Origin of the sequence: Acinetobacter calcoaceticus (assembly GCF_051947995.1) — a bacterium.
Classification (GTDB): Bacteria; Pseudomonadota; Gammaproteobacteria; order Pseudomonadales; family Moraxellaceae; genus Acinetobacter.
In genome coordinates this window covers 57672-173014 of record NZ_JBLVVH010000004.1, presented here as the reverse complement: position 1 = coordinate 173014, position 115343 = coordinate 57672, and the positions used below count along the sequence as shown (strand labels likewise).

The 115343-nt window shown below is 42.9% G+C and carries 111 protein-coding genes and 1 riboswitch (2 of these 112 cut by a window edge); of the genes, 40 read left to right on the top strand and 71 right to left on the bottom strand.

Annotated elements, in window-relative coordinates; translation table 11 throughout:
* Nucleotides 1-306 carry the end of a porin Omp33-36 gene (gene omp33-36, locus ACNQO6_RS09500; protein WP_440208962.1) on the top strand. Its footprint begins 663 nt before the window's first position, so the window shows 306 of its 969 coding nt (coding positions 664-969); its start codon lies off the left edge, out of view; the stop codon is at nt 304-306.
* 121 nt (nt 307-427) lie between these two features.
* Here the strand turns inward: omp33-36 and ACNQO6_RS09495 are convergent, their stop codons facing one another.
* A complete protein-coding gene (locus ACNQO6_RS09495) occupies nt 428-1078 on the bottom strand; it encodes a response regulator (protein WP_004776208.1) in 651 nt (216 codons plus the stop codon).
* A gap of 351 nt (nt 1079-1429) precedes the next feature.
* On the opposite strand from ACNQO6_RS09495, the gene msuE reads away from it, so the two are divergent.
* Both msuE and sfnG read left to right on the top strand, forming a co-directional pair.
* Nucleotides 1430-2170 (top strand): FMN reductase, encoded by a 741-nt coding sequence (gene msuE, locus ACNQO6_RS09490; protein WP_440208815.1) that lies wholly within the window; start codon nt 1430-1432, stop codon nt 2168-2170.
* Nucleotides 2171-2196: 26 nt separating this feature from the next.
* The gene (sfnG, locus tag ACNQO6_RS09485) at nt 2197-3303 is read left to right on the top strand and encodes a dimethylsulfone monooxygenase SfnG (RefSeq protein WP_440208814.1); all 1107 of its coding nucleotides are present in this window, start codon (nt 2197-2199) and stop codon (nt 3301-3303) included.
* 77 nt (nt 3304-3380) lie between these two features.
* Here the strand turns inward: sfnG and ACNQO6_RS09480 are convergent, their stop codons facing one another.
* Nucleotides 3381-3794 (bottom strand): Lrp/AsnC family transcriptional regulator, encoded by a 414-nt coding sequence (locus tag ACNQO6_RS09480; RefSeq protein WP_262765910.1) that lies wholly within the window; start codon nt 3792-3794, stop codon nt 3381-3383.
* Nucleotides 3795-3900: 106 nt separating this feature from the next.
* Here ACNQO6_RS09480 and ACNQO6_RS09475 point away from each other — a divergent pair, with 106 nt between their 5' ends.
* On the top strand, nt 3901-4443 hold the full coding sequence (locus ACNQO6_RS09475; RefSeq protein ID WP_440208813.1) for a cysteine hydrolase family protein: 543 nt from the start codon (nt 3901-3903) through the stop codon (nt 4441-4443).
* A 54-nt stretch (nt 4444-4497) separates the two neighbouring features.
* Here the strand turns inward: ACNQO6_RS09475 and acs are convergent, their stop codons facing one another.
* A complete protein-coding gene (gene acs, locus ACNQO6_RS09470) occupies nt 4498-6441 on the bottom strand; it encodes an acetate--CoA ligase (protein ID WP_440208812.1) in 1944 nt (647 codons plus the stop codon).
* A 352-nt stretch (nt 6442-6793) separates the two neighbouring features.
* On the opposite strand from acs, the gene ACNQO6_RS09465 reads away from it, so the two are divergent.
* Both ACNQO6_RS09465 and ACNQO6_RS09460 read left to right on the top strand, forming a co-directional pair.
* Nucleotides 6794-7363: a DUF805 domain-containing protein gene (locus tag ACNQO6_RS09465; protein WP_440208811.1), complete on the top strand. Its 570-nt coding sequence runs from the start codon at nt 6794-6796 to the stop codon at nt 7361-7363.
* A gap of 126 nt (nt 7364-7489) precedes the next feature.
* Complete coding sequence (locus ACNQO6_RS09460) at nt 7490-8470, top strand: mechanosensitive ion channel family protein (RefSeq protein ID WP_440208810.1); 981 nt, start codon at nt 7490-7492, stop codon at nt 8468-8470.
* Here ACNQO6_RS09460 and ACNQO6_RS09455 read toward each other — a convergent pair.
* From ACNQO6_RS09455 to prfB, 5 genes are all read right to left on the bottom strand, one after another.
* Nucleotides 8450-9160 carry a 16S rRNA (uracil(1498)-N(3))-methyltransferase gene (locus tag ACNQO6_RS09455; RefSeq protein WP_440208809.1) on the bottom strand — a complete coding sequence of 237 codons (711 nt, stop codon included), beginning with the start codon at nt 9158-9160 and terminating at the stop codon, nt 8450-8452. The genes ACNQO6_RS09460 and ACNQO6_RS09455 overlap by 21 nt on opposite strands.
* The gene (locus ACNQO6_RS09450) at nt 9157-10476 is read right to left on the bottom strand and encodes a 3-deoxy-D-manno-octulosonic acid transferase (RefSeq protein ID WP_440208808.1); all 1320 of its coding nucleotides are present in this window, start codon (nt 10474-10476) and stop codon (nt 9157-9159) included. Before ACNQO6_RS09450 ends, ACNQO6_RS09455 begins: the two co-directional genes overlap by 4 nt.
* A gap of 108 nt (nt 10477-10584) precedes the next feature.
* Nucleotides 10585-11649 carry an alkene reductase gene (locus ACNQO6_RS09445; protein ID WP_440208807.1) on the bottom strand — a complete coding sequence of 355 codons (1065 nt, stop codon included), beginning with the start codon at nt 11647-11649 and terminating at the stop codon, nt 10585-10587.
* 26 nt (nt 11650-11675) lie between these two features.
* The gene (locus ACNQO6_RS09440; RefSeq protein ID WP_005403396.1) at nt 11676-11978 is read right to left on the bottom strand and encodes an ArsR/SmtB family transcription factor; all 303 of its coding nucleotides are present in this window, start codon (nt 11976-11978) and stop codon (nt 11676-11678) included.
* A 161-nt stretch (nt 11979-12139) separates the two neighbouring features.
* Nucleotides 12140-13235, bottom strand: a protein-coding gene (gene prfB, locus ACNQO6_RS09435) for a peptide chain release factor 2 (protein WP_440208806.1) whose coding sequence is annotated in 2 segments (ribosomal slippage) — nt 12140-13162 and nt 13164-13235 — 1095 coding nt in all. Because the reading frame shifts where the segments join, the coding sequence is not laid out codon by codon here.
* 418 nt (nt 13236-13653) lie between these two features.
* Between prfB and ACNQO6_RS09430 the strand changes: the two genes are divergently transcribed.
* Nucleotides 13654-14466 (top strand): putative porin, encoded by an 813-nt coding sequence (locus ACNQO6_RS09430; protein ID WP_343579749.1) that lies wholly within the window; start codon nt 13654-13656, stop codon nt 14464-14466.
* 48 nt (nt 14467-14514) lie between these two features.
* Here ACNQO6_RS09430 and recJ read toward each other — a convergent pair whose 3' ends face one another.
* The 11 genes from recJ to ACNQO6_RS09375 all read right to left on the bottom strand — a co-directional run bounded on the left by recJ (nt 14515) and on the right by ACNQO6_RS09375 (nt 28267).
* Nucleotides 14515-16215, bottom strand: a complete 1701-nt coding sequence (gene recJ / locus ACNQO6_RS09425; RefSeq protein WP_440208805.1) for a single-stranded-DNA-specific exonuclease RecJ — start codon at nt 16213-16215, stop codon at nt 14515-14517.
* On the bottom strand, nt 16216-16866 hold the full coding sequence (pdxH, locus tag ACNQO6_RS09420) for a pyridoxamine 5'-phosphate oxidase (protein WP_440208804.1): 651 nt from the start codon (nt 16864-16866) through the stop codon (nt 16216-16218). It abuts the gene before it with no gap.
* A 12-nt stretch (nt 16867-16878) separates the two neighbouring features.
* On the bottom strand, nt 16879-18216 hold the full coding sequence (gene glmM, locus ACNQO6_RS09415; RefSeq protein WP_343579755.1) for a phosphoglucosamine mutase: 1338 nt from the start codon (nt 18214-18216) through the stop codon (nt 16879-16881).
* Between the two features lie 128 nt (nt 18217-18344).
* Nucleotides 18345-19811, bottom strand: coding sequence for an IMP dehydrogenase (guaB, locus tag ACNQO6_RS09410; RefSeq protein ID WP_005227887.1), 1467 nt, complete (start codon nt 19809-19811; stop codon nt 18345-18347).
* A 141-nt stretch (nt 19812-19952) separates the two neighbouring features.
* Entirely contained in the window at nt 19953-20318 is a 366-nt protein-coding gene (locus ACNQO6_RS09405; RefSeq protein ID WP_440208803.1) for a YkgJ family cysteine cluster protein, read from the bottom strand.
* Nucleotides 20319-20445: 127 nt separating this feature from the next.
* The gene (locus ACNQO6_RS09400) at nt 20446-21252 is read right to left on the bottom strand and encodes an MBL fold metallo-hydrolase (protein WP_150954191.1); all 807 of its coding nucleotides are present in this window, start codon (nt 21250-21252) and stop codon (nt 20446-20448) included.
* Nucleotides 21253-21408: 156 nt separating this feature from the next.
* Nucleotides 21409-21984 carry a TMEM165/GDT1 family protein gene (locus ACNQO6_RS09395; RefSeq protein WP_440208802.1) on the bottom strand — a complete coding sequence of 192 codons (576 nt, stop codon included), beginning with the start codon at nt 21982-21984 and terminating at the stop codon, nt 21409-21411.
* Between the two features lie 83 nt (nt 21985-22067).
* A riboswitch (yybP-ykoY riboswitch) is annotated at nt 22068-22209 on the bottom strand.
* A 34-nt stretch (nt 22210-22243) separates the two neighbouring features.
* The gene (locus ACNQO6_RS09390) at nt 22244-22531 is read right to left on the bottom strand and encodes a hypothetical protein (protein WP_440208801.1); all 288 of its coding nucleotides are present in this window, start codon (nt 22529-22531) and stop codon (nt 22244-22246) included.
* 138 nt (nt 22532-22669) lie between these two features.
* A complete protein-coding gene (locus tag ACNQO6_RS09385; RefSeq protein ID WP_440208800.1) occupies nt 22670-24637 on the bottom strand; it encodes a 2-oxo acid dehydrogenase subunit E2 in 1968 nt (655 codons plus the stop codon).
* Between the two features lie 2 nt (nt 24638-24639).
* Nucleotides 24640-27357 (bottom strand): pyruvate dehydrogenase (acetyl-transferring), homodimeric type, encoded by a 2718-nt coding sequence (aceE, locus tag ACNQO6_RS09380; protein WP_440208799.1) that lies wholly within the window; start codon nt 27355-27357, stop codon nt 24640-24642.
* A gap of 205 nt (nt 27358-27562) precedes the next feature.
* Nucleotides 27563-28267 carry a M23 family metallopeptidase gene (locus ACNQO6_RS09375; RefSeq protein ID WP_005227901.1) on the bottom strand — a complete coding sequence of 235 codons (705 nt, stop codon included), beginning with the start codon at nt 28265-28267 and terminating at the stop codon, nt 27563-27565.
* A gap of 105 nt (nt 28268-28372) precedes the next feature.
* Here ACNQO6_RS09375 and ACNQO6_RS09370 point away from each other — a divergent pair, with 105 nt between their 5' ends.
* Entirely contained in the window at nt 28373-28813 is a 441-nt protein-coding gene (locus ACNQO6_RS09370) for a DciA family protein (protein ID WP_004776248.1), read from the top strand.
* A gap of 98 nt (nt 28814-28911) precedes the next feature.
* Here ACNQO6_RS09370 and lpxC read toward each other — a convergent pair whose 3' ends face one another.
* The 9 genes from lpxC to ACNQO6_RS09325 all read right to left on the bottom strand — a co-directional run bounded on the left by lpxC (nt 28912) and on the right by ACNQO6_RS09325 (nt 38933).
* Nucleotides 28912-29814 carry a UDP-3-O-acyl-N-acetylglucosamine deacetylase gene (gene lpxC, locus ACNQO6_RS09365; protein ID WP_343579773.1) on the bottom strand — a complete coding sequence of 301 codons (903 nt, stop codon included), beginning with the start codon at nt 29812-29814 and terminating at the stop codon, nt 28912-28914.
* A 111-nt stretch (nt 29815-29925) separates the two neighbouring features.
* Nucleotides 29926-31107 (bottom strand): cell division protein FtsZ, encoded by a 1182-nt coding sequence (gene ftsZ, locus ACNQO6_RS09360; RefSeq protein WP_440208798.1) that lies wholly within the window; start codon nt 31105-31107, stop codon nt 29926-29928.
* Nucleotides 31108-31271: 164 nt separating this feature from the next.
* Nucleotides 31272-32534, bottom strand: a complete 1263-nt coding sequence (gene ftsA / locus ACNQO6_RS09355) for a cell division protein FtsA (RefSeq protein WP_005227908.1) — start codon at nt 32532-32534, stop codon at nt 31272-31274.
* Nucleotides 32535-32595: 61 nt separating this feature from the next.
* Nucleotides 32596-33453 (bottom strand): cell division protein FtsQ/DivIB, encoded by an 858-nt coding sequence (locus tag ACNQO6_RS09350; protein ID WP_005282394.1) that lies wholly within the window; start codon nt 33451-33453, stop codon nt 32596-32598.
* 6 nt (nt 33454-33459) lie between these two features.
* Complete coding sequence (locus tag ACNQO6_RS09345; RefSeq protein WP_440208797.1) at nt 33460-34386, bottom strand: D-alanine--D-alanine ligase; 927 nt, start codon at nt 34384-34386, stop codon at nt 33460-33462.
* Nucleotides 34387-34495: 109 nt separating this feature from the next.
* Nucleotides 34496-35941, bottom strand: a complete 1446-nt coding sequence (gene murC / locus ACNQO6_RS09340) for a UDP-N-acetylmuramate--L-alanine ligase (protein WP_038346325.1) — start codon at nt 35939-35941, stop codon at nt 34496-34498.
* Between the two features lie 13 nt (nt 35942-35954).
* Nucleotides 35955-37052, bottom strand: coding sequence for an undecaprenyldiphospho-muramoylpentapeptide beta-N-acetylglucosaminyltransferase (murG, locus tag ACNQO6_RS09335; RefSeq protein ID WP_440208796.1), 1098 nt, complete (start codon nt 37050-37052; stop codon nt 35955-35957).
* A 226-nt stretch (nt 37053-37278) separates the two neighbouring features.
* Entirely contained in the window at nt 37279-38223 is a 945-nt protein-coding gene (gshB, locus tag ACNQO6_RS09330; RefSeq protein WP_343579783.1) for a glutathione synthase, read from the bottom strand.
* 227 nt (nt 38224-38450) lie between these two features.
* On the bottom strand, nt 38451-38933 hold the full coding sequence (locus tag ACNQO6_RS09325) for a glutathione peroxidase (protein WP_343579785.1): 483 nt from the start codon (nt 38931-38933) through the stop codon (nt 38451-38453).
* Nucleotides 38934-39112: 179 nt separating this feature from the next.
* Between ACNQO6_RS09325 and ACNQO6_RS09320 the strand changes: the two genes are divergently transcribed.
* Nucleotides 39113-39565 carry a MarR family winged helix-turn-helix transcriptional regulator gene (locus ACNQO6_RS09320; protein WP_440208795.1) on the top strand — a complete coding sequence of 151 codons (453 nt, stop codon included), beginning with the start codon at nt 39113-39115 and terminating at the stop codon, nt 39563-39565.
* The gene (locus ACNQO6_RS09315; protein ID WP_440208794.1) at nt 39566-39787 is read left to right on the top strand and encodes a DUF3565 domain-containing protein; all 222 of its coding nucleotides are present in this window, start codon (nt 39566-39568) and stop codon (nt 39785-39787) included.
* Between the two features lie 45 nt (nt 39788-39832).
* Here the strand turns inward: ACNQO6_RS09315 and ACNQO6_RS09310 are convergent, their stop codons facing one another.
* Genes ACNQO6_RS09310 through ACNQO6_RS09300 form a run of 3 tightly spaced genes read right to left on the bottom strand, consistent with a single transcriptional unit; the run spans nt 39833 to nt 42304 of the window.
* On the bottom strand, nt 39833-40588 hold the full coding sequence (locus ACNQO6_RS09310; protein ID WP_440208793.1) for an SDR family NAD(P)-dependent oxidoreductase: 756 nt from the start codon (nt 40586-40588) through the stop codon (nt 39833-39835).
* Nucleotides 40589-41890 carry an FAD-binding oxidoreductase gene (locus ACNQO6_RS09305; protein WP_343579793.1) on the bottom strand — a complete coding sequence of 434 codons (1302 nt, stop codon included), beginning with the start codon at nt 41888-41890 and terminating at the stop codon, nt 40589-40591.
* Nucleotides 41891-42304: a GtrA family protein gene (locus tag ACNQO6_RS09300; protein ID WP_440208792.1), complete on the bottom strand. Its 414-nt coding sequence runs from the start codon at nt 42302-42304 to the stop codon at nt 41891-41893.
* A 29-nt stretch (nt 42305-42333) separates the two neighbouring features.
* Between ACNQO6_RS09300 and ACNQO6_RS09295 the strand changes: the two genes are divergently transcribed.
* The 3 genes from ACNQO6_RS09295 to ACNQO6_RS09285 are packed head-to-tail and all read left to right on the top strand — an operon-like array spanning nt 42334 to nt 45321.
* Nucleotides 42334-43212 carry a decaprenyl-phosphate phosphoribosyltransferase gene (locus tag ACNQO6_RS09295; protein WP_343581525.1) on the top strand — a complete coding sequence of 293 codons (879 nt, stop codon included), beginning with the start codon at nt 42334-42336 and terminating at the stop codon, nt 43210-43212.
* Between the two features lie 19 nt (nt 43213-43231).
* On the top strand, nt 43232-43648 hold the full coding sequence (locus ACNQO6_RS09290) for a divergent PAP2 family protein (RefSeq protein ID WP_343581526.1): 417 nt from the start codon (nt 43232-43234) through the stop codon (nt 43646-43648).
* A gap of 20 nt (nt 43649-43668) precedes the next feature.
* Nucleotides 43669-45321 (top strand): tetratricopeptide repeat protein, encoded by a 1653-nt coding sequence (locus tag ACNQO6_RS09285; protein ID WP_440208791.1) that lies wholly within the window; start codon nt 43669-43671, stop codon nt 45319-45321.
* Nucleotides 45322-45740: 419 nt separating this feature from the next.
* Here ACNQO6_RS09285 and ACNQO6_RS09280 read toward each other — a convergent pair whose 3' ends face one another.
* The 3 genes from ACNQO6_RS09280 to ACNQO6_RS09270 form a co-directional block, all read right to left on the bottom strand.
* On the bottom strand, nt 45741-47048 hold the full coding sequence (locus tag ACNQO6_RS09280; protein WP_440208790.1) for a PQQ-dependent sugar dehydrogenase: 1308 nt from the start codon (nt 47046-47048) through the stop codon (nt 45741-45743).
* A gap of 2 nt (nt 47049-47050) precedes the next feature.
* Nucleotides 47051-47482, bottom strand: a complete 432-nt coding sequence (locus tag ACNQO6_RS09275; protein ID WP_343581530.1) for a hypothetical protein — start codon at nt 47480-47482, stop codon at nt 47051-47053.
* Nucleotides 47483-48137: 655 nt separating this feature from the next.
* Nucleotides 48138-48977 carry a GNAT family N-acetyltransferase gene (locus tag ACNQO6_RS09270; protein WP_440208789.1) on the bottom strand — a complete coding sequence of 280 codons (840 nt, stop codon included), beginning with the start codon at nt 48975-48977 and terminating at the stop codon, nt 48138-48140.
* 322 nt (nt 48978-49299) lie between these two features.
* Between ACNQO6_RS09270 and ddlA the strand changes: the two genes are divergently transcribed.
* Entirely contained in the window at nt 49300-50409 is a 1110-nt protein-coding gene (ddlA, locus tag ACNQO6_RS09265) for a D-alanine--D-alanine ligase (protein WP_440208788.1), read from the top strand.
* A 74-nt stretch (nt 50410-50483) separates the two neighbouring features.
* Here ddlA and pyrE read toward each other — a convergent pair whose 3' ends face one another.
* Nucleotides 50484-51134 carry an orotate phosphoribosyltransferase gene (gene pyrE, locus ACNQO6_RS09260; protein ID WP_440208787.1) on the bottom strand — a complete coding sequence of 217 codons (651 nt, stop codon included), beginning with the start codon at nt 51132-51134 and terminating at the stop codon, nt 50484-50486.
* Nucleotides 51135-51175: 41 nt separating this feature from the next.
* On the opposite strand from pyrE, the gene ACNQO6_RS09255 reads away from it, so the two are divergent.
* Nucleotides 51176-52000, top strand: a complete 825-nt coding sequence (locus tag ACNQO6_RS09255; protein WP_440208786.1) for an exodeoxyribonuclease III — start codon at nt 51176-51178, stop codon at nt 51998-52000.
* Between the two features lie 437 nt (nt 52001-52437).
* Nucleotides 52438-52788: an arsenate reductase gene (locus ACNQO6_RS09250; RefSeq protein ID WP_440208785.1), complete on the top strand. Its 351-nt coding sequence runs from the start codon at nt 52438-52440 to the stop codon at nt 52786-52788.
* A 66-nt stretch (nt 52789-52854) separates the two neighbouring features.
* Here the strand turns inward: ACNQO6_RS09250 and ACNQO6_RS09245 are convergent, their stop codons facing one another.
* Complete coding sequence (locus tag ACNQO6_RS09245; RefSeq protein ID WP_262768711.1) at nt 52855-53292, bottom strand: DUF2147 domain-containing protein; 438 nt, start codon at nt 53290-53292, stop codon at nt 52855-52857.
* 204 nt (nt 53293-53496) lie between these two features.
* On the opposite strand from ACNQO6_RS09245, the gene ACNQO6_RS09240 reads away from it, so the two are divergent.
* Both ACNQO6_RS09240 and ACNQO6_RS09235 read left to right on the top strand, forming a co-directional pair.
* Entirely contained in the window at nt 53497-54408 is a 912-nt protein-coding gene (locus ACNQO6_RS09240; RefSeq protein WP_005227960.1) for an alpha/beta hydrolase, read from the top strand.
* Between the two features lie 274 nt (nt 54409-54682).
* Nucleotides 54683-55870, top strand: coding sequence for a GGDEF domain-containing protein (locus tag ACNQO6_RS09235; protein ID WP_440208784.1), 1188 nt, complete (start codon nt 54683-54685; stop codon nt 55868-55870).
* Nucleotides 55871-55909: 39 nt separating this feature from the next.
* On the opposite strand, the gene ACNQO6_RS09230 is transcribed toward ACNQO6_RS09235, so the two are convergent.
* The 5 genes from ACNQO6_RS09230 to ACNQO6_RS09210 all read right to left on the bottom strand — a co-directional run bounded on the left by ACNQO6_RS09230 (nt 55910) and on the right by ACNQO6_RS09210 (nt 60401).
* Complete coding sequence (locus ACNQO6_RS09230) at nt 55910-56605, bottom strand: glutathione S-transferase family protein (protein ID WP_440208783.1); 696 nt, start codon at nt 56603-56605, stop codon at nt 55910-55912.
* Nucleotides 56606-56607: 2 nt separating this feature from the next.
* Nucleotides 56608-58458 carry a protein-disulfide reductase DsbD gene (gene dsbD, locus ACNQO6_RS09225; protein WP_440208782.1) on the bottom strand — a complete coding sequence of 617 codons (1851 nt, stop codon included), beginning with the start codon at nt 58456-58458 and terminating at the stop codon, nt 56608-56610.
* 80 nt (nt 58459-58538) lie between these two features.
* Nucleotides 58539-59306, bottom strand: coding sequence for a transporter (locus ACNQO6_RS09220; RefSeq protein ID WP_343579350.1), 768 nt, complete (start codon nt 59304-59306; stop codon nt 58539-58541).
* Nucleotides 59307-59337: 31 nt separating this feature from the next.
* The gene (locus ACNQO6_RS09215; protein WP_440208781.1) at nt 59338-59883 is read right to left on the bottom strand and encodes an ankyrin repeat domain-containing protein; all 546 of its coding nucleotides are present in this window, start codon (nt 59881-59883) and stop codon (nt 59338-59340) included.
* Between the two features lie 143 nt (nt 59884-60026).
* Nucleotides 60027-60401 carry an HPF/RaiA family ribosome-associated protein gene (locus tag ACNQO6_RS09210; RefSeq protein ID WP_440208780.1) on the bottom strand — a complete coding sequence of 125 codons (375 nt, stop codon included), beginning with the start codon at nt 60399-60401 and terminating at the stop codon, nt 60027-60029.
* A gap of 369 nt (nt 60402-60770) precedes the next feature.
* On the opposite strand from ACNQO6_RS09210, the gene ACNQO6_RS09205 reads away from it, so the two are divergent.
* From ACNQO6_RS09205 to ACNQO6_RS09195, 3 genes are all read left to right on the top strand, one after another.
* Nucleotides 60771-61496 (top strand): outer membrane protein OmpK, encoded by a 726-nt coding sequence (locus ACNQO6_RS09205; RefSeq protein ID WP_005282348.1) that lies wholly within the window; start codon nt 60771-60773, stop codon nt 61494-61496.
* Nucleotides 61497-61631: 135 nt separating this feature from the next.
* Entirely contained in the window at nt 61632-62180 is a 549-nt protein-coding gene (locus ACNQO6_RS09200) for an N-acetyltransferase family protein (RefSeq protein ID WP_440208779.1), read from the top strand.
* 83 nt (nt 62181-62263) lie between these two features.
* The gene (locus ACNQO6_RS09195) at nt 62264-63004 is read left to right on the top strand and encodes a hypothetical protein (RefSeq protein ID WP_440208778.1); all 741 of its coding nucleotides are present in this window, start codon (nt 62264-62266) and stop codon (nt 63002-63004) included.
* A 245-nt stretch (nt 63005-63249) separates the two neighbouring features.
* Here the strand turns inward: ACNQO6_RS09195 and urtE are convergent, their stop codons facing one another.
* The 7 genes from urtE to ACNQO6_RS09160 all read right to left on the bottom strand — a co-directional run bounded on the left by urtE (nt 63250) and on the right by ACNQO6_RS09160 (nt 71591).
* The gene (urtE, locus tag ACNQO6_RS09190) at nt 63250-63948 is read right to left on the bottom strand and encodes an urea ABC transporter ATP-binding subunit UrtE (protein WP_343579325.1); all 699 of its coding nucleotides are present in this window, start codon (nt 63946-63948) and stop codon (nt 63250-63252) included.
* A 9-nt stretch (nt 63949-63957) separates the two neighbouring features.
* Nucleotides 63958-64785 carry an urea ABC transporter ATP-binding protein UrtD gene (gene urtD / locus ACNQO6_RS09185; protein ID WP_343579326.1) on the bottom strand — a complete coding sequence of 276 codons (828 nt, stop codon included), beginning with the start codon at nt 64783-64785 and terminating at the stop codon, nt 63958-63960.
* A complete protein-coding gene (gene urtC, locus ACNQO6_RS09180) occupies nt 64786-65856 on the bottom strand; it encodes an urea ABC transporter permease subunit UrtC (RefSeq protein ID WP_440208777.1) in 1071 nt (356 codons plus the stop codon).
* A 4-nt stretch (nt 65857-65860) separates the two neighbouring features.
* The gene (urtB, locus tag ACNQO6_RS09175; protein ID WP_440208776.1) at nt 65861-67483 is read right to left on the bottom strand and encodes an urea ABC transporter permease subunit UrtB; all 1623 of its coding nucleotides are present in this window, start codon (nt 67481-67483) and stop codon (nt 65861-65863) included.
* Between the two features lie 80 nt (nt 67484-67563).
* The gene (gene urtA / locus ACNQO6_RS09170; RefSeq protein ID WP_440208961.1) at nt 67564-68844 is read right to left on the bottom strand and encodes an urea ABC transporter substrate-binding protein; all 1281 of its coding nucleotides are present in this window, start codon (nt 68842-68844) and stop codon (nt 67564-67566) included.
* 258 nt (nt 68845-69102) lie between these two features.
* Nucleotides 69103-70986 (bottom strand): DNA topoisomerase IV subunit B, encoded by a 1884-nt coding sequence (parE, locus tag ACNQO6_RS09165; RefSeq protein WP_009510201.1) that lies wholly within the window; start codon nt 70984-70986, stop codon nt 69103-69105.
* Entirely contained in the window at nt 70983-71591 is a 609-nt protein-coding gene (locus ACNQO6_RS09160) for a YqiA/YcfP family alpha/beta fold hydrolase (protein ID WP_126687571.1), read from the bottom strand. Before ACNQO6_RS09160 ends, parE begins: the two co-directional genes overlap by 4 nt.
* A 261-nt stretch (nt 71592-71852) precedes the next feature.
* Between ACNQO6_RS09160 and ACNQO6_RS09155 the strand changes: the two genes are divergently transcribed.
* The gene (locus tag ACNQO6_RS09155; protein ID WP_343579330.1) at nt 71853-73199 is read left to right on the top strand and encodes a PGAP1-like alpha/beta domain-containing protein; all 1347 of its coding nucleotides are present in this window, start codon (nt 71853-71855) and stop codon (nt 73197-73199) included.
* Nucleotides 73200-73246: 47 nt separating this feature from the next.
* Here the strand turns inward: ACNQO6_RS09155 and ACNQO6_RS09150 are convergent, their stop codons facing one another.
* The 9 genes from ACNQO6_RS09150 to gshA form a co-directional block, all read right to left on the bottom strand.
* Nucleotides 73247-73936, bottom strand: coding sequence for a hypothetical protein (locus tag ACNQO6_RS09150; protein ID WP_440208775.1), 690 nt, complete (start codon nt 73934-73936; stop codon nt 73247-73249).
* Between the two features lie 76 nt (nt 73937-74012).
* Nucleotides 74013-74942, bottom strand: coding sequence for a hypothetical protein (locus ACNQO6_RS09145; protein WP_440208774.1), 930 nt, complete (start codon nt 74940-74942; stop codon nt 74013-74015).
* Nucleotides 74943-75031: 89 nt separating this feature from the next.
* On the bottom strand, nt 75032-75907 hold the full coding sequence (locus tag ACNQO6_RS09140) for a hypothetical protein (RefSeq protein ID WP_312050223.1): 876 nt from the start codon (nt 75905-75907) through the stop codon (nt 75032-75034).
* Between the two features lie 90 nt (nt 75908-75997).
* Nucleotides 75998-76492: a hypothetical protein gene (locus tag ACNQO6_RS09135; protein ID WP_312050263.1), complete on the bottom strand. Its 495-nt coding sequence runs from the start codon at nt 76490-76492 to the stop codon at nt 75998-76000.
* A gap of 108 nt (nt 76493-76600) precedes the next feature.
* Entirely contained in the window at nt 76601-76954 is a 354-nt protein-coding gene (locus tag ACNQO6_RS09130; RefSeq protein WP_199973420.1) for a hypothetical protein, read from the bottom strand.
* Between the two features lie 20 nt (nt 76955-76974).
* Nucleotides 76975-79110, bottom strand: coding sequence for a LysM peptidoglycan-binding domain-containing protein (locus ACNQO6_RS09125; RefSeq protein ID WP_227614424.1), 2136 nt, complete (start codon nt 79108-79110; stop codon nt 76975-76977).
* Nucleotides 79107-82433: a type VI secretion system Vgr family protein gene (locus ACNQO6_RS09120; RefSeq protein WP_440208773.1), complete on the bottom strand. Its 3327-nt coding sequence runs from the start codon at nt 82431-82433 to the stop codon at nt 79107-79109. The genes ACNQO6_RS09125 and ACNQO6_RS09120 overlap by 4 nt, the downstream gene beginning before the upstream one ends.
* 177 nt (nt 82434-82610) lie before the next feature.
* Nucleotides 82611-83117, bottom strand: coding sequence for a disulfide bond formation protein B (locus ACNQO6_RS09115; RefSeq protein ID WP_440208772.1), 507 nt, complete (start codon nt 83115-83117; stop codon nt 82611-82613).
* A gap of 51 nt (nt 83118-83168) precedes the next feature.
* Complete coding sequence (gshA, locus tag ACNQO6_RS09110) at nt 83169-84746, bottom strand: glutamate--cysteine ligase (protein ID WP_440208771.1); 1578 nt, start codon at nt 84744-84746, stop codon at nt 83169-83171.
* A gap of 269 nt (nt 84747-85015) precedes the next feature.
* Between gshA and ACNQO6_RS09105 the strand changes: the two genes are divergently transcribed.
* The 5 genes from ACNQO6_RS09105 (at nt 85016) to ACNQO6_RS09085 (ending at nt 90342) form a co-directional block, all read left to right on the top strand.
* Nucleotides 85016-85555, top strand: a complete 540-nt coding sequence (locus ACNQO6_RS09105; RefSeq protein WP_343579335.1) for a DUF924 family protein — start codon at nt 85016-85018, stop codon at nt 85553-85555.
* Between the two features lie 37 nt (nt 85556-85592).
* Nucleotides 85593-86150: a CC0125/CC1285 family lipoprotein gene (locus ACNQO6_RS09100; RefSeq protein ID WP_005227997.1), complete on the top strand. Its 558-nt coding sequence runs from the start codon at nt 85593-85595 to the stop codon at nt 86148-86150.
* A 16-nt stretch (nt 86151-86166) separates the two neighbouring features.
* The gene (locus ACNQO6_RS09095; RefSeq protein WP_440208770.1) at nt 86167-87474 is read left to right on the top strand and encodes a DUF445 domain-containing protein; all 1308 of its coding nucleotides are present in this window, start codon (nt 86167-86169) and stop codon (nt 87472-87474) included.
* Nucleotides 87475-87719: 245 nt separating this feature from the next.
* Complete coding sequence (locus tag ACNQO6_RS09090; RefSeq protein WP_440208769.1) at nt 87720-88874, top strand: pyridoxal phosphate-dependent aminotransferase; 1155 nt, start codon at nt 87720-87722, stop codon at nt 88872-88874.
* Nucleotides 88875-88974: 100 nt separating this feature from the next.
* Nucleotides 88975-90342 carry an MATE family efflux transporter gene (locus ACNQO6_RS09085; protein ID WP_440208768.1) on the top strand — a complete coding sequence of 456 codons (1368 nt, stop codon included), beginning with the start codon at nt 88975-88977 and terminating at the stop codon, nt 90340-90342.
* 50 nt (nt 90343-90392) lie between these two features.
* Here the strand turns inward: ACNQO6_RS09085 and ACNQO6_RS09080 are convergent, their stop codons facing one another.
* Nucleotides 90393-91220, bottom strand: a complete 828-nt coding sequence (locus ACNQO6_RS09080) for an SDR family NAD(P)-dependent oxidoreductase (protein WP_343579339.1) — start codon at nt 91218-91220, stop codon at nt 90393-90395.
* A gap of 272 nt (nt 91221-91492) precedes the next feature.
* Between ACNQO6_RS09080 and ACNQO6_RS09075 the strand changes: the two genes are divergently transcribed.
* The 3 genes from ACNQO6_RS09075 (at nt 91493) to phoR (ending at nt 94500) form a co-directional block, all read left to right on the top strand.
* Nucleotides 91493-92170 carry a TetR/AcrR family transcriptional regulator gene (locus ACNQO6_RS09075; RefSeq protein ID WP_343579340.1) on the top strand — a complete coding sequence of 226 codons (678 nt, stop codon included), beginning with the start codon at nt 91493-91495 and terminating at the stop codon, nt 92168-92170.
* Between the two features lie 251 nt (nt 92171-92421).
* Nucleotides 92422-93132: a phosphate regulon transcriptional regulator PhoB gene (phoB, locus tag ACNQO6_RS09070; protein ID WP_004776327.1), complete on the top strand. Its 711-nt coding sequence runs from the start codon at nt 92422-92424 to the stop codon at nt 93130-93132.
* 9 nt (nt 93133-93141) lie between these two features.
* Complete coding sequence (gene phoR / locus ACNQO6_RS09065; RefSeq protein ID WP_343579342.1) at nt 93142-94500, top strand: phosphate regulon sensor histidine kinase PhoR; 1359 nt, start codon at nt 93142-93144, stop codon at nt 94498-94500.
* Nucleotides 94501-94565: 65 nt separating this feature from the next.
* Here the strand turns inward: phoR and ACNQO6_RS09060 are convergent, their stop codons facing one another.
* Nucleotides 94566-95018 (bottom strand): PACE efflux transporter, encoded by a 453-nt coding sequence (locus ACNQO6_RS09060; RefSeq protein ID WP_440208767.1) that lies wholly within the window; start codon nt 95016-95018, stop codon nt 94566-94568.
* Between the two features lie 94 nt (nt 95019-95112).
* On the opposite strand from ACNQO6_RS09060, the gene ACNQO6_RS09055 reads away from it, so the two are divergent.
* The gene (locus tag ACNQO6_RS09055) at nt 95113-96006 is read left to right on the top strand and encodes a LysR family transcriptional regulator (protein ID WP_440208766.1); all 894 of its coding nucleotides are present in this window, start codon (nt 95113-95115) and stop codon (nt 96004-96006) included.
* Between the two features lie 265 nt (nt 96007-96271).
* Here ACNQO6_RS09055 and ACNQO6_RS09050 read toward each other — a convergent pair whose 3' ends face one another.
* Entirely contained in the window at nt 96272-96397 is a 126-nt protein-coding gene (locus tag ACNQO6_RS09050; protein WP_325779753.1) for a hypothetical protein, read from the bottom strand.
* A gap of 96 nt (nt 96398-96493) precedes the next feature.
* Here ACNQO6_RS09050 and ACNQO6_RS09045 point away from each other — a divergent pair, with 96 nt between their 5' ends.
* The gene (locus ACNQO6_RS09045; protein ID WP_440208765.1) at nt 96494-97399 is read left to right on the top strand and encodes a LysR family transcriptional regulator; all 906 of its coding nucleotides are present in this window, start codon (nt 96494-96496) and stop codon (nt 97397-97399) included.
* Nucleotides 97400-97644: 245 nt separating this feature from the next.
* Here the strand turns inward: ACNQO6_RS09045 and ACNQO6_RS09040 are convergent, their stop codons facing one another.
* Complete coding sequence (locus ACNQO6_RS09040; protein ID WP_440208764.1) at nt 97645-98454, bottom strand: PhzF family phenazine biosynthesis protein; 810 nt, start codon at nt 98452-98454, stop codon at nt 97645-97647.
* A 205-nt stretch (nt 98455-98659) separates the two neighbouring features.
* Between ACNQO6_RS09040 and ACNQO6_RS09035 the strand changes: the two genes are divergently transcribed.
* A complete protein-coding gene (locus tag ACNQO6_RS09035; protein WP_440208763.1) occupies nt 98660-99259 on the top strand; it encodes a LysE family translocator in 600 nt (199 codons plus the stop codon).
* Here ACNQO6_RS09035 and ACNQO6_RS09030 read toward each other — a convergent pair.
* Nucleotides 99243-100142 (bottom strand): LysR family transcriptional regulator, encoded by a 900-nt coding sequence (locus ACNQO6_RS09030; protein ID WP_440208762.1) that lies wholly within the window; start codon nt 100140-100142, stop codon nt 99243-99245. The two genes, ACNQO6_RS09035 and ACNQO6_RS09030, sit on opposite strands and share 17 nt — an antisense overlap.
* Before the next feature lie 58 nt (nt 100143-100200).
* Complete coding sequence (locus tag ACNQO6_RS09025; protein ID WP_440208761.1) at nt 100201-101328, bottom strand: multidrug effflux MFS transporter; 1128 nt, start codon at nt 101326-101328, stop codon at nt 100201-100203.
* Nucleotides 101329-101375: 47 nt separating this feature from the next.
* Between ACNQO6_RS09025 and ACNQO6_RS09020 the strand changes: the two genes are divergently transcribed.
* Complete coding sequence (locus ACNQO6_RS09020; protein ID WP_440208760.1) at nt 101376-102203, top strand: AraC family transcriptional regulator; 828 nt, start codon at nt 101376-101378, stop codon at nt 102201-102203.
* A gap of 69 nt (nt 102204-102272) precedes the next feature.
* Here the strand turns inward: ACNQO6_RS09020 and asd are convergent, their stop codons facing one another.
* The 5 genes from asd to ACNQO6_RS08995 all read right to left on the bottom strand — a co-directional run bounded on the left by asd (nt 102273) and on the right by ACNQO6_RS08995 (nt 107790).
* Nucleotides 102273-103124: an archaetidylserine decarboxylase gene (asd, locus tag ACNQO6_RS09015; protein ID WP_440208759.1), complete on the bottom strand. Its 852-nt coding sequence runs from the start codon at nt 103122-103124 to the stop codon at nt 102273-102275.
* Nucleotides 103121-103969, bottom strand: a complete 849-nt coding sequence (locus ACNQO6_RS09010; protein ID WP_440208758.1) for a sulfurtransferase — start codon at nt 103967-103969, stop codon at nt 103121-103123. The genes asd and ACNQO6_RS09010 overlap by 4 nt, the downstream gene beginning before the upstream one ends.
* A gap of 320 nt (nt 103970-104289) precedes the next feature.
* Nucleotides 104290-105513, bottom strand: coding sequence for a nicotinate phosphoribosyltransferase (pncB, locus tag ACNQO6_RS09005; protein ID WP_009508829.1), 1224 nt, complete (start codon nt 105511-105513; stop codon nt 104290-104292).
* Between the two features lie 146 nt (nt 105514-105659).
* Nucleotides 105660-106139: an ankyrin repeat domain-containing protein gene (locus ACNQO6_RS09000; protein ID WP_440208757.1), complete on the bottom strand. Its 480-nt coding sequence runs from the start codon at nt 106137-106139 to the stop codon at nt 105660-105662.
* Nucleotides 106140-106266: 127 nt separating this feature from the next.
* Nucleotides 106267-107790: a catalase gene (locus ACNQO6_RS08995; protein WP_440208756.1), complete on the bottom strand. Its 1524-nt coding sequence runs from the start codon at nt 107788-107790 to the stop codon at nt 106267-106269.
* A 196-nt stretch (nt 107791-107986) separates the two neighbouring features.
* Between ACNQO6_RS08995 and dtd the strand changes: the two genes are divergently transcribed.
* Entirely contained in the window at nt 107987-108427 is a 441-nt protein-coding gene (gene dtd / locus ACNQO6_RS08990) for a D-aminoacyl-tRNA deacylase (RefSeq protein WP_005282287.1), read from the top strand.
* A 47-nt stretch (nt 108428-108474) separates the two neighbouring features.
* Here the strand turns inward: dtd and ACNQO6_RS08985 are convergent, their stop codons facing one another.
* The 3 genes from ACNQO6_RS08985 to serB form a co-directional block, all read right to left on the bottom strand.
* Nucleotides 108475-108954, bottom strand: a complete 480-nt coding sequence (locus ACNQO6_RS08985) for an SCP-2 sterol transfer family protein (protein WP_343581492.1) — start codon at nt 108952-108954, stop codon at nt 108475-108477.
* Nucleotides 108955-109102: 148 nt separating this feature from the next.
* Complete coding sequence (gene aciT / locus ACNQO6_RS08980; protein WP_343581491.1) at nt 109103-109438, bottom strand: ciprofloxacin tolerance protein AciT; 336 nt, start codon at nt 109436-109438, stop codon at nt 109103-109105.
* A gap of 406 nt (nt 109439-109844) precedes the next feature.
* Nucleotides 109845-111065 (bottom strand): phosphoserine phosphatase SerB, encoded by a 1221-nt coding sequence (gene serB / locus ACNQO6_RS08975; RefSeq protein ID WP_343580437.1) that lies wholly within the window; start codon nt 111063-111065, stop codon nt 109845-109847.
* 68 nt (nt 111066-111133) lie between these two features.
* Here serB and ACNQO6_RS08970 point away from each other — a divergent pair, with 68 nt between their 5' ends.
* The 5 genes from ACNQO6_RS08970 to thiL all read left to right on the top strand — a co-directional run.
* Nucleotides 111134-112426, top strand: a complete 1293-nt coding sequence (locus ACNQO6_RS08970) for a hypothetical protein (protein ID WP_343580436.1) — start codon at nt 111134-111136, stop codon at nt 112424-112426.
* A gap of 253 nt (nt 112427-112679) precedes the next feature.
* On the top strand, nt 112680-113801 hold the full coding sequence (ribBA, locus tag ACNQO6_RS08965) for a bifunctional 3,4-dihydroxy-2-butanone-4-phosphate synthase/GTP cyclohydrolase II (protein WP_005228053.1): 1122 nt from the start codon (nt 112680-112682) through the stop codon (nt 113799-113801).
* 11 nt (nt 113802-113812) lie between these two features.
* Nucleotides 113813-114283 carry a 6,7-dimethyl-8-ribityllumazine synthase gene (gene ribH / locus ACNQO6_RS08960; RefSeq protein WP_004659764.1) on the top strand — a complete coding sequence of 157 codons (471 nt, stop codon included), beginning with the start codon at nt 113813-113815 and terminating at the stop codon, nt 114281-114283.
* Between the two features lie 3 nt (nt 114284-114286).
* A complete protein-coding gene (gene nusB / locus ACNQO6_RS08955) occupies nt 114287-114736 on the top strand; it encodes a transcription antitermination factor NusB (RefSeq protein ID WP_004659763.1) in 450 nt (149 codons plus the stop codon).
* A gap of 15 nt (nt 114737-114751) precedes the next feature.
* A protein-coding gene (thiL, locus tag ACNQO6_RS08950; protein WP_343580432.1) for a thiamine-phosphate kinase crosses the window boundary here: on the top strand, nt 114752-115343 show its 5' portion. Its footprint extends 326 nt past the window's final position; only the first 592 of its 918 coding nucleotides appear in the window; the start codon lies at nt 114752-114754; its stop codon lies off the right edge, out of view.

Below are 115343 nucleotides of genomic sequence, written 5' to 3'. Positions count from 1 at the left end.
GAAACTGGTCTTGTTTACGGTGAAAACCAAGCTTACGGTTTAAAAACTGATCTTTACTTAACACCTAAGTTAAGTGTTGGCGCTTCTTATGCTGAAGCAAACTTTAGCAAAAACCCATTAAATGAAGACAACTTCTCTCCAATCAAATCTGCTTGGGGCGCGAACGTAAACTACTTCATCACTCCAGCGATTGCTGTTGGTGCAAGCTATGTTAATGCAAACGCAAAAAGCTTCAAAAATGAAGATGCACAAACTATCAACTTAGATACGCAAACTGTTGGCTTAAACGCGAAGTTCCGTTTCTAATATTGGATTTTAGCTCTAGCGATAGAACAACGAATTCATAATAAAAAACCAGTTCGAAAGAACTGGTTTTTTATTAGCTACCATTTAATAAAATGAGAATCCAGCTCCTCAATTCAACAGATTACATCTTTTTGTCTTCAATATTTAAAGCACTGATTGCCAAGACGGCCTGAGTACGGTTCTGTACGCCCAATTTACGGAAAATTGCGGTGACATGCGCCTTAATCGTTGCTTCAGAGACTTCCAGTTCATAAGCAATCTGCTTATTCAATAAACCTTCTGCCACCATCATCAACACACGGAATTGCTGCGGCGTCAAAGATTGCAGGCGTTCAGCCAAAGCGGTCTCATCCGCGGCTCTTGGATCAAAGCCTGCATGGCTTGGTAAATTCGGAGGTAACCAAATCTCGCCTTCCAAAACATGTTTAATTGCCTCACCAATATGACTTGGATGAGAAGATTTTGGAATATAACCCATGGCGCCATGTGCGATGGCACGCTGAATAATCGAAACTTCTTCGTGAGCTGAAACCACAATAATCGGAATCGCTGGATATTGTGCACGCACATACACCAAAGCGGAAAAACCGGAAGCTCCTGGGAGATTTAAATCCAGTAACACCAGATCGGGTTCTGCACCATGCTCTAAGCGTGCATAGAATTCATCAACATCAGCCGTCTCCTGAATCTGTGCCTGAGGCAGGCTATAACGAACCGCTTGAATCAAGGCATGTCTAAAGAGGGGGTGGTCGTCTACAATTAAAATATTCATAAGCGCTTAAGCTATCTGCAAGTACGTCACTGTACGATGTTTATTTAAATTCAATCCGTCTAAGCCTATTTTCAATTACAGCTGAGGTCAAGCACAAGCATTGATTTATTTCCTTTTCCCGCAAAATAAATCAAATATTGATATAACCCGTTTAAATCATATTCAATTCAAAAAGCCTATAAAAAATTCTGAATATAAACAGTTGATTAAATCTGGATGCTTTTAAATAGAGCTAGATTAATCGATATATCTATAAAAAAGATAAGCTTGCAGCATTTCCTTATTTTACAGCCCGCATGTCGATGTAGATAAATAAATAGCAATTCGAAATAATCTTTTTAGGCAATTATTATGTCCAATCACAATACGGTATCTACTCCCCTCAATATTGTTGCTGTCTCTGGTGGTTTGAATAGTCCATCAAAAACTGAAAGTCTGGTGCAGGCCATTCTAGATGAACTTTCAGAAGCGATTGATATCAAGGTACATTTCGTCAAACTCAGTGAAATTGGGCCTTTACTGGGTGGAGCGATTTACCGTAATCAACTCCCGCAACGGGTTCAAGATGATTTGGCAGCCGTAGAAGCAGCAGATGCCCTGATTGTGGGTACACCTGTTTATCGTGCTTCGTTCACGGGCCTTTTTAAACACTTTTTTGACTTTGTAGAGCAAACTGCGCTGGTTGATGTTCCTGTTTTGCTGGCTGCGTCAGGGGGAAGTGATCGTCATGCTTTGGTCCTCGAACATCAATTACGTCCCCTCTTTAGCTTTTTTCAGGCACAGACCTTACCGATTGGTGTCTACGCGACAGATCGGGACTTTACGCCTGAATATACGGTCAAAACTGAGCAGTTGGCCGATCGTGTCACGCTTGCGGTGGCACGTGCCTTACCCATTTTAGAATGGGCACCTGCCAAAGGTCAGCGTGCCGCAGCAATAAAAACCAAAACGGAGCAGGCCAATCAAAACCTGGGGATTAATAAACAGATCGAACAGGCTGAGGTCTTGCCTTCCGCTGCAGTTCCAGATCTGGATGCAGCTGAATCGCGTCTTCATCCCAAGTCTTCCAAAAGCCTAACGCACGTCGCATAAACCATATTTCTATAGAGGGTACAACGATGACAATAACAACATCTGCAATTAAATTTGCCTATTGGGTTCCCAATGTAAGTGGTGGTCTCGTTGTGAGTAATATCGAGCAACGTACCGACTGGAGTTATGATTATAATGTGCGCCTTGCTCAGGCTGCAGAACGAAACGGTTTTGAATATGCACTGACCCAGATCCGTTTTACCGCTGGGTACGGCGCTGAATATCAACATGAATCGGTGAGTTTTAGTCATGCCTTGTTGGCAAAAACTGAAAAGCTCAAAGTGATTGCAGCCATCCTGCCTGGTCCTTGGAAGCCCGCACTTGCAGCTAAACAGCTGGCCACCATTGACTATCTGACCCAAGGTCGGATTGCAATTAATGTGGTGAGTGGCTGGTTCCGTGGTGAGTTCGATGCCATTGGTGAACCGTGGCCTGAACATGATCAACGCTATGTCCGCTCGGAAGAGTTTATCCGTACCCTCAAAGGGATCTGGACCACAGACAACTATAGCTTTGACGGCAAATATTACCAGTTCCAGAATTACACCCTCAAACCTAAGCCACTGCAACAACCCCATATCGAAGTATTTCAGGGCGGTAGTTCCCGCGCCGCACGTGATATGGCTGCTCGTGTATCCGACTGGTACTTTACCAATGGCAACAGTGTAGACGAAATCAAAAAACAGATTGAGGATGTACGGACAAAAGCAAAACTGGAAAATCGTCAGGTCAAGATTGGCGTCAATGCCTTTATTATCGCTCGTGATACCGAAGAAGAAGCCAAAGCCGTGCTGAATGAGATCATTGCTCAGGCCAATGTTGAAGCCGTCAATGCCTTTGGCGATGCCACACGCGAAGCAGGAGCAGCAGCGCCTGAACGTGAAGGCAACTGGGCAAAATCGACCTTCGATGATCTGGTGCAATATAACGATGGCTTTAAAACCAACCTGATTGGTACACCCCAGCAAATTGCGGAACGAATCGTAGCGTTGAAGAATGTCGGCGTTGATTTAGTACTTTCAGGCTTTCTGCATTTTATTGAAGAAGTCGAATATTTTGGAGAAAAAGTCTTGCCTCTGGTTCGTCAACTTGAACAACAACAGGAGCACCTATTGGTCGAAAAATCAGCTTAAGCTTTGGCACTAAACAAGAAGAAAAAGAAAAGATATGGCAATACTCTCCCCCAAGACTCGGCTTGGGGCCTTTTATTTTAAGTCGTTGCAATTTCCCGCATCACGGTTTCAACCGAATAACGGCACCATTTGGACAACTGCTCAATGAAATCATTCAACTGCGCAGGATTAAAGTGACTGACAATCATGTAACAGGCATTACCAAGAATTTTAAAACACTCATCTACCTGCTCATATTGTTTGACCAAGTGCTCAACCTCAATAAAAGCCTGCTGATCATTCATAAACAGTTGAATAAACTGCTTGTGTTCATATTGAATGGCAATGGTGTAATTTTTAATGATGCCAGCATCCATCAGTTGGGCAATACGTGCCCCCACAGCTTGCCCTGTACGATGCACCCGCTGGCCAATCTGTTTATGGCTTAAACGTGAATCCTGTTTCAGCAGTTCAATAATTTTTAGGTCGATTGGATCAAGTTCAATATTCATTTTTTCATGACGAAAGAAAACCAGCAACAATGCTTTCACCTGAATATAGCCGATTTTTCACGCTTCCCCTACTCTTGTTTTAACTTAACACTGGAAGTAAAAAACCATGAAACAAGCCCTGCTGATTATTGATGTTCAAAATGATTATTTTAAACATGGCAAAATGGAACTGGTCAATCCAGACCACGCGCTCACCCAAACCAACATCTTAGAAGATTATTTTATCCAGCATAATTTACCGATTATTTATATCCAGCATATTAGCCCGGCCACTGCCAGTTTTTTTCAGGAAAATACTGTCGGTGCTGAACTACATCCACAGTTAAAACTAAACAATCACTCGATTATCGTGGAAAAGCATGTTCCAAATAGCTTTGTAGATACCAATCTACAGGCCATTCTTGAACAGCATCAGGTTGAGCAACTGGTGATTACTGGCATGATGACCCATGTATGTATTGATTCGGGCACACGTGCTGCCAAAGAACTGGGCTATCAACCGATTGTGATTGCAGATGCCACTGCAACCCGTGATCTCGAATATGATGGTAAAACAGTAAAAGCGGCAGATGTCCAGACTGCATTTTTATCGGCACTGGGTTTCTTTGCCACGGTACAAAATACAGCTGATTTTTTAGCAAATCATTAAATAATGCACATAAAAAAGAGCGTTCGATAACGCTCTTCTTCAATTCAAACATGGTTATCGGTTCGGGTACACCGTCGCAATCAAATGATCCACCACGGCCGGTTCTGCCAGTGTTGAGGTATCACCAAGCGTATCCAGTTCATTGGCCGCAATCTTTCTCAAGATACGGCGCATAATTTTACCTGAACGCGTTTTTGGCAAGGCAGGTGCCCAATGTAATGCATCCGGCGTTGCCACTGGCCCAAGCACTTTACGCACCCAGTTTACCAGCTCCTTACGCAGCTCTTCCGATTCTGCAACATCGGCCTGCAAGGTGACGAAGGTACATATGCCCTGTCCCTTGATCTCATGCGGCATGCCGACCACAGCAGCCTCAGCAACCGCTTCATGGGCCACCAATGCACTCTCGATTTCAGCTGTACCCAAGCGGTGTCCAGAGACGTTAAGCACGTCATCAACACGTCCGGTAATCCAGTAATAGCCATCTTCATCCCGACGCGCGCCATCACCGGTGAAATAACTGCCCTTAAAGGTTGAGAAATAGGCCTCGATAAAGCGTTCCGGATCTCCCCAAATGGTTCGCATCTGGCCCGGCCATGAATCTTTAATTACCAGATTGCCTTCAGTCGCACCTTCAAGTTCATTGCCTTCACCATCCACCAAGGCAGGTTGCACACCAAAGAATGGACGTGTCGCTGAACCCGGTTTAAGTGCTGTTGCCCCTGGTAATGGCGAAATCAGGATACCACCTGTTTCCGTTTGCCACCAGGTATCGACAATTGGACAACGCCCCTCACCAACGACTTCGTGGTACCAGTTCCATGCCTCTGGGTTGATCGGCTCCCCGACAGAACCGAGTAAGCGCAAACTGCTACGATCACTTTCACGCACATAGGCATCACCTTCACGCATCATGGCACGAATTGCAGTGGGTGCAGTATAGAGAATGGTGATGTTGTGCTTATCAATCACATGCCCGATACGCGCCCAGGTCGGATATTGCGGAATGCCTTCAAACATCACCGTTGTGGTGGCATTACTGAGTGGACCATAAAGTAGATAACTGTGTCCGGTGATCCAGCCCACATCTGCGGTACACCAATACACGTCATCTTCTTTAAGATCAAACACCTCTCTAAACGTGGTGTTGACATAAACCAGATAACCGCCGGTGGTATGTAATACGCCTTTTGGTTTACCAGTTGAACCCGAGGTATACAGAATAAATAACGGATCTTCCGCTTTCATGGGCTCAGGTGGACAATGCTCATCCACTTCCATAATGGCAAGGTGATACCAGATATCACGTGCTGCATTAAACTGAATCGGATTACCAGTACGATGCACCACAATCACATTCTGGACACTTTCAGTTCCTGCAATCTCTAATGCGGCATCGACATTTTCTTTCAATGGCAGCAATTTACCGCCACGCATGCCAGCATCGGCAGTAATCACCAGTTTGGCCTGACTGTCTTCAATACGGCTGGCCAGTGAATCTGGCGAGAAGCCGCCGAATACAACACAATGTACCGCGCCAATCCGTGCGCAGGCCAACATCGCAATTGCGGCTTCTGGCACCATCGGCATATACAACACCACACGATCACCCTTTCGAATACCTTGTTTTTTCAAGACATTGGCAAAGCGGCACACTTCATCATGCAGTTCGACGAAAGAAATAATTTTGTGTCGTGATGGATGATCACCTTCCCAGATAATCGCAGGCTTTAATGGATTATCTTTAAGATGACGGTCTAAACAGTTTGCAGACACATTCAGTTCACCATCGGCAAACCATTCAATTTTAAAATTGTCTTGCTGGAAACTGGTATTTTTTACCTGGGTAAATGGCTTGATCCAGTCAATATTTTTTGCTTCTTCTGCCCAAAATGCTTCGGGCTGCTCAATCGATTCCTGATAACGTTTGAAATAGTCTGCTTCCGAGATTCTTGCCGTTTCTTTGAATTTATCAGGCACTGGGTAGATGTCTTTCATAGCTTACTTCCTTGGTCTTTTATTTCATATCCTAGATGCTCTCATCTATTCTTCTGGATATGTTTTGTTCTCTTTAGCAGTATGTGCATCATTTACAAGTGCAAACAATGCGGCTTTGGTCGTAGGAATGTTATTCTGTTACGACTAGGGGCTGTTAACATTTCACCTTGCAAGCTAAAGCTCTCAATGCATGGCTGAAGTGTCACCAGTCCCTAATTTATTTTCAAAAATTTACTCAAAATAATTTAAATCTGAACTGCTTGTCTATGCTTTTTCTTTTTAAAATAAGTGATTATTTTGATCATTGCAGCAAGCTTAAAAGATTTAATAAACAAAAAAACAGGACCCACTTATGTTTAACCCCGAAACGCCCACATCATCTCTACCCATCAATGATCATCCGTTGTCTCCAAATGGACGTTTTAATCGTCTGAGCTATATTGGCTGGTACGGATTACTCAGTCTGCTGTGCATGGCTGCTTTTCTTGGCCTGTTTGCATTTACCGGGCTTTTTAGCATGAATCAGGTCAATATTAATGCTGCGATAATGTCGGCCTTTTCTGGCTTTTCGGTCTTTGCCCTGATCGCATTGTGGTTGGTGGCAATGTATTTCCAAATTGTGTTCTTGATCCGTCGTTTACATGACCTGAATAAGACGGGTTGGCTCAGCCTGCTGATGCTGGTACCTCTGCTGCAGTTCTTTTTTACCTTATATGTGTTACTGGCACCGGGCACGCCACATCACAATGACTATGGTGAGGTACGTCCATCACGTGGCTGGGAAAAACTGCTGGCCTGGCTCATGATTCTGGTCACAGTATTGATGATGTTTGGCCTATTCACATTCGCTTATTATTTTGCCAGCCCAGACCTTTTGGATATACCAACACAAATGATTCAAAACACAACTGAATATTTCTAGAACACAACAAAACTTACTGGATAATGAGAGAGATCGCATCGATGAATTTTTCATGCGTATTCGCAAGAAATTCATTATGATTGCTTCCCTCATTGACTCCATCCTTTGCGAAATAGAGATTTTCCTGTGGCGAATGAACAAACAACATTGACTGAGGTCGCGAGAGATACGGGTGAGCTGATTCATCAGGCAGGGACCAAAACTACCCAGACCGTACTCGCTCATACTGAAAAATATCACGATGCCTATACCACGATTGATAAAATCATGGATAGCTTCTGGGAGCGCTTGCCCTATATCGGGATCGCGATTACGGTTTTCGTCATTTTCTGGCTTCTGACCAAATTATTTAAACTGTTTATTCGCAAGACTTTAGAAAATCGCAGCTATACCCGTCAGAATCTGGTGCTGGTCCTGAACCGTGTCGGCAGCACCTTTATTACCTTCTTCGGTTTCCTGATTGCACTGGTCATCGCCATTCCAGGCTTCACACCCAGCCAGCTGATTGGTGCCTTGGGGATTGGTTCCGTTGCGATTGGTTTTGCCTTTAAGGATATTTTCCAGAACTTGCTGTCAGGTATCCTGATTCTGATCAGTGAACCATTCCGTATTGGCGATGATATTGTGGTCAATGGTCTGGAAGGTAATGTCGAAGATATCCAGATTCGCGCGACTTTTTTACGTTCGCCTGATGGCCGCCGTATCGTGATTCCGAATGCAACCGTCTATACCAGCGCGGTCACAGTCAATAATGCCTACCAGCGCCGTCGTTGCGAATTTGTGGTTGGCATTGGCTATGAAGACGATATGCAAAAGGCCAAGCAGATTATTCTGGATATTCTGGATCGTAACCTGAATGTGCTTAGCCAGCCCGGTTTCTCTGTTAATGTCACGGCGCTTGCAGATTTTTCGATTAACCTGACTGTACGCTGGTGGGTAAATACCACTGAAACCTCGACCTCCACCTCAATCAGTGAAATTCAGGAACAGGTAGTCACGGCTTTTGACGAGAAAGGGATCTCTATTCCCTATCCGGTACAGGAAGTCAAAGTCTATCGTGGTGATCAATCTGAACAGGCTGATTCCTCAGACAAACAAACGACCTAAAATATTAGATACGGCTGTTTCAGTCCGCAAAATCCGGTTGCCGATGCTCATTGCCTGGCAGCCGTTTTTTTTGAGTAGATCAACCTCATAGGGAATAAACCCACCCTCTGGTCCCACAACCAAGCTACAGCCATGCTGAATCGCATAAGGCATATGCTGTTCTGCATAGGGATGCGCTACATAAGCAGGTCGCTCGGCATTGATCCAGGTCGGCAAGACATCTTCAACAAAGGGCTTAAAACGTTTATATAATTGGATCTCGGGTGCCATGGTATCGCCTGCCTGCTCCAGACCCAGCGTCACATAATCATCCAGCTGTTGTAAAAATGGCGTTTGCCAATAACTTTTATCCACCCGATAACTATGAATCAAGCTAATGCGTTCAACACCGATCGTCACAGCATCCATAATGATACGACGCAGGACTTTGGGGCGAGGCAAGGCAAGAATCAAATGCACAGGCAACTTTTCCGGAACGGTTTCTAGCCGAACAGGTTTCACCAGAATACACTGCTCTGAAATCTCCAACACTTCGCTAAGATAACGCGCTCCTTGGCGGATGCCCACTTTCAAGGTATCGCCAATTTTTAAATCAAGATGCTGCCGTAAATGCTGTAATTGACGGGGGGACTCAATTTTCCATGCATCACTACCAGCAATCTGCTCAGGTTCAAGTAAAACGATATTCATGGCAAAGTGGCTTGTGCTAAATAATGATCTAGTAACTGAATATGTTTTTGTAAGGAACCCTGATTGCGTTGCAACACCTGTTGTGCACGTTCAACCCGTTGCGAGACGTGTGCAGAATTCTCCAGACAACTCAATAACTGCTGTACCACCTGCACTGCATCCTCACCGATCAGAATCGCTTGTTCAGCCACGAACTCATCCACAATCGTTTGAAAATTAAAGTACCGTGGTCCAATCACGGTCGGCACATCCAGCACCATGGGCTCTAGGATATTATGTCCCCCACCTGGCTCATTCAGTGAACCACCAACAAAACAGGCTTGACTCAAGCCATACCAGAGCCACATTTCGCCCATGCTGTCAGCAAGAAAGACTTGGGTATCCGCCTGAACCGGCTGTTGTAAACTACGGCGTTGCGTTTTCAAATTTAGACGCTGGCAAACTTGAAACACCTCATCAAAGCGTTCCGGATGTCGTGGCACCACGATACAGAGTAAATCCGGATTTGAATTTAAATGCGGTTGCAACTGTTGCAACAGGCTTTGTTCTTCAGGCGCATGGGTACTGGCCAGTGTGATGATTTGACGGCCCGACAATGGCCAATCCTGTTTCAGTTGCCGTGCTTGCGCGACAAAATGTTCTGGCGCGGTAATGTCAAATTTAATATTGCCGACCACCTGACTGTTAGCCTGATCAAATCCCAGGCTGACATAACGTTGTTGCGTGGCCTCATCTTGTGCCAGCATCCAGGTCAACTGTTGCAACATGGGCCGGGTTAAACGGCGAACTTTAGCGTAACCTTGGGCCGATTTTTCAGAAAGGCGGGCATTTAATAAAATACAGGGAATCTGCTGTTGTTTGGCTTCGGCAATCAGGTTCGGCCAGATTTCGGTTTCAACCAAAGCCAGTATTTTCGGTTGATAACGCTGAAAAAACTGTTTGAGTAAGGGCTTCTGATCAACAGGCAGATATACTGCCTGAAATAAATCTAGATAGGGCGCTTTTTGAAACAGTGATTTTGCCCGTGCCTGCCCGGTCTTGGTGGTATTGGTGACCAAAACGGGGTGGCCTAATTTTAAGTAATGCTCAATTAAAGGCTGGGCGGCATTGGTTTCCCCAACGGATACTGCATGAAACCAGATTGCACCCGTATTTTTGACGGGCTGGAATGGACCAAAACGTTCAAGGCATTCTTGCTGAAACAGTGCATCACTTTCCGCCCGCTGTTTGATTTTCCAACGATATAACGGTTTGAGACAGGTCAGTAGAAAGTTATACCAGAACGGGGTTTGCTGTACTGCGTTTTGCTGCGCCATCCGAGACCATAATTGACAATTTGATACCCGCTCATTATGCGGAATTTAAATAAAAAACTCATGCAATTTTGGTAAATTACATGAGTCATTTGTAGCATTTAATACGGCTTAAGCTTCTAACTTTTCAAATACCGGATAATCGGTATAGCCTTCTGCACCGGCACCGTACAGGGTTTGGGGCTGAAGTGGATTCAAAGGCAAATCATGTTGCAAACGATCCAGCAAATCCGGATTGGCAATATACTGTTTACCGAATGAAACCGCATCCGCCTGACCGGTTGCCAGAATACGTTTCGCAGATTCAGCAGTTAGGCCTTCATTGGCAATCCATACACCTTTAAATTTAGGGCGTAATTTTGGCATTAGGCTATCTTTTGCTTCATATTCACGCGTGAAAATAAATCCAATGTTACGCTGATCCAGTTGCTCCACCACATAACCAAAGGTTGCCAACGGATTTTCATCCCCCATGTCATGCGAATCACCGCGTGGCGCCAAATGGACACCGACACGACCAGCGCCCCATACCTCAATAAAGGCATCGACCACTTGCAATAATAAACGCGCACGATTTTCAATCGGACCGCCGTATTCATCATCACGTTGATTGGTGGTGCTTTGCAGGAACTGATCGATCAGATAACCATTGGCGGCATGCAATTCAACCCCATCAAAACCAGCGGCTTTTGCCAGTTCAGCCGCATGTTTATATTGCGCGACAATTTCCTGAATTTCTTCATGCGATAAAGCACGTGGAGTTACAAAAGGACGTTTTGGTCGAAGCAGGCTCACTTCACCTGCAGGCTGAATCGCGCTTGGTGCAACAGGGATATCACCATCCAGTAAGTCCGGATGTGAAATACGTCCAACATGCCAGAGCTGAACCACAATTTTTGAACCCTGTGCGTGCACAGCATCAACAATCTTATGCCATGCCTGAGCCTGTTCTTGTGACCACAGACCAGGCGTATTGGCATAACCCGCTGCTTTCGGACTGATGACGGTCGCTTCAGTAAGAATTAGGCCCGCATTGGCACGTTGTTGATAATATTCCACCATTAAATCATTCGGAATACGGTGTTCACCACTACGTGCTCTGGTCAGAGGTGCTAAAACCAGACGATTTTTAATCGTAAAATCACCTACTTGTAACGTAGAATTTAGTTCAGCCATGATCGCCTCAACTTACACTTGTTGATTTAAAGTGTTTGTTTTAAATGTTCGATATATTGCTGAATCAAAGCTTCATTACGGGTGAAATATGACCATTGCCCATATTTTTCGACCTTAATCAGACCTGCCTGTTGCAATACAGACAAATGATTCGACATGGTCGACTGTGCAACTTTTCCTAAACGTTCGATGTGTCCTGCACATACGCCCCGTTCGAAACTGCCACCACATTCCTGTACCGGTAAAAATTGCTCAGGCTCTTTTAACCATTGCAAAATCTGTCGACGTAATGGATTGGCTAAGGCCTTGCTTATTACATCAATATCCATAGACTCACCACGCTTCTCAACAGGCAAAGCTTTGTTCAGCATCTAAATCCAGTATATCGAAATTTTCAAATATTAATATCCATTTTTTTCGATATTAATATCATGTTTTTTCGATTGACCAGCCGATGCTGAACGAGATTGCCGTTTTAATTGATAAAAACTTATAGACCTTGCTTCAAACTTGCTTCGATAAATTTATCCAGGTCACCATCTAAAACTGCTTTGGTATTAGAGGTTTCCACACTGGTACGCAAGTCTTTAATACGTGAATCATCCAGGACATAAGAACGAATCTGGCTGCCCCAGCCAATATCAGATTTCGAATCTTCCAGTGCCTGCGCCGCCTCATTACGTTTGCTCATCTCTAATTCATAGAGTTTGGCACGTAACTGTTTCCAGGCATGGTCACGGTTGGCGTGTTGTGAACGCTGGTTCTGACATGCCACCACAATACCCGTTGGTGCGTGAGTTAAACGGACCGCAGAGTCAGTTTTGTTAATGTGCTGACCACCTGCACCAGATGCACGGTAAGTATCGGTACGCACATCAGAAGGATTAATATCGATTTCGATATTGTCATCAATCTCAGGTGAAATGAATACCGCCGAGAATGAAGTATGACGGTTATTGTTACTATCAAATGGTGATTTACGCACTAAACGGTGAACACCGCTTTCAGTTCGTAACCAGCCATAAGCGAACTCGCCATCGACACGAATGGTCGCAGATTTAATGCCTGCCACATCGCCATCCGACACTTCCATCAATTCCGCTTTAAAACCGTGACGCTCGATCCAGCGCAAGTACATACGCAATAACATCGATGCCCAGTCTTGTGCCTCTGTACCGCCAGAACCTGACTGGATTTCAAGGAAGCAAGGATTTGGATCCATCGGATTGCTAAACATACGGCGGAATTCAAGATTACCTAAAGCCTGTTCAGCACTGTCTAATTCAGTCTGTACATCGACCAGCAGGCTTTCATCATCTGCTTCAACAGCAAGATCCAGCATGGCTTTGGCATCATCGAGCTGTTCAGCAAGACGATCAAATACACCAATGGTATTTTCTAGGCTGCCCTTTTCTTTTGCGATGGCTTGCGCACGGTTCTGATCATTCCAGATCGCAGGGTCTTCTAATTCTCTTAAAACTTCTTCTAAACGCTCAACCTTTAGATCGTAGTCAAAGATACCCCCGTAGTGTTTGGCTACGATCAGATAAATCTTTCAATTGGACTAAATACGGATTAATTTCCACGCGTGTTTTCTCACAATTTTTTCACTTAATCTGCTATTTTAACATAACTGTTTTGGTCGACGCAGCTCCCTTATTCTGGCTCAATATGTTGAAGAAAATAAAATCTAAAGTGAGCTTTGCTGCTTAATCAATCGGGCTTTATTTCATCATTTTGATTAAAATTTCTTAACAATTCACTTAAATTTGACTTCAAAATAGCCAAAAACACAATCTCTCCTAAGTTTTAATAATTCAAAACAATTGAAATTTATTTTTAAATATCAAAAACTTGTTATGTCAATTTTACAAATAGCTTACATTCGTACACTCTGCTTACGTTCCTATGATTGACGCACTTGTTATTTCAATTAGACTGGGAGTTGTAACAAAACATGTAATCAACATTCATTTGGTTCATTATCTCAAAAGGGGCATAACCATGAAAAAATTAGCAATTGCATCAGCACTACTCTCTGCTTTAGCAGTAACAGGCACTGCTCATGCTTATCAAGCTGAAGTCGGTGGTTCTTATACCTATAAAGACCAAGATCGTTTTGGTGATAATGATCGTTTCAGCGTAGATGGCAAGTATTACTTTAATCCAGTACAGACACGTAATGCACCGCTTGCAGAAGCAGCTTTCCTTGACCGTGCGAGTAACGTAAAAGCACAGTACGCTCATGAAGAAGATGATGCATTCAAAAATAACCAATATGGCGCAGGTATTGAATACTTTGTTCCAAACAGTGATTTCTATTTAAGCGGTAATATTGGCCGTGAAGAAATCAAGCCAAATTCTAAGTACGCAACAGATCACGATAAAACCAAAATTAACCATTATTCAGGTGAAGTTGGTTACTTACCAGCACCAGGTTTACTCGTTGCTGCCGGTGCAAAAACTGTTGACGTGAAAGACGGCGACCGTGAAACCAGTCCAACACTTCGTGCAAAATATGTCACTCAAGTTGGACAAAATGACGTGAACTTAGAAGCTTATAGCGCTTTTGGTGACAACAAAGAAGTGAAATTGAAAGGTGATTACTTCATCGACAAAACTTTAAGTGTTGGTGTGGATTATCAAAAACTTAAATATGATGACACGATTGTTAACTCAAATGAATGGGGTATTTCTGCGAAGAAATTCTTCAATCAACAAGTAAGTTTAGAAGGTCGTGTAGGCTTCGGTAACGATAAATCGTATGTTGACAATGACTACACTTCATTCGGTCTTCGTGGTGCATACCGCTTCTAATCAAGCCGAATAGATCTTAAAAAAATCCGCTCAAATGAGCGGATTTTTTTATTGTTTTAAATGGGCAATTTGTAGCTGCAGACTGGTATTGCCATTAAAGACATTACGTTCCAGCGTATAGACCAGATCGACATGGCCCAGCATGGGATCAAATTCAAAACGATCTTTAGCATTAAAAGCAATAGCATCGACCGAATGTGGCCCGACCGCCAGTTTCAATTTCAGATGCTGTTCTTTCAACCAGCGATAATCAATGACTTTGAAACGTCCCTCGAATTGAGGTAATGGAAATTTTTGTCCCCACGGTCCCAATTGTTCGATCCAGTCCAGTGTTCCCAAATGCAAATCGGCATCAGTCAATTCACCATCCGTCCACAAAGTCGCTTGAAATAGATCCTCATCCATCTCGGCAATCGACTGGGTAAATACGCTTTTAAACGCCTCAAAATGCTCTTTTTTCAGGGTTATGCCGGCTGCCGCAGCATGACCACCAAAATGACTGACCAGATGCGGATATTGCTCAGCCACCTGTTCAATGGTATCGCGAATATGAATACCTTCAATCGAACGTGCTGAACCCTTGATATGCACACCATCTTCATCAGGTGCAAACACCAGACTGGGACGATGGAACTGTTCCTTTAAGCGCCCTGCAACAATCCCAATCACCCCTTGATGCCACTGTTCATCAAACATCACCAGTGCAGCCGGTAGATGGGTCGTTTCCAGTTGAATATGTTGCAGCGCTTGCATTGCCTGCTGCTTCATCTCATTTTCAACCTGACGGCGCTCAAGATTCAATTGGTTTAGCTGCTGGGCCAGTGGATAAGCCGTTTCCATATCGGCTGCAAGCAGGCATTCAATGCCGATCCGCATGCTTTCCATTCGGCCCGCAGCGTTAATGCGGGGACCAACAACAAAACCTAAATCTTGTGCGCGTAAACTGGCAGGATCACGCCCAGCAATATCCAGTAAGGCCAAAATGCCAGCACGGCACTGCTGTTGCTGAATCCGCTTTAATCCGGCATCAATCAGGATCCGGTTGTTATAGTCCAGTGTCGCCACATCGGCATAGGTTCCCAAAGCCACCAGATCCAGATATTGCGTCACTTTAGCGCTACTTTTCCCTTGCTGAGTCCGTAAACTTGCCAATCGTGCCAGCACATAGAAAGCAACCCCGACACCAGCCAGAGCCTTACTGGGAAAGTCACAACCCAGCTGGTTCGGGTTTACCACCGCCTCGGCAACTGGGGTCGGTTTAGTGGTGAGGTGGTGGTCAGTGATGATCACCTGCATGCCTAGGGCTTGGGCAGTTTCCACCCCTGCATGACTGGAAATACCATTATCCACGGTAATCAGAAGCTCGGGCCGATAACTGTGCTGGGCCAACTCGGCAATTGCCGGAGTCAGACCGTAGCCGTATTTAAACCGGTCAGGCACCAGATACTCGACCTTGGCGCCCATTTCTTGCAAGACCAGCACCATCAAGGCAGTACTGGTTGCGCCATCCGCATCATAATCCCCAACAATCACGATCTGTCGCTGTTGATCAATGGCTTGATCCATCAACTCAACCGCCGTCTCCAGGCCTTTTAACGCTGGAGGCAGTAAATGTTTCAGTTTCAGTTCAAGCTCTTGTTCTGACTGCACGCCCCGTCTTGCCAGAATTTCAGCAATAAAAGCAGGCACGCCCTGAAACTGTTCAGGGCGTGTAATTAAAGGTCTTTTTTGAATTTGCATCTGTGTCATTTATGGCATCAAACGTTGTAGGGCCCAGTGGTCGTCTTGTTTTTCATAACTCAAACGATCATGTAAGCGATTTGGTCGCCCCTGCCAGAACTCATAATAATCCGCTTCTAAGCGGTAACCGCCCCAGAACTCAGGTTTATCCAGCTCAGCCTGGGCTTGGCTCTGTAATGCTTGAAAGCGTTGTTGCAGCACTTCACGACTCTCAATCACACCACTTTGTGGTGTACTGATATGCGCTGCAATCTGACTATCACGCGGACGTTTATGGTAATAGTCGGTCGATTCCTGTTCAGAAATCTTGGCCACCTTGCCACCAATGCGGACCTGACGCTCCAGACTCGGCCAATAGAATAACAATTCAGCATAAGGATTTTCCGCAAGGTCCAATCCTTTCTGACTGTCATAATTGGTATAGAAGTCATAACCTGCTTCTGTGGCACCACGTAATAACACCGTACGTACATGTGGACGGCCTTGTGCATTTGCGGTGGCTAAAGACATGGCATAAGGTTCATGCAAATTCGCGGCAAGAGCATGATTAAACCAGTTTAAAAACTGCAAGTGAGGCTGATCGCTCACTTGGGTTTCATGTAATTCACCTTGCTCATAACTCAAGCGTAATTCACTCAGGTCTTTAATCACATCATTCATGCGGGGTCTCTCTTAAGCAGCTTGGGCGTGAGCACGGACCGCATCAGCCAAATGGTTCGCCAATGCTTCAACTTCTTGCTGTTGATCACCTTCCACCATGACACGAATAACAGGTTCAGTGCCTGACTTACGAATCAAGAGTCGACCACGGCCTTTGAGTTGCTGCTCTGCTTTTTCAAACTCTGCCACCAGCGCAGGAATCGAATAAGGGTCAATCATGTCCTGTAGACGCACATTGACCAAGACTTGCGGGAATAGTTCAAAGCCTGCAACCAGTTCATGTAAAGCCTTACCTTGTTCCACCATTACGGTTAACACCTGAAGTGCCGCAATGATCGCATCACCAGTGGTACTCTTATCCAGCGTCAGGATATGACCTGAAGGTTCGCCACCTGTAACCCAGTTATTTTCTTCCAATGCCTGTAATACATAGCGGTCACCCACTTTGGCACGGACAAAGCCAACCTCAGCCTGTTGTAAGGCCAGTTCCAGCGCCATATTGCTCATCACAGTACCGACAACGCCTGCTGGCTTGTGGTTTGCCTGTGTCGCAAGGATATACAGGATATGGTCACCATCAACCAGTTGCCCGTGTTTATCCACCATGACCACACGGTCTGCATCACCATCAAATGCAATCCCCAGATCGGCCTGATGGGCTACTACTGCTTTTTGCAATTGCTCAGGATGAGTTGAACCGCAGTTTTCATTGATGTTTAAACCATCTGGCTCATTAAACAGTGGAATAACTTTCGCGCCTAATTCACGAAATACTGATGGCCCAACGCTATAGGCAGCGCCATTGGCACAATCCACCACGATTTTCAAATTACGCAGGTCGAAATGGTAAGGGAATGTCGATTTACAAAATTCGATATAGCGACCATTGGCATCTTTGACACGCACGCTTTTCCCGAGATTTGCCGTATCTTCAATGACCAGTTCTTTCTCTAATTCCTGATTGATCTGATCCTGAATGGCATCAGGTAATTTCTTGCCTTCACTGGAGAAAAATTTAATCCCGTTATCGAAATATGGATTATGCGACGCTGAAATGACGATACCTGCATGCGCATGTAGTGCGCGGGTTAAATGTGCAATCGCTGGTGTTGGCAAAGGACCTAACAGATGTACATAAACACCTGCGGCATTCAAGCCAGCCTGTAGAGCAGCTTCCAGAATATAGCCAGATAAACGGGTATCTTTCCCTAATACTACGATCGGCTTACTTTTCGGACTATTTCTTTTTAATACTGTTCCTGCGGCAAAACCTAGTTTTAATGCGAACTCTGGGGTAATTGGCATTTGTCCAAACTTGCCTCGAATTCCATCAGTACCAAAATAGCTCATGTTTTACTCACTTTCTTATCTTTTATATGGTCTGTAACCATATCCTTCTTCATCTTGATCACTTTACACCAAAACAAAAAAAACCGTCAGTACACTGACGGTTTTTCGATCGGCAAAATTACCAAAAATCAACCAACTCGGTAGTTTGGTGCTTCCTTGGTAATGGTTACATCATGCACATGTGATTCAGACATACCTGCTGAAGTAATTTTCACAAATTTCGCATTTTGACGAAGATCTTCAATCACAGATGAACCGGTATAGCCCATTGATGAACGTAAGCCACCCATCATTTGATGAACAATGTTCCCCATTGGACCTTTATATGGCACGCGGCCTTCAATACCTTCTGGCACTAACTTCTCAGCACCTGCTTTAGCGTCCTGGAAGTAACGGTCCGCAGAACCGGATACACCAGCCATCGCACCTAATGAACCCATACCACGGTAAGCTTTGTAGTAACGGCCCTGGAAGAACTCAACCTCACCAGGCGCTTCTTCAGTACCAGCAAGGAGTGAACCGACCATAATCGTACTCGCACCCGCGCCGATTGCTTTTGCCATATCGCCAGAGAAACGGATACCGCCATCTGCAATCAAAGGAATCTGATCTTTCAATGCATTGGCAACGCTGTCAATCGCAGAAATCTGTGGCATGCCAATACCAGCCACGATACGCGTCGTACAAATTGAACCTGGACCAATACCGACTTTGACCGCATCTGCACCGGCATCAAGCAATGCCAACGCTGCATCACCCGTTGCAATGTTGCCACCAATCACTTGAACTTGTGGGTAGTTGGCTTTTACCCAACGTACGCGTTCAATCACACCTGCAGAATGACCATGCGCCGTATCAACTACAATCGCATCGACACCCGCCTCAACCAAGGCCTCTACACGGCTTGGAGTTTCAGCACCGGTACCGACTGCAGCGCCGACACGTAAACGACCTAAATCATCTTTACAGCTGTTTGGATAGCTTTCGGCTTTACGGAAATCAGTCACCGTAATTAGACCTTTAAGCTCATGGTTCTCACCAATCACCAACACTTTTTCAATACGATGCTTTTGTAGCAAAGCTTGGATATTTTCTTTTGATTCACCTTCACGAACAGTCACCAAACGGTCTTGACCGGTCATGATGTTGCTTACAGGCTGTTCAAGATTGGTTTCAAAACGTGTATCACGCCCTGTGACAATCCCCACCACTTTGCCGTCTTTCACAACAGGCACGCCGCTAATATTATTGGCCTGGGTAATCGCAATCAGTTCACGCACTGTTGTCTCAGGTGATACAGTGATTGGATCTTTCACCATACCTGCTTCAAATTTTTTCACACGACGGACTTCAGCAGCTTGTGCTGCGATATCCATGTTTTTGTGCAAAATACCTATACCACCGTTTTGCGCCATTGCAATCGCCATACGTGATTCAGTCACGGTATCCATTGCAGCAGAAACGAGAGGGATATTAAGTTGAATTCCGCGAGTTAAACGTGTCTTTAAGGAGACATCTTTTGGGAGAACAGTTGAGTAGGCAGGAAGTAATAAGACATCATCGAAGGTTAACGCTTCTTGAACGATGGTCAGCATAACAATCTCACTGGTAATTTCCGTGAGCTATTATAAACAAATTTCGATGTGATTTTCATTTTCTATGATGAAAATAATTTCAATCGTTGTTTAAAAAGCTTTCAGCTAGAGAGTTTTACCCTTCTAATCAAATACATCCCCTTAGCAAACCTGATCATAATTGTCATTATTTTCAGAGGACTGCTGGTCAATCGCAACCAGCGGGATCAGGTTATGCGCCAGCCGTGCCTTGTTACAGTGCGAATCGGCAATCTGTACTTCCTTACAACTTGAGCTCCGAACTGGATAGATGGAACAACTAACTTGCTGCCCCACCTCACCTTGCAAGGCTACACATTTGACTTGTGCCTGATTGGTCCCTTTCATACATGAGTAGACCGCGGTCAACGGCTCAACCATGTGTTCAGGGATCAGCTCTGCCTCAGCCCAATAGAAAGAGACACGGTAATTTGCACAGCAGGCACCACAACTGACACAGGCATCGGGGGTCGCAATTTGAGACAACATTTTGTTAAAATTCTCGTTATCAGATTCAATCCTTGATCCGATAAATCCTAAGAAAATTTATGCCTGCCGACAAGAGTGTCTGATCAGTGATTGATGTATTTTCCAGTCATTTTCCAACCCCGGACATTTAGCTCATTTCAGCCGGCAGACTGAACACATATTCATTCATCAGATCTACACCACATTCCAGCGTTTCGATCCAATCCAAGAACTGATTGATCATCGCTTTACCAACAAAAGCGGTCCCATGCTGAGGCACAATCATTTCAAGATCCATCTGCCGAACCATATTGACCCAGAGACGGATGACTTTATTGGAACACATATAACGCTGGTGAAAACCTTTCATTTTTTTGATGTGGGCATCAAAGTCAGTAATCGGTAAGCTGGCATCTTCGACAATTGAAGCCCCCATATCACCTGAAAATAAAATTTTTGCAGTCGGATCATAGAACTGGAAATTTCCAACCGAGTGCAGGAAATGTGCAGGCACAGCCACAATCGAAGCTTCACCGAGAGGAATGACTTGTCCTGTATCTGATAGCTCAATCAGGCGCTCTTCCCAATTGCCTTTCATACGGTCACTCATAAAGGCCGAATTCAGATGCGGTAAAAAGCGTGCCCATAACTTGGAAGCCACCACTTTGGCATCGGTATAGACCAGCCAGCGGGGCATCGAGGTAATAATGTCAGGATCTTGATGGGAGGCCATCACATAATCCAGATTTTTTAGTTTGGTATAACGGTTCAGTTCCATGGTTAAAGGCACATAGGTCAGGTCACCGCCCGGATCTAAAACCGCGGCCCGATCATGGTCAATAATTAAAAACTGATTGGCCTGAATGCCTTCCCCTTTGACCAGACTGGTAAAACTGATGCATTTATGTGTGCCATTATCAAACAATATTTGTGACGTTGTGCGCTCGAAACTCATAGCTACCCCAGAAAAATTCTTTAAATATGAAATATTTTTTAATTCCATAATAAAATAATGGGATTTAATACATGTTTCAATCAGAGTTTAGATTTTTATCATTATTTATAAAAAAACCCGTCACGACTAGACGGGTTTTTTCAGGTTCTAACTCAATTAGAAGAAATAATGCTGCGCTAAGGTTGAGACACCCACCACCAGGAAAATTGCAGCACCAATTTTATGGATCAAGGAAATCGGTAATTTATCCGCGAGTTTATCGCCAATAAACACAGCCGGTGCATTGGCAAGCATCATGCCGAATGTCGTTCCACACATAACCCAGAATACACTGTCAAAACGTGCCGCCAAAGCTACGGTTGCAATCTGGGTTTTATCACCAATTTCAGCCAAGAAGAATAAGATGAAGGTGGCACCAAAAACCCCAAATTTCTGCCATTTATTGATGCTTTCACTTTCATCACCCAATTCATCCGGAATCAGCATCCAGATCGCCATGCCGATAAAGCCTAGGGCGAGAATCCACAACAGGATTTCAGGACTGAGTACGGTGGTAATCCATTGCCCCAACACAGCCGAAATACCATGGTTAATGGTGGTCGCAAGCAGGATGGCAATCAAGATCGGAACAGGTTTACGGAAACGCGCCGCCAGTAATAATGCCAGCAATTGGGTTTTATCGCCCATTTCAGCAAGGGCAACAATTGATGTGGAGATGAGGAATTCATACATGGTTGAATGCTCTGGCTAGCAAAATATACCGATGACCTACCCCTCCTGCTAGCCAAAATCAAATAGATTGATGCAGAGTGGTAAATCAAAGGTCTTGCCAACAAAAGCACAGCTGAAAAGCTGTTCTTGGTTCTTTGCTATGATGACCATGTTCGGTTGAACAATTATGTTGATCATCACCTCTTTACTTTGCGTAAAGAGCGGCTACTCCCCAATGAAGTAAGGCTATTCTAGCAAACAATAAAATGCTTTTGAATCGTTAAGCCCAAAATTTTTGGTAACTCCAGACCAAGAGACGGGCCAGCCCCAGAACAAATGCCAGACAGGTACTAAGACCGAGAAAACCGGAACTGCCCCAGCCACTTGCACCACCGACATGCTGTGCCTGATATTCCATTGCCATCACCACGGTCGCCACCAGCACTTCCAGCCCCATGACGGCATACATGACCCAGTCCCAAGGGAAATGCAAGAAACTCACCCATAAGCCCATCAATACAAAAACCACAAGCAATAGCGGCAACATTACCCGATATGTCATCAACATCCTTGCTCCCGATCTCAAAGAAATTTCTTATAGATAGAACCGTATTCTAGAGAAAAGTGTTTACAAATAAAGCCACAATTTTGTCACCCTAAAAATAGAAAACCCCGCCAAAGCGAGGTTTTGTAGATTCAAAAGCAATTAGAGCAATAAGCTACGAATGTCTTTGAGTAACTTGGTCAGCTTATTGGTAAAGCGTGCTGCATCCGCACCATTAATGACACGATGGTCATAAGACAATGACAATGGCAACATCAAACGCGGATCAAAGTCTTTACCATTCCATACCGGTTGCATGGTTGCAGGTGAAATACCTAAAATCGCAACCTGTGGCCAGTTCACCAATGGCGTAAAGGCCGTTCCACCAATACTGCCTAAGCTGGTAATGGTGAAGTTGGCACCTTGCAAATCTTTCGGCGACAATTTGCGGTCACGTGCTTTCTGGCTCAGTTCAGCCAGTTCAGTCGCGATTTGCTTAATTGATTTCTGGTCAGGATTACGCAGTACTGGAACAGTCAAACCATCTGGGGTCGCAACCGCAATGCCCATATGGATTTCATTACGTAACAGTACTGATTTCTGATCATCCGCCAAATGGCCTGCGAAATAAGGTTCTTCTTTTAGCAAGTGCGCAACTGCTTTGGCAATAAAGGCCAAGATCGTTAAGCTCAGACCTTGCTTTTTAAAGCCATCCTTCAGCTCACCACGCCACGCTTCAAGCTCGGTGATATCGGCCAAATCGAACTGTGTAACTTGGGGAATAAAGTTATTCAATGACAATTGCGGTACAGACACTTGCTGTAAACGCGTCATGGCTTTCACTTCACCGCCACCAAAGGCACTAAAGTCCGGCAACTTCGGTAAGCCTGACGCCACTGGTGCTGCTTGCGCAGAAGGTGCTGGCTGTGATGTCGTGAGACGTGCTTTTACATAAGCAAAAACATCATCCTTCATTACACGACCATGTTCACCTGAAGCCTTCACCTGACCAAGAACAACGCCAAGTTCACGTGCCAGTTTACGCACGGCAGGGCCTGCATACACCTTGGCATTTTCTGCTTCTTGCGCTTTGGTCAGCTTCTCAGCTTGCGCTGGCGCACTTGGTGCTGCTGTCGCTGCTGCCTGTGGTTTTGCTGGTGCTGCTTGCGTAGCCGGCGCTGCGGCTGCTTGAGCTTTTGGTGCTGCTGGAGCAGCAGCCTGACCACTTACCTCAATTGTTGCCAAAGCCACGCCTTGACGCACTTCTTGATTGGCAGAGACATGGATTGCTTTCACAATCCCTGCGACCGAGCTTGGCACTTCAACAGATGCCTTATCCGACTCAACCACGCATAGGCTTTGTTGAGCTTCAACGCGATCACCGACATTGACCAGAATTTCTGAAACAAGTGCTTTTTCTACACCTAGATCTGGTACTTCAATTTCAACATTACCTGTTGAGGTATTGCTTGCAGCTGGTGCTTCAGTCGTTGCGACAGGCGCTTCTGTTTGAGCTGGGGCAGCTTGCGGTTCCGGTTCTGATGCTGCATGAGCAGCTGTCTTCACCTGAATTAAGACCACACCTTCTTTGATGCTGTCGCCTTCTTTAATCTGGATCGCTTCCACAATCCCCGCAACCGAGCTTGGTACTTCTACCGTCGCCTTATCCGATTCAACTACAACAATACTTTGTTCCGGTTCAATCTGATCACCAACTTTGACCAGTACTTCTGCAACCAAGGCTTTTTCTACACCAATATCTGGAACTTTGACATCCACAACTTGGCTTGCTGTCGCTGTTGGAGCGGCAGCGGGTTGTGCTTTTGTTTCAGCTTCGACAGGTTTCGCTTCTGCTTTTGGTGCTTCGGCTTTCGGTGCTTCATTCGCAGGGGCTTCAGCAGCAGACTCTGACTCTAGTTCAATCAATGCGACGCCTTCAGTAACTTCATCACCCTGTTGAACCAGAATACTTTTCACGATCCCTGCCGCAGTGCTTGGTACTTCTACCGTTGCCTTATCTGACTCTAACACCAGAAGACTATCGTCAACTGCAACATGGTCGCCTACTTTGACCAAGATTTCTGCAACAAGCGCTTTATCTACGCCAATATCAGGTGCTTGGATTTGCATGATTATTTCCCCTCACCTGTTTGTGTTTCATTGTATTCAGCAACGGCCTGAACTTCCGGATGCGCTTGTGGTGCCCATGCAACTGGACGGTCGGTATCTAACTCAAAGTTAGAAATGGCATCTTTGACTAAACGTGCATCGACTTCACCTTCGTCAGCGAGTTTTTTCAACGTCGCAACAACGATATGTGCAGCATCAACACCAAAGAAACTACGTAAGTTTGCACGTGTATCTGAACGCCCGTAACCATCTGTACCTAATGCAACAAATGGACGACCATCTGGAAGATAGGCACGGATTTGTTCGCTATACGCACGCATATGGTCTGTCGCAGAAACAACGATACCTTCGGTACCACGTAACTGTTTCGATACCCAAGACTCTTTCACTTCTTCAGTCAGTGGGTGTAAACGGTTGTATTCTTCACATGCCATACCGTCACGTGACAACTCATTGAAGCTGGTGACACTCCAAACGTTTGAGTGAATCTGGTATTCATCATGTAAGATTTTCGCAGCTTTAATCACTTCACGCAGAATAACGCCTGAACCCATTAATTGAACCGTTGCTTTTTCATCTTTTTCGAACAGGTACATACCACGTTTAATACCTTCCTCAGCGCCTTCTGGCATTGCAGGATGCTCGTAGTTTTCGTTCATTACAGTGAGGTAATAGAACACACGCTCTTGGTTCACATACATACGTTGTAAACCGTCGTGTACGATCACAGCCAATTCATAACCAAAACATGGATCATAAGATACACAGTTTGGAATTGTGTTCGCCAAGATATGTGAATGACCATCCTGATGCTGTAAACCTTCACCATTCAATGTGGTACGGCCAGCAGTCGCGCCCAACAAGAAACCTTGTGCCTGTGCATCACCCGCAGCCCATGCAATGTCGCCAATACGCTGGAAACCGAACATTGAGTAGTACATGTACATTGGAATCATTGGCAAGTTATTGGTTGAATAACTGGTTGCCAACGCAGCCCAAGCGCTCATCGCACCCGCTTCGTTAATTCCTTCTTGCAGCATGTGACCGTCACTTGCTTCACGGTAATGCATTAACTGTTCTTGGTCTTCCGGAGTATATTTTTGACCGTGAGCGGCATAAATACCCAGCTGACGGAACATCCCTTCTAAACCAAATGTACGTGCTTCATCCGGAACAATTGGCACGACGCGGTCTTTAATGGCTTTTTCTTTCAGTAAAGCAGCAATTAAACGCACCATCAGCATCGTGGTCGATTGCTCTTTACCACCAGAACCATTTAATACCGCATCAAATACTGATAATTCAGGAATCGCTAAAGTTTCACTCTCTTTACGACGTGCAGGCAGGTACCCGCCTAATGCTTCACGACGCGCCTTCATGTACTTCATTTCTGGAGAGTTTTCACTTGGGCGATAGAATGGAAGCTCTTCTAACTTATCGTCTGTAAATGGCAAGTTAAAACGGTCACGTACATATTTTAAAGAGTCGATCTGCATTTTCTTGATTTGGTGAGTTTTGTTCACCGCTTCAATTTCTTCAGACAAACCATAACCTTTAACTGTTTTCGCCAGAATAACGGTTGGTTGACCTTTGGCTTTCATTGCTTCTGCATAGGCAGCAAACACTTTGTACGGGTCATGACCACCACGGTTAAGGTTGTCGATGTCTTCATCGCTTAAATCTTTGACCAGTTCCGCAGCTTCTGGGTACTTGCCAAAGAATTTCTCGCGTGTATATGCACCGCCTTTCACTTGATAGCGTTGGTACTCACCATCAACAGTTTCTTCCATCACCGCCTTTAAAGCACCAGACTTGTCTTTGGCAAGGAGCGGATCCCAATGACGGCCCCAGACGACTTTAATGACACGCCAGCCCGCACCACGGAATAAAGATTCTAATTCTTGAATGATTTTACCGTTACCACGTACCGGACCATCCAGACGCTGTAAGTTACAGTTCACCACCCAAATCAGGTTATCAAGCTTTTCACGACCTGCCAGTGAAATTGCACCCGTACTTTCTGGCTCATCCATTTCACCATCGCCCAGATATGCCCAGACTTTACGGTCTTCTTCTTTGATCAGGCCACGATTCATCAAATATTTCTGAATATGTGCCTGATAGATCGACATGATTGGACCCAGACCCATCGATACGGTCGGGAACTGCCAGTAGTCCGGCATTAAATAGGGATGTGGATAGCTTGGTAAACCGTTACCGCCAACTTCACGACGGAAATTACTGAGCTGTTCTTCGTTTAAACGCCCTTCAAGGAAAGAACGTGCATAAATACCAGGCGCACAGTGGCCTTGGTAATAAATCATGTCGCCGCCAAAGTTGTTCGAGGCGGCGCGGAAGAAATGGTTAAAACCAACATCATACAAGGTTGCAGACGATGCGAAACTGGCAAGGTGACCACCCAGATCATCTCCGGTCTTGTTCGCACGTAATACCATTGCCAAAGCATTCCAGCGGATCAAGGCACGGATACGGCGTTCCATATCCTGATCGCCAGGCATTGCTGGTTGTTCTTCAACTGAGATGGTGTTGAGGTAAGGTGTATTTAAGCGCTGGATTGGCACATGTTTCGCAATTGCCCGTTGATAGAGTTTTTCTAGTAAGAAAGCAGCTCGTTCCGTGCCCATGTGTTGTAAAACAGAATCAAATGCTTCTTGCCATTCTTGGGTTTCTTGCGCGTCAGAGTCGCCATAAAACGCCATACAATTCACCTTTTCCCTTAAGTTATTTGTCGACCCTATTTTTATCATGTTTTGCTTTCTAAGGGGTATGGCTCTGGCTGAATGGAAAACGCCTTATTATTTTCTGACAAAATAGTCATTGACCGAATTGAAACAAAAAACATAAAAAATCGCCAATAAAGGCGATTTTCTCTTAATATTTATATACAACTGTTAACAAATTACATTAAGGCAACATGGCAAGGTAAGTTGACGGGTTTTTACGTTGACCATCTTTCACCACTTCAAAATGTAAATGCGGTCCAGTACAACGGCCTGTACAACCAACATTGGCGATATGCTCACCCGCGCTAACACGGTCGCCTGCGTTCACGATCAGACGTGATGCATGGGCATAGCGAGTGATATAACCATTGCCATGATCAATTTCAACGTATTGACCATAACCCGTGCCCCAGCCTGATTTGGTCACGACACCTGGGCCTGTTGAATAAATTGGTGTGCCTGATGGTGCAGCAAGATCAACGCCTGAATGATGGCGGGTTGAACCCAATAAAGTACGTGTTCCCCAAGAAGAACTCACGCGACCTTCCTGTAATGGATGGCTGACCAACCAAGAATAACCGGTATTTGCAGAAAACGAAGAAGACGCATTGTCTTGAGATGAAACCGCGGAACGACCGTATTTCTTTTCGATCGTCGCATTGTTCAATTCAATGGTTTTTTCACGTAATTTAACTGACACATTCGAAATAGCTGGCAGATCCATATCTGCAGAATGAGTATAAGAACCTTGAGCCAGGGTTTTTGATAATTGCTCTAAGCGGTCATCACCTGTTGACTGACCAATGTTCTGATAGTCTGCAAAAGCAACCGAAGCAGCTGAAGCAGCCAATGAAAATGCGAGTAAAATACGACGCGTATGATGCATAAAAAACCTCTTGAAACCGTCCTTCAAACGTTCCTTTATCATCTCTTCCTTGATAACAGTTGAACCAAACGCTTAAGATGGACACATTACCTCCGAGGAAGTTCTATGTCTGAGCCTAACAACGTTTTCCAACAGAAAGGACAACACATAAAAACTGGAAACTTAACGTTTCTGACAACGCAAGTTACGCAATGGAAACAACTTACGAAAATTATTCAACCGTTATTGCCCCAACCAGAGCAATGGCAAGTTGTTTGTTATCAACATGGTGTTTTGATCATTACTGGTGAAAATCAAGCGATGATTAGTCAACTCAGCTATTTACAAAGCAACTATGTTGCGCAGTTAGCTCAGCTCGAAGGACTCAAGGAATTACGAAAAATCCAAGTTCGCTTAAGAAACAAAAAGGCTGTTTCTCGTGAACCCTCTCCCCCAACAAAAGCACTTACATCAGAGACCCAAGAGCAATTGCGCAGCGCCGCTGAATATGTGAGCGACCCTAAGCTTAGCCAAGCTCTACTACGTTTGGCAAGCAATAAAAAGTAAACTTCATACATGAAGTATCAAAACACATCAGTATATTTTGTGACAAAAATCTCAGTTTCGTTTGTTATAATATAACATAGCCAATAAAAGACAATGACTTATGTCACACTTACATACGGAATCGGACAATCATTCTCGTTATTAAATGTTACAATTTCATAGCTGCTTGGATCATTTTGAACATTGCGTAATAACTGATTATTCAAAGCATGACCCGATTTATAGCCATCAAACTTGGCAATAATCTGATGACCAAGCAAATATAAGTCGCCCACTGCATCTAAAATCTTGTGACGTACAAATTCGTCGGCGAAGCGCAATCCTTCCTCATTGACCACACCGGTATCATCAACGCCAATCGCATTATCCAGACTCGCACCCAAGGCCAGGTTATTGGCTTTGAGATAATCCAGATCTTTCATAAAACCAAAGGTTCGCGCCTCACTAACCTCATAAACGAAGGTTTCAGTCGAGAAGTCAATCGTGGCTGACTGGTATTCCTTGGCAAAGGCAGGATGGTCAAAGTCGATGGTGAAGTTGAGCTGGAAACCCGAATGAGGCTTGAAAATCGCCTTTTTATCATCGATTAAAGCCTCAACGGGCTTTAAAATGCGGATGAACTTCTTTGGCGCATCTTGCTCTGCCAGCTCACCTTGCATCAGCAGATAGATAAAAGGCCCTGCACTACCATCCATAATCGGGACTTCTGAAGCAGAGACTTCGACAATCAGGTTATCAATTCCCAATCCGGCAATCGCACTCATGACATGTTCAATGGTGCCTACTTTTATGTCATCGCGTACCAGATTTGAACACATAAATGCTTCTTGGATCAGCAAGGCATTGGCCGGAATATCAACAGGGGGATTTAAGTCAATACGGCGAAAGACAATACCTCCATCAATATGGTGTGGAACAAAATTGATCAGCACCTTTTGACCACTGTGCAAACCAATCCCGCTCGCTTTCACCACACGCTTGAGAGTACGTTGTTTCAACATGCCATACCAACTTCATTTGCAAAAACCGATATAACTTAGCATATTTTGCCATTTTAAAAAAATAAAAAAGGAGGCAATTAATTGCCTCCTTTCGCTAAATAACTGATTTTATTATTTACGCTGCTGATTTTTCAGGTAGTCTTGAATACTCATTGGTGATGAACGTGGCGTAGAACTTGCGGTAGTACTCGCAGGAGCGTCTACATTTGCACGTTTACTGATCGCTGGAACATCATCTTCATCAACCGGTTGTTGGGCCACTTGAGAAGCACTTACATGTGAAGCTGAAGTACGTCTTTTCTGGTCCACTTCACTCGCATTACGCGTTAAGCCCGTCGCTATAACTGTAACACGAAGTTCATCACGCGCATCCGGGTCAAATACCGTACCGTAGAAGATCTCACCTTCATCAAGGTCAACAATCTGGTTCACCACATCGGTAATGATCTCGGTTTCACGCAGGGTAATATCATCACCACCGGTAATATTAATCAATACACCTTTCGCATTGATAATATTCACATTATCAAGCAACGGGCTACGGATCGCCTGTTCAGCGGCTTGGCGGGCACGATCTTCACCACGACCTAAACCAGCACCCATCATGGCATAACCACGTGTACTCATCGCTGTTTTCAAATCAGCGAAGTCGAGGTTAATATGACCACGATTGACCACAAGGTCAAAAATACTGCGAACTGCATTCAACAATACATCATCTGCCTTTTTATAGGCATCTTTCATTGAAATATCACCATATACGCTGAGTAAGCGCTGGTTCGGAATGATAATCAGTGAATCAACATGTGCTTCTAATGCATCAATGCCTTTTTCAGCAGACTTTTGACGGCGACGGCCTTCAAAGTTGAATGGGGTGGTTACCACACCAACAGTCAGAATGCCCATCTCTTTGGCAACTTCAGCAACCACGGGTGCAGCACCTGTACCTGTACCACCGCCCATACCAGCGGTAACGAAGACCATATCAGTCCCTTCAAGGTGCTGACGGATCACATCACGGCTTTCTTCAGCTGCGATTTGACCCACTTCCGGATTCGCACCGGCACCTAAACCACGCGTACTTTGTTCACCCAATTGAATTTTGAATGGCGCGTTCATACTGTCCAGTGCTTGTTTATCTGTATTGGCACAAACGAACTTTACACCTTGAATATCTGACTGGGCCATGTGCTGAACGGCATTACCGCCACCACCACCCACACCAAATACTGTGAAACGGGCTTGACCGTTGCCATTGTCTAGTTCATCTTCTATAAATTCAAATGAGGCCATGACCTTTAGATTTCCTAATATTAATGGCAGTTACTTCAGCCCGTTACTGCCCTGATTTTTAAACAACTGATGTTTAGGATGCTGTTCAATAATCACCAGATTGTCAAGTACAGTGGCAGATTTAGAACAACTTCCTAACAAATTTTCCCAAAAATAACTACAACTTAAAAGATGGCCTTTAATTTGCTATTTAATGCATTCCAACCATTGGCAACCCGATCAACAAAACTACGATCGCTAGCCTCTTCTGGTTCTTCGACCGTATCCTGCAAATCACTCTGGCTAAACATCAACAGACCTGCCGCAGTGGCGTACATTGAACGACGCAAGGCGGGTAAGTGCTGATCCTCAGCATACACTTGCAACGGAGGATTACCCAGATGTGCAGATACACCGAGCGTACGGCGTGCCAGATTCACCATGCCTTCAATTTGACAGGCATCTCCGGTCAGCACCACACCATGATACAAACCATGAATCGCACCACTATGCTCCAGTTCTTCACGAATTGAAGCAAAGATTTCTTCATAACGTGCAATAATGATTTCTGCAAGCTCAATACGACTGATGGTTTGTGTACCATCAATACCTTGCACCTGAATCATATGGTCTGGTTTCACCACACTCAGATCGACACAACCATGTAAAATCTTGATGCGTTCAGCTTCTTCAGTGGTGGTTTGTAAAACAGCTGCAATATCACGGGTGACATTCTCACCACCACGCGGCAAGGTCCGTGCGAGTGCCAGACGACCATCCAGATACACCGCAATATTGGTAATGCCTGCGCCAATATCGACCAGACAGACACCATATTCTTTTTCATCTTTGAGCAGACTTGCCTCAGCTGTTGCCAAGCAAGACACCACCATTTTCTCCACCCCGATATTGGCCCCTTTCATGGCACGATCCAGGTTTTGCATGGTGCTGATCGGCATCATCATCAACTGATAATGGCCTGTCATGCTATGCGCAGACATATTGACTGGATTCTGCACCCATTCAGCCGAATCACCGAGCTCAAAGCCTAATGGCACCGCGCTGGCAAGATAATAATCCGGTGAGACATGACTGGCTTTGGCCAACTCGAGCGCACGCACCACTTCATTTGTCGTAATAATATGATCGTGGTTGGCGACAGGAGTACGACCTGATGCATAAAAACTTTGTAATTCAGTACTCGGAATAGACACCCATGCGCTATGAATACGGCATTCTGCCATATCCTCTGCTTCGGATACTGCATTTTTAATCGCAGCAATGACCTTGTCCAAGCTGACAATCTTGCCTTTAACCATGCCTCGGTTGCGAGCAGTTGCCATGCCAATGACCTGGATCTTATCCGGTGCATGGACCTTACCAATCAAGACTGAGACTTTATGGGTCCCAATATCAATCGCAACAACTGAGGGAACAGCTTCACTCATTACTTCAATACCATATCTTTAGTGTTGTTTAGGACCACTGCCCTTTATTTTAAGCCACGTATTATGGCTTTGCCTGAATTGCCCCTGCAAGGCTTGTGTCATCAATCGTTACAACTAACTGACCATTCACAATCTTCGGCGGAGCTGCATTTTTCCATTGAATGGCCAGGCCATTGCGGTAACGCAGATCAATTGCCGTGATTTTAGACCATGCAGGTTTTAGATCTGTCTGTGCCAAATGGCTTAAGCGCTGGAGCTTGTTCATGGTCTGATCCTGATCTACGATAATCCGTAAACCCGAATCAAACTGCATAAACCAGGTCATACGCTCAGTTAAATACAGTTCTTTTAATCTTAAATTCGCTGGATGAAATAACTGGTTAATTTCATTATAGCGACGCATCATCATTTTGGATTGGCTGGCTGGCCCATGTAACAGTGGCAGATTTGGATGTGCTTGCGGAACCGCTTCGCTAAACACTTCACCATTATCACTCAGCAAACGCCCTGTTCCCCAACGTGCAATCGCATGACGCGGCATTACTCGCACCCGAATTGCATTTGGCCAAGCCCGTGATACCACCACACGATCCACCCAAGAGACCTTTAATGCCTGATCCCGAATCTGCTCTAAATCCGAAGTAAAATAATTATCTTTAATGACGGGATTTAGGTATTTGACCAATTGCTGATTTTCGACTTCAGAATTGGTGCCCACCACCTGCAACTCTGCCACTTTGGCATCGGTCATGACTTTATATAAGCCAAACAGACCTAATGCCAGTACAGCGAATGCAATAACAAGTAATGCCCAGCCACCCGCATTCACCATCTTTTGTTTCGGCGAAGGCGGTTTCTCGTGAATCGAGCTAATGGCGGGTCGCGTTTTGCGACGCATGGATGCAGGAAGTTGAGCCATAAATAATTAAGCCGGCTGTGCTAAAGTTTGCTCTAGAATTGCAATACAGAGCTGATCAAAATTATAACCAACGGCCTGCGCTGCTTTCGGCACCAAAGAGTGACTGGTCATGCCTGGAACGGTATTCACTTCCAGCAACCAGAAATTGCCCTGTTCATCCTGCATGGCATCAATACGGCCCCAACCCTCAGCTCCTACTGCCTGGAATGCACGCAAACACAAGGCTTGCAGGCTTTTCTCTTCCGTTTCGCTTAAACCGCAAGGGATGCCATATTGCACATCATTACGTTGGTATTTTGCCTCATAGTCATAGAAGGCCACATCTGCTGGCGGCTGTAAACGAATCACCGGCAAAGGCTGGCCATTCAGGAATGAAATGGTAAATTCACGACCCGTAATCCATTTTTCGGCCATCACCACAGCATCGTGCTGGGTTGCTTTTTCAATCGCAGCGGCAAAGTCTTCTGCTTTTTCAACCTTGCTCATGCCAACGCTGGAACCTTCATGCACAGGCTTGATAATGACTGGTAAACCCAGCTCAGCAATCACAGGCTCCAAATCAGTGTCTTTGGTGATAATGCGGTAAGGTGCGGTCGGCAAATCACTGCCTTGCCAGATCTGCTTGGTTTTGACTTTGTCCATACCAATTGCAGACCCTTGCACGCCAGTCCCGGTATACGGGATATTCAACCATTCCAATACGCCTTGTATCTGGCCATCTTCACCGCCACGGCCATGCAATACGATAAAAGCACGGTCATAGCCCACCAGTTCAGTCACACTACGATCTTGCGGATCAAATGCTTCTGCCTGTACACCCGAACGTAACAAGGCCTCTAATACGGCCTGACCACTGTCTAATGACACAGCACGCTCAGCCGATTTCCCACCCAATAACACAGCAACTTTGCCGAATTTTGCAGCATTTGACACGTTTATATCCTTAAAACTTTTCTAAATTTCTAAATCTTCCCAAACGTCCCTTTATGAAAAAGGCGCACTCCTTTTTTTAATGAAGGAGGCCGGGATGAATTTTCTAAAACTATTCGGCATACAGGCGATGCTGGGCCAATTCTACCGAAATTGCCCCCACGTTGCCTGCGCCTTGTGTTAATAACAGGTCATTTGCTTGTAACACTTTTTGTAAAACGTTCGGCAAATTGCCTTCTACCGGATCAACCAGAATCGGTTCGACCTCACCACGCAGGCGAATGCTACGGGCCAGAGCACGGCTATCGGCACCGACAATCGGCTTTTCACCAGCAGGATAAACTTCTAGCAATAATAACTGATCGACTTGCGATAACACATCAACAAAGTCATCAAAACAGTCGCGGGTACGGCTAAAACGGTGGGGCTGGAACAGCATCACCAAACGGCGGTCCGGATGGCTGGCACGGGCTGCCTTAATGGTTGCTTCAACTTCTTTCGGGTGATGACCATAATCATCTACCAGTTTCACCAGTCCGTCACCCACTTCAAACTCGCCCTGTACCTGGAAGCGGCGACCTACCCCGCTAAAACCTTCCAGTGCACGGCAAATCGCACCATCAGACACCCCTTCATCGGTTGCGACCCCAATTGCAGCCAGTGCATTCAGGACATTATGCAGACCCGGTTGATTGATGGTGACACGTAACGGTTCGCGATCCTTACGCAATACGGTAAAGTGTGAGCGCATACCTTCCTGCTCAACATCAATCGCACGGATGTCATTACCTTCATCAAAGCCGTAAGTTAATACCGGACGCCCCACACGCGGTAAAATCTCGCGAATATTGGCATCATCCCCACACACCACAGCCAAGCCATAGAATGGCAGGTTATGCAGGAACTGGATAAAGGTATCTTTTAACTTGTCAAAGCTACCTTCATAGGTATCCATGTGATCTGCATCGATATTGGTTACAATTGCGGCCATCGGCTGCAAATACAGAAAAGATGCATCTGACTCATCCGCTTCTGCCACAATAAAACGACTTTCACCTAAAGCAGCATTCACACCGGTACTATTCAGCAAACCGCCAATCACATAGGTTGGATCAAGGTTTTCTTCTGCCAGCATGGTGGTCAATAAACTGGTGGTGGTGGTTTTACCATGGGTTCCAGCAACGGCAATGCCATGGCGATAGCGCATCAACTCACCCAGCATTTCTGCACGACGCACGATCGGGGTACGCTGTTCAATTGCTGCCTTGATCTCCGGGTTTTCAGGGTCAATCGCCGTCGAAACCACCAGCACATTGGCATTTTTAATATTTTCTGCCGAGTGGCCGATATAGACTTTAATTCCGTTGGCTTCAAGCTGAGCTGTGGTTTTTGAAGCTTTGATGTCCGAGCCCGAGATTTTATAGCCCTGGTTACTCAGGACCTCGGCAATACCGCACATCCCCGCCCCTCCAATACCAACAAAGTGGATATTTTTAATACGGCGCATTTCTGGCACTTTAATCAGCTTTTTGGCTTGGTTTGGATTTGTAGGAGACATAAATAAACTCGAATTACAATTTTTTAATCAGATCAACCACATGCTGCGTCGCATCCGGTTGTGCTTGTTGACGTGCTTTAATCGCCATTTCAGAGAGGAGCTGGCGATTGAGCAAGCTGGCAAATAACTCATCCAAAACAGCAGGGGTCATTTCTGTTTGCTGGCAAATCTTTGCAGCGCCTGCATTCGCCAAAAATTTGGCATTTGCAGTTTGGTGATCATCCACCGCAATCGGTAAAGGAACAAAAACCGCTGCCAGACCTGCGGTTGCGACTTCAGTTACCGTTAAAGCACCGGCACGACAAATAATTAAATCAGCCTCGCTATAGGCTTTGGCCATATCATGAATAAACGGCTCAACCTGAACCCTTAAATGCTCAGCTGCACCTTGATAGAGGGCACGCGTCGCATCCTGCTTATTTTGACCACATTGATGAAATACATTCAGCGGTACACTGACCTTTTTTAATGCTTCTGGCAAACGCTCATTTAACGCTTGCGCCCCCAATGAACCGCCCACAATTAAAATATTCAGTGGCAATTGTTGCTGTTCACGGGTTTGGTAACGCCATGATGGATTCAAAATCGCAGTGATTTCGGCACGCACTGGATTGCCTGTGGTCACCACTTTATCACTACTTGGAAAAGTATCTGGAAAAGCCTGACATACGGTTTTCGCAATACGCGCCAGTTGGGTATTGGTAAAGCCTGCAATCGCATTCTGTTCATGGATCAACACAGGAATACCCAGCAAACGTGCAGCCAAGCCCCCCGGCCCGGCAACATAACCGCCGAAACCAGCAACAGCATCAATTTTCAACTGCTTCATGTAGCGCATGGCGCTTAAGGTTGCTTTTAAAATTTTAAACGGTGCACTGAGTTTACGGATCAGGCCATTACCGCGTACACCTTGAATATCAATCTGATAAATCGGAATATTTTGATCTTTGAGTAACCGGTTTTCCATTCCTATCGGGGTCGCCAACCAAGAGACCTGACAGCCCTCTTGTTGCAGTTGTTTGGCAACAGCAAGCGCAGGAAAAACATGTCCACCTGTACCAGCGGCCATCATCATGACATGTTTGGGTTTGTTCTGTGGTGAATTGGTCACGGTTTAATTCTTCAACTCAAAAAAAGGTTATCGTCTATTGTTTTCGAGCGTTATTTTAATCCTAAAGCTTCATTCACGAAAAGCGAATTTCACTTGTTTACAACAGAAAGCTGAGCTTTTTTCGATTGTTTGTTAAAAACAAGAGACTGCCGATATCTAAAAGCCCATTTGCATCCAAAATTCGGGTCAATACAAACGGGCAGTTTGGTCAAAAAATAAGAATTATTTAATTTTTAAGCCCAGCTTCGAGGACGGCAAATAAATCATCCGCAATCGATGTCCCAAATTGTGCATCAATCTCACGGATACAGGTTGGACTAGTCACATTAATTTCAGTCACGTAATTACCAATCACATCCAGACCAACGAAAACCAAGCCTTTCTCACGCAGGAAGGGACCGACTTTTGCTGCAATCAATTTATCATTTTCAGTCAGTGGACGAGCCTGTCCTAAACCACCTGCTGCCAGGTTACCGCGTACTTCGCCATTTTGCGGAATACGTGCCAGACAATAGGGAACTGGTTCGCCATTGACCATCAAGATACGCTTATCCCCTTCTACAATCTCAGGAATATAACGCTGGGCCATGATCGGACGTGTCCCCATTTCCGTGAGCATTTCCAGCGTTGAACCGATATTCACCCCATCTTGATACAAACGGAAAATCCCCATGCCGCCCATACCATCCAGCGGTTTCACAATCACATCACCATGTTCTTTGATAAATTCACGAATCAGGCTTTGTTGAGACGTCACTAAGGTCGGGACTTGCAGTTCCGGGAACTGGGTGGCAAAGAGCTTTTCATTACAGTCACGTAGCGATTGCGGTTTATTGATAATCCACGCACCTTCACGTTCTGCCTGTTCCAGAATATAGGTGGTATAGACAAAGTTCATGTCAAACGGCGGGTCTTTACGCATCAATATCACATCGTAATCGGCCAGCGACTCTTTGCGCTTCTCAGTCAACTCGTAATAATGATTGTAATCTTCAAATACTTTTAAAGGAGAGATCAGACCAAAAGCTTTACCTTGATCGATATATAAATCGTGCTGCAATGCATAACCCAGTTCATGACCACGACGGCTGGCTGCCCATAACATCGCCATGGTGGAATCTTTTTTGAGATTCACGGTTTCAATCGGGTCCATCACTACCAGTACACGCATAATCTGACGCTCGTATTTTTAATCTTGGCAAAAAGTATAACGAAGTTTGCAGGCAATCGTGAAACAAGTTGTATAAATCTTAAAGATTAAAAAATCTATTTTGTTCAATTAATTACAACATATTAAAAATATTCAGCTTTATCATTTCATTTGTTAAGGATAAGGAAACACCAGTTGACTCAACTTATAAACCAGTCATTTCCACTCTCCTTATTTTTAAAACTGCTTTATCCAAGAAGTCGTTGAATATCTTTGGCAATTTTTTCAGGTTTGGTAATCGGCGAATAGCGTTTTACCACCTCACCATTTTGATTAATCAGGAATTTGGTGAAATTCCATTTAATACTTTCACTACCCAAAATGCCCTTGGCTTCAGAAGTTAAATATTGATACAAGGGATGTGCGGTTGGGCCATTTACATCAATCTTGGCAAACATCGGGAAAGATACGCCATAATTACGCTGACAGAAGCTACCGATTTCTTCGTTGCTCGATGGATCTTGGTTGGCAAACTGGTTACAGGGAAAACCAAGAATCACCAGTCCTTGCTGTTGATAATCCTGATATAACTTTTCCAGACCTTCAAATTGTGGCGTTAGACCACACTGGCTCGCCGTATTCACCACCAATAACACTTTACCTTGATAATCAGCGAGGTTCTTTTTTTCGCCTTCTAACAGTTCTGCCTGAAAATCATAAATCTTACTCATCGCTATGCGCTCCTCTACCCATTTAGGGATGTACTCAAAAATATTCTGCTTAACAAGTCAGCTTGGTTATTTAATATTGCACACAATTATCTTGTACACAAGATAATTATACGCAATATACTTTTTGCATCATCCAATTTATACTGAATCTTCAATAAACGAGTCGAGGAAAAATCATCATGGCTGAAGTTTCATTTTTGGATAATCAGGTATGTTTTGCCATGTATTCCGCGACCAATGCCATGATTCGGCAGTATCGGCCTTTACTGCAGGAATATGACCTGACCTATCCGCAATTTATTGTATTGCTGGCTCTGTACGAACAAGACAATGTCATGTTGTCAGAGATTGGACAAAAGACATTTTTCGATTCAGGCACCTTAACCCCGATCATTAAAAAACTTGAAGAAAAACAATTTCTAAAACGTGTAGCAGTCAAAGAAGATGAGCGGATGAAAAAAGTGGTGTTGCTAGAAAAAGCACTCGCTTCAAAAGATGAAATTACCGCGATTCCGTTTAAACTCGCCTGCGCTTTAGGCATGGAGCAGAATGACCTGCTGGCAATCCATAATCTTTGTCATCGTTTTTTAAAAGGTTTGGAACAATCTAAACTCGAGAGTCTGGACAATTAAATGCAGCAAGCGATTGTGGGTTTTCATCTCGACGAAGAAGGACATTGGGTTGCTGATCTCGCCTGTGGGCATGGGCAACATATGCGTCATGATCCACCGTGGCAAAATCGCCCTTGGGTGTTAACCGAACAAGGGCGCCATGAGAAATTAGGGATGATGCTGGAATGTAAGAAGTGTGAGGAGAAAAATTGCAGTGTATTTTTTTTAAGACAATATAGTTAAACAAAAGCCCAATACAGCATTGAGCTTTTTAATTATCTTTCTAGTTTAGATATCCATTTTTCTAAATAAGAAGAAAGGTAAATTACGGATAATCAACATAATAATCGCCCATTTACCTGGCGTATAGACGGTTAGCTTACTCTGATCAATGCCTTGCACAATATCAGCAGCGACTTGTTCAGGTGAGGCAAGCTTGCCTTTACCCGACATTCCCGCTGTCATTGGTGTTGCTGTCGGACCTGGTTTAATCAAAGTGGCCGTAACAGAAGAACCGATTAAAGCGAGGCGGTGTTGTAATCCTTGCAGATATTTATCAATAAGTGCTTTCGATGCACCATAGACATAATTTGATTTACGTCCACGATCCCCTGCTACCGAACCAATCACAGCCAGTTTACCGTGATTCTGCTCAATCATATGTTTAGCAATAATTTCAGTAAACAGGACCGGGGAAAGTGCATTGACCTCAATCGCCTGCTGACATTGCAACAGATCATTTTGACATTGCTCTTGATCAGGTAAATTACCATGCGCAATCAAGGCAATATCAATTTTGCCCTGTTGATTGATGGTATCAATGCAGTCCTGAATCGCTGTCGCATTTAAAAAATCAACGGTCTGAAATTGAATATTAGCTTGTGGGGTACGGACTTTAAGATCATTTACCACACGCTGTAATTTATCCTGATCCCGACCTAATAAAATCACTTCACACGGCTGCTGTTTAAGCCAGAGTCTGGCACAATGTTCAGCAATAGCGGACGTCCCGCCTACAATTAAGATTTTGGGTTGATTTGACATTTAAGCCCCTAATAGACGACGAGACATTTCCGAACTGATGCCGGGATCCCGATATTTTAAAAATTCATTCAACTGCGGATAACCCGCTTCAAAAAGTGATCGAGGCATACGCGCATCTTTCGCCAAATAAAGGCGACCTTGTGCTTGCGCTACAATATGATCCAGCTCATTTAACAGTTTTAAGGTTTTTTCTCCACGATTCGGAAAATCTAGCGCCAAAGTCACCCCAGATTTTGGGAAGCTCAGCAAGCCTCCTGACTCACGGTCACCAAATGTTTTTAACACAGCCAGAAATGAACCTTCACCTGATTTCTTAATGGCATTTAACATCTCTTGAGTCACTTCTTTACCGATCTGTTTCGGTACTACACTTTGATATTGATAGAACCCTTTCGGACCATACATTTTGTTCCATTCATGCATGGCATCTAATGGATAAAAGAAGGGCTCGTAATGCACCTTTTGCGGCTGACTTTTGAGTGAGTTACCGTGAAAATAGGCAAAATTAAACACAGGTAAACTGAGTTTATTGACCAATGAGACAGGAGGCGTAATAGGAAAGGTTTTATCATTAATTGCAGGTTCGTCTTGCGTAGAAGCACCCGCCAGATTGCCGCGTGAAAAAAGCCCTTTGGCATTAGCCCCATTCATACAATCAATCCAGGAAACGGTGTATTCCCAGTCTGGCTCAGATGAATCAGAAAGTGCGAAAAACTCATCCAGATTATGATAAGGAATGGTTTCTGCATCTATCCACGAACTTTGAACCGGACGCAACTGTATTTTTGCTTCCAGAATAATGCCTGTTAGACCAATCCCACCGACAGTTGCATAGAACCACTCTGCTCTTTCCGTCTTTGAACACTCAATAATTTCACCATCGGTACGCAACAACTTGATGTATAGGACATGATCACCAAAAGAGCCAAAAGCATGATGGTTCTTGCCATGCACATCATTGGCAATCGCCCCGCCTACAGTAATCATTTGTGTACCGGGTGTTACAGGTAGCATCCAACCCTGCGGAATCAGGGTACGGTGAATATCCTGTAAGGTTGCACCTGCTTCGCAGTGTAGGATTCCAGTGGTTAAATCAAACGAAATTAGATGATTCATGGCCGTCGTCAGCCATAAAACGCCGTTGCCATTTAATGCAACATCGCCGTAACTCCGCCCCATGCCATGCGCAATAGCTGGAAGCGTGCCTTGTCTGATTTGTCGGGATGCGTGTGAAGGTGTTATTAACGGAATAACCTGATGTTCCGCATTAGAAAGCCTCCCCCAGGCCTGTACTGTTTTCATTTATGCCTCAACCTTACGAAACACAAAATGTTTATCTAAATAATATTTACATATATAGCCAATCATTAGACCGATTATTCCACCCACATAACGCATTTCCTTAGTTCCAAAGGCTGCATGAAAGCCGAACTCGAAACCCCAGAAAATAATAGTAGTAAAGAGCCCCATGATGGTATAAAGCATAAAAACCTTTCCATCATGTTTGGTATTCTGTGTCTTATATTTAAAAATGTATTTTTTATCCAATATATATTTAACCACCAGGCCAACACCTGTACCCATGACTATTGAAATAAAAATATAAAAATTTCCAACATAAATATAACTAGAAATATCTTGTGCTATAATATTGCAAAACGTAGCAACTATAGCAAACGCTGTATAAAGCAGCGCGAGCTTAATCGAGTCCATCATTTATATTTAATTAATAGCGCTGAAAAAAAATGTATGATATAGCAGAAAATCGGTCTTTTCTAGCAGAAATCCCAGGACTGATAAAACTAATAAGACCAAAACAATGGCTCAAAAACACCTTTGTTTTTGCACCTTTAATTTTTGCCGGCGAATTCCTAAATTTAGGATCTATCTACGCTGTCCTCTTTGCGGCCTTTCTATTTTGTTTGGCTGCTTCTGCCGTCTATATCGTAAATGATTTAAAGGATATAGAAAAAGATCGGGCACATCCTGAAAAATCTAAAAAACGGCCTTTAGCCTCGGGTCAGGTGAGTCCTCAAAGTGCAATTATTTTATTAACTTTGATTTATATTGCTTTGGGGTTCTCATGGTTAATTGCACCCAAGGTCATCTACGTGATTGCAGTGTATTTATTACTGAATTGGGCCTATACCTTTAAGCTGAAGCATGAGCCTGTCATTGAAATCTTTATTGTGGCCTTTGGTTTTGTGTTACGTGTATATGCAGGTGCTGTAGCGCTTGCAGTGCCCGTCTCTCACTGGATGTTTATTACCACATTAAGTATTTCACTCTATCTTGCCTCAATTAAACGTCGTCAAGAACTGATACAAAGTGGTTCTCAAGGTCGTGGGGTCCTTGAACACTATTCAGTCAGTCTGATTGACCGTTTTGCAGGTATGTCTGCCGTTACCGCGATCATCTTTTATAGCTTGTATACGATGGAAGTTCAGCCTCAACTGATTATCACGATTCCTTTTGTGATGTTTGGCTTATTCCGTTACTGGTTTATTGTGGAAACCTTAAAAGGCGGTGAGTCTCCGACTGACGTGATTGCTCAGGACTGGCAAATTTTAATCACTGTTGTGTTATGGGTGGCATGTTGTATTTGGACACTATTGCCAGCTTAGTTTTATTTTGGATGATTTTGTGACGTATTATATTTATCTGATTACCCCATTTTTAGCCTGGCTTGTTGCAGGCTGCCTAAAGTTTCTTATTAATTCCATTAAGGCCAGAAAACTGGCCTTTGGATTAATTGGCTATGGTGGATTACCGAGTAATCATAGTGCAATTGTAAGCAGTATGACTGCGCTTATTGCGATTAAAGAAGGTCTGGATACACCCGCTTTTGGTGTCGCACTGACCCTATCATTTATTGTGTTATTAGATGCAAATAGTTTAAGACAGGCTGTTGGTAAACATGCAGTGGTGATTAATCATTTGGCTAAGGATACACCCGAGTACAAGCAATTAAGAGAACGTATGGGACACACCAAGATTGAGATCTTGGCAGGTGTGTTAGTCGGTTGTCTGGTTGCATATGTGATTGCTAGTACGTTATAGGATTGTTAATGTTTACACTTATGAGCCGATTAAAAATCAGCCTATACTTGCTTGTTTTATTAGCTGTAATACTATTTTTTAGAGCTGCAGAATTTAGCTTTAAATTAAAAATTGATGATTATCTCTATACTTCATGGTTATTTAATTATGACTATGGCTTCATGAGAAGGGCTCTTCCTGGAGAAATTATCTCTTTTTTCAATTTTGACTATAGCTATAGGTCAATAAGAGCAATAGCAGCCATTATCTTACTTATTTTATTTTATCTATTCTCATATTTAGCGATTAAATCATTAAATCATTTACACATCCATAAAAATAAAGCTCTATACATCTCTTCTTTCATGTTTCTTCCTTTTTTGACCACGCAATGGATACTTGAGCTAGGACGTTTTGATCAAATAATACAAATTATGCAGTTGCTATGCGTAATTTGCATTATAAAAACAAAAAAATATTACCCTTCTTTTTTCCTTGCCAGCCTTACAATAGTATTGTCCGCGCTCATCCATGAAGCCTCTTTAATTATTTTCATTCCAAGCATAATATTAATCTTCCACCTGAAATTTAAAAACAACCTAGCAACTATATCGTTAACCTCTTTTTTATTTCTAGCTTTATTTAGCATGATGTTTTTTGGGAAAATCGATGCACATCATGCCAGTTTAATTATTGAAAAATATAAAGATTTAGAAAAATTTAATTATTATGCAGTTAGAACCACTCGACTAAGCAATCTTGACAACATTATTGTTAGCTATTATTCAATGATAAATAATAAGACATATGTTCATATCATTCTTTCAATTTTATATCTTTATCCTGCCCTTTGTTTCTTTAAGAAGGTCTTTAGCAGCACTAAGTACTTCTATACTTTTATTTTCTGCTTAACACCCATTGGTCTATCTATAATTGCATTTGACTACTTTAGATGGATAGCATTAGCTTTTTTCAATTTAAGCATCCTAAGTTTTTATTTAATTATTTCTGAACAGGCAAATAATTTTGAAATTAGTCAATATATTACCGAAAGAAAGAATAAGATACTGGCCTATGGCTTAGTTTCCTTAATGATTGGTGCTTTAGGTGTAGTTAATTTATTCCCAGGAATAGGAAATATAGGCGGATTCTCCACAAAGAATGTGCCAATAGAAATTCTATCTAAGGTTAATTTTCCATCTGATACAAACAATCAGTTATTTGAGGTAAATAGAAGTATTAAAGGTTGGGAGATAGAGACCGATCCTAGCCAATATAAAAACATTGATTTAGCTTTAAACTGGTATGAACAGGAAGCCCAAAAAGGCAACCCATTGGCTAAAAATAATTTAGCAATAATATATACCAGAGGGGGCGAAAATGAAATAAACTATAATAAAGCTATGGCTTTATTAAATGAAGCAAGTGAATTTAGTTCTGAAGCACTCAATAATTTAGGCGTATTTTATGCGAATGGTTTTGGAGTAGAAAAAAACTCCACTAAAGCTTTAGCACTTTACTTTAAATCTGCAAAGAAAGGTTCAGTAACAGCTATGTATAATATCGGGATTAGCTATTTTAATGGATTAAATGGATTGGAAAAAGATAAAATAAAAGCCAAATATTGGTTTGAAAAAGCTAAAGCCTATAATTTCTCACCCGCATTGCACGAATTAGAACATGGTAAATGGTAAATTAGAAAAATCCTACAATATATTACTACCTACTAAATAACTAAAAAAACACGAGTAAAGCCAATGATTCAACAATCTGGATCATTGGCTTAATTATATAAAAAGCCAAAATCACCCTAATCAATTAAGCATAGGATATAAAAATAACGAGAAATTTTACATAATCACTTAATGGATGTAAATGTATTGAATTTTGTCTCCGTTGGCGGTGAATATGAAATTGATAAAACAGCTCAATTTATTTTAGAAGAAATACGATTATCATTTCTTTCATTAAGGTCTGATCGAAGTATTTGATGTTATTATTTTAACCAGCAAAGCAAGCATTATTAAAGAAATATACATGCTTGCAATGCTGGCTAAGTGCATCTAAAGTCTTAAACCCACTTGAGCTCCCGAATAGCTGCTAGAGTTTTGTATCAACGTGAATAAACACGCCACACCGTATTGCCAACATCATCCGCAATCAACAAAGCACCGCTTTTATCCTCAGTAAGACCCACAGGCGCACCATATAAAGTTTTTTCGTCTTTTGAATAGAAACCCTGAACCACATTAACAGGCTTGCCATTCGGTTTACCCTCTTTAAATGGAATAAAGACCACGTTATAACCATTGAGCGGATCTCTGTTCCAGCTACCATGATTACTCACAAATGCGCCATTTTTAAACTGGTCAGACAGCTGGGTCGTACTTGAAGCAAACCATAAACCCAAGGGTGCAACATGAGAACTCAAGGCATAATCAGGTTTAATCGCTTTGGCAACCAGATCTGGACGTTGTGGCCGAACCCGCTCATCCACATGCTGACCATAATAACTATACGGCCAGCCATAAAATCCTTTTTCTTGGACCGACGTTAAATAATCAGGCACTAGACTGGCACCAATTTCATCCCGTTCATTCACAATCGTCCATAATTTTCCAGTTTCAGGTTCCCATTGCAGTCCGGTTGGATTTCGAATGCCACTGGCAAAAATACGGCTTGATCCTGTGGCGACATCAACTTCTAAAACCGTTGCACGGCGATATTCAATCGCCAATCCATTTTCGGTGATGTTACTGTTTGAACCCACACCGACATATAGCTTCTGTCCATCTTTACTGGCCAGTAATGATTTGGTCCAGTGATGATTAACCGTATCTGGCAAATCAGACAGTTCTTCTCCCTGATCAGTAATTTGGGTTGCATTCTCCTCATAGTGATATTTCATAATATTATTGGTATTTGCCACATACAGATGATTACCAATCAGCTGTACCCCAAATGGAGAATGCAGGTGTTCCAGAAACTTATATTTCTTCCATTGACCATCAGCTTCGTGTCTGAGCAAGGTAATCCGATTTCCGCCTTTCCCGCCTTTGCCTGAAGATTTTTTAACAAAATTGGCAATCACCTGTTTTGGTGCCGTCAGTGGTGCTTCTCCAGGATTGTTCGATTCAACCACCAGAATATCGCCATTCGGCAGGGTATACAGCTGACGGGGGTGCTCAAGCTGATCAGCAATCTTTTCAATCTTTAAGCCCGCAGCAACCACGGGGGTTTGATTGGCTTTCCAGCCCACCCCATTTGGTACTTTCATCGGTGGCACCAGAAAGTTCTTTGCTTCAGGTAATTCCGGGTTCGGACCATATTGCATTTGCGGGTCAAGCGGCTGTCCATCAGAACATCCTAATAAACCTATACCCAGCAAAGCTGAAAAGAATAATGTATTTGATCGTTCCACGTTTATTCTCCAATCAGTCTGTTGTGGTTATGGGTGGATTGATATAGATAATGCAATGCAATCAGGACAATGGTTAGGGTCGACAAGATAAGATTTGCTGGTGCGATGGCAAAGGCGTCACGACTATGCACAAAGGCATTAAAGGTCGCTGCAATAATGGCAAAACCATAAAGCCAGAAGCCGACAATATCAGCTTTTCTTTGCTCAACGACGGGACGAAACCAGACATAAAACAAGTTGATAAAACGTGGAATAATACAGATCAGCAGACCGAACGTAATACACCATGCGGCAGCCTTCGCCCATAACATTTCAGCACTCTGATTATAGAAAATATCAAAAATCCAGCCCGCGACAAAAAAACCAAAGGGAAGCGGGTTCAACAACATATAGATGGCATACAAAATGCCTGATCTTGGAGTGTTTTTTTTCATTCAAACCTCTTACTTTTAGATTATTTATGGATGTTCAATAGCGAGTTAAAAATCTCATTATTTATTAAAAACTCAGATCGTATAATTTTCACCCACTATAAAGGGCCTATTTAGTGGCTGTCAAAAATGGTTCCAAGCCTGATCATTTTATTTTTTGATTGAAATAATAAAGTAGTGATACTTTTACAGCGAGAATATACATTTTTTATGTTTTTATTTAACAATATAGGTCGTGTTAAAATAAAAATATTTCATTTTTTATATTTGCGTAGGTTTATTTTTATTTAAAGTTACAATTTAGAGCATTTTACAGATATAAAATTACCGAGTAATAAATTGTAAAAACATCTCATAATGTTAAAAAAAAGATGATCCTGTAATGTTGTGCCCTCTTTTTCTCTAGCCTTTTAAAGGCATTTCTGCTGCCGACATCAACCAAATAATTCATGTTAAAACCATTCTGATCCGTTCAAAGGCTTGAGCCACGGACAAGAAAATGGCAAAGAAATACTTGTCTCTGCCATTAAGCGTGGCTCATCATAGATTGCAGTCACTGTGAAAATCCCAGGTGAGCACGTGATTGCCCTCAGTGTATTAAATCAAGGTTTTCTTATATTAAAGCTATTTAGGCACGGTTGGACCAGATATTTAGTTTTTATGAATATACTAAATAACCGATATAAGATGAGCCAATTTTTTCAAAATCCATGTGTTCATAAAGCTGTATCGCAGGGTCATTATCTTTATCGACAATCAGGTATGCGATACGCCCACTTTTAATAATTTGATTAACGGCAAACTCGAGTACGCGGGTGGCATAGCCTTGTCGACGATATGCAAGAAAAGTATAGGTTCCGCCTATACTGACTAAACGGCTACTTTCAATCCCAAATCGGACGATAGCGACAATTTGACTATCGACTTCATGAACAGCAAGCTTAGCTTGCTGAACCAGTGTCTCCCAATCCGATGTTTCATCCACCGCACGTTCTTGATTGTATAGATGCTGATATTCCATAAGACGTGGAATGTCTGCTGCAATTGCTAGACGCCCATTTGCCTGTGGGAAACGGCGTGTACAAACCATAATCCACTGATCATACTCTCGTAATATGCTCGCTTGATGCCCTAACTTAGAATGTAATAGATCTCGTCCAAACAACGTGGTAATAATACGACGGGGTTGAAGTTTAAGAATCTCTGAACAAAGTAATGCAGCGGAGGAGCTCTGCTCCTGAGGCAACCAAAAGCAAGTGCCGCCTGGCAAAACCACGGCGACACCCAAAAGGGCATCTATCTCACTTAAATCATATAATCGTAACAGTTGCCACGGTGCATCAATTGTTTGTGTGTGATCCAAAAAAGCAGTAATCCCCAAAGAATCATGAAAATGCGAATCAAGCCACTCAGAAATGAGCTGGGATTCATTTGGAGAGGTGAAATATCCTTTTATAAGCTTCACATCAGGATTTATCTGCTCACTCTTGTTTTTCACAAATCTTTTCTCTCACTGTGGTTAGGATTAATGAGCAACAGAACAAAATATCTTTGAATTCAGGCCAGGCTGTTTCTTTAGAATAAACTAAATATTTCTAATTTTTTATCAAAATATTATTGAACTTTAACGGCTATAGAAATAAAGAAAAACAGTGTCATAGCGAACAGTAACCCATTTATTCTACAACCGCCCTTCCCTTTATCTTCAAATAAATTTCGCTACATGTCACAAATATTCATCATAATGTTACGTCGTTAAGCGGTAAATTAAGCTCTATTTTCAAGTCAAAAACTGTACACATACTCAAGGAAATATAGATATGCAGAAAAAGAATATTGGGATTATATTTGGAGGAAAATCAACCGAACATGAAGTATCTCTACAATCTGCAAGAAATATCGTGGATGCGATAGATAAAGAAAAATTTGATGTGACCTTGATCGGTATCGATAAAAATGGAATATGGCATCTCAATGAAAGTACTCATTTTCTATTAAACTCAGAGAATCCCTCCCTGATTTCACTTCATCAATCAGGACGAAATATCGCATTTATTCCAGGAAAAAATGAGCAGCAGATTATAGAGTTTCAAAACAAGACCCTATCTCAACTGGATGTCATTTTTCCTATCGTTCATGGAACACTGGGAGAAGATGGTTCTTTGCAAGGCTTACTAAGAATGGTGAATTTACCGTTCGTTGGCTCTCAAGTACTCAGTTCCGCGATGTGTATGGATAAAGATATAACAAAAAGATTATTAAGAGATGCAGGCTTAAATATCGCACCATTTATCAAATTAACGAAAAAAGAGAGAAATACAATTAATTTTGACATGGCAAGCGCTCAGCTTGGCTGTCCATTATTTGTAAAACCGGCCAATCAGGGATCTTCTGTGGGTGTCAGTAAAGTCACTTCCCGAGATGAATTTGAGGCAGCCTTAGATACGGCATTCAATTACGATAATAAAATATTGATAGAACAAGGGATTGATGGCAGGGAAATAGAATGTGCCGTTATCGGTAATGACGAGCCTTTAGCAAGCGTTTGTGGAGAAATTGAGTTGGAAGATAGCTTCTATTCTTACGACACAAAATATATTAATGACAAAGGGGCAACAGTAACCATCCCCGCAAACATACCAGATGCAATTAGCGAAAAAATTAGAGAGATATCAATTAAAGCTTATGAAGTTTTAGAGTGTACAGGACTGGCAAGGGTTGATGTTTTTTTAACAAAAAATGGAGAGATATTTATCAATGAAATAAATACTTTACCTGGCTTTACCAATATCAGTATGTTTCCAAAGCTATGGGAAGCGAGCGGGTTAAATTATTCTGGGCTGATTACCCGTTTAATAGAATTAGCGATTGAACATCATGAAAATAGCGCACAACTACAAAACACTGTTTCTTTAACCCCAATAGATTAATTGTATTTTCCCACCTCACACCCAGTCATAAAAAAAAAGGAAGCCTTCGCTTCCTTTTCTTTTACAACTAAAACCTAGATGCCATATTTTTCACGATAAGCCTGCATATTCGCCAAAGCGTCTTTTTCACCTTTGGCATCCAGATAATCCATCAAGTCCTTCATGGTAATTAAGGCATGCACCGGGATTTCGAGTTCTTTTTGCACTTCCTGAATCGCAGAAAGCTCACCTTGACCGCGTTCCTGGCGATCGAGCGCAACCAATACACCCGCAATTTCAGCACCGGCATTTTTCAAAATGGTCACAACTTCACGAATCGCAGTACCAGCCGTAATCACATCATCAATGATCCAGACTTTTTGACCCGCAACTGAGGCACCGACCAACACGCCACCTTCACCATGATCTTTGGCTTCTTTACGGTTAAAGCCCCATGGCACACTTTTGCCATGAACCTGTGATAAAGCCACAGCGGTAGCTGCCACAAAAGGAATTCCCTTATAGGCTGGACCAAAAATCACATCAACATTGTCACACTGCACCAGTTTGTCGGCATAGCCTTGCGCTAACAAAGACAGTGCTTCACCATCATTGAGCAAACCTGCGTTAAAGAAATAAGGGCTGACACGGCCTGATTTTAAGGTAAACTCACCAAATTTAAGCACTCCACGTGATAATGCGAGTTCGATAAAAGCTTGCGGATGAAATGACACAGGCGTTGTCATATAAGGTGCTCCAAATTCTTCAATTGAGGTTAAACAGACGTATGATACCAAAGGATAGCTATCCAAGTGATGTAAAAATTCTTCGAGTCGTTTCAATTAACGTAAATGGCTTGCGTGCTTCTGTCACCAAAGGCCTGCTCGAATGGTTAGAACAGTCTGGTGCAGATGTGGTGTGTATGCAGGAAAGCCGCATTACCCATGAGCAATGGACCGATAAATTTAAACCTGAAGGATGGTACACCCACTTATTCCCTGCTGAACGCGCAGGTTATGCGGGTACAGCAATCTATAGCCGACTGCCTTTCGTCTCGGTGACCGATGGCTTGGGTTTTGAACTGGCCGATACCCAAGGCCGTTTTATTTCCGCTGAATTTGATTTAGGCCTGTCACAAACCGTTCATATTGCTTCTTTATACTTGCCATCAGGATCAAGCGGTGATGAAGCACAGGCACGCAAAGACGTGTTCTTAAAAGAATACGCGCAAGTACTCAAACAATGGCGCGACGAGAATAAATCCATCATCGTGTGTGGGGATTACAATATCGTGCATAAACGCATCGATATTAAAAACTGGTCAGGGAACCAGAAGTCATCTGGGGTATTGCCGCATGAACGTGCCTGGCTCGATCATATCTATGATGAGCTGGGTTATGTGGACACCTTCCGTGAGGTACGACCTGAAGCAGAGTTGTATTCATGGTGGTCAAATCGCGGTCAGGCCCGTGCGAAAAATGTCGGGTGGCGGATTGACTATCACGCCTGCTCTCCAGACTGGAAAGCACGTACTGCGAATGCATGGGTCTATAAAGAACAATGGTTTAGCGATCATGCACCCGTGATTATCGACTATAAAATACACGAATAAGTGAACACATGTTCACTTAACCCGCTTCTTTAGCTTACATAACTTGTCGCTTTTGTGTATTTTTATTTACCAGCTAGAACGGCATTATAGCTTCACGGCACAGGGAAGCGGTCAGGATGACCAGAAAGGGATAGGACGCCGTAGGAAGATAAAATAAACTTGGTTCAAGTTTATTTGCATGGATGAGACATTGGACGTTGAAATGAGACCCGCATAATCAGGAAGATTAAATGCGGGTTTTCTCTTTTTTGATATTAGATATTTTCTGTTTATTTTGTCATTCGCCATTTTGCTCAAAAAACATGTGAATTTTGATCATTGCATCACGATTGAACCGCTCTACCGATAAACTTAATAAAAAATTTCAACTGGCGCATCGGCTGCTTTTTACGTTAGGCTTTCATCCATATTTTTCACTCTTTCTAGGGTTTTTTCTCATGTTTAAAATTTATGGCATTAAAAATTGTAATTCGATGAAAAAAGCCTTTGATGCATTACAGGCAAAAGGCATCAATTACGAGTTCCATGATTACAAGAAACAAGGCATTGATGCCGATACTTTAGCAATCTGGCTGAAAGAAATTGGCGCAGATAAAGTCCTGAATAAAAAAGGGACCACATGGCGCAAATTAACTGCTGACGAGCAAACATACGCAACCAGCAATGAACATAACCTGATTGAAACACTGATGGCCCAGCCCAGCCTGATTAAGCGTCCTGTACTACAAACTCCTAACGGCTTTGTGATTGGTTTCGATGAAGCAACCTATCAGGATTTATCCGCTTAAAACCAATAAATCGCAGCGATAAAAAACCGAGTCTGATGACTCGGTTTTCTGTGATTTAAATCTGGCTTAGTTGGTACGAATCCAGGTCTGGTTACGACCTAAAGCTGCAACGCCAATATAGCCACGTAATTTCAGCTTTTTACCGCCTTCGAGAATTTCAGCTTTTAACTTATAGGTTTTGCCATTTTTAGGATCGATGATCGAACCTTCATCATAGCTGGTACCACCAACATTTTTCAGGCCATGTACGATGGTCACGCCTTTCAGCGGTTTGTTGTGATAAGGTCCTTCACACTTAGAGCATGCATTTTCCTGACCTGCCACTAAATATTTTTGAATAGATGCGGTGAGGGTTCCATCCTTTTGCTCAGTAAACTTCACAATCGCCTTCGGCTGTTTCGTTTCATCATCAATGGTTTGCCAAACACTGCCATTCAGCGCATCCGCTGCATTGGCAAAAGTTGTTAAACCGAGCAATCCAAATGCTAGAGCAATTTTCTTCATTTTTGTAATATCCTTAAGGGGTCTTTCAAACTGAAAGTATTGAGAAGTTCAATCAATATTGCAATTCTTGATTATGACTATTTGGTATAACCTGCGTAAGAGTGACATAGCGCACAATTTTTCAGTTTTTATCATGAGGTCTAGGCACTACTTATATTTAAGAACTTTCTTATTGGTATACCCCTCTAACAATATGGAAAAATTATGAAATTTGCTACTGTTTGGAAATATTATTTTACTGAATCTTTACTTAAAGCCACGATTCGGACACCGAGCCAATTTAATCTGGCCCCCAATGCCTTACGGCCATTGCTGGATCAACTCTGTCGCCTATTTCCACACAATCCAACAGTACAAATTCGACCGTTGCGCTTAGCGGGTGTTCGTGGTGAGGAGATCAAAGCTCAAGCTGCGGCAACACAACTGATTTTACATATTCACGGCGGTGCCTTTTTCTTAGGGAGTCTCAATACTCACCGTGCATTGATGACCGATATTGCAGCACGTACGCAAATGCAGGTGATTCATGTTGATTACCCGCTGGCACCGGAACATCCTTTTCCTGAAGCGATTGATGCGATTTTTGATGTCTATCAGGCCTTGCTGGTACAAGGGATTAAACCTAAAGATATTATTATCTCGGGGGACTCTTGTGGTGCCAACCTCGCCTTGGCCTTGTGTTTGCGTTTGAAACAGCAACCAGAACTGATGCCAAGCGGTCTGATTCTGATGTCGCCTTATCTGGATTTAACCTTGACCAGTGAATCACTTCGCTTCAACCAGAAACATGATGCCTTGCTCTCGATTGAGGCTTTACAGGCAGGTATCAACCATTATCTGAAAGAGGGCATTCAGGCAGATGATCCACGCGTTTCACCATTATTTGATGATCTGACCGGCTTACCACCAACACTCGTTCAAGTCGGTTCAAAAGAAATTCTGCTGGATGATTCAAAACGCTTTAGAGAAAAAGCTGAAAAAGCCGATGTCGAAGTGAACTTTAAACTGTATACCGGCATGTGGCATAACTTCCAGATGTTTAATGCCTGGTTCCCTGAAGCTAAACAAGCCTTGGCCGATCTTGCTGAATTCGCACATGCCTTAGATCGCGACTAAGCCCCCTCAAAATCTGTGTAAAAAATGGTCAGCTTAGGCTGACCATTGTCACTCTTGATTCAGTTTGGTCATCAACAAATAAAAATCATTGAATATTCTGATAACAGCTTATTTTTCAAAATATTTTTCCCGTCCTGATTTGCACTAAATTTGCCAGATGCAGACTTTTTTCTCATTCTAAAGATGCTATTGTTATTTGAATAAGCGTTCCTCCGTATTTTGATGACGGATACACAGTTCCTAGGAATCTCATTGCATAAAAGGATGCATGCCAATGGTGAAGATTCATTTTAATAGGTCAACTGACGCAAAACGATGGGGCTTTCGGCTTTCTTGGGAACATCATATTGTCGTCAATTGGACCATGCTTAAAAAAAGCATTTTATTACTTATACTTGCTGCATTAATGAACCTGTTCTGGATCAGCTGGGATATTTTCGTACTCATAAATCCGGTTTATTCGGAATGGGTCCATCTCAAGCTGGTCCGTTCACAATTATGGACCAGCCTGATTATGCTGGTGGTTTTGATCCTGTTGATTATTCCCTGCCATGTGTTCAGGGAACAACACTGGGCACAGGAAGTCCTCCCGATCCTCAGTGTGCAGGTCTTTACTGCTATGCTGTGCCATAACAGCTATCTGGTCGGTAGCTTTAGCCCTGCCACCATGGTGGGCTATGTCAGTGTCGTGGGTGTCGGTCTGGTGCTGTTTGACCGCCGTATGGTGTATTGCGCTCTCATTCCTGCCACGCTGGCTTTGTTCTTTTGCAATTATCTCAGCATGGTCGGGATCCTTAGCTACGCGCCATTATTTAACATGCAACATCTGAATCAGGTGGCCATGCATCCCTTCTGGGTCGGCAGTATGCTGTTTTTTCTGGTTCCGATCTTGCTGGCCTGTTTATTTCTATTTGAAATTTTACTGACTCAATGGCGGACTCGCGAAATGACCATCCAGATGTTGAGCCGTCTCGATCCCCTCACCAATGTCCTGAACCGGCGCAGTATTGGCAGTTATCTGGACAGATTACACCAGCAACCAGAGCAGCAATATTCGATTGTGCTGCTCGATTTAGATCATTTTAAAAATATTAATGATCATTTTGGACATAGCATGGGTGATCAGGTGCTGATTCAGGTGGCACAGTGTCTGACCACCCATCTTAGAGAGCAGGATATGATTGGCCGCTTTGGCGGGGAGGAGTTTATTTTATTGCTGCCCAATACCCATACCGCCCAAGCACAAAAGGTGGCAGAGCGCTGTCGGCAGGCGATATCTCAATTACGTTTTATTACCGAACATAAGCAAGAGTTCAGTATCAGTGCCAGCTTCGGTATTAGCAGTTCGCTTAGTGCAGATGAGCCGCACCTGATTATTAGTCAGGCAGATCAGGCCCTGTATGAGGTGAAAGCGGCGGGACGTAATCAGGTCAGAATCTTTACTGACCTGATCACCCGTTAGCAAAGTGAAGGCCTTGACTTGCCTTCACTTGAGGCCCAATCAGACTTTTAAAAATTCTTCCCGCTGTTGACGATAAGGCTCATCAAAAGGCACAAACTGCTGTTCTTGCTTGGCTTCAGCAATCCATTGTTGTACTGAAGGTAAAGCCAGTATTTTCTGCATATAGCTTTGGCTAGAAGCCGAAACGGGGAGTTGATAACAGTCAAAACGCATCACCACCGGCGCGTAAAATGCATCTGCAATACTGAATTCGCCACACAAAAAACTGTCGTCATCTGGACGTTGTGACCAGATCTGTTCAATACGGGCCACATCAGCACGCAACTGCGCATGCTCAGACCAGAGCTGCTGACCAATATGTGTCAAGTCTGCTTCGACATTCATGGGACAAAGATTGCGTAATCCCTGAAAGCTACTATGCATCTCGGCACTGATACACCGCGCTCTGGCACGCAAGCTTTTATCTTGTGGCCATAAGGCATATTCAGGATGTTGTTCTGCCAGATATTCACAAATGGCCAGCGTATCCCAAACCACCAGTCCTCCATCCACAAGTGCAGGCACTTTCCCGGTTGGATTCAGTTTCAGAATTTCTGTTTTAAACTGGCTATCTGCTTCAAAGCTATCAAACCGGATCAGCTGCTCCTGAAATGGTATGCCTGCCTGTTTCAATAAGATCCACGGACGCATGGACCAGCTTGAATAGTTTTTATTGCCAATAAAGAGTTGGTACATTGTTATTCTTTTCCTTTAAATAAGGCCAGTTGTTGTAATAGCTCGGCTTTCTGGAATGCACCCGTTAAACGTAGCGAGCGAACTTCTTGTTGTTGGTGATCGAGGAATAAATAGGTTGGTGGACCTAAAATATCCCACTGTGCTAAAAGTGCCTGATGCGACGCATCATAATGGCTTAAATCCAGTTTAATTAAATAATAACCTGCTAATGCCTGCTGCACCTCGGCATCTTTTAAAATACGATGCTCAATTGGCTGACAAGCCACACACCAGTCTGCATAGACATCAATCACAATGCCGCGATCTTTCGGTGCATCGGCGAGAATCTGCTGAAACTCGTCCGCAGTGTGTGCCACATGCCATTCAGCCAGCTTGTCTGCCTGAACTGAACTCAGGCTTTGGATGTGCTGGTATTGATTAAAAGCCAAGCCGGGAATCACGACAATCAGCAAGACCGCATACAGCCATTGCAGCTTGGATTTCTGCCCAAACAGGCGATAAACCGCATAGATAATAAATGCCAGACCAAGAATTAAACTCAGGATTTGAATAGCAAGTTCCGGCAATAAAGGACGAATGAAATAAATACTCAGGGCCAGCATCAAGAAGGCAAAGATCACCTTGATCTGGTTCATCCAGTCGCCGGCTTTTGGTAAAGCTTTAGCCCCCAAAACACTGGCAAGTAACAATGGAATGCCCATACCAAAGCCTAGAGTAAACAGTAATAATGCACCCTGCCATTGGCTCTGCGTTTGCGAGATAAACAGTAATACCCCGGCCAGCGGTGCAGTCATGCATGGCCCAACCAGCAAGGCTGAAATCATGCCCATAACACTGGCGCCCACCAAGGTACCGCCTTTTTGATTGGATTGCATCTGATCGAGTCGATTGACCCAACGCTGTGGCAATTTCAACTCGAACAGGCCAAACAGATTCAGGGCGAACACCACAAATAACAGACTAAATGCAATCAATGTGGCGGGTTGCTGTAACCAGCGCTGAAAATTCAAACCTGCTGCGGAAGCAATTAAACCAAGTACCGCGTAGACCAGCGCCATACTAACCACAAAGGTCAGCGCAATTGACCATGCTTTCACACCTTTGTTGTCACGTACAATCAAGGAGGTCAGAATCGGTAGCATCGGTAGAGAGCACGGTGTAAAAGCCAACAGAATGCCTAGGCCCAAGAACAATAAGATGCTATAAGCCAGGGAATGCTGTTCCAGTGCGCTTGACCATTTCTGGTCTTGGGCCATCACACCCGAGTTACCTTGTGAGGGTGATTCTGCAGCTGTTTCAGCCTGTACTTCATCACTTGCAGGCTGTTGCGCATTGAATGTGCTGGATGAACGGGCCACATCCAGAAAGCTTTTTTGCGTATTGGAGCTGACATTCTGGGCACTGACCAAGCCATCCGCATCGGTTTGAAACTCAATATTTTGTGGTGGATAGCAAATACGGTCTTTGGCACACCCCTGCCAAGTGACGCGGTAATGTTGTGATGCCTGAGTCGGGATACTGAATTCAGCTTGTTGATAATAAACCTGGCTATGACCATAGTTTTCATCATATTGCTCAACCGCTTTGGGCAAATTCAAGGCAACAGGTTGATTGCCCTGCTTTACTTCAAATTTATGCTGATATAGATAGTAATTGGGCTGAATCGACCAGTGTAACCGCGCCTGATTCGCTTGCGTCGATTCAACCGTAAATGCAAATGCCTGTTCAGGACTGAGTAAGGGCGACGATGAATTTTCTTGGGCATAGGTCAATGACCCACATAACAACAATAACGTCCCCAGAAAATAACGCATCAGCGCAAAACCTTCTCCACCTTGAACAGACATTTTCATTCTCATCTCACTATTTTTTCTCCCGATTCTCCCTCCCACTTATGTAGAAGTGAATTTAGGAGAATTCAGGAGCATTATTATTAGAATAAAACCGATACGCCGAAGCCACCGTTATAGCTTTTCTGGTTGCCATTGAGATCAACCCCAATGCTAGCGTCCAGCTGGGTACGATTATTCAAGGCATAGACCAGACCGGTACCTAGACCATATTCATAGTCTTGACTCTCGGCTTTACGGTAAATAAATTCAGAGAAACCAGAAAGTTTACCCGCGATCTTATAATCAATCGTTGGTACGGCAGTCACTGCCCAATTACTGTTTTGTGCTTCATAACGCATGGTAATCGATGTGCCAATCAAGTCGCTAAACTCATAGGCAACCGCTGAGGTGAGGCTATAAATATCATCATGGTTGGTAAATTCATCATTACCGGTTGCAATGATGGCTTCTGCCAACAAAGCCATAGATAAACGGTCATCTTTTAAATCAATCGCTTTTTTCAAACCAATGCTGACATCACCTAAACCATTGGTTTCTTTTTTCATACCGGCACGCTTGTATTGCTGCCAGACTGGACCTTGCCAACCCAATTGCAATTCAAGGCCATCTGCCAGACCGGTACGCAACAACATATCGCCATTTAAGGTCAGGGTTTTATCTTTTACCCCATCGACATTACCTTCCTGATAACTGACGCTTGGCAAGCTTTGTTCCCACGCCAATTTGCCAACCGGGGTAATGCCTGTGCCCATACCGGCACCGGGACGGTCAAAAGAAAAATCAGCCGCAAAAGCGCTGCCTGCCATCATCGATACGGCAACTACGCTTAAAGTTTGAAATATTTTCATCATGTTCCTCGTTCTGTTATATCGGCTGGGCTTAAGCGCCTAGCTCTTTTGACATTTTTGCGCCATGCTGACGTAACAATTCCAGTGTTGCACGTTCTTCTGGCAATGATTCTGACCAGTCAATTTCATCAAATTCACAATCAAAGAATAATTGGCTAATTGAAGATAAAACGGTTAAACCCTCTTCATCACGAGTATTTGGATCTACTTTTTCTTCGAGTAAACGTTGTACCACAGGCACACAAGCCGAACTTGCTGCATCCCAAAGCGGGCCATAAAATTCTTCAGCATCCCATAAATGCAAATTGGCTTTGGCCTGAATCAAGGCATCCAAAATATCCAGATAGACTTGAAGCGTTTGTTGCTTTTCTTCTTCGCTTAATGGCTGGCCTGCCTCATACGCTTCACAAATTGTTTCCCACCAGGTAAATAAACCATCACAAATCACGGATACAGGCGGCCCCTGTTCAGGCTCAATAAAATTCGGGTCGAGTCCTTCAGCAAGTAAAGATTGCACTTGGTCTAAATCGAGTTGTTGTATGGCTTGCACCAAGGCCTGCTGTTGCTTATTTAACATGACCAGTTCTCACAATATTTTTTAATGAATGTATTATGCCGAATATCCTGACAGGATTTTATAAAACCATCTAAAAAATCATGTAGAAATTTGATACAGGCATAAAAAAAGCCCCAAATGAGGCCTTTTTTATACGTTTATTTTTACGCTTCGTCGTCTACTTTGACATCTTCATCTGCATCGACATATTCTGGTAAACCGCCACGGTGATGATCTTTCTTCTCATAAAGATGCTCCAGACTGCGTTTTAATTTATCAATCGCACCATGAATCGAGTGATCAATATTTGGCGCTTTATGTGTCACTGCAACAGGCTTCATGCCTGCTGGACGGGCTTCAATCATACAACGTTTGTCATGATCGCCCGATTTATCCCCGTTTTCATCACTAATATGAACCGAAAAGTGCGTAATACGCTCACTATAACGTTGGAATTCCTGTGTAAGTTCTGCACGAACATAACTAATTAAACGTTCACTACCTTGAATGTTTTTATCTGTACGGATTTCAATATTCATAAATATCTTCCTCTCTTTTCTGTGAGACGGTGCTACAAAACTTTCTTATTCAGCACACTTTGAGCATGCGGTCATTCAGTGCAGTTGTATATTTTGATTATGTAAATGCTTGTGGTCTCCTCGCTTAGCATCTGTTGATTTTCAGTATGTAAGAAGATCTTCTATAGTTCCAATATCTGTCTTTCCTCAGAAATATGCAAGCTGATTTTTGACATTTTTATTAAAACTTAAACAAAAACCGCTTTAACTTTACACGACTTTATTTTTGGCCCGAGCTCTACAATTATTTTGTACCTTTGGTCAAATTTGGCTTTATTTTTGCTTAATACCTTGTATGCTTTACACGCCTTTTTGGGGGGAGATTTTTAAATGCAATTGAAGCAAGTTACAGCAGCATGTTTATTGGTATCTACAGCAGCTTTCGCTCAGGCAAAGCCTATCTGGCAGGACTTTAGCCTGACCGGTTTGTATGGGGAAAACTACGAGGTTGTTGATGAAAAACAAACCACTTTAACGGTTGAATATGCGGCAAAAGTCAAATATGCCGATGTGTTTTTCTTTATGGATCGCATGCGTGGTAACGAAGATCATAAAGTGACTTATTTCGAACTCTCTCCACGTTTTAGCTTAGGCGAGATTTCAGGTCACAAACTTGCTTTTGGTCCGGTTAAAGATGTTTTGATTTCAACCACATGGGAAAGCAACAATGATGACTTTTCCAGTTTTGACAACTTCTTGTACGGCGTAGGCTTTGATCTTGCAGTTCCATATTTCCAATATGCAAATGTGAACTTCTACCGTGCCAACAACGAAAACACATCAGATGACTATCAAATGACCATTGCTTATGCATTGCCATTTAAAGTCTCCAATGAAGATTTCCTCGTCGATGGTTTCCTTGACTGGTCGACAGGTGAAAAAGATCACGCCAGTGAACTGAACTGGACGACACAATACAAGTGGAACGTGGGTAAACACATTTCACCTGATACTCGCCTCTATTTAGGTGTTGAGCATTCAGTCTGGAATAACAAGTTCGGTATGAAAAACCGTGACGAAAACAATGTCAGCGCTTTGATCAAATACCACTTCTAATCAGATTAGAATGTTAAAAAACAGCAAGGATTTCCTTGCTGTTTTTGTTTGCATCCCCGAATATAAATGTCAGTTGATCTTTTGTCCTGTCAGCATCCCATCTGTTTATTTTGTCTAATTTGATGACCTTTGCTTATGTCTGAAAATATCGTACTTGCCGCTTCAACCTTAGCCGCACATTTCCGCATTCGCTTTGCCACAACAGATGACCTCGAACACATTCTCACGATTTATAATCATGAAATTTTAAATGGCACAGCCAACTGGAATGATCAGGCTGTTTCCTTAGCTGATTATCAGCAACGTTTTTACGGCATGCAGCAACAGCAGTTTCCCATGATTGTGGTCGAAGACCTGAATAGCCATCAAGTAGCTGGTTATGCCTATTACGCAGCGTTTCGTGCGATCAGCGGTTATCGCCAAAGCATTGAACATTCTGTTTTTGTTGATCCAAGTTATGCTCGCCAAGGTCTGGGCAAAGCCTTGATGCAACAGCTCATTCATCTCGCCAAACAACAAAACATGCATATTATGGTCGCTGCCATTGACAGTGAAAATAAGGGTTCGATTGTGCTGCATGAACAATTGGGCTTTGTGCAAACAGGGTATATGCCACAAGTGGGTCAAAAGTTTGGACAATGGCGGGATTTAGTCTGGATGCAACTGCAACTCACAGAAGCCTAATAAAATATCACTTTTGTAATACGTTCCTAACAGCAATTTTTGACTTAAAATGAAAGACATACTTTATTTCAAAAATAGCCACAATGATTAAAATATCCCAACTCGGCCTATGCCTCACAATCGTCCTTGCTTCAAGTGCCAGCTTTGCAGAACTTTCCTTCGAGCAAGAATTGCAACAAGGCTGTGCCAAAGTGAAACAATATGCCCAAGCAGGTAAAAAGTTTTACGATCAAAAGCAATATCTTAAAGCAGCCAAGCAATTCGAAGACCAAGCCGCATGGGCACATTTCTGTCAGGCCAATGCAGATGAAAGCGGGATTAAGGTCAGTGACCGAGAGATTGAAATTGCCAATAATAATGTCGGTTTAAGTTATGCCAAACTCGGTAAGCCGCAATGGGCTAGAGTCTGGTTTTTACGTGATAAAGACTCGAAAACCAGCCAATACAATTTAAAACAGCTCCCAAAACCAAAGCTATCTTCTGATTTACAAGGGACTTATGTTCGCGCCAATGGCTTTGGGCAATGGGACTATATCAAGGTCAGCAAAAAACAGAATCAATATCAGATTGCCTTCGATGGCTACTATTTTGGTCCACGCGGCCTGATCTATGGTCCCAATATGGGACAGTTTGAAACCAGCATGTCCCTCAAGTCAAAACAGGCCAGCTATCGCAATGAAGACTGTGTGATTAAACTTCAATTCGCCAATGACGCAAAGCTTGGACAAAAAATTGAGGTTGAACAGCACAATGGCGAGTCCTCATGCGGCTTTGGACATAATGTCTATGCGGGCGGAACGTTTTATAAGGTTGAAGACAAATAAACCTTGTGCCAACCCTTTAATGTTCTAAATTGCATTTTCCCAACATTCACTATCGTGATAGGCGATATAGATGTCGCCATGTTCGACTGCCTTACGCTGCTTCCAAAGCCATGCTTTAGAATTGCTCAGGATGTAACGTCAGTCGAACAAAAAATTTTTGCTTACTTTTGATCTCTCAAAAGTAAGGACCATCCTAAAGATACATTCCTTAGAATAAGGATAAAGTAACTGTTAGCCAAGAAATACTAAATCGCCACCAACTCCCGAATTCCCTTCTCAGGCATCTCCTCCCCCCGCCCTTGTGCAATCACCTGCCCACGTGCCATCACGGTATACGCATCCGCCAACTCTTCAGCAAAATCATAAAACTGCTCCACCAAAATAATCGCCATCTCCCCTTGATCCGCTAGCTTACGAATCACCCGACCAATATCCTTAATAATCGAGGGCTGAATCCCTTCGGTGGGTTCGTCTAAAATCAAAACACTTGGCTCCGAAGCCAACGCTCGAGCAATCGCAAGCTGTTGTTGCTGACCACCGGATAAATCACCACCACGGCGGTGTTTCATTTCATCCAGCACAGGGAAAATCTCATATAAATGGCTTGGCACCTTACGGGTCTTGGCCCCTGAGAATTTAGCCATGCCAATTAAAATATTTTCTTCTACCGTTAAAGTCGAAAAGATATCACGACCTTGCGGCACATAGGCCAATCCCGCACGTACCCGTTGCTCAGGGGACATTTTAGCAATGTCTTTGCCATCTAATAGGATTTGCCCTGACTTAATCGGCAGAATCCCCATCAGGCATTTCAGTAAAGTGGTTTTGCCCACACCATTACGACCCAGTACCACACTGCACTCACCCACAGGCGCTTTAAAAGACACGTCACGCAGAATATGACTGCCACCATAGAACTGATTAATTTGTTTCACTTCTAGCATGTGTCTCTCCTAACGCCCTAGATATTTTTCAATCACATCTTCATTGGCCTGAACCTCTGCCAATGTGCCCTCAGCCAGAATCGCGCCTTGCGCCAAGACCGTGACTTTTTCACTGATGGTGTCAATAAAACTCATGTCATGTTCAACTACGACCAGCGTGTGATTTTTTTTCAGTTCCAGACACAGTTCAGCCGTGCGCTCGGTTTCAGCATCGGTCATGCCTGCAACAGGCTCATCCAGTAAAATCAACTTCGGTCGTTGCATCAATAACATGCCGATTTCCAGCCACTGTTTTTGTCCATGTGAGAGCAGACCTGCTGGCTTTTGCACAAATTCCTTTAAACGAATCTGTTCCAGACTTTCATCCAGGGCCAACTGCGCTTCTGGATCTAAACGGGAAAAAAAGCTTTTTTTCACCCGCTTATCTCGTGGTGCTGCCAGCAGTAGATTTTCCATCACGGTAAAATTTTCAAACACCGTTGGTTTCTGGAATTTACGTCCAATCCCCGCTTCCGCAATTTGCTCGGTACTCATTTTGGCAAGATCATAGTTTTGCCCAAAAAATGCGGTGCCTGTGGTCGGACGGGTTTTACCAGTAATCACATCCATCAGGGTGGTTTTTCCTGCGCCATTCGGCCCGATGATGCAGCGTAACTCCCCCTCGGCAATGTAAAGTGACAAATCATTCAGGGCCTGAAATGAATCAAACCAGACACTGACTTTTTCCAGATATAAGGCAATGCCGTGACTAAAATCCACACCTTGCGGCTTGGCGCGTCCATAGCCCTCACCCAGTTGACCGCCATGTTGAGCAGCGTCTATTAATACATCACTCATTTAATCACGCTCCTTTTTAAAACGGTCGAATACACCAATCACACCCTTAGGCAAGAACAAGGTCACCACGATAAATAGCGCACCCAAGATCAATAACCATGCTTCTGGCGCAGCCACAGTAAAATAGGTTTTCACGGCATTGATTAAACCTGCCCCTAAAATCGGACCAATCAAAGTGCCACGTCCACCCGCAGCCACCCACACCACCATTTCAATTGAGTTGACTGGGTTCATTTCACTTGGATTGATGATGCCTGCCTGTGGCACATACAACGCCCCGGCAATGCCTGCAATCACCGCAGACAATACCCATGCAGATAGCTTGTACCACAACGTGCGATAACCGAGATATTGCAAGCGATTTTCACTGTCGCGGATTGCGCCGAGCACGCGACCATAAGGACGATTCATCAACTGGCGTAGACCGAGGAAACACAACATCAACATCAACGCTGTGACAAAGCATAAGGTTGCACGCATTGGTGCAGAGGTAATATCAAAACCCAAAATTGTTTTAAAGCCTGTAAAACCATTATTGCCCCCAAAGCCTGTTTCATTGCGGAAGAACAGCAAGGCTGCGGCAAAGGTCATGGCTTGAGTAATAATGGAGAAATACACCCCTTTGATTTTGGAGCGAAAGGCAAAAAAACCAAAAATAAATGCAATCAATCCAGGAACAAGCACGACCAGTGCCAAGGCCCAGGCAATATGCTGCGTGCCGATCCAATACCAAGGCAACTCGGTCCAACTGAGGAAGCGCATAAAATCAGGCAGACCATCGCCTGCGGATTGACGCATGAGGTACATGCCAAAAGCATAACCGCCCAAGGCAAAATACAAACCATGTCCCAAGCTTAGAATCCCGGCATAGCCCCAGACCAGATCCAGTGCCAAAGCGACCAAAGCCAGACACATGATCTTGCCAATCAGGGTGATCCAATAAGCGGACAAGTAAAATGCAGAGTCAGGAGACAACAGGTGTAGCCATGGCAACAGTAAAAGCACGCCGAAACAAACTGCAATCGCCACCGCACTATAGGGCTTGTCGGCAAATAAGGAAGTGATTTTCATTGGCTTACTCCACAAAACGGCCTTTGATGGCAAACAAACCTTGTGGACGCTTTTGGATAAACAAAATCACAAGAACCAAGAGAATAATTTTTGCGAGTACTGCGCCTAAACCAATCTCTAAAACTGTACCGCTAATCCCCAGTCCGAGTGCTGCCAATACCGCCCCCCAGACTTGGCCCACGCCACCGACCACAACGACAAGGAAAGCATCAATAATGTAGTTTTGACCAAGATCAGGCCCCACATTACCGACCTGTGCCAAGGCACAGCCTGCCAAACCAGCCAGACCTGACCCCAGACCAAAAGCCAGCATATCAATCCGGGCAGAGCGAATCCCAACCGCACGTGCCATTTGACGGTTTTGCGTGACCGCACGGATAAATAGGCCAAAACGGGTTTTATTGAGTAAGAACACCAGCAGCAATAACACTGCAACGGTAAACGCAATGATGGCAATCCGGTTATACGGCAACATCAGGCTCGGTGTCATTGCGATCCCACCACTCAACCAGCTCACATTTGAGACTTCGACATTTTGTGCACCAAAGACCATGCGTACCAATTGCATCAGAATCAGACTCACCCCAAAAGTGGCAAGTAAAGTCTCTAATTGGCGACCATACAGCGGACGAATGACGGTGCGCTCAATCAACATCCCAATCAAGGCACTGACCAGAAAAGCTGCAGGAATCGCAATGATGAGATACCAATCCACCAGTCCAGCAAAATGGGTTTTAAAAAAGCTTTGAATCACATAAGTGGTATAGGCACCGATCATGATGAGCTCACCATGTGCCATATTAATCACCCCAAGCAGGCCATAGGTAATGGCTAAACCAAGCGCGGCAAGCAGCAAAATGCTGGCCGTACTCAGACCTGAAAACACATGACCTGACCACTCACTGATTTGTAAACGGGTTTTAATTTGATTTTGTGCATCCAGCAACGCTGCCTTCAATGCAGGATTAGTTTGTGGTTGTTCCAGGGTCTGTGTAATAAGTGCATATACATCTGGACGGTTGGAATCTGCCAAGACTTTCACGGCTTCAAGCTTGGTAAATTCATCAGCACTGTTAAAATCCAGACGAGCTTTGAGCTGTGCTAAACGCGTTTTGACCTGATCATTTTTTTCATTCAGATAAAGCTGCTTCACCATCGCCACATCAAGTTCAGCCAGATTATTTTCTAAAATATCAACTGCAGCTAAACGTTGTGAGGCATCTGTTGAATTGAGTTTGGCCTTGGCTTGACCAAAATTCAGGGCCTTGCGTAAGGTATTGACTAACGTCACTTGAGATAGATCGGCTGGCCATTGTTCCAGTGCTTGCTGCTCAGGATAGCTAAACAGTTTGTCATCATTTTTTAACAGATAGGTATTGCCTGAGCTATCGCTATATAACTCATTTTGATCAATATAGGCCACCAGTTGATCCAGTTGTTCAATACTGGCAGGCCACTGATTGAGCATGGCACGACGCGTGGCAAAGTCAGCCTTTACAAAGGTCTGAATGGCATCTGGAGAAGCTGTAGACGTCACAGGTGCTGTGGATGTGGCCTCTGCCCATGCTGGACTCAACATCAGCTGTGCCATGATGCAGAGCAGTGCCAAAACAAAATGTTTCGCCATAGAACTCCCCTTATGGTTACGGTTTAAATGGATCAGAAAAATAGACATGCCTGCTGCCCATACAACAGGCTTGAAGCGAATTATTTAGGGATATACGGACTCCAAGGCTCCGCCTTGATGGTTTGCGGTGTTTTGTAGACCACATCGAACTGGCCATCGCCACGGATCTGTCCAATCATCACGGGTTTATGTAGATGGTGATTAGTTTCATCCATTTTTAAGGTATAGCCCGATGGGGCAGCAAAGGTCTGACCGGCCATCGCATCACGGACTTTATCCACCTCAGTGGTGCCCGCTTTCTCAACCGCCTGCTTCCACATATTGATGCCCACATAAGTCGCTTCCATTGGATCATTGGTCACCACTTTGTCGGCATTTGGCAGTTTGTATTGCACTGCATATTGTTTGAATTTATTCACAAACTCGGTGTTTTTAGGATTTTTCACCGACATGAAATAGTTCCATGCCGCTAAATGACCCACCAAGGGTTTGGTATCAATACCACGTAATTCTTCCTCACCCACCGAGAAAGCCATCACTGGGATATCGGATGCTTTAATGCCTTGGTTGCCCAATTCGCGATAGAACGGCACATTGGAATCACCATTGATGGTCGAGATCACTGCCGTCTTTTTACCTGCAGAGAACTTCTTAATATTGGACACAATGGTTTGATAATTGCTGTGACCAAATGGCGTGTATTCTTCCATGATGTCGGTATCGGCGACGCCCTTCGATTTCAAGAAGGCCCGAAGAATTTTATTGGTGGTCCGTGGATAGACATAATCGGTGCCCAACAACACAAAACGTTCAGCTTTACCGCCTTCATCTCCCATCAAATATTCAACCGCGGGAATCGCTTGCTGGTTCGGAGCCGCCCCGGTATAGAAGATGTTTTTCGATTGTTCCTGACCTTCATACTGCACTGGATAGAACAATAAGCCATTCAGTTCTTCCACCACAGGCAACACGGATTTACGCGACACAGAGGTCCAGCAACCAAAAATAACCGCAACTTTATCTTGGGTAATCAGCTGACGCGCTTTTTCTGCAAACAGGGGCCAGTCAGAAGCTGGATCGACAATCACAGGTTCCAGTTTTTTGCCCAGTACCCCACCATTGGCATTGATTTCATTGATGGTCATCAAGGCGGTGTCTTTCAGTGAGGTTTCAGAAATCGCCATGGTGCCTGAAAGCGAGTGCAGAATCCCAACCTTGATGGTGTCACCGCTGGCTGCAGGTGCAGTTTTGGCTTCCGTTTTTGCTTGTTCTGTTTTTTTGGCCGGTTTTGAACAGCCCACCAGACCAATCCCCATCATGGCTGCCATGAGCACTGACATCGACATCAATTTGTTTTGCATCATTCTCTCCACCCATCAATATTGTGATTTTTACTGGATGGTGTTATTCAATTTTTATGCCAACACAACAAACTATTGTTTTCATTTAATTTTAATAAATTTTACTGATGCTTTTTTTGATCTTGTATACAACATTGCATACAAAAAATACGCAGCGACCTAAAATGATGCAAATTTACTCATCCACCCTGTGCCCACATTTCTAATCATGAAAAAGCCAGACATTTGTCTGGCTGATCTCGATCTTCTAAGGGGAGTTTAGACACTGATATCTGCTAAATTACCTTTTTGCTCTAACCAGTGCTTCCGGTCGGCAGAACGCTTCTTCGCCAGCAATTTATCCAGTAATCCAGCCGTTAAATGAGCATCGTCCAGATCCAGTTGCACCAGACGACGCGTATTCGGGTCCATGGTGGTTTCACGCAACTGACTGGCATTCATCTCGCCCAAACCTTTGAATCGGGTGATTTGCGGATTTTTATTGCCTTTGACTTTTTTCAAGATCGTCTCTAGCTCATCATCATCCAAGGCGTAATACACATCCTTCCCAATATCAATACGATACAGTGGTGGCATCGCCACAAACAGATGACCTTCCTCCACCAATGTCGGGAAATGTTTTACAAACAAGGCGCATAATAAGGTTGCGATATGCAGACCATCCGAGTCCGCATCGGCCAGAATACAGATTTTGCCATAACGTAATTCAGACAAATCGTCACTGCCCGGATCGACCCCGATCGCGATGGCAATATCATGCACTTCTTGCGAAGCCAAGACCTCATCGGAAGACACTTCCCAAGTATTCAGGATTTTTCCGCGAATCGGCATAATCGCCTGAAAATTCTTGTCGCGCGCCTGTTTGGCACTGCCACCTGCAGAATCCCCTTCGACAATAAACAGTTCACTGTCTTCACGGGTCAGGCCAACACAGTCAGCCAATTTTCCAGGCAAGGCTGGGCCTGCGACAATCTTTTTACGCTCGACTTTTTTTGCTGCTTTGAGACGGCGTCCCGCTTTGGCAATCGCCATTTCAGCCAGCTGGGTCGCAATCTCTGCATGCTGATTCAACCATAAAGCAAATGCATCTTTGGCAATGTTCAGCACAATATTAGAGGCTTCACGGCTGGATAAACGTTCTTTGGTTTGTCCTGAGAATTGCGGTTCCTGAAATTTCAGCGATAGAATAAAATTTACCCCATCCCAGACATCTTCCGCAGACAACTTCATATTACGCGGCAACAAATTGCGTAATTCACAGAACTCACGCAGCGCTTCGGTTACACCTGAACGTAAACCATTAACATGGGTACCGCCTTGCGCAGTGGGAATCAGGTTGACATAACTTTCCTGAATCTGTTCACCACCTTCTACGTTCCAGCAAATCGCAAACTCACAGGCTGCACGATCCGCTTGCCCATGACTGACAAAGGCCGGATCAGGCAGAATTTCACGATCTTGCAGTTCGTCCATCAAATAGTCGACCAGACCATTTTCAAACTGCCATTCAATTTTTTCTTTATTGATTTTATCGTCATAAATAATTTTTAAGCCCGCAGCTAAAACCGCTTTGGCTTTTAAATTATGTTTGAGGGCCTTCAAGGCAAATTTAGGGCTGTCAAAATATTTGGCTTCCGGCCAGAAACGAACGGTTGTTCCTGTGGCACGCTTTGCCACCTTGCCTTCCAAAACCGATAAAGGGGCAACCGGTTCACCCTGTTCAAAGGCCATTTGATACAGGTTACCTTGACGCTGTACCGCCACTTCAACACGGGTCGACAAGGCATTGACCACGGAAATACCGACACCGTGCAAACCACCTGAGAACTGATAGTTATCGGTACTGAATTTGCCGCCGGCATGTAACTTGGTCAGAATAATTTCGATACCGCTTTGCCCATATTCCGGATGGATATCGACTGGCATGCCACGCCCATTATCTTCAACTGACAATGAGCCATCTTCATAGACCGTGACACAAATCTGGTTGGCATGACCGGCAAGTGCTTCATCGACTGCATTATCAATCACCTCTTGCGCCAAATGGTTTGGACGTGAGGTATCGGTATACATGCCTGGTCGACGACGGACAGGATCTAAACCAGAAAGAACTTCAAGGGATTGGGCCGTGTATTGTGTCACTGGGTTGGACTTCCTTTTTGGAGGGCTGCCGATAAAAATTCGAGTACTAAAGGTAATTTTTCTTCAAAATCATCCATTGCATGATTACCACCAGCGTCAGTTAAAATCAATGAGGATGGATGAACTGCACTATAATAGCGTTGAGCCTGATGATAATCCAAGACTTCATCGCCTTGTTGCAACAGCACCAGAATTTTATCAGCATGCTTTAACTTCGTGTCAGCAATCGATTGTAATTGCTGCAATTGATCTGTATCAAGTGTCCATGATTCAGTGACTTTGAGCGGGATTTGTTCAATACCGAATAAATCTTGAAAGAGTTGCCATGGTTGCATAGCAGGATTGATCAGTACAGCAGGACAAGCATACTTTGCGACAAGGTATGTCGTATAGAAGCCTCCCAGACTACTTCCCACCAAAACCACTTTATCACGCGGTAAATTTTCGATAAGCTGAGAAAGCTGTGCAAGTACCTGATCAGGAGCACGATTTAAGTCAGGTAAATGTACCTGAACGTCATCGCGTCCTGCACAATATTGTTGCAGCTGTTGCCCTTTGATCGACATCGGACTGCTTCGAAAACCATGTAAATAAATAATTTGCATATGCACCAAAAAAGACAGCGGCTTGACTTAAAGTGAAATAAATCACATTATTTTGCTTAATTGTTATGCAAATAACAATATAACATGCAGATAAGCTCAACATTGTCAGACATAAAAAACCATACTGGACTCCGTTCATCAGTATTCTAAAAAAATTAGTTATGAAAGACATAAGATGTAAACGTTTGTTGTAGTTTACCTAAACAGTATCAAGTGAATCACTTCAAATCTTCGGTATATATCAAGGATGGGGAAAACAATATGCCAAGTTTAACACCGCTGCATGAAACCTACTGCAAGTGGGACCGTACGCCCCCGAGTCAGGCCGATGTTCTGGAGGGGTTGGCCCAGTTGGTCAGTACCAGCCTCAGCGGGGTACACGAATTGGTGCAACTGGTACAAACTGAGGTATTACGGACAACGCTCGGTTTAAGTGCACAAAAAGCCAAGAATTTACAAAAGCACCCGCAACTGCAAAAGTTCTACCAGTTTTCTTATGTGGCGCTGCAAAAATACGGCAGTCATTTCCTTGCCCCTAATTTACGCCGCATTATCGCCAAATTTCCGAGCCTGCATGATAAACCGCTGACACCGACCTTACATTTTGCAGTCGGCGCACTAAATGGCATCTTCGGCGATTTCTTTTTAAAGCAGCATAATCCCATGGCCTTGCCCATGGTGCTTTATGATCACTATGGTTCTTTACAGCAGGGTGAACTAACCGGCCGTGTGGTGATCCTGACGCATGGTTTATGCATGAATCATCTGACCTGGTCCAATCATCGTTATGGCGGGATTGGCGAGCGCCTACTGGCTCAACGTGATAACAACACCATGTTGTATCTGAACTACAATACAGGGCGCCGGATTTCCGCCAATGGCCGTAGTTTTGCCAATACGCTGGAAGATCTGGTCCAGCGTAATCCGCGTATTACCAGTATTGACCTGATTGGGCATAGCATGGGCGGTCTGGTTTCCCGCAGTGCCCTGTTTTATGGCAAGCAGAATCTGTATCAATGGGTGCATATGGTCGAGAACCTGGTCTGTATCGGTTCACCACATCATGGTGCCGTACTGGAGCGTTTTGGCTTTGTCTTACAGGATAAACTTGGTGCATTTCCATTTATCAGCCTGATTGGTCAATTGGTTAATGTGCGCAGTAACGGTATTCTGGATCTGCGTCACGGTAGCGTTCGTGATGATGATTGGGAACATAATGATGCACGTATCGGTTTTGCAGATGACAATCGTAAACCCGCACCACTTCCATCACATATCAATACTTTCCTGATTGCAGGAACTTTAGAATTTGAGAAGCTGCGTAATAAAGCACTCTCTGTGATTGGTGATTATCTGGTCAGTGTTAAAAGTGCTTTAGGCGAACATCCAAATCCACGTTTTCAACTTAAGCTACCCGATACGCATAAAGCAGTTTTCTACGGGCTGAACCATTTTGAAATCCAGTATCATTCGAGCGTAGCCGAGCAGATTACACGTTGGCTGTATCCTGATGCGAGAGAGAAAGTGGAAGCTGGCGTACAGACCCATATGATCAATGTACCGAACAATTATACCTTTGATGACTTAGAAGGGATTGTTGAGACCTAAATAGAAAAGCCCAGCTTTATCGCTGGGCTTTTTTAACTTTGAATTCGTTATTTAGTTTCTTTTTCAGCTGCCAAAACACCTGTAGTTTCGCAACCTAAAGTTGATGAAATACATTTTAGATTAACGTTCACAGTAATCTTAAATGGTGAAATTTTTCCATCTTTATAAGTTTTAATATTTGCAAGATACGTATACTGTCCTTTCTTAGCATCATATGTTACCTGATCACCCATGAGAAGATCTGTTTTCTCATTACCCTCATCACTATTAGAGAGTATTACGGGTATTTCAGTAAAATTATTATTTTTTATATTATATAAAAAAACAGAGACGCTGTTTCTTTTGAAAGGAACTTTAACATAATTAACAGTACTTAACTCTCTCGTTCTAAAAGCTAAAATATCTTTATCATGGTACAGTAAAGCTAAGTCAACATGAGACTGCAAAGGTACTGCCGTCCTTAGTACATCATATACATCCTTACCATTTAAGACTTGGATACCATATTTTTTTAACGTATATTTAATATCTTTCTTTGTTTTATTAATATCACCAAAATCTCTTAACATAATTTTCAAATCAGGCCTAATGGCAGAATACTTATTATATGCACCTATATACTCTACAGGTGATTTCACTTGGGCAGAATCTTGCAAATAATCATTCCATGAAGAACTTTCTTCTGCATAACAAATACTACTAGCAATCACCATACTTAAAAAACACAATTTATACATTGTTATAAAAACCTCAATTTACCAATAATAAAGCAGTGAAAATAATAAAAAAAGCACCACTGCTTTATTAAAAAAATTAATTTAAGATAACTTTATTACCATTGAAATATACATTCTGACTACTATCAATTTTAAATGATTTAACTTCACCTAACACCTTGGTTTTAAATAACCCATCTAAAAAATAGGATAAACATATATTTTCTTGTTCACTATCACCCTCACTATATTTCAAAACATACAAAATATTACTACCGGCTGAAGCATTTATATAAGTTGTATCAAACCCTCTTTCATTTACAAGAAATCGAAGTTCACTATTTTTATCATTATTTGATATTTCTTTTAAACTATCATTTGTAAGTTTATTTTCTTTACACTTCACTCCATTACACATAAATTTTTTCTTTTCAAATATAACTGGAAGATTAACATTTTCATATTTTATATTTTTTTGCTTTTGTACTTTTTTAAAAAAATCTTTATCATGTAAATTAAATGTATAACATTCATTCTCAACATTTATATTATTATCTTGAAGCGAAAATGTTGTACCTGATAAACAAACTTGATTATTATTTTGACTAAATTTAATACTAGAAGGCTCATTTGCGATCTCTTCTAACCTATCATTAACAAAATAACCAACAGATTGTTCTAATGGATATACTCTTTTCGTTGTCGGATCTAATACAACAAAGTATTTAACCTTTCTAGGTATACCTTCCCCAGTATCTCTTACCTTATCAATTACTAAAGCGACTTTATTTTGAGCAAAGTTTGCTTTTTGGTTCAGTGAATTATTATAAAGCTTTAGGTAGTTATCTGAACAAAAATCAATATAACCTTGCTCAAAATTACAATTTGAAATTTTTTCTTTTGTAACACCCCCAGTAGAGATGCTTCTCTTTTCACTATCATAATTTTGATTACTTTCTTTAGAGAATCCGCAACTTGATACTACTAAACCAATAGAAAATATCATTACTGTTTTCAAAAATTTCATTTCAAAATCTCTATTATTTCAAACCAATTACTATCATTTTTTATTTTAAAAGATATACCCCAACTCGAATGGGGTATATCACACTATTCTTATTTTAAATTTTTCTTTAATAGCTTTCCATTCTCATTTTTATAACTAATCACTCCAGAGTTATCAATTGAGTAATAATCACCTATTTTCTCTACCACTAGCTCAGGTTTTATTTTTATCAAATAAAATTCAGAACTAGTTCCTTCATCTGTTTCCATATACTTTTCAGCAATAGAGTAAAAGCTATCTTTCATTTTAGGAAGAAATCTAAAAGTATTTGCATTCAATGAATCTATTTTCGAATTATCAAATATATTCACAAAATCAGGAGATATTTTCTTCAACTCAGATAAAGAATATGCCCGATTATTAGACCTTTCAAGCTGCTCACATTTTTTCACTGGATTTTTCTCAGTACAGTTAGAGAAAAAATCAGACGATATTGGTGTTTTTATAAAAACCAAGTTATTATCATTATTTTTTTGACTCATATTTTCTATAACACTTACCTTTACAAAAGCATTATCAATAATTTTAAAGCATGCTTTTGAGTTTAAATAGGTATCTCTATAAGAATATAAATCCCCAGATATACACAACTCATCTTTTTCAGCAGAGTAATTAAAATCAGCTTTCGCCTTATTTACTTGATAATTCAAAGGGTAAACTTTATAATTTTTTTGATTTAAAACTGCCAACCTAAAATATTTACCATCATCAATTTTTATTACAGAATAATCTTTATTAAAATCTGGTTTCATTCCAATATTTTTTTCAAAAATTTTAATCTTATCCGTTTTACAGTAATAATTATCTACATCATTGTCAAAACCACAAGGCTCAACTTTAATACTTTGATTGTTTTCTTTAGAGAATCCGCAACTTGATACTACTAAACCAATAGAAAAAATCATTACTGTTTTTAAAAATTTCATTTCAAACTTCCTATTAGTTTAAACCAATTACTATCATTTTTTATTTCAAAAAGATATACCCCAACTCGAATGGGGTATATCACACCATTCTTATTTTAAATTTTTCTTTAATAGCTTTCCATTCTCATTTTTATAGCTAATCACTCCAGAGCTATCAATTGAGTAATAATTACCTATTTTCTCCACCACCAGCGCAGGTTTTATTTTTATTAGATAAAATTCAGAACTAGATTCTTCATCTGTATCTACATATTTTTCAGCTATAGAGTAAACTATATCATTACCTTTAGATATAAATCTAAAATTGTCTACATTGAGATCTTTTATCCTACTATCTGATAAAATTTTTCCTTCCAATGGAAGTTCATCTAAAATTTTCGTTGACTGATAAGAATAATCTTTTATGTTACTTATTTTTCTACATTCTTTTTCAGATTTATTTTCTCTACATTCTGAATAAAAATTTGATGATATAGGATATTTAATTACTTTAACATTCTCCTCTATTTTATTAAATTCTTTGGCAACTGACGAACTACTTGAGCAACCAATAACAGGAGTTAGCATTAATATAGCTAAATACATTTTTACAGGATTAAAAACTTTCATAAAATTACCTACTTATATTTGCACAACACAAATTATCAACAAAATAAATACACTTATTTAAGATTTCGATTATCTTTATAAAAACTAAAGACATCTATCAATATAATCTTTTTTATCTAAAACATTCATTGGAATTTGATTTTCATCATCATAAGTAACATTATATAATTTATTATTTTTTTTATCAATTTTAATCCATCCAAATGTCGCCCCATTATTTACCCCATTTTTACTTTTCACAAATATTTGTATGTAATCCTTTTCTGAAAAATCAAAAGTAACATCTTTCTTATTAATTTTTTTCATATCAAAATTTTTATAAATGATAGCCTTAAGATCATTATCACATTGAGAGTATTGATCTGAACTATTAATATTTATTTTTGCACTGCATCCGCTAGTTAATAAAATAGCAAATAAAAAACATATAAATTTCATCAGCAAACTATCCTTATCTATTAAAATGTTGATACAATCCTAACTTTAATTTTACTTAATTCATTTCTATAAACCTCTTGTTTGTCCTTTTCTTTTGAAAACCATCTAGCATAATTCCCATTGTATTTTTTAATGTACTCAGAAACATATGTCATACCAACCAAAACAGATGAGACACAAACAAATACTTTTTTCTTATTTTTTTCTTGAGCATTCCCTCCAGATCCACTCAAACCTTTATTTTCATATGCTGACCATGTTCCTGTAGGTGGCTCAATAAATAATGATGAATCCCAACCATAATAAGGCGCAGAACCATGTACTTCCATACCGGGGGTTCCGCCATATTTATATTGCTCTGAAGAAAAATGTCTAGTCTCTGCTCTATACATTCTTTCTACTATTTCTGCTATTTCTTTACCATATTTATCGTAAATAATTTTTAAAGCTTTTCTTGCATCATCTTCATCAAATAGTTTATTTTTCTTTTGTTCTAATTCGGCCAATTTATTTGAAACAGGAATAATACCACTACATGATAATAAATTCTGCAAATTGCTTTCCTTAATAATTTGAGAAAAATAACGACCATTTAAACCATCTTTAGTTTCAGAAAATAGATTATCAACTTTATAAATATCTATAAATTCTCGTACATCTAAATGCACCCATGTTGTTGCCCCATCAGATAATCGCTCTAAACCAAATTTATTTGTAGACCAGCCTAAACTAGTATTTAAATATTTACAAAACCATTCTGTTCTTACTTTATTCTCAAGTTCATTCATACTAACTACTTGATTATTTTTATTTTGAACTACGATATCTAAAGCACACCCCATATGATTAGTTGTTGCACGTCTTTTTTTCCAGTTATTATCAATACAACGATAACCTGATGATATTCCTGTAATTTTATAACCATTAGGATTAGCTATTTTTTTAAAATAAAATAGCATTGCTTTTAACCCCCATATGAGACTCTTATGCATACCTTTATATTCATGTGCAGGTCTTGTAACCTTTATATATCGCCCTGAACTTTTTTGATAACTCTCAAATTCAAAATTATCATTTCGCCCTTTTCCAAAACCCGAGCAAACCCCACAAGGACATTTCATTGAATCAAAGAAGGGAGCTATTCCATATTCATCTCTAAACTTATCTAAAGCAGCTAAAACAGAACCACAAATTTTCCCCGTCTCTGGTACCCCCATATAATCCCTTTGGAATTGCTTAATACATTTTGCAGTTAGTTCGGTAAACTCATCCGTAGGTAAAGCTCCACCAAAGCCAGCCAAACGAATATTTACTTCTCGAATAAGCTCACTCTTACCACTTGAAATACATTGTGGGTTAGTTTTACATAAATTTGGTGCATCTACTTTAGGTGTCCCGCCATCCTGACTGCGATCGTCAACTGTCAATATCTTGGAAGCAGCGTTTGTAGCTTCATTCAGCGTTTTTTTACCTTCTTCATAAAGCTCATTTACTTGATCTAGAATTTTACTGCCAAAATTTGCTCCAAAAATTCCTTCTTCCTGCTTTTTCTGAGGTGTTGTACTAGAAGGCTTTACAGGTGGAGTCTGTGATGGTTTTTGTTTAGTAGTAGCCGAAGGTTGTGTTCTCTGCTGAGTAGCTGGTTTAGACTTTTCTTGATGTGAATTATTTCCAGTAGCAGGAATATTTACTGGTAACTTAATAACTTGGCCAATATTAATCTTATTTGGATCATCTATTTTATTTAAACGTTCTAATGCGCGAACTGTCGTATGATTTTTTTGAGCTATTTCAAATAAAGTTTCACCCTTTTTTACAACATGGGTTTTTCTTTTATATTGTCCACTATTACCTTGATTTGTTAATGTTTTTAAATCCAACATTACCTTTGGGCTTGTAATTTTTACAAGCATGCGATCTCTAGACATTACAAAGCTTTGTACCTTGACCATCAAGCCATTGAACATACTTTTAATATAAACATCTAAAGCCGTGCCTTTATCTCGGCTAATTTCGACAATACAACCTGAAGAATTTGTCGCTCCAGCAGCAATAACTTGCCCAGTTCTCTGATTTTTTACTTCATATTGTGCTTTTGAGATTGGACTACCAAATAAGTCTAAGATTTGTATGGTAACTAATGATTTTTTATTCATTTCCAATCCCCACCTTGTACATTATTATCCGTTTCTGAATCATTCACATTTTGCTCGATCAAGAAATCATCCTCATCAAAACTGTCAATGACTAATCCCCATTCATCATTAGAGCCAACCAGAACTTGAACCTTTGTTGGATCTGGGGTACTAATTTTTCCTGTCCGTCCATGTTCATCTATTGATCCCGAAGTAAATGAGCCTGTTCCAGGAACAAAAGCTTTATAACTAAGCTGGCTAAAATCACTCTCCCAAAATAAATCGTAAATATCTAAACGATTACTAAAAGTTGGTGTGTTAGGTAATTCAGGAACTTCATATGAAACTTTAGCGCCGCTCTCAAACACATTTTGGCCACTTTTAACCTTAAAATAGCCTCCTGTACTAATGAATACACCATCGTTATCTATTTTGAGTTGTGAACCACCTGCTGTCAGGACAATCTCTTTCGGACTGGTGATTTCAATCTTATCCTCAGTAGAAATCAGTTTAATCACCTTTCTTGCAATCGCCTCTATTGCATCATCCTGCGCCTGCAACTCCAGCTTCCCTTTTGCTGCATAAGCTCTAAAACCCTTTTGTGCTGCAAACAGACTGATCTTGTCCTGTGCATGTCCGATAATATTCTTTTGTGCACTCAGGTTAATTGAACCACTGGCACTCTCGGCAATATCCTGAGAAGCCTGCAAAATAATATTTTCAGGTGTCGTTAATGCAATCCCATTCGGGGATGCCAACAACATCAGCGCCTGTCTGAAAATCTTGCCTTGTTCTTGCTGCTTGGTATCGGAACTGCTTTCCAAACCTTGGGTATAACCCTCCATAAAACCCTGTAATGAACTCAATGCTTTAGAAGGTGTAATATCTAACTTGCTCCCTTTACTAAAAGTCCCACAGGTACTCATCAGCTCAAAATCTTTAATATCGACATTGGCTAAAACCTTTCCGACCTCTTTAATACTCTCGAACGGATTCTGCTCTATCCGGTCTTTAATACTGGCAAGCTTGCCTTTCACAAGATCAGCGCCATGCTCTTCGACGTTTTCGATAAACTGTTTTAGATTTTCAACCGCATCTTTGGCATCACTAAAGAAGCTATTGAACTCTTCCACTGCGCCTTTGGCATCGCCCCCGAGTGCACCAATATCTTCAATAAAACCACCGCAATCCTTTAAGGCATGAATCGGGTCTTGACTCATTCCTTGTTTAAATAGATTTAAGGTGCTATCCAGTGCTTGTCCCGTGGATTTAAGCTCCAATGACTGAATAAACTTCGGTAAACGGTTAATCACATTCAGCGCATCAGTCTGCTGCTTTGCAGCCACTTCGCTGAGCATTTTCATGCTGTCATAGCCCTGCGACAGCAAGGATTGTGCTTGAGCCGCCTCCAGATGATCGGCGACCGCCTGTTCCTGGGCATAGGTACTAATCAGCATGCCTTTACCTGCCCGCACCGCACCCCAGGCATCCGTTCTGAGCTCAAAACCTTCCCCACGACCATCACTGGTTTCTTGTGTTTTGGGATGGCTTAAATTACCCAGATTCAGCTGGGATGCTGCATGGCTACTTTGTAGCTGGGTGCTGATCTGCCCGGTAGTATCATCAAAGCGCAACTGGTTAAAGCCACTGCCATTGACTTCCTGACTGCGGATCCCACTGAGTTTTTTGGTGTCAGGCAGTTGTCCCTTAACGTCAAACTTGGTCGGGGAGCGTTGTGCTTCATGGATACGTCCAGTCACGAAAGGACGGTCAATGTTGCCATCAAAAAAGTCGATGACCACCACTTCACCAATACGCGGCAAGAAGCGTGCTCCATAGCCTTCCCCCGCCCAAGGTGTGAGCACATCTACCCATGCGGAGTCGGTGTCATTGTCATTACTACCTGCTCCACCGTCATGGCCATGATCCTCACTGCGGGTAAACAGAAAACGAACCTTGATCCGTCCCCACTCATCCACATAGATGGTTTCTCCTTCAGGCCCGACCACTTTGGCACGTTGCGGATAGGCAACCGGACGATGCAACTCTGGATCATATTCAGGAATGATTTTGATCTGACGGCGAATCAAGGTCAGTTCATTGCCCTGACGCTCTGCCTCGTCATAGCCATGTTGATCCCAACGACTCTGGCTAAGCAGTTGACTGACCTGTTGCTGCAGATCTTTGGGTAAATTATTTTGATTATAAAAATGCTTGGCAATAATCAGGAACTCTTGATCGGCCCCTTCGTGTTGATCAATTTCAGGATGTTCCCTGAGATTAAACCAATACCCGACCTGACTATCGCGCACACTACTATACGCCTTAAAATATTTGGCCTGACTGGCATACATATCATTGAGTTGCTGATTCAGTTTTTCTAACTGACTACCACCTGAAGCCGTGGCTTGGTCTTCACCCTTTAAGTCCTGCATCCAGGCCGGGCTGATATGCCACGCCTGCTCCAGACTCAAGCTGGCGGAATCAAAGCTTTCAGAATGGTTATGGGTGGTGACCACTGAACCTGCGCCTTCTTCTTGAGCCAAGGCATCGGGTTGCCAGCGTTGCAGGTGTACCGCCGTCGGTTGCAAGCTTCGAACCGCCACAAAACCGGTAATGCTGTCCTGAAATTCTGTGGCGCTGCTACGGTGATAACGAATACTTCGTCGAGGCAAAGCCTGATACTCGCTATTGTCATCCATTAATCTGAGCTTTTGCGCTTTGAGCGGCGTACTTGAATGCGGGACAAACAGCTCGGCTTCATCAATCAGCCAGCTAATGCCTTCACTGCGCCACAAGCGAGTCAGAAAGGCATAATCAGATTCATTATGCCCCATCACAAATGGCCGAATATCATAATTCTGACTTAAACCATTCAGATCAAGGCTCAGACTTGCCGCAAAAAGTGCGCTTCTTTGCTGCCATTCCTTGAATAAAACTTCAGTAATCTCGACAACAGTTTTATTCATAAAAACACGGCTGTTACGGCGTTTATGCCATAAACTGGTCGCATCTTTAAGTGTCAGCTTATACAGGGTTAGTGCGCCATCACTTTGCCCGTAACTGGCTTCCGTTACGATTCCTGTGGTTCGGAACAGCTGTCCTGAATCGGTGACCTGATCCACTGCGACCTGAACCCCTATAAATTGTTTTAAAGGAATCTGGGCATTGGTCGACAGACAAATCAATTCGGCTTCCAGCCCGACATTGAGTTGATGCTGGCCTTGTATGCGCTGTAAAAAAACTTGATTATTCAGTAGATGATTAGAAAATTGTACGTGAATGGCACGTTTCTGTGCATTTAGCCCTATTTTTTCTAATACATTAAATATATTAAAAAGCATTTTTTATAATCAGATCGGAGGGGGAATCGGCTGAACTTTACAAAAAACAGACCTATCTGTCCATAAAAAAATCTTTTGGCCAACAAAATGGCACAAACTGTTGAGAAATGCAGAAAACAAAACCCGAAATATGTTGCCACATTTCAGGTTTTATCCAATAAGCAAACAAGGTCGTTATTATTTTGCTGTGCCGTTGTAGTTTCTAAACAGCTGCCATAGGCAGATCAATAAAATCAAACTGAAATAAAGCAAAGACCACACCGGTAATGATTGACCGAGAAAGGTCCAGTCCACCGCTGCACATTCGCCTGACCCGGACAATACTTCCTGCAATACGGTTTTCATTGGTAAGGCATCAATCAGATAATCCAGACCCGGGCCACAGCTCGGAACTTGATCAGGTGGCAAGCTTTGTAGCCACACATGGCGTGCCGCCACACCAACCGACCAGCCAATCGATAAGGTCGCCAGAAAAGCATAAAAACGTTTGAATCCACTTGAAACAGGGTTATGGATAAAGGCCACAAGTGCAATCAGCCCCATACCGATCAAGCCAAGGCGCTGGAAAATGCAAAGCGGACAAGGGTCCAGACCCTGCACATGTTCTAAATACAACGCAAATGAGATACCAATAATGCTCGTCAGTACCAACAACGCACTCACTAAGCGGTAATTCCAACGCATGGGAAATCCTCTAAAAATTAGGGTCTGTTGACCTGCTGATCAATCAACAGGCTAGCGGTATTGTGCAAGATATTGTTCAAAACTCATGTCGTTATCTTGTTCAAGTTGCGCCTGTTTTTGCAATGACGTTTCTGCCAGCTGCGCAAAGTACTGTTTGGTTTCCTCGCTGAGCGGGTGCTGGTCATAATGATCGACATGGTGCTGTGCCATCACACTGCCAAAGTTCCAGGTACCGCCATGTTGCAAGGTATCTGCAATCACATGCGCAGAAAGGGTCTCTTCAACATCATCTAAACGTTGCTGCATGATCTGGATCGCATCCTGATACAGCCGGGTTGCATCCATTTGATCTAATAAGGCTGCGCAGCCTTGAATAGCATTTAAATGACGTTGTGCCCAGTCTTTTAATGAAACCGAGCTGGCACCTTCTTCGATCTGTGCATCTGCTGCACGGCCACGATTCACGACTTCCAGTTGATTCCGGTCAATCTGTTCTTGCTCTTCCGCAAACAAATCTGGACTTTCATTTAATAAGCAATAAAGTGCCAAACTCTCCAGAAAACCGGCCGAAACTTCATCAATACCAATCGGGCTATACGGATTCACATCCACTGCACGCAATTCGACATAACCGACACCACGATTTTTCAATGCCTGCGAAGGGGTTTCACCGGCTTGAGGCACCTGTTTTGGGCGAACCAGACTATAATATTCGTTTTCGATCTGAAGCACATGATCATTGATCTGAATTGGCTCACCCTGTTCATCATTCAGGCCTAACTTGGTAAAATCCGAATAAGGGGTATGCACCGCTTTCTGCAAGCCATCCAGATAATCGTGCAGGTCATTGTAGTGAATGCCCAGTTCTTTCTGTGCCGAGTTTTGATACCCCAGACGTCCCATCCGCAAGGCAGTCGCTTCGGGTAAATACAAAGTCCCTTTCACCAAAGGCTGTAAATGATGCTGACGTCCTGTCAGGAAACAGCGGCATACGGAGGGACTTGCACCTAACATATACATGACCAGAGGAATTAAACGGATAAAATTCCGGATCAGGCCAAAATAGCGATGGCTACGATAATCTTGCAGGCTAAGCTGTTTTAATTGTGGATTTTGCTCATGCTGCTGTAAGGCAATAAATAACGAGTCAGGGAAAGATAAATTATAATGCACGCCGGAAATGGTCTGCATTCGGCGACCATAACGGACTCCCAGTCCACGGCGGTAAAGTGTTTTAAAACGGCCAATATTGGAAGAGCCATATTGCGCCAGTTTAATATTTTCTTCGTTATCATCCAGCATACACGGCATGGATAACGGCCACAGTCGTTCACCGGCTTCCAGTTGCTGGTGCACCACACTATGGATATCGCTTAATTCGTTTAAAGCTGCAGCAATGGTGGTTTGCGGCGTCGTAATAAACTCCATTAAGGCTTCTGAATAATCGGTAGTGATATGTGGATGTGTTAACGCTGAACCGAGTGCTGCTGGATGATTTTTTTGTGATAAAAATCCATTACTTTGCATCCGTAAGCTTTCACGCTCAATCCCACGTAACATCCCTTTTAATAGCGATGCCTCTACCCAAGTTGGTATTACAGAGGAAGTAAGTGTGCTGGGTTGATTCATATTATAGGCTCGCTTATTCAAGATCAGCCGACCACATCAAAGGTAGCGACTTCGTCGACCATACAGACATCATGACAATGCCAATCCCTTCGACTCAGCCAATTATAACGACAATTCTGATCTAGTCATCTAGACTCTGTTAACAATTGAAAAATGCTTGCGACAGAAATCCCTGTTTAGTCTGGCAATTTTTATCACAATCTTGTTACATAAGACACGCCGAAATTGTGATTTTATTGAAAAATAAATCTTCTAGAGGAGACTCGCCCATGCAAGCGCAAGACATTCTGAATTTTTGGTTTGACCCTGACCACCGTTCCCTTTGGTTTGCCAAAAGCGATGATTTTGATGCAAAAATTCGCGAGTCGTTTCAAGAGATTCATCAACAGGCCGCACAGGCAGAACTATGGTCATGGCGCAAAACACCTGAAGGCCGTCTGGCCGAAATTATCGTGCTTGACCAGTTCTCCCGTAACTTATACCGCGATCAGGCACAGGCCTTTGCTTACGACAGTCTTGCCTTGGCACTGGCACAAGAAGCGATTAGTTTACAACTCGATGCGCAACTCAGTCCGGAGCAACGTTCATTCTTATATATGCCTTTTATGCATAGCGAATCCAAACGCATCCATGAATTTGCCCTTAAATTATTTCAACGCCTCGGCAATGAAATTAACCTAAACTTTGAGAAAAAGCATAAAGTGATTATTGATCGTTTTGGTCGTTATCCACATCGCAATAAAATTTTAGGGCGAGACTCTACCCCAGAGGAAACAGAGTTTTTAACTCAGCCCAATAGTAGCTTCTAGGTCGGTCTCCCTCGACCACTGATATCAGGAATTGCATATGAAATCATTATTAATGTGCACACCGCTTTTGCTCGCATTGACATTTGCAGGCTGTGCAACCGTCCCTGCCAAGCCCCGAACCTTTGACCAGTTGGGCCAGTTCACCGCTTATCCGTTAAATAACAAAACTTACCGTGTCGGTTTTCAGGCGGATAATAATTTGAGTTATGGTACAGCAGAGGAAATTACCCTGCTTAAGGCAGCGCAAACCACGGTTAAAAATGGTTTCCGCTACTTTACTGTAGTGGATGACCCGAGTAATGCGCGGCATAAAGCCCCGCGTCAGGCCGTGATTTATCCAACACCGTCTTATTATCCTTATGGCTATTACCGTCGTCATCCCGCCTTTTGGCCGGATCCCTTCTACGATACCCCACAAGTGGTCAATATTGATCCAATCCAAGTGTCGTATACTATCGAGTGTTTCAAGACTCAGCAGCAAGCACCAGATGCCTTTGATGCACAACTGATTTTGCAATCTTTGGGGCCAAAATACGGTTTGAGTCCAACAGGAGACGTGTTGCAGCCGCCTGCACCACCTCAAAATAAAAAGTAATTAAAAGGATTGCTCAATGAGTTCAGTCGAAGAAATCCACGTACCTAGCCTGCAAAGAAGTAAATACTTCGCCACCATGGCCCTGATTATTGCCGTGGTGTCATGGATTGCTTTAATGGTCGCGGCGCATTTTCTCCCTGAATATAAATGGCTCATCCATATTTTCATGCTCGGTGCAGAAGCAGGCGTGGTGGGTGGCTTAGCCGACTGGTATGCGGTCACGGTACTGTTCCGCAACCCCTTTGGCAGAATGCCTCTACCCAAGTTATTACGTGACCACACTGAAATTATTCCGCGGAATAAGGCTCGTATCGCCGAGTCGATGGGACGTTTTGTGCAGGAAAACTTCCTGTCACCACAGATTGTCGAACGCAGTTTACAAAATGCCGATATCAGTCTGGCGGTAGGACAATGGTTGGCCAGTCCAAAGAATAACCAGCAGGTGGTGCAAATGATTCAGCACACCGTGCCAAGAATCTTTGAATTTGTCAGTCAGGATCAAATTGCGCATTTTGTCCAGAATAACAGTGTGCAATGGGTCAGAAGCACCAAGGTCAATAAGCTGGCCAGTGAAATGCTACGGGCAGTACTGGAAAATGATTTCCATCAGGATGTATTACAACGCGGACTCGATCTGGCGCATGAATGGATGGTGTCTCATCCAGAGGAAGCACGCGATTTATCACGTAAATTATTCCAAGAATTAGGAGTTTGGAAACTGGCCAAAGGCGCCAGCTGGATCGGGATTGACGTCCAGCAACGTACCATTGACTCGCTGATTGAAAAAGTTGAGTCGATGCTGGCCAATCCTGATCATCCATGGCGTCAGGATATTGAAACCACCACGCATAATCTGATGCTGGAGCTGGCAGAACCCGACAGTGAAGCCAGCCAGCGTTTAAATCGTGGCAAAGATGCCTTGCTGGATAGTCCACAGGTACTCAACTTTATCAGTGGTGCGGTTGCCATTCTATGTGATGCGATCAAGACCGATTTAATGCAGGAAGATTCAGGCATTGCCACCAACTTACAGGCGGCGATTCAGCAACTGGGTGAAAGCCTGATCCAGAATGAAAAAGTACGTCAGGTATTGAATGAAAAAATGGTGGGCTTGGCGACCAATTTCAGTGAGCAATATAGCGACAAGATCATTCGTTATATCAGTGAACGTATCCATGAATGGGATTCACGGGAAATGATTGCCAAAATCGAAAGTGAGGTTGGCGGTGACCTGCATATGATCCGCGTTAACGGCGTGATTGTCGGTGCCTTTATTGGTTTAGCACTCGGTGTAATTCGTGCTATTGTGGAAAATGTTTTGTAGATAAATCAAATCCTAAAATCCTCTAGCTAAATTTAAATTGAGATCAGCTATCGTGATGGCGGCATGGATGCCGCCCGTAGTGCTGCGGCCTCAAGGATGGGCCGTCAGCACTACAAAGGATTTTTGTTACTTTTCATCCTTGAAAAGTAAAACATGCCTATGCAAATTACATATAATTTCTCACAGCATATGAGGCTGTGCAGAGTCATCGTAAAAAAGAAATGAGATATTAAAAAGGACATCCGATGTTGCAACTTCAGTCAAAACTCCCAAGCCAAGGCGTCACCATTTTTAGCATCATGACTGAACTCGCACACCGGCTCAACGCTCTCAACCTGTCCCAAGGCTTCCCCGATTTTCCGGCCCCAGCTGCCTTGCTGGATGCGCTGAACCAAGCCACACTCTCAGGCTATAACCAATACCCCGCAGGGGATGGTGTATTGGCCCTGCGCGAACAGCTCGCCACACAATTTTTACAACGCGATCAATTGCAACTTGATCCGTCCACTGAAATCACCATCACTTCAGGCGCAACTATTGCCATCTTTTGTGCCATTCAAGCCTGCATCCATGCAGAAGATGAAGTGATTATTTTCGATCCAAGCTATGACAGCTACGCGCCTGCAGTTCAACTGGCAGGCGGAAAATCCATTCATATCAATCTGGAAGCACCGTCTTTTCAGGTGGACTGGCAAAAAGTCAAAGACAGTATCAATGCCAGAACCCGTATGATTATTGTCAATACACCGCATAACCCAACCGGTGCAATCTGGTCAGAACAAGACTGGCGACAGCTGATTGAACTGATTCAAGATAAAAATATCGTGGTGCTTTCAGACGAAGTCTATGAACATCTGGTCTTTGATGGACAAAAACACTTTAGCGCACTGCAATTTCCTGAATTACGCGAACGCAGTTTTGTGATTGGTTCTTTTGGTAAAACCTACCATGTCACTGGCTGGAAAACCGGTTATTGCGTGGCTTCGCCGCAGCTGATGCGACTGTTTCGCCAGATTTATCAGTTTGCCAATTTCTGTGGGAATATGCCGTGTCAATTGGCGCTGGCCGATTACATGCAACAGCATCCTGAGCATATTCAAGAGCTCCCTCATTTTTACCAGGCAAAACGCGATCTGTTTAATACCCAGCTTCAACACTCACGCTTTCAATTCATGCCCTCCCAAGGCACCTATTTCCAGAATCTGGATTACAGCAATATTCGTCCAGACTTAAATGATGTCGAGATGTGCCAGTTCCTTGCCGAGCAACACAAAATCGTGGCGATTCCGATTTCTGTGTTTTACCAACAGCCCCCTGAATCACTGCGCCTGATCCGCTTCTGCTTTGCCAAGACCGATCAGACCCTACAACGTGCCGGTGAAATCCTCATCCAGTGTTGATCAACAAAAAATAAACCGAACGATAAAGTTCCCAGCATCACTTATGATGCTATGTTGGAAAAAATAGATACGCTTCAGACTGAAGGGTAAAGGAAACTGAATGACTCCACGTCAACCGCTGGTGATGCAACCCAATCTCTGGAAAACCTTTTTTCTGTTTCTGGTGCCTTTGATTGCCACCAATATTTTACAAAACCTGTCTGGTACGATTAATACCATCTTTGTCGGTCAAATGATGGGCGTAGATGCCATTGCCGCTGTTTCCGTATTCTTCCCGATCCTGTTTTTTCTGCTGGCTTTCGTAATCGGCATTTCAGCGGGAACCACCGTACTGGTGGGACAGGCCTGGGGCGCACAAAATCTTGAAAAAGTCCGCTGTGTCATTGGCTCAACCTTGTTTATGACCTTGATCGGCGGGAGCATTATTGCAGTATTCGGTCTGGTATTTGCCAAGCATATTCTGGAATTATTGGGCACCGATCCCAAGGTGATGCATCTGTCCTTGCCTTATGTGCAATGGATGCTGGTCGGTAGTCCCTTACTGTTCGTTTATATTATTTATACCTCGATTCTGCGTGGTGTCGGCGATAGCGTCACCCCCCTGATTGCCTTAAGTCTGACCAGTCTGATCGGTCTGGCAGTTACTCCCGTTTTACTGAAAGGTTATTTTGGTTTCCCGGCATTGGGAATTGTCGCACCCGCAATTGCCACCATTCTGGGCTATGCCTTTGTACTGATTTTTTTAACGGTTTATCTGAACCATAAAAATCATCCCTTAAAGATTGATCGCCAATTACTGCAACATATTCGCCATGATGCCGAGCTGAGTAAATTAATTCTAAAACTCGGGATTCCAACAGGGATTCAAATGGTCACAACGTCACTGGCTGGGCTGGTGATTATTGGCCTGATTAACCATTATGGTGCACACGCTACCGCAGCTTATGGCGCAGTCAATCAGGTACTGAACTATATTCAGTTTCCAGCCCTTTCCATTTCCATTGCAGCTTCGATTTTTGCGGCTCAAGCGATTGGTGCAGGTCAACCGGATTTATTGGCCAAAGTGACCCGTACGGCTTTGGGCATGAATTTCCTGTTTACGGGGACCTTGATTATTCTGGCCTATTTATTCTCTAAATATTTAATGGCGCTGTTTATTACCGATCACAGCGTGATTGTACTGGGACAGCAACTGCTGTTTATTGTGTTGTGGTCAATTTTATTCTTTGGTGCCAGTGCGATTTTTGCTTCGATCATGCGTGCCAGCGGTACGGTCAACGTCCCCATGCTGATCAATATTTTTACCATTCTTCTGATCGAAGTGCCGTGTGCCTACTGGTTTAGTTCATTGTGGGGCTTAACCGGGATCTGGATTGCCTATGCACTTTCATTCGTCAGTCTATGTATTTTCCAGGCATCTTATTATCAATTCTTTTGGAAGAAATCAAAAATCAAAGTCCTGATTTAACCCAAAGAAAAAAGCCATTCACAGAGAATGGCTTTTTTTATGCTGACGACTTACATCATTTTGGTTGCAAGCGCAGCAATACGTTGATAGCCCGTCGGGAATAAGCGCTGGAATGAATCCACAATACGCGCATCAGTACCAATTAACAGACGGCGTTTGTCCTTCTGTACGGCTTTTAAAATCTGACGTGCTGCTTCTTCTGGCGGAGTACGCAGGAATTTATCAAATTGCTTGATGGATTTATTCGGGTCCATACCCAGACTCTTCAAACTATCATTCATTTTTGCTGCTTTGGCAATATTGGTGCGGATACCGCCCGGATGCACGCAGAGTGAGCTGACACCGCCCTTCTCAATATCCAGCTCCTGACGTAATGATTCAGTGAAACCGCGCACAGCAAATTTGGTAGCATTATAGGCAGACTGGGTCGGTTGTGAAGTTAAGCCAAAAATACTTGAAATATTGATGATATGACCATCTTTGGTTTGTTTGATAAATGGCAGGAACTCTTTGGTGCCATACACCACACCCCAGAAATTAATACCGACGATCCACTCTAAATCTTCATAACTGGCACCTTCCACCGTTGAGCCAAGTGCGACACCAGCGTTATTGAAGATCATATTGACCGAACCATGATCCTGTACCGTCTCTTGCGCCCACTGTTTCACCGCCTCACGGTTTGAAACGTCAAGTACTTTTGTAGTCACTGTTACAGGATATTGCTTCACCAATTCAACGGTTTGCGCCAGGCCTTTTTCATTGATATCACTCAACGATAAATGACAGCCTTGTTTCGCCAATAAGATTGCCAGTTGTTGTCCAATCCCTGAACCAGCACCAGTGATCGCTGCGACTTTATTTTTAAAATTTTTCATTGCCTATCCTTTATGTAAGGGCCTGTTTAACCTGTAACCAATATAATTTTGACAATATAGGTTGTCAATATAGTACAGTCAAGCTTTAAGACAAATGGCAATAACCGACAGCGAACATGTCATAATAGGCCTATTTACATTCTTGGTCGAAGATGCTTAAAAGAGACAAGGCATATTTTCAAAATTTAGTTATGCTAGATCAGTAGAATATGGCAGCAATGTAAAAAAGCGCGAAATAGACAATTTAGAGAGTTTTAGGGAACGGTTTTTCAATGGCAACTCAAGAGCAAGCGACAGACAAGAAAAAAAAGACAGCAGCGAAAGAGCGACAATTCAAGGGTCTCTCTTTAACTGAGCGCAAGCAGGCACGTCGTGACAAACTGATTGAAGCGGGTATTGCCACCTATGGTACCCATGGCTTCTTCTCGGTCACAGTCAAGGATGTCTGTAATGAGGCCAAGCTGACTGAACGTTACTTTTATGAATCTTTCAAGAAAAGTGAAGATCTGTTCCAGACCGTGTTTCTGAAAATGATCGAAAAAATGCAGACTTGTCTGACCCAGGCGGTTCTGATGGCAGCCCCTGAACCTAAAAATATGGTCAATGCGGGCCTATCCGCATTATTAAATGCGATTAAGGATGATCCGCGTATGGCACGGATTATTTATATCGATGCCATGCTGGTGCAGGACCTGCACAATCAGGCCACCATTCAGGAAACCCTGACCCAGTTCGACCGTATTATTCAGGGCTTCGTCATGATTACCATGCCCAATGCCCCGCAAAGTACCGAAGAAGTGTCCTTAATGGCAACTGGCTTAAATGGTTATGTGACCCACATTATTATTCGTTGGGTCTCGGAAGGCTTTAAACAGCCCCTGCAAGATGTTCTTTCAGCCTGTTGTGCTGTCTTTTTGTCCTTTATCGAAACAACCTCACAAAAAAATTAAAATCGTTTTACAGTTTTGTGACATGAAAAAGCAGTTTCATGACAAATTGATTAACTCAATGAATTTATTTGCTTTATGATTAATCAATTTGTCATCATATGGTCATTGCGCTGCCCCACAATTGTCACAATTTATTGCTAAATTCGACTTTATTCCCTCTTTTGCAATGATATTGTCATAATTAATCTTTGTAATAAGCCTGTCATAACAACAAAACGGTTCACCGTTACAGATTTTAAGGGTATTGCGCTGTGAAAGATGACTATATTTTAATTGTCGATGATGAGTTACCGATCCGCGAAATGATCCATACCTCTTTGGATATGGCAGGCTTCCAATGTTTACAAGCTGAGGATGCCAAACAGGCGCATCAGATTATCGTTGACCAGCGTCCTGCACTTATCTTGCTGGACTGGATGTTACCGGGTGGCGTGAGTGGTGTAGACTTATGCCGTCGCCTGAAGCGCGACGAGAACCTGTCTGAAATTCCTGTGATCATGCTCACTGCACGTGGCGAAGAAGACCATAAAGTTCAAGGTCTGGATGCCGGTGCAGATGACTACATGACCAAACCTTTCTCGACACGTGAACTGGTTTCCCGTATCAAGGCGGTATTACGTCGTGCCAATGCACTGAGCGGTGAAAAAGTGATTGATGCCAATGGCTTGTTACTTGATCCTGTCAGTCAGCGTGTCAGCTTTGGCAACAGTATTTTAGATATGGGACCAACCGAATATCGTTTACTGGCCTTCTTTATGACGCATCCTGAACGTGCTTATACGCGCGCCCAGTTACTGGATCAGGTTTGGGGTGGCAATGTCTATATCGAAGACCGTACCATTGACGTGCACATTCGTCGTTTACGTAAAGTGTTAGAACCTTTTGGTGTCGATCGCTTTGTTCAAACGGTTCGTGGCACAGGTTATCGCTTCTCGACACGAGCTGATTTAGCAGTAGGTTAAAAATCTTTTATGTATGAACCTTATCCCGTCCCTGAACTGGCACGTGAACACCAGCGTTTTCGCTACAGCAGTTTATGGACGTTTGCAAAACAAGATTTAAGGCTGTTACTTTTTTTCTTATTGATTGCAAGCTTAATTGGATTTGGGGTTGGCTACTTTTGGAGCTGTATTTTTATTGCTTTTGTGGTGTTTTTTGCCCTACAGCTCCGCTCGCTTTATCTGGTCAATGAATGGATTTCAAACCGTCCCTATGATGTCCCGCCCAATTTAAACGGGATCTGGGGGGCGTTACTGTTCAATGTTTATCGTGCACAACGTCAGGAACGTATCGTTCAGGCGGAAATGGTCGGTTTGATTGATCGTGCCCAGTCTTCTCTGGTCGCTCTGGCAGAAGCCGTGGTGCTGATTGATGACCAACATCAAATTGAATGGTGGAATCCTGCAGCAGAAAAGCTGTTAGGGATTAGCCCGCTCGATCGCGGACGTAACTTATTGTCGATTTTACGCCAACCCAGTTTCATTGAATATTTTAACAATCCCGACCAGTCCCCTGATGGCATTCGTCTACAGGCACAGATGGACGAAGAGCGTTATGTTCATGTCAAACTCACCCGTTTTGGTGGAGAAAGTCGTCTGTTAGTGGCACACGACACCACACGTGTCCATAATCTGGAACAAATGCGTAAAGACTTTGTCGATAATATTTCACATGAATTACGTACGCCACTGACTGTACTCAGTGGTTATATTGAAACCTTTACCGATCAAGACGATATTACCCCACGCTGGAAACGTGCTTTCACGCAAATGCAATCGCAGACCAAACGGATGAATGCCTTGGTCAATGACTTATTACTGTTATCCAATCTGGAAAATAATAAGAAAGTCGCGAAAAATCAGATTATTGATATGGCCAATCTGATGAACCAGATCTTTGATGATGCACGTGCCTACAATCTTGATTATGGTCATACTTTAAATCTGGATATTGATAGCCATTGTGACCTAATTGGCTCGGACATTGAAATTGCCAGTGCCTTCAGCAACTTGATTACCAACGCAATTAAATATACACCGCCTGGTGGCATCATCACCATTGGCTGGCATGAAGCGGGTGACCATGCCTCCTTTACCGTACAGGACAATGGCATCGGCATTGATCCAAAACATTTACCACGCCTGACTGAACGCTTCTATCGCGTCGATAGCGCACGCAGCCGGCAAACAGGGGGTACTGGTTTGGGGCTGGCTATTGTCAAACACGTCCTCATGCAGCATGGGGCACATCTAGAAATCACCTCAAAAGAAAATGAAGGCTCAACCTTTACCGCCATCTTCCCGAAAGAACGTCTGTATCGCATGCTGTAAGAGTTTGACTTCAATCAAAAAGCCGATCCTTCTGGATCGGCTTTTTAAATTCTGGATCATTCCAATTAGTGACTTGTTTTCGCATTAAGCTCCGTCGACTCGACCAAATGGCTGGGCAAGCCAAAGATATGATCAAAAAAGTAATTATAAACAAAGGTATAACATGGAATCAGCACCATCAGGCTGAAGTCCAGCAAGAATGCTTTGACTAAACTGATTTGCATCCACCATGCAATCAAGGGAATCAAAATCATGACCAGCACTATCTGGAAGCCAATCGCATGCGCAATACGTCTTAACACAGTGCGCTTTTTCGAGGTTTGGGTTTTTTCCCACATCTCAAACACGTAGTTATAAAAAAAGTTCACGGTTACGGCGATGACTGCAATCAAGATCGATAAAGGCCCGGTATGACTAATGGTGGTACCTGACAGCACTGCCAGCACCATTGCACAGATAAAAAAGCTAAAAACTTCATAGAAAAACACATACGTGACTCTTCTCTTGGTTCCTTGCATGACCACACCTTAAAATCAATAATGAGTGGATTTTACGCTTTAATTTTGATAAAAAAAGTCAATCGTTATCAGTACAGCTGACAAGAGAATTAAAATGAAATTAACCAGTGAACAGCTTGAGCTGATTCTTGAAATTATTGATCGTGGTAATTTTTCAGCGGCTGCCCGGGCACTGAATCGGGTACCTTCTGCCGTCAGTATGGCGATTGCCAATTTAGAAGCGGAAATCAATTTAAAATTATTTGAACGCAGTAAAAATCATCTTGCGCCCACTGACATTGCCTTATCCATCGAGCCCCATGCCCGATTGATTGTGACTAAACTGCGCCAGCTGGAAATGCATTTAACTGAACTTTCAACAGGACTGGAAACCCGTATTGCGATTGGTGTGGCTGCAGACGTCAACCAGAAACTTTTATTGCCTGCTATTGCCCATCTGCTGCAGCGCTATCCGCTACTGGACATTGAAATGGTCAGTGCCCCACAACAAGAATTAAAAGCGCGCTTACATCACAATGAAATTGATCTGTATATCGCCTATAGCTCATCCGAGCTCGACCGGAATGAGCGCTTTCGACTCTTGGGGATTGAAAAATTTGTTGCAGCAATTTCTCCTCAAGGTGCACAACAGCTCAAGGAGAATCATAAAAATGAATTGACCATGCTCTCTGAACTCAGACAGATTATTATTGCCAGCAAACACTACCCTCTCCCGGATAGTCGGGTCTTGGTCTCTGATTCTTACTGGTATAGCGATAGTTTATTGATGGCAATTAATATGGTGGAACAGGGCTTTGGCTGGGGAAATTTTCCACTTTCGATCGTGCAAGAACATTTTACTCAAGGCAGTCTGGTTCGACTGGAATTTCATGACACCACCAATCGACTGGATATGCCGATACATGCCATCTGGCCGAGCCACAAACCTTTAAGCCAGACCATCCAGATGCTGATTGAACTCTGGACCAAACAAATCAATATGGAATAAAAAAAAGCCCGACATCCTGTCGGGCTTTTTTCGTATTTCGTTACTAGGTGCAACTCCTGTCGTACCTCACGTCCTGATGCCTGAACTTATCATTTTTGTTTTATGTTCTGGAACTTCCTGTTCCTGATGAGTTCATATTAGGCAATTGAGCTTGGGTTGAAAATGGGACATTTCCTCTAATCACTGTAAGCAAAAACGTACATCGCCATGCGCTCATCTCATTTATAAAATTGGTCATGACATCAAACATGATGCGAAGATTTATCTAATCTCCTGATAAATCAGTTTGCTGTGAGATCGGCTGTACGCCCATATAATGGTCATAGCTCTGCACCAGTAAACAAATCAGTACTGTAGCAATCAAGGTCACAATCTTGTTTTTCATCGTCATTTTCAGCCACCTGAATCAAGAACCTATAAAAAAGATATAAGATTTCTTTCATCTCATCTAATATAGAAAAAGCAGGCACTGATCTAATTTTGAGATATGTGGACATTCAAACAATTCAATTATCTAATCACGATTGTCGAAACGGGTGGCTTTATTGCTGCTTCGGAGAAGCTGTTTATCGCCCAATCAGCACTGAGCAGGCAAATTAAAAATTTAGAAGAAGAATTAGGCTTTGAGATTTTCGACCGCTCTGAAAAGAAGATAAAACTTACGGTTGCAGGCGAAGCACTGTATAAAAGTTTAAAAACCAATCTTGATCATTTAAAAAGTTCCATTGTCAGTGCCCAAAGTATCAGTCGGGGTGAAGGCCGAATTATTAAAATTGCCCATTCCAGCAGTATCGTACTGGATCAGAATAAACTGGAAATCTTTGAGCAGCTGTGTGACACCCATAATATTGATATTGAAATGAATACCTTATCCTCTGAGTTACAGCTCGAATATTTATTAGATGGCAGTATTGATCTGGGTTTTATTCGACCGCCGATTTATCACAATTTAAACGACGTCAATTCGATCAGCCTATATACCGCCCCATTATATGTGGCTGCCCATATTGCCGACCCAGTTTTAAGTGAAAAAGAACGTATTTCGATACGCGAATTAGCGTCATTAAATTTTGTTTCTGTACCGCATAAAGCGCGTGGTGGTCTCAGCTATCTGGCCGCCAACTTATGTCTGGTCAATGGTTTTTCTCCGAAAAGAACCCGAATTTATTCAAGGAAAAGGTCTCAACTGGAACTGGTTGCCAATGGTTTTGGTATTTGTATTGTGCCTGAAGAATTTAAAGTGATTCTGCCCAGCAATGTCAGGCTGATTCCTATTCAGGACGAGAACACACTCAGTGAAGTAAAACTGATCTGGAAAAAGGATGAAGACCTGCTGATTGACCGCTGTGCCGCCTCAATTCATGCTTATTACAGCATCAAGCAAATGTATTAAACCGCTATCTGAGTTTCAAAAATGAAAAAAGCCCGACATCCTGTCGGGCTTTTTCGTATTCCTTTCACTAGATACAACTCCTGTCATATCTCACATCCTGATGCCTGAACTTATCATTTTTGTTTTATGTTCTGGAACTTCCTGTTCCTGATGAGTTTATATTAGGCAATTCAGCTTGGGTTGAAAATGGGACATTGACCTGAATCGATGTAAGTAAAAGCGTACAAGGTTTTTTAGTTTATAAATTAAATGAAAATTTCACCTTCTAGATATAAACGACATTCTCCTGCAATCTCAATTCGATCATTTTCAAGTAACTTGCAATACAGCACACCACCTCGCTTTGAAGCTTGGTAAGCAACAATATTTTCTTTTTTAAGTAAAGGTTGCCAAAGTGGTATTAATGAGGTGTGCAACGAACCTGTTACAGGATCCTCATCTATTCCCATAGAGGGCGTAAAGTAACGGGAAATAATATCAAATTCAGCAAACTCTTCATATATATCATTATTTAAACTTGTGATTGCGACACGTCGCCCTCCCAATTTTTTAATCAGCTCAAAATTCGGTTGTTCATTTAAAACGGATGTTGTACTTGGATAGATCACAATATAAGCCTGTGGATTGATATACACTTCAGTAATTTCTTGAGACAGACTGTCTTTTAATACTTGTGGAATGGTCTCCAAACGATGCGGTACTTGTATGGGAAAGTTCATTTTAATTCTCCCCTGTTCTGCTCTGGAAATGAAAAATTGCCCCAAGCCCGTTACATGAAAAGTTATTGATTGAATATCAGATTGATTTCTTAAAATAATAAAACTGGTTGCTAAAGTGCCATAACCACAAAATTGGACTTCCTTGACCGGTGAAAACCATCTAATTTCATAGTTCTGATCATCTATTTTTCTAGCAAAGCTCGTCTCTGATAGATTGTTTTCTAATGCTATCTTCTGCATTAAATGCTGATCTAACCATTGTTCTAACAAGATAACTGCAGCAGGATTACCTTTAAATAATTGATTGCTGAATGCATCTACTTGGTAAATTTTCATTATTTCCAACAGCGATAATTTTTAAACAAGATACTTAACCTATAAACTTAATAATGTATATTTTTTGATAAATGAAATGCTTTAGCTTCTATTTTTTTTCAATCTCTTAAAAAATCAAAATCTGCTTTTGATAAAAACAGACTAATCTTATTTACTCATCGCTGTATCATTTCATTTAAATAATTGATTTTAAAAGTCCAAAACAATGCCTATCTCTATACTTATAAGTATGTTTATTTTCTCATTCACAATGTCCCTCTCACCAGGACCAATCAATATTACAATCCTTTCCACCAGCTTAATTCACGGTTTTAAGAAAACGCTTCCCTTTATCTCGGGAGCAACGCTTGGCTTTACCTTGTTATTAATATTTTTAGGCTTTGGATTTAATCAAACGATTAGCCATTATCCTATCTTTTTCAAAATACTGGAATGTATAGGCGCTTTATTTATTTTTTATATGGGGCAAAAAATTATATTTTCTAAACCAGAGATTGAAATTTTAAAAAATATATCTATTGCCGGTTTTACAGATGGATTTCTCTTACAGTGGCTCAACCCTAAAGCTTGGATTGCATGCCTGTCGGGTGTATCTTTATTCTCCTCAACAATCAGTTATTTCCCTCTTATTCTATTTATATTGATTTATTTCTTTACTTGCTATCTCTGTTTAATTCTTTGGGGAGTCTGTGGACATAAACTCGCAAAAATATTAACTAATCCACGCCAGCTCAAAATTATGAATAGCTTAATGGGTGGCTCTTTAATCCTTCTACCGATCTATATGCTCATCCAACTGTTTTAGAATTAAATGATTGATATAACCATTCAATCAAGGCATGGACAATACCATTGATTGGTATATTCGCAGGCCAAACAGCATAGACACTCAAGGGATCAAGTACCCAATCTGGTAGAACTCTCACAATATTTTGCTGTTCAAGATCAGCCTGGATTAACTCGTCGGGAGGAGCTGCCAGTCCTGCATTTAATTTTGCCAGTCGATATGCAGCTTCAACATTATTGACATAAATATGAGGCTCATATGAAATTTCTATTTCTTCTCCTGTGTGTTGATGCCGCAATATTCTCTTATTTTTTCTCATACTCAACCCGATCCACTTGGTATTGATCAGATCTTTAGGATGGTTAATGTGGGGCTGCTGTTTTAAAAAGTCAGGGGTTGCCACGATACTTCGTGCTAAAGGAAATAGATAGCGGGCTTTGAATGAACTATCAGGCAGCTCGCCAATTCGAATCGCAATATCCACATTTTCAGCGATCAAATCTGTTCGGCTATCATCACAGGTAATGTGTACAGTTAAGTCCTTATACCTTTCAAAAAATGTCGTGATACATTGCATAAACTCGCTATGGATAAAAACTGCCGGGATGGAGATATGCAATTGTGTCTTTCTAAGAATAGAACGTTGCTTAAAGTCTGAAATACCTGATTCATAAGTTGCCAACATGACTTTAGCTGTATCTAAAAGTTTTTGTCCGTCATACGTTAAGGTGATTTTCCGCGTATTCCGATAAAATAAGGCACACTCCAAATTTTTTTCCAATTTGGCTAAATGCATACTCACAGTTGCAGTGGATAACCCTAATGCCTTAGCACCTTTAGAAATTGAACCTAATTCAGCAATTTTTGCGAAAATAATTAAATAGCGTATGTCTTCAATCATATTTTAATAGAAAGGATTATTCTTCAAGATTAAAATATACCTATAGCTTCTGACGATTTCAAAGTAACCTTTTTCTTACTGTTAACATTCCCGCAATAAACGCGCAAACGATCAAAACAAGACCTAAGTTCTGAACAGCACCTGCAATAGCCAGCATTACACTCAATAATAAATAGTAGGTCAATCCCAATATCGCCCCTGCTGTACCTGCATTCTGCCGATAATCAGTTAATGCGCAACTAAGTACATTTGGAATAACAATACTATAAGCAATGACAATGCCCATCATCGGTGCCAGAAACCAGATGGAGTCCTGTAGAACAAAAACCAAGGAACTACATAATAGGGCGAAAAGACAGGTATATCGGATTAACAGTTCAATTTTCCAGCCCTTCATTAACATCCTGCGATTAAGAAAACTCCCCCAGAGTGAGAAAATGGCCAATAATGCGCCTGTCCATCCAAACGCTCGTGCGCCCCAGCCCAAATGTCCAAACAGAAATGGAGCAAGACTGTAATAGCCGAATATCATTGTATTAAATAAGGAAATTAAAAGAATACTTCTCCATATTCCTGAATCTCTTAACATAACCGAACCCAGTCTCAAGAGCGCTGGCTTGGCTATGGTAGGGGGGCGGGTTTCAGGTAGTGCAACCGCAGTCACGACAAATAAGCCGATAGCAAATATAAACAACCCAATAAAAACACCCATATATCCATACTGAAAGACAAGCCAGCCGCCACTCATTAAGCCAAAGACCGGACTAATTGCAACTGCCGCGCCCAATACGGAAAATACACGGGCCAGAGCATTTGACTCATAGCTATCGCGCAACATCGTTTGTACCACAACAGATCCTGCAGCAGCACCTAAGGCTGAAACCATTCGAGCAAGTAACAGGATATTAAAATCTGTGGTAAATGTTGCCAGCACTGCACCGCATGCATAACACATTAATCCCAAAAGCATTGCTGGACGACGGCCGACCCAATCGCTTAACCAGCCCCAGAGTGCGACCCCTAAAGCAAAAGCAAAAAAATAGACTGAAAGCGTTTGGGAACTTTGTTCATGACTGACATCAAATGAGCAAGCAATACTGGGTAAAGCAGGGCTATAAATCGTTTCCACCAGCTGCGGAAACATGATTAATAAAATTAATAACCATAATGGGGGCTGTTTCTTCATTTGCACAATTTATGTCTAGGAACGGAGATTCGCCTATTGTTGTGAAAATGAGTTGGTCTGATTACAATAATTCAGACTCAAAATATAAAAAAATGGACAAGATGGCAAAAATCAGCCCGACCACCTGTTTTAATGCCGATGATTTTCATCTTCCCGTAGTTGGCATCGCTGCCGATATGCCAGTACACGACTCGGGCCAGCACCGCCATGAGCGACATCAACTTCTGTTTTCTGCAGCAGGCTGTATTAGCATCGAAATGGAGACAAAGGTTTATTTACTTCCCCCTGGCCGGGCAGTGTGGATTCCAGCAGGTGTATTACATCGTGCATTCATGCGAGGAGTGATTGCCTACCGCTCTTTATACTTCTCAACGGATTTAGCACTGAGACAAATCCCACTTCAAATTTTTGAAGTGAATCCACTTTTGTTTGAAGTGATTGAACGAATGGCGTTTTGGCCTTGGGATATGTCAGCAGAATCTCAAAACAGTCTTTTGACCGTATTTATGGAAGAATTAAAAACAGCACCAAAAGAAAACTGGGGATTATCATTTCCCCAAGATCGTCGCTTGTCCGTCTGGATAGAGCGTATCCGTAAAGGTGAATTACCCTTACGATTAAATCTATTCGCACAACAAGCCGGTGCTTGTGAACGCACGATCAGCCGCATATTTATCAAAGAAACAGGAATGAATTATCAAAACTGGCGTCAGCAATGGCGATTATTGAAGGCTATAGAAATGTTAGCTGAAAAGAGATATATGAGTGAGATTGCTCAAACACTCGAGTTTACCAGTGACAGCGCATTTATCGCTTTTTTCCGTCAACATACGGGGGTGACACCCACCTGCTATACCTCAAAAGACAAGCAATAATATAGTTGATCCAAATAAAAAGCCCCTCAGATATGCTTTGAGAGGCTTTTATTGTTAGCGCAAAATAACTTAAACCGAATGACCTAAACGCTCACCCATCACCACCGTTGAATTGGCCTTGAATTGCTCTTCCCAGACCATTTTATCTTTTTCAAATAAAATCACAGCAGTTGAACCTAAATAGAAACGGCCTAATTCCGCACCTTTCTCCAATTGCATTTGATGATGCTGCAACTCAACTTTGCCCGATGGTTTTACCTTACCCGTCGCAACAGTTTCAATCCCAGCCACAATCATGGCACCCACTAAAACGACTGCCATACGGCCCAGTTCGGTATCAAATAAGCAAACCATACGCTCATTACGCGCAAATAAGCCCGGTACATTTTCCGCCGTGGTTTGGTTAACCGAGAATAATTCACCTGGGATATATAAAGTTTCGGTCAATGTGCCTGCCAAAGGCATATGCACACGGTGATAATCTTTAGGTGACAAATAAACGGTCGCAAACTGCCCTTCATGAAAAGGTTTGGCTAACTGCGGATCACCAATCAACTTTTCCACTGAAAAGCTTTGACCTTTGGCCTGAAAAATATCACCTGCTTCAATTTTACCGAGCTGTGAGATTGCACCATCGGCAGGACAAACAATACTATCTGCCTGTTCATCAATGCCACGGACACCCTCTTTGAGTGCACGGGTAAAGAACTCGTTAAATGATTTATAGTGTTGCGCATTGCTTTGTTCAGCAATGCTCATATCAATTCCGTATTTGGCTTTAAACGCCTGAATAACAGCAGTTTTTACCAAAAGATTTTCACTTGCGGCAACCTTGCCAATTACACGGCTGAGTTGATGTTGCGGCACAAGATTTTGTGCTTTGATAAATAATTGTTTTTTTAAATCTGCTGCAAAACTCACAACGGCGACTCTCCTGAAATAATAGGACTATCGAGGCGATTGCCCCACTCACTCCACGCACCATCATAGGCTTTGACTGGCCAGTTAAGCAATCTTGCCAGAATATACGCCAAGCCGGAACGATGATGAGACTGACAGTACACCACCACAGGTTGTTGTAAATTAAAGCCTAATTGTTCTAAACGTTGTTGTGTGCGTTCAAGCGGGTGTAATTTTAGATGATTTTCACGGTTTAGGGCAGTACTCCATTCAAAATGCAGTGCATTTGGGATGTGACCGCCGCGTCGCGCAGCCAGACGCAAGCCTGTATATTCATCATTACTACGGCAATCCCACAGTTGAATATTCTGGTCTTCAACTTGATTGAGTAATTCCTGATATTCGACCCGATATTGCTGGACGGTAGCTAAATCAATCGGTAACAGATCCGCAACGGGTTGAACCGGATCGACTTCAGCCGTCGTCGGTAATCCAGCACCCAGCCAGCCATGAATGCCGCCATTAATCAGACTGGTATGTTGAAAACCCAGACAATGTAAATTCCAGATTAATCGTCCAGCCCAGGCACCGCCTTCATCGTCATACACCACCACGTGATGTTGCGGTGAAATATTCAATTTCTCGATGAGCGCCTGTAGCCCTTCTAAGTCCGGCAATACCCCATTGGCTTGTTCTTGTTGTGCGACCAGATATTTAGGCTGTAAATGGATCGCATGAGGAATATGCAGTTGTTCATACACCGATGCACGACTTAAATCGACAATACGAATTCGCTCGTGGCCTAAATAGGGCACGAGTTGTTCAGGTTCAATCAGTAAACCCAGTTTAAAATCTACGTCAGTCATTGTTATGCTGTTTTGTCATCCGCCTTATACGTAATTTTAGCATAGCCGACTTTTTATCTTTGTCTGATTTTTTGCATTCATTTAGCAGAAAAGAAGATATAGAGAAGTTAAATAATTGAATTTTCATTACAGAGTCTTACTGTGTTCTCATCCTATTTCGGGATAAGCCTTCGGCTCGACCTACTTTTGTTTCGACAAAAGTAGGCAAAACCATTGTCATCCACAAAACCTGTTCACTTCTTTCATCTATTTAACTGTATCGCAAAAAAGACGTCTTGCTTATATCACGCAGGTTGTGGATGACGTTTACGCGTATCGAATTAAAGTTTTAAAGTCTTACTTGTTTCTTCAATATCAAACACCTGACGTAAATACGCCAAGAAGGTATCATTATCGGTCATGGTCTTACCCGGGCTATCCGAAATTTTTGCCACAGATTGACGATTACACTCCACCAGCTTCAACACAATATTCAACGGCTTCTGCCCCATATCATTGGTTAAATTGGTACCAATCCCAAAACTCACCTGAAAACGATCTTTAAAATATTGATGTAATAACCAGGCTTTTTCCAGATTCAGGCCATCACTGAAAGTCAGCATCTTGGTCTTGGTATCAATCTTGAGTTTACGATAATGCTCAGCTGCCTTATCTCCCCACTCATACGGGTCACCACTATCATGACGCAAACCATCAAACAGCTTGGCAAAATACAAATCAAAATCGCGTAAGAACGCATCCATGCCGACCACATCAGTCAAGGCAATCCCAAGATCACCCCGATATTCTTGTACCCAAGCTTCTAAAGCAGCCTTCTGAAAATTACGCAGACGTACATCAAGCGCCTGAAAGGCCTGCAGGAATTCATGTGCCATGGTTCCAATCGGGCTAATCCCTAACTGTTTCGCTAACAGCACATTACTGGTACCACGAAATACCTTTGGTGCCGCAGCATGAAACGCTTGCACCACATGTTTTTGCCATTCAAAGCTATAGCGACGTCGTGTCCCGAAATCAGACACTAAAAAGGGAGGATCATTCTGTTGTTGTTCTTGGGCATAGTGTTGCAGTTGTACCAGTTTTTGCTGTAAACGGCGCTCGCCTTCTGCCAGCACCTCATCACTACGGATACGGCGGAAATACAGTTCATTGACAATCGCGAGGACGAAGATTTCAAACATCATCGCCTGAACCATAGGCCCTTCAATCCGAATATCCAGTCTACCCGCCTCATCAATACTGGCCTGAATAAAGCGACGTTTGAGCTGGAATAGTTCCAGATAATCGACAAAATCACTTTTAATAAAACGTAATGAACGCAGATATTGCAGTTCGTCTTCGGCAAAACGCAATTCACACAGCCAGTCTAACTGCTGATTCAGCTCATCCAGAATCTCAACCAGTGGATAAACCGTATCTTCCAGATTTCGACAACGGAATAAATACACACTGTGCGTTTGTGGAAACTGATGTAACACCACCTGCAACATGGTGAATTTATATAAGTCGGTATCAAGTAAAGATTGAATAATGGGTGTAGACATGACTGACTAGGATCTATTCTCGTTCTCGCATTAAAGCATACTTTTGCACAGAAATGAGTCTGTCGATTGCAATGCATGATTTTTCACGAGAATAAAAGTTTAGTAATTATTTGAATTCAAAGTGTTGGCTTAATGAAGTATTCGTTTTATTTCGATGGCTGGATGTCTTTTAAACGCTGCTGCTGTCCAAACTGTAGCGCAAACTGTTCTGCAGTGAGTTGACCTGTTTTGGCAGCATTGATATCACAATCGACTTGACGCAACTGCTTGGCGATACCCCACTCGGCTTTCATGATTGCAGCCATCAGTGCCGTATGCCCACGTTTGTCCCGGAGACAACGATTGGCGCCTTGTTTGATCAAAAGATTGACTGCTTCTTTTTGTCCGTAATAGCTTGCCATCATCAATGCGGTATACCCTGAATGATCCTGCACATCAATCGGAAAGCCATGCTTTAAAAACTCTTGCAGGACTTCGGTATTTCCCACCTTGGCCGCAGAAAAGAACAGCTCGATCACTTCATCTGATCCGTTGACTATGGCAGATGACGTATCCGCATAGGCTGAGACCGATACACCGCTATAGAGTATGCTGATCGCAAATAACGCAGCTCGTAAATGAATCATCACAACATCCTAAAAATCTAAATAAGGAGTGCCTGTAACACTCGCCCTAGGTGCAGGAAAGGCTATTGAGGTTACAGGACTTTTGGGGGTAACATTCAGGCACCTGTTACCACATCAACAAAAGCGCTTATTCGTCTTTCAACTGAGCTGCTTTGCTCTGTACATTTTTAAGGTTTACACCCACTGCTTTGGCTAGACGCGTGCCATAATCGGCATCCGCCTTATAGAAGTAAGACACCATAATGGTTTTGGTTTCTGCATCTTTGACTTGCCCCAGATCCGCTGCCAGATTACGAATCAGGTCATTCTTTTCAACCGCCGAATAACTGCGATAAAGCTCGCCTGCCTGTTTAAATGGCTGCTGTTTTTGAATGGCATGCTGCATAACCGTGCCTTCGAGCGGCGTAGCGACTGCACGCGCAATCTCGGTAGATGGCTTCGGTTCAATCGTACTTGGTTCATAATTGACATGAGACTCTGTTTGTCCCATGTTCATTGCCCCTTCCTGATTGTTGTTGTTTACCGCAACACGAGGACGGTTTACTGGAATTTGCTGATGATTCGTACCTAAACGGTACATCTGGGTATCTGAATACGAGAAGATACGGCCTTGCAATAAACGGTCTTCCGATGGCTCGATACCCGGAATCAGGTTACCGGGTGCAAAAGCAGACTGTTCGGTTTCCTGGAAGAAGTTCTTCGGCATCCGGTTTAGGGTCAAGGTACCGACTTTCATTTCAGGCACCAAAGACTCAGGCCAGATTTTGGTCGCATCTAATGGATTGAAATCAAATTTATCCAGATCTTTTGGATCAAGTATCTGAATGTACAAGTCCCATTTCGGATAATTGCCCGCGTAGACATTTTTATACATATCATTGGTCAAATGACTCCAGTCACGACCCTGTACTTCTCGCACCTGATCCAGATTCAGACCTTTGACCCCTTGCTTGGAGCGCCAGTTAAATTTGACGTATTTATACTCACCCTTGGCGTTATAGAGCTTGAATGCATGCACGCCAAAACCGTCCAGCGTACGGTAACTTTCAGGTGTTCCCAGATTTGAATAAACATAGGTCAACATATTGATTGACCACGGCTGGCTTTTTAAGAAATCAAAGATTCTGTTCGGGTCCTGCACATTGGTCACCGGATCGGGCTTCATCGCATGGACAAAATCAGGAAACTTGATTGCGTCACGGATAAAGAATACCGGCAAGTTATTGCCGACCAGATCCCAGTTCCCTTGCTGGGTATAAAACTTCACGGCAAAGCCATGTGGATCACGTGCCGTTTCTGGTGAGCCTTTCGGATGAATCACGGTAGAAAAACGAACAAAAACAGGTGTGGTGGTCCCCGCTTTAAACATAGACGCAACGGTTAAATCCGACAAATCTTTTGTTGCAACGAAATCACCGTATACGCCTGTACCACGTGCATGAACCACACGCTCAGGAATACGTTCACGGCCAAAACGCTGTAATTTTTGAATCAGCTGGACATCTTGCAACAGGGTTGCACCATTCGCGCCAGCTGTGGTTGAGTTCTGGTTATCACCGACAGGTGCACCATTGTCTTTTGTTAAAGGAGCAGCATATGCGGTGCCTAACATTGCTGCCATTATTGTGAATAAAAACGTTCGTTTAAACATACTGTTAAATCCAGATCAAATACCTTTCCTGCACGGGGACTATACAAAGAATTTAACAATAGATAAAAAAGATAATTTTAATAAAACAAATCGAAAAATAAGATCAAGCATTAGAAGGTCCTATTTCGCACTCCGTTCTAAGGTCATTAAATCTGCTAGACTGCGCTACTGACTGAACATTTAATCTTTAATTTTTATGCGCGCATTAATTCAACGCGTCCTCGAAGCCAAAGTGGTCGTTGAGGGCGAAACGACAGGTGAGATTCAACAGGGCTTACTGGTATTCTTAGGTTTGGGTAAAGAAGATACCTTAGAGAAAGGCCAGAAGCTGATTGATAAAATTCTGAAATACCGGATTTTTGACGATGAGCAAGGCAAGATGGGCTGGAATGTCGGTCAGGCCAACGGCGGGATTTTATTGGTCTCTCAATTTACCTTGATGGCTCAAACCCAGAAAGGCTTACGCCCAGATTTTGGTCCAGCCATGCCGCCAGCCGAAGCCAAGGCACTGTATGAACAACTAGTTGAATATACCCGCCAACAATTCAGCCATGTGCAAACAGGTATTTTTGCAGCAGACATGAAAGTTCATTTAATCAATGATGGGCCAGTGACCTTTAATCTGGAGGTTGAATAATCAGAGCATAAAAAAACTCCCAAACCGGGAGTTTTTTATGGCCTTTTTTATTTGCCTGTTTTTTCTTTAATGAATGCACGTGCCTGACGGATTTTTTCTTTTACCGGTTTTGGCACTTTAGGTGGAATCAGTTTTGCAGCCTGGTTAAACCACACCAATAAGCTAAAGTCCCCTTCCATTTTAATGCTGCCATCCTGCATACCGGTCATAAATGCAGTCGGATCACCTTTCAGTAAGGTTTTTACGCCTTGCTCACTTGAAGCAAATTGCAAAATAAAATCAGCTTGTTCCGGCTGACCTGCCACTGTATCAATTTTGCCGCGGTTCACAATAATTTGACGCGCAAAACCTAAATCCGTACCAATCTGAATACGGAACTCACGGTCATGAACCAATTCAATAAACTTCGGGCTAGTGCGTGCCAATTGCTTCATACGTAACGCCAAACCTGCCACCAACAAATCCAATGGATCCGTACTGACATCAACGATAGGTAACTTAACCACAGGTAAAGAAGAAAGCTTCATGACATTTATGCCTACAGTATTATGATGAAAATTAAGACAACTGTATCCTAGCACAATTGTAGAAAAGTCGGAAAAAGCTTTGTTGCAGAAAGTTAGTGCAAAAAAGGCATGCTGAGCATGCCTTTGATGTTGTTCAAATTATTATAATTTATCTGCTAGAACATTGTTGCTGATCATCCTTATAAACAGGTGTATGTTCAATATACTGACGATTTGCCAGTTGTTTTTGTGCTTGTTTATCTTCACGTAACAGAATAAATGTAACCGTAATCATCGCAAGGCTCAATGCGGTGAGATAGCTATAGGCGACTGACATCTCGAATATGGTTTGCGCACCAAAGCGTACCACTTCTAACAGTCCCCAGCAGAGCATACCTGCCAACATAAAACCTAACCAACGACGATAAGGAGAAAAGAAAACAGCAATAATTGCGACAGCGATTAAGCCAAATCCAACCAACATGGTGAAATTCGCTGCTTCCATAGAAACCTCCGTCTTAAAAAGGATGGTCTGCAATTGTGTCCAGACCTCTATATTGTTCTGTAATCTCAAACAGTACTTGGTGTTGCATTAACGTCTTTATGCATTATGGAGTGTTTTTTTTAGAAAAAAAGAGCCTGAAATTAACCTTACGACATAAGCTGTCGCAATATGCTTTTGTAATTACATTTTTTAAAATTACAAAAGTCCCGAATCTCCATATAGCATCAATTGCGGCGTGTCATTACAAAAAACTATCGATATTTTTAGGCTTAAAAAAACTTTTTTCAGAAATTTTTTATCGTTGTTTTTCTATACATTTAGACATAAATATGACGGAATCGTGACGACTTAAAAATGAATAAAGCCGCTCAAGAAGCGGCCCTATTTATACCCCAGAATCGCGGTTTTAAGCGCGATTCAGGTCTTTATCATGCATACCCAACAAGTACAAAACACCATCCAAACCCACACTGGAAATGGCTTGATTGGCATTTTGGCGAACTAAAGGTTTGGCACGGAATGCGACACCGAGACCCGCAATCGAGAGCATCGGTAAATCGTTGGCACCATCGCCCACGGCCATCGCCTGTTCCAAAGAGATACCCATTTTCTCGGCCAGCTGGCGAAGCAGTTCAGCCTTGCGTGCACCATCTACAATCGCGCCTTTGACTTCACCTGTTACGATGCCATTTTCAACATCGAGAATATTGGCATGGACTTCATCAATTCCTAATTTTGCTTGCAGGTATTCCGCAAAATACTGGAAACCACCCGATAAAATTGCGGTCTTGTATCCTAGGGCTTTCAGGGTTGAAATCAGGCGCTCTGCCCCTTCAGTCACGGTTAGACGTTCTGCAATCTTAGGTAGGACTGAAGCATCCAGACCTTTGAGTAAAGCAACTCGAGCGCGGAAACTTTGCTGGAAATCCAGCTCGCCCTGCATGGCGCGCTCAGTAATTTCAGCCACCTGTGCACCAACGCCAGCTTCTAATGCCAGTTCATCAATGACTTCTTGCTCAATCAGGGTAGAGTCCATATCGAAGCAGACCAGACGGCGATTGCGGCGATATGCGTTATCTTCCTGTACCGCAACGTCAATATTCAACTCACCCGATAAGCTCAGACAAGCAGCACGCATGGCTTGTGCATCTAGCATCTGTCCACTCAGACCAAATTGAACGCAGGCCCGACGTGGAAAATGACTTTCCGCACCCAGCTCTAAACGGCCAGATAAACGTGTAACAGTTTCGATGTTAAAACCCTGACTCGACACGATTTTAGTCACCGCCTGCAAATGCGCAGCAGTGAGTTCCGGGGCAAGTGCCGTCACGATATAGCGTGTTCGGCCGCCTTCACTCACCCATTGTTCATATTCTGCGTTGGAGATTGGTTTAAATCGCACTGTTAGACCAATATCATGTGCTAAAATCAGAATCTCTTTCATTGCCAATGCGGTAGCAGTCTCATTATCCGATGCAACAACGATCCCCAGGGTCAGTTGATTGTGGATAACGGCCTGACCTACATCAAGTATTTGCAAAGAATGTACGGATAGTACCTGCATTAATCGAGTAAACTGATTCGGTTGATCTGGTCCTAGAAAGGATATAAGAATGATTTCTCGCATGAATTGACTCGTGGTTGAGCGACAACTATTGTATGTAAGAATCATAACATAACCGAACCTAAATCTATTTGCCTTGGAAGTTTAACTTGAATGCGCCTCGCCAAGGGCTATTTGCTAGCCTACTGATCGTAAGTTTTGCATTGCATACCTTTTTATTGGTGATTGCAACGACACATCAACTCAATGAAAACCGCGCCAGCCAAGGGCAACTGATGACCAGTCAGTTAGTGGCAGATACGCTTTCAGAACTGGAACCAGCCAACACCGTTTCATTGGCTCTGGTCGCGAATCGTTATGCCACCAATCCAAGTGTTGCTTCGATTCGTATCCTGGATGCCAATAAGCAGGTGCTTGCAACCAGTGGTATGTCGAAAACTCGCCAAGGCGAAGTGTTTGTTCGTGATGCATTGCAAAATGAGAAGAAAGTTGGAACGGTTGAAATTACCCTCATCCAACCCAGTATCGGTGAAATCTTACGTACCCAATGGTTAGCAATTTTAGTTTCATTGTTTATCCATGCCTTGATCTGGTTGGCTTATCGTGCCATTGCCCGTCCGACACGCAGTGAATATCTGGCACGTATTAATCAGGAAAATCATCTTAAACATGAAATTCAGCGCTTAACTCAGGCATTGGCACTGGAAAAACAAAATACGGTGACACTGGTTGCTCAGGCTCAACAACAGGCCAAAGCGCAAAGTCAGGCTCGTGTCGAAAAACGTCCAACCGAGGCGGTTCAACTGGATGATCAGGCCTTGGCTTTGAACATTCAGTTCTATGATCCGAAGCAACTGCTGAATAGTGTCAATCAGTCTGTTTCAGTGCCTTATTTTAAACTGTGCCAGTTGTTCCTGGATAAGAGTATTGATCTATGTGCCAAGCATTATGGAATTGATGCCGCTAAAATTCAGGTGACGCAAGAGTTTGATAGCGAAGGCGCAACTTTGACCACTAATACGGAACAACCGCAAGCGCTAGAATGCCTAATGATGGTCGGTGCCGTGTTCCAGCTGTTGTCTGATGTCCTGTATAAACGTTACCGTGAAGATAAACGCTTTGCCTTGCAGACCCGTGGTGCGGTTGCTGGCGCGGTGGATGCCATGCAACTGGATGCAGTTGAAGCGGCAAAACGCTTAACTCAACATTTACATGCCAAAGAAGCGGCTTTACATCTGAATCATGATCAGCTCAAAACCATTCAAAATAATTATGAACTGGTGGCAATGCCAAATCCAAGCAACATCATGACCCGCCATGCGTTCATGATTAATGGCATGAATGAGGCATGTGCAACCGTGGCACAGACGCTACGTACTGAAATCCTGATGGGCAAAAAAGCCAAAGCAGCGACTGAATCCTGATTCAAGCATCGCAGCTTAAATTTAAATAAGGCTTTGTTGAATGACAAAGCCTTATTTTTTCCACTGTAAATTCATCATAAAATCAGCTAAAAAAGTGCAAGGCCATCGCCTCAATTCAAGCCAACATCTGCTTTTGCACATGGCATATTTGAATTGAGCAAGAAGCACAGGCGAAATTTTTTAAAATGCGGTAAACTATGCCAGATTTATCGAATACTAGAGCCTTAAAAGGCAACATCAAAGGTGAAAGCGAATGCCGCTGAGTCGTGTTGAAGAGCTTGTCGCAGATATTCGTGCAGGCAAAATGGTCATCCTGATGGATGATGAAGATCGTGAGAATGAAGGTGACCTGGTCATCGCTGCAACGCATGTTCGCCCTGAAGATATTAACTTCATGATTACCCATGCACGTGGTCTGGTCTGCCTGACCTTAAGCCGCGAACGTTGTAAGCAACTCAATCTGCCATTAATGGTAGATCAGAACGGCGCACAGCATGCGACCAACTTCACGCTTTCCATTGAAGCAGCAGAAGGCATTAGCACCGGTATTTCAGCAGCTGAACGTGCGCATACCATTCGTACCGCGGTGGCTGCACATGCCAAGCCAAGTGATATCGTACAGCCAGGGCATATTTTCCCATTGATGGCACAACCGGGTGGTGTGTTACACCGTGCAGGTCATACCGAAGCAGGTTGTGATTTAACCCGTTTGGCTGGTCTTGAACCGGCATCCGTGATCTGTGAAATTATCAATGATGACGGTACCATGGCACGCCGCCCTGATCTGGAAGTGTTTGCAGAAAAACATGGCTTAAAAATTGGGACCATCGCAGACCTGATTCATTATCGTATGACCAATGAGCAAACCGTTGAACGTTTGTCTCAAGAAAGCATCGAAACTGAATACGGCGCATTTGAATTGTACAAATACCGTGAAATCGGTAATCCGGACATTCATGTTGCCTTGGTCAAAGGCGAACCGAAACAGGGTGTCACCACCGTGCGTGTGCATGGTTTCAGTCCGATTCGTGACTTGTTAAAGCTGAATAAAGCAGACGGTTCACCGGCATGGAATCTTGATCTGGCCATGAAAACCATTGCGGCAAGTGATCGTGGCGTGCTGGTCTGGATCGGTCAGGATCATCTCGAAGATTTAGGTCCGGCATTAAATAGTTTGAATCAGCCAAAACCGCTGAAATCGAATGCCGCACTGTCTCATCAATATCAGACCATTGGTGTCGGTGCACAGATTTTACGTGACTTGGGTGTTGAGAAAATGAAGTTGTTGAGTTCTCCACTTCGTTTCAATGCCCTGTCAGGATTTAATTTAGAGGTAGTGGAATACATCACTGCCGATCAAATCACAGCAAAATAATCGAGGTTGCTATGGCAATTCGCCGTATTGAAGGTTTATTACATCTCGCAAGCGAAGGTCGTTATGCGATCTTAGTGGGTCGTTTCAACAGCTTCGTGGTTGAACATTTACTTGAAGGCGCAATCGACACGTTAAAACGTCATGGCGTTTCAGAAGATGCGATTACAGTCATTCATGCACCAGGTGCATGGGAACTGCCGATCGTTGCGAAAAAATTAGCGGCTTCAAATAAATTTGATGCCATCATTGCATTAGGTGCAGTGATTCGTGGTAGCACGCCACATTTTGATTTTGTTGCAGGCGAATGTGCGAAAGGTTTAGGTGTAGTTGCACTTGAAAGCACAATGCCAGTGATCAATGGTGTCTTGACGACAGACAGCATTGAACAAGCAATTGAACGTTCTGGTACGAAAGCAGGTAACAAAGGTAGCGAAGCTGCATTGACTGCAATCGAAATGGTTAACTTATTAAAGGCAATTTAAAGCATGTCGCAAACACTTCAGGCCGCTTATGCAGCGAAACGCAAAGCACGTCGTTTTGCTGTACAAGGGATTTATGAATGGCAAATGAGTCATAACCCTGTACACGAAATTGAAGCACGCACACGTGTTGAAAATGCGATGCACAAAGTTGACCTCAACTATTATCATGAATTGCTCACTCAAGTGGTTGCTCAACATGAAGCCTTAGATGAGTTACTCATCCCGGTACTTGACCGTGAGCTCACTGCGCTTGATGGTGTAGAGCTTGCAACTTTGCGTTTAGGCGCTTATGAACTCCGAGATCATCTCGAAGTTCCGTATCGTGTTGTACTTGATGAAGCAATTGAGTTAGCGAAACACTTTGGTGGTGCAGACAGCCATAAATACATCAATGGTGTATTAGACCGTCTTTCATCAAAACTTCGTGAAGCTGAAAAACAACAAGCAAAATAATAGGCTTGATGTTGTATGGCTGAGTTTTCCATTATTGAGCGCTACTTTAAGCGCACATCCAATGCAGATGTAAATTTAGGCATCGGTGATGACTCAGCCATCGTCACTCCCCCTCCCTCGCAACAATTGGTGATCTGTGCAGATACACTGGTTGCTGGCCGACATTTTCCCCTAGATACTGTAGCGCATGCGATTGGCTGGAAAAGTGTCGCCGTCAATTTATCGGATCTGGCTGCCATGGGCGCAAGACCCCACAGTATTTTACTGGCACTCAGCTTGCCGATAGTAGATCATGACTGGCTGGCCGGATTTAGCCAAGGGCTTTTCGATTGCTGCGATCAATTTGGGGTCAGCCTGATCGGAGGCGACACCACCCAAAGTACCCAACTCACCATCAGTGTGACCGCCCTGGGCTGGATTGAGCAAGGGCAGGCGATTACCCGTGCAGGTGCTCAGGTTGGCGATTATATTTGTGTCAGTGGACAAGTCGGGGATGCAGCCTTTGGCCTGCAACATCTTGGGCATGCCCTGCAACAACGTCTGGATTATCCAACACCACGCTGCCAACTCGGCCAGCAGTTGAAAGGCCTAGCCTCCAGCATGATTG

What these genes read in the sequence shown, in the direction of transcription:
- ftsA (WP_005227908.1), bottom strand. Translation starts at nt 32,534, where the DNA reads ATGAGTGAAGCTGTTCCCTCAGTTGTTGCGATTGATATTGGGACCCAT.
- nusB (WP_004659763.1), top strand. Translation starts at nt 114,287, where the DNA reads ATGTCGCAAACACTTCAGGCCGCTTATGCAGCGAAACGCAAAGCACGT.
- ACNQO6_RS09045 (WP_440208765.1), top strand. Translation starts at nt 96,494, where the DNA reads ATGTGGACATTCAAACAATTCAATTATCTAATCACGATTGTCGAAACG.
- ACNQO6_RS08995 (WP_440208756.1), bottom strand. Translation starts at nt 107,790, where the DNA reads ATGTTTAAACGAACGTTTTTATTCACAATAATGGCAGCAATGTTAGGC.
- dtd (WP_005282287.1), top strand. Translation starts at nt 107,987, where the DNA reads ATGCGCGCATTAATTCAACGCGTCCTCGAAGCCAAAGTGGTCGTTGAG.
- ACNQO6_RS09120 (WP_440208773.1), bottom strand. Translation starts at nt 82,433, where the DNA reads ATGCTTTTTAATATATTTAATGTATTAGAAAAAATAGGGCTAAATGCA.
- ACNQO6_RS09095 (WP_440208770.1), top strand. Translation starts at nt 86,167, where the DNA reads ATGAGTTCAGTCGAAGAAATCCACGTACCTAGCCTGCAAAGAAGTAAA.
- ACNQO6_RS09370 (WP_004776248.1), top strand. Translation starts at nt 28,373, where the DNA reads ATGTCTGAGCCTAACAACGTTTTCCAACAGAAAGGACAACACATAAAA.
- gshA (WP_440208771.1), bottom strand. Translation starts at nt 84,746, where the DNA reads ATGAATCAACCCAGCACACTTACTTCCTCTGTAATACCAACTTGGGTA.
- ACNQO6_RS09320 (WP_440208795.1), top strand. Translation starts at nt 39,113, where the DNA reads ATGGCTGAAGTTTCATTTTTGGATAATCAGGTATGTTTTGCCATGTAT.
- ACNQO6_RS09195 (WP_440208778.1), top strand. Translation starts at nt 62,264, where the DNA reads ATGATTAAAATATCCCAACTCGGCCTATGCCTCACAATCGTCCTTGCT.
- ACNQO6_RS09230 (WP_440208783.1), bottom strand. Translation starts at nt 56,605, where the DNA reads ATGTACCAACTCTTTATTGGCAATAAAAACTATTCAAGCTGGTCCATG.
- lpxC (WP_343579773.1), bottom strand. Translation starts at nt 29,814, where the DNA reads ATGTTGAAACAACGTACTCTCAAGCGTGTGGTGAAAGCGAGCGGGATT.
- ACNQO6_RS09430 (WP_343579749.1), top strand. Translation starts at nt 13,654, where the DNA reads ATGAAAAAATTAGCAATTGCATCAGCACTACTCTCTGCTTTAGCAGTA.
- ACNQO6_RS09215 (WP_440208781.1), bottom strand. Translation starts at nt 59,883, where the DNA reads ATGTTAAATAAGCAACAGCAGGCCTTGGTGCAAGCCATACAACAACTC.
- sfnG (WP_440208814.1), top strand. Translation starts at nt 2,197, where the DNA reads ATGACAATAACAACATCTGCAATTAAATTTGCCTATTGGGTTCCCAAT.
- ACNQO6_RS09040 (WP_440208764.1), bottom strand. Translation starts at nt 98,454, where the DNA reads ATGAAAATTTACCAAGTAGATGCATTCAGCAATCAATTATTTAAAGGT.
- ACNQO6_RS09000 (WP_440208757.1), bottom strand. Translation starts at nt 106,139, where the DNA reads ATGATTCATTTACGAGCTGCGTTATTTGCGATCAGCATACTCTATAGC.
- ACNQO6_RS09255 (WP_440208786.1), top strand. Translation starts at nt 51,176, where the DNA reads ATGATACCAAAGGATAGCTATCCAAGTGATGTAAAAATTCTTCGAGTC.
- ACNQO6_RS09020 (WP_440208760.1), top strand. Translation starts at nt 101,376, where the DNA reads ATGAGTTGGTCTGATTACAATAATTCAGACTCAAAATATAAAAAAATG.
- pncB (WP_009508829.1), bottom strand. Translation starts at nt 105,513, where the DNA reads ATGTCTACACCCATTATTCAATCTTTACTTGATACCGACTTATATAAA.
- dsbD (WP_440208782.1), bottom strand. Translation starts at nt 58,458, where the DNA reads ATGAAAATGTCTGTTCAAGGTGGAGAAGGTTTTGCGCTGATGCGTTAT.
- ACNQO6_RS09080 (WP_343579339.1), bottom strand. Translation starts at nt 91,220, where the DNA reads ATGAAAAATTTTAAAAATAAAGTCGCAGCGATCACTGGTGCTGGTTCA.
- ACNQO6_RS09245 (WP_262768711.1), bottom strand. Translation starts at nt 53,292, where the DNA reads ATGAAGAAAATTGCTCTAGCATTTGGATTGCTCGGTTTAACAACTTTT.
- ACNQO6_RS09375 (WP_005227901.1), bottom strand. Translation starts at nt 28,267, where the DNA reads ATGCATCATACGCGTCGTATTTTACTCGCATTTTCATTGGCTGCTTCA.
- ACNQO6_RS09400 (WP_150954191.1), bottom strand. Translation starts at nt 21,252, where the DNA reads ATGAGTTTCGAGCGCACAACGTCACAAATATTGTTTGATAATGGCACA.
- ACNQO6_RS09450 (WP_440208808.1), bottom strand. Translation starts at nt 10,476, where the DNA reads ATGGCGCAGCAAAACGCAGTACAGCAAACCCCGTTCTGGTATAACTTT.
- ACNQO6_RS09405 (WP_440208803.1), bottom strand. Translation starts at nt 20,318, where the DNA reads ATGTTGTCTCAAATTGCGACCCCCGATGCCTGTGTCAGTTGTGGTGCC.
- ACNQO6_RS09100 (WP_005227997.1), top strand. Translation starts at nt 85,593, where the DNA reads ATGAAATCATTATTAATGTGCACACCGCTTTTGCTCGCATTGACATTT.
- phoR (WP_343579342.1), top strand. Translation starts at nt 93,142, where the DNA reads ATGTATGAACCTTATCCCGTCCCTGAACTGGCACGTGAACACCAGCGT.
- ACNQO6_RS09295 (WP_343581525.1), top strand. Translation starts at nt 42,334, where the DNA reads ATGTATGATATAGCAGAAAATCGGTCTTTTCTAGCAGAAATCCCAGGA.
- ACNQO6_RS09285 (WP_440208791.1), top strand. Translation starts at nt 43,669, where the DNA reads ATGAGCCGATTAAAAATCAGCCTATACTTGCTTGTTTTATTAGCTGTA.
- ACNQO6_RS09455 (WP_440208809.1), bottom strand. Translation starts at nt 9,160, where the DNA reads ATGAATATCGTTTTACTTGAACCTGAGCAGATTGCTGGTAGTGATGCA.
- ACNQO6_RS09105 (WP_343579335.1), top strand. Translation starts at nt 85,016, where the DNA reads ATGCAAGCGCAAGACATTCTGAATTTTTGGTTTGACCCTGACCACCGT.
- ribBA (WP_005228053.1), top strand. Translation starts at nt 112,680, where the DNA reads ATGCCGCTGAGTCGTGTTGAAGAGCTTGTCGCAGATATTCGTGCAGGC.
- ACNQO6_RS09135 (WP_312050263.1), bottom strand. Translation starts at nt 76,492, where the DNA reads ATGTATTTAGCTATATTAATGCTAACTCCTGTTATTGGTTGCTCAAGT.
- ACNQO6_RS09035 (WP_440208763.1), top strand. Translation starts at nt 98,660, where the DNA reads ATGCCTATCTCTATACTTATAAGTATGTTTATTTTCTCATTCACAATG.
- ACNQO6_RS09480 (WP_262765910.1), bottom strand. Translation starts at nt 3,794, where the DNA reads ATGAATATTGAACTTGATCCAATCGACCTAAAAATTATTGAACTGCTG.
- serB (WP_343580437.1), bottom strand. Translation starts at nt 111,065, where the DNA reads ATGCGAGAAATCATTCTTATATCCTTTCTAGGACCAGATCAACCGAAT.
- ACNQO6_RS09325 (WP_343579785.1), bottom strand. Translation starts at nt 38,933, where the DNA reads ATGAGTAAGATTTATGATTTTCAGGCAGAACTGTTAGAAGGCGAAAAA.
- urtD (WP_343579326.1), bottom strand. Translation starts at nt 64,785, where the DNA reads ATGAGTGATGTATTAATAGACGCTGCTCAACATGGCGGTCAACTGGGT.
- ACNQO6_RS09140 (WP_312050223.1), bottom strand. Translation starts at nt 75,907, where the DNA reads ATGAAATTTTTAAAAACAGTAATGATTTTTTCTATTGGTTTAGTAGTA.
- urtC (WP_440208777.1), bottom strand. Translation starts at nt 65,856, where the DNA reads ATGAAAATCACTTCCTTATTTGCCGACAAGCCCTATAGTGCGGTGGCG.
- ACNQO6_RS09055 (WP_440208766.1), top strand. Translation starts at nt 95,113, where the DNA reads ATGAAATTAACCAGTGAACAGCTTGAGCTGATTCTTGAAATTATTGAT.
- ACNQO6_RS09300 (WP_440208792.1), bottom strand. Translation starts at nt 42,304, where the DNA reads ATGATGGACTCGATTAAGCTCGCGCTGCTTTATACAGCGTTTGCTATA.
- ACNQO6_RS09315 (WP_440208794.1), top strand. Translation starts at nt 39,566, where the DNA reads ATGCAGCAAGCGATTGTGGGTTTTCATCTCGACGAAGAAGGACATTGG.
- acs (WP_440208812.1), bottom strand. Translation starts at nt 6,441, where the DNA reads ATGAAAGACATCTACCCAGTGCCTGATAAATTCAAAGAAACGGCAAGA.
- ACNQO6_RS08985 (WP_343581492.1), bottom strand. Translation starts at nt 108,954, where the DNA reads ATGAAGCTTTCTTCTTTACCTGTGGTTAAGTTACCTATCGTTGATGTC.
- ACNQO6_RS09235 (WP_440208784.1), top strand. Translation starts at nt 54,683, where the DNA reads ATGGTGAAGATTCATTTTAATAGGTCAACTGACGCAAAACGATGGGGC.
- glmM (WP_343579755.1), bottom strand. Translation starts at nt 18,216, where the DNA reads ATGAGCTATTTTGGTACTGATGGAATTCGAGGCAAGTTTGGACAAATG.
- ACNQO6_RS09310 (WP_440208793.1), bottom strand. Translation starts at nt 40,588, where the DNA reads ATGTCAAATCAACCCAAAATCTTAATTGTAGGCGGGACGTCCGCTATT.
- urtB (WP_440208776.1), bottom strand. Translation starts at nt 67,483, where the DNA reads ATGGCGAAACATTTTGTTTTGGCACTGCTCTGCATCATGGCACAGCTG.
- ACNQO6_RS09220 (WP_343579350.1), bottom strand. Translation starts at nt 59,306, where the DNA reads ATGAAAATATTTCAAACTTTAAGCGTAGTTGCCGTATCGATGATGGCA.
- recJ (WP_440208805.1), bottom strand. Translation starts at nt 16,215, where the DNA reads ATGACACAGATGCAAATTCAAAAAAGACCTTTAATTACACGCCCTGAA.
- ACNQO6_RS09385 (WP_440208800.1), bottom strand. Translation starts at nt 24,637, where the DNA reads ATGCAAATCCAAGCACCTGATATTGGCGTAGATAAAGCGCTTGTTGCA.
- ACNQO6_RS09115 (WP_440208772.1), bottom strand. Translation starts at nt 83,117, where the DNA reads ATGCGTTGGAATTACCGCTTAGTGAGTGCGTTGTTGGTACTGACGAGC.
- ACNQO6_RS09275 (WP_343581530.1), bottom strand. Translation starts at nt 47,482, where the DNA reads ATGAAAAAAAACACTCCAAGATCAGGCATTTTGTATGCCATCTATATG.
- pdxH (WP_440208804.1), bottom strand. Translation starts at nt 16,866, where the DNA reads ATGAATGATGTGATTAAAGACCTGAGTGAATTACGCTTGAGTTATGAG.
- ACNQO6_RS09350 (WP_005282394.1), bottom strand. Translation starts at nt 33,453, where the DNA reads ATGGCTCAACTTCCTGCATCCATGCGTCGCAAAACGCGACCCGCCATT.
- ACNQO6_RS09155 (WP_343579330.1), top strand. Translation starts at nt 71,853, where the DNA reads ATGCCAAGTTTAACACCGCTGCATGAAACCTACTGCAAGTGGGACCGT.
- aciT (WP_343581491.1), bottom strand. Translation starts at nt 109,438, where the DNA reads ATGGAAGCAGCGAATTTCACCATGTTGGTTGGATTTGGCTTAATCGCT.
- ACNQO6_RS09390 (WP_440208801.1), bottom strand. Translation starts at nt 22,531, where the DNA reads ATGTTGATGACATATCGGGTAATGTTGCCGCTATTGCTTGTGGTTTTT.
- ACNQO6_RS09150 (WP_440208775.1), bottom strand. Translation starts at nt 73,936, where the DNA reads ATGTATAAATTGTGTTTTTTAAGTATGGTGATTGCTAGTAGTATTTGT.
- gshB (WP_343579783.1), bottom strand. Translation starts at nt 38,223, where the DNA reads ATGCGTGTACTGGTAGTGATGGACCCGATTGAAACCGTGAATCTCAAA.
- ACNQO6_RS09160 (WP_126687571.1), bottom strand. Translation starts at nt 71,591, where the DNA reads ATGCAAATTATTTATTTACATGGTTTTCGAAGCAGTCCGATGTCGATC.
- aceE (WP_440208799.1), bottom strand. Translation starts at nt 27,357, where the DNA reads ATGGCGTTTTATGGCGACTCTGACGCGCAAGAAACCCAAGAATGGCAA.
- ACNQO6_RS09445 (WP_440208807.1), bottom strand. Translation starts at nt 11,649, where the DNA reads ATGGCTGAACTAAATTCTACGTTACAAGTAGGTGATTTTACGATTAAA.
- ddlA (WP_440208788.1), top strand. Translation starts at nt 49,300, where the DNA reads ATGCAGAAAAAGAATATTGGGATTATATTTGGAGGAAAATCAACCGAA.
- ACNQO6_RS09440 (WP_005403396.1), bottom strand. Translation starts at nt 11,978, where the DNA reads ATGGATATTGATGTAATAAGCAAGGCCTTAGCCAATCCATTACGTCGA.
- guaB (WP_005227887.1), bottom strand. Translation starts at nt 19,811, where the DNA reads ATGCTGACCATCGTTCAAGAAGCGTTAACCTTCGATGATGTCTTATTA.
- ACNQO6_RS09200 (WP_440208779.1), top strand. Translation starts at nt 61,632, where the DNA reads ATGTCTGAAAATATCGTACTTGCCGCTTCAACCTTAGCCGCACATTTC.
- ACNQO6_RS09250 (WP_440208785.1), top strand. Translation starts at nt 52,438, where the DNA reads ATGTTTAAAATTTATGGCATTAAAAATTGTAATTCGATGAAAAAAGCC.
- ACNQO6_RS09305 (WP_343579793.1), bottom strand. Translation starts at nt 41,890, where the DNA reads ATGAAAACAGTACAGGCCTGGGGGAGGCTTTCTAATGCGGAACATCAG.
- ACNQO6_RS09130 (WP_199973420.1), bottom strand. Translation starts at nt 76,954, where the DNA reads ATGAAATTTATATGTTTTTTATTTGCTATTTTATTAACTAGCGGATGC.
- pyrE (WP_440208787.1), bottom strand. Translation starts at nt 51,134, where the DNA reads ATGACAACGCCTGTGTCATTTCATCCGCAAGCTTTTATCGAACTCGCA.
- ribH (WP_004659764.1), top strand. Translation starts at nt 113,813, where the DNA reads ATGGCAATTCGCCGTATTGAAGGTTTATTACATCTCGCAAGCGAAGGT.
- ACNQO6_RS09395 (WP_440208802.1), bottom strand. Translation starts at nt 21,984, where the DNA reads ATGTATGAATTCCTCATCTCCACATCAATTGTTGCCCTTGCTGAAATG.
- ftsZ (WP_440208798.1), bottom strand. Translation starts at nt 31,107, where the DNA reads ATGGCCTCATTTGAATTTATAGAAGATGAACTAGACAATGGCAACGGT.
- ACNQO6_RS09085 (WP_440208768.1), top strand. Translation starts at nt 88,975, where the DNA reads ATGACTCCACGTCAACCGCTGGTGATGCAACCCAATCTCTGGAAAACC.
- ACNQO6_RS09025 (WP_440208761.1), bottom strand. Translation starts at nt 101,328, where the DNA reads ATGAAGAAACAGCCCCCATTATGGTTATTAATTTTATTAATCATGTTT.
- ACNQO6_RS09205 (WP_005282348.1), top strand. Translation starts at nt 60,771, where the DNA reads ATGCAATTGAAGCAAGTTACAGCAGCATGTTTATTGGTATCTACAGCA.
- urtE (WP_343579325.1), bottom strand. Translation starts at nt 63,948, where the DNA reads ATGCTAGAAGTGAAACAAATTAATCAGTTCTATGGTGGCAGTCATATT.
- ACNQO6_RS09060 (WP_440208767.1), bottom strand. Translation starts at nt 95,018, where the DNA reads ATGCAAGGAACCAAGAGAAGAGTCACGTATGTGTTTTTCTATGAAGTT.
- murC (WP_038346325.1), bottom strand. Translation starts at nt 35,941, where the DNA reads ATGTCTCCTACAAATCCAAACCAAGCCAAAAAGCTGATTAAAGTGCCA.
- urtA (WP_440208961.1), bottom strand. Translation starts at nt 68,844, where the DNA reads ATGCAAAACAAATTGATGTCGATGTCAGTGCTCATGGCAGCCATGATG.
- ACNQO6_RS09475 (WP_440208813.1), top strand. Translation starts at nt 3,901, where the DNA reads ATGAAACAAGCCCTGCTGATTATTGATGTTCAAAATGATTATTTTAAA.
- msuE (WP_440208815.1), top strand. Translation starts at nt 1,430, where the DNA reads ATGTCCAATCACAATACGGTATCTACTCCCCTCAATATTGTTGCTGTC.
- ACNQO6_RS09240 (WP_005227960.1), top strand. Translation starts at nt 53,497, where the DNA reads ATGAAATTTGCTACTGTTTGGAAATATTATTTTACTGAATCTTTACTT.
- ACNQO6_RS09210 (WP_440208780.1), bottom strand. Translation starts at nt 60,401, where the DNA reads ATGAATATTGAAATCCGTACAGATAAAAACATTCAAGGTAGTGAACGT.
- ACNQO6_RS09090 (WP_440208769.1), top strand. Translation starts at nt 87,720, where the DNA reads ATGTTGCAACTTCAGTCAAAACTCCCAAGCCAAGGCGTCACCATTTTT.
- ACNQO6_RS09050 (WP_325779753.1), bottom strand. Translation starts at nt 96,397, where the DNA reads ATGACGATGAAAAACAAGATTGTGACCTTGATTGCTACAGTACTGATT.
- ACNQO6_RS09075 (WP_343579340.1), top strand. Translation starts at nt 91,493, where the DNA reads ATGGCAACTCAAGAGCAAGCGACAGACAAGAAAAAAAAGACAGCAGCG.
- ACNQO6_RS09010 (WP_440208758.1), bottom strand. Translation starts at nt 103,969, where the DNA reads ATGACTGACGTAGATTTTAAACTGGGTTTACTGATTGAACCTGAACAA.
- ACNQO6_RS09495 (WP_004776208.1), bottom strand. Translation starts at nt 1,078, where the DNA reads ATGAATATTTTAATTGTAGACGACCACCCCCTCTTTAGACATGCCTTG.
- ACNQO6_RS09030 (WP_440208762.1), bottom strand. Translation starts at nt 100,142, where the DNA reads ATGATTGAAGACATACGCTATTTAATTATTTTCGCAAAAATTGCTGAA.
- ACNQO6_RS09125 (WP_227614424.1), bottom strand. Translation starts at nt 79,110, where the DNA reads ATGAATAAAAAATCATTAGTTACCATACAAATCTTAGACTTATTTGGT.
- ACNQO6_RS09465 (WP_440208811.1), top strand. Translation starts at nt 6,794, where the DNA reads ATGTTTAACCCCGAAACGCCCACATCATCTCTACCCATCAATGATCAT.
- ACNQO6_RS09145 (WP_440208774.1), bottom strand. Translation starts at nt 74,942, where the DNA reads ATGAAATTTTTGAAAACAGTAATGATATTTTCTATTGGTTTAGTAGTA.